This window comes from Micromonospora sp. NPDC047465 (assembly GCF_040643125.1).
Taxonomy (GTDB): domain Bacteria; phylum Actinomycetota; class Actinomycetes; order Mycobacteriales; family Micromonosporaceae; genus Micromonospora.
Window position 1 is genome coordinate 1 of sequence record NZ_JBEYTP010000020.1, and the last position, 113,436, is coordinate 113,436.

Below are 113,436 nucleotides of genomic sequence, written 5' to 3' on the forward strand. Positions count from 1 at the left end.
CCGGCGATGACCTCGCGGACTTCAGCGACCACGTCGCCGGCGTGTTGGGCGGGTGGGCAGCCGCAGCCGAGGAACGGGGTGGCCGACACGCCGCCCGGCGCGCCGCGGCACACGGTGGGCTGCCGTGCCGCCATTGGTGGGGCACGCCGACCTGGCCCAGCCTCGTCGACGACTTCGTCACTGTCCTTGACGAGCCGTCGCATCGGCACTGGGGTCCCGACGGCCAGCGGCCGCCGACGACTGCCGCCAGAACCCGCGCAGGTCGCGGACCGCAGCGTTTTGCGCAGAACCCTTCTGCGCGAACCGTGGCTTCTTGAACCGGCGGCAGCCCAGTGGCTTGTTGCGGCGGGTATCGGCTACCTGCAACCGGATATTCCACCGTTGCCCACCAGCGCCGACACCAACACGTCCGCGAGGGGCGCCTTTTGAGGGCTGGGTCAACAGCGAGTTCCAGGGGGTGTTGTGGCCGGCCGCCGTCATCCCTGGCCTGGTGCGGGCAAGGACTGCCCGTCTTGTCTTCTGGCTAGCGGGTGGGGTTGGCCGGTCATGGCGGCCAGGGCCTCGGCGACGGCGTGCAGGTCGGCCTTGATGTAGGTGGTGGTGGCGGGTCCACGTCGGTCGGTGTGGCCGGCGTAGGCGCGGGCTACTCCGTAGCCGAAGTGGCGTTCCACCCAGGTGAGGGTGGTGTGGCGTAGCCAGTGGGTGGAGATGCCTTGGGCGGCGACCCAGGGCAGTTGTTCGCCGATGCGTTTCCACAGGTGATCGTAGCGGCGGCTGCTGATCGGCTGGCCGTTGCGGTAGCGCAACAGCCGGTCGGTGGGCAGGACCGCGCCCCGCGCCCTGGCATGCTCGAACAAGCGGTCGGCGAGGATCGGGGTGATGGGCTGCCAACGCAGGGTACCGCCTTTCTCGGTGAGGCGGATCAGGCAGTGCCGGGTGTCGAGGTCGACCAGGCGTAGTGAGAGGGCGCCGCCGCGGCGGCAGGCGGTTTCCGTGTGCAGGCGCAGCAGCAGCGCGTCGAGGACGACGTCGTTGCCGCTGGTACGCGCCACCAGGTTGATGTCCTGCAGTTCACCGGGCGTGAGGGCCCGGCGGGGGTTGGGCAGCCGGCGCGGCTTGGCGACCCGGTGGGCTGGGCTGTCCGCGGCGGTGAGGTGGCCGTCGGCGACAGCCCGGCGGTAGACGGCGCGGGCGGCCGCGATGACATGCTCCCCCGCGTGTCGGCCCTGCCGACCGGTGCGCCGGGAGCGGGCGCCGGCGGTGGCCTGCCGCATGAGGGCCTCGATGTCGCTGGCGGTCACCTCGTCCAACCGCAGGTGGCCAAGCACGGCGACCATCTGGTCCCAGTAGGTGCCGTAGGTACGGCGGGTGCCCGGGCTGGCCGCGGCCGCGACGCGAGGCACGTACTCGGCGACTGTCGGCATCGTGCAGCCGGAAGTGTCGGGGTGGGCGACGAGGTCCGCCGGGGTGAGGCCGAGATGGGCGAGCATCTGCCGGGCAGCAACGATGCGTGACGGATCAGCCGGCATGAGAGGCACCTCCGAGGACGGTGGTGTGCAGGTGCGTGAGGAGCCGCGTGATGGTGTTCGAGGGGTGCACGACGAGCAGATCCCGGACAGGAACCGCCGCCAGCAGCACCGGCCGATGCGGGTGGATGCCGCACATCTGCCGGGCTGCGGCGGGCAGGGGCAGTGCCCCGCGGGCCCCGACGGTGTGCTTCCCGTCAGGTCTCGCGGTGATCAGGAGAAGGCCGTCGGTGACGTCGATGTGGAGGCGGTGACCGGACGGCCAGCCCAGCGCCCGTAGCAACGCCCGGGCGGCCACCCGGCCGTCGACGTCCGGGCGGGCCACGTCGATGACGATGTCGTCGACCGGTTCCCGCGCAGATGGGACGGCTGCGGGCAGCTCCGGCATCGGAGCCGGTGGCGGTGCCGGGCGAGGAAGCGGGGCCGGGATGACCGCGCCGATCAGCTGCTCGTCGAGGCGTCGGCGGGGCGGTTGCCGGGCGGCCGTCATGGCGACCGCCGCAGCCGTCCGCGCGGCCTCAGCGCGTCGCGCTGAAAGCCCTGATCTTCGATGTGTACACGGCTGCTACGTGGTGTCCTCATCGGGAGCCACCAGGATGGTGAGCTCCCGTGATCCCGCACGAAGACTGGTGTCCGAGGGGGGACTTGAACCCCCACGCCCTATACGGGCACTAGCACCTCAAGCTAGCGCGTCTGCCATTCCGCCACCCGGACTTACTCGTTCAGCCTACCGCGCCGACCTGGGGGATTTCATCACCCGTAGGCCGCTCTGGCGGGCCGCACGAGGAGTTACTGTACACGCCCCGGGTGGATCATGCACATCGGCTTCCGGCCGATGCGTCCGCGCAGGTCGGGCCGGCCCACAAGGCGGGACGACCGACGCAAATCGGCGGGCCCCGGGTGGCGTCCGGCGGGTCCGACCCGGCAGCATGACGACGTGTCCCATCCCTCTCCCCTGGCCGCCGTCCAGCACCGGGCCCTCGCCCTGCGCGCCGCGGGCGATCTCACCGCCGCCCGCCGGTTGCTCGCCGACGCCGTCGGATCCGCCCGGCCGCCGTACGGCAAGGATCACCCGGATGTGCTAAGCACCGCGCACCTGCTGGCCCGCCTGCACCGGGAGGCGGACGACCCGGGCGCCGCCCGCCGGACGCTGGAGGAGGCGTACGCCGCTGGCGAGCGACGCTGGCCGCCCGCCGACCCGCTGATGTTGGCGCTCTCCTTCGAGTTGGCGGCGGTGGCGCACGAGTTGGGCAACCGGCACGAGGCGCGCCGCAACTACAGCCTGGTCGCCTCCCTGGGCCCCGCCGTGCTCGGTGTCGAGCACCCGGCCGTACGCACGGCCCGGCAGTATCTCGGCGATGCCGCTCCCGCCCCTCAGCAGCCCGCGCCGACCGCGCGGCCGGACCTGTCGGCCCTGTCGGAGCCGACCATCTCGCTGGCCGCCCTTTCCACCGCGTGGCGGCCCCACGAGCCGACCGCGATCCCCCAGCCACCCCGGTTTCCGGCCGCACAGACCCCGGCGGTGCAGCCTCCGGCCGCGCAGCCGCCCGCGCCTCAGGTGACCGCCGGCCCACCCACGGCACCGCCCGCGCCGCCGTACCACCGGCCGATCCCGCCGCCGCCCACCGTTCCGGCTCCGCCTGGTCCGGTTCGGGCCACCGCCACCCCGCCGCACACCCCCGCGCCTCCGTATCCGCCGCACACCGGCGCCGCGCCGGTGCCGCACCAGCCGCCGGCCCAGCCCTACCCGGGTCCGCCGCATGCCGGCCGGGTGCCGCCCCCGCCGGCGGTGCCCGCGCCGCCACACGCCACCCCGGTGCCGCCTCCCCCGGCGGTACCCGTCCCACCGCACACCGGCGCAGCCCCAGTGCCGCCCCCGCCGGTGGTGCCGAACCCGCCGCAGAGCGGATGGGCTCCCCCGGCCCCGCCCGTCGTACCGAACCCGCCGCACGCCGCCCGGGTCCCGGCTCCGCCCGCACCGCCGCACGCCGCCGCGACCGGACAGGCCGCTCCGCACGCCGTCCCGGCGCAACAGATCCCGCCGCCCCCGGTGGTCCCGGCACCACGCAGCGCGCCCTCGGCGTCGGCCCGGGCCGCCGTCCCCTCACCGCCGGTCCCCCCACCGCCGGTCGTGCCACCGCAGCCGTCGACCACCGCCCCGGAGCGGCCACCGCACGTCCCGCCGCCTCCGGCGGTACCGCCGCGCCACGCCAGCGGTACGGCAGCGCCGCCGCAGTCTCCGTGGGCCCCTGCCCCCGCGCAGCCGTCCGTGGCGCATGTTCCGTCGGCGCCCGCGCCGCAGAGCCCGCCTCATGCCGCCGCACCGGCGGCCGAGGGCACCTCCCCGTCCGCCCCCGCCGCCAGGACGATCCCGCCACCGCCGCCGATCCCGCCGCACGTGGCGCGTCCCGTCTCGTCTCCTCCGCCTGCGGCGACGACCGCGGCGCCGGGCCCGCGACACGCGGCGCCTCCCGCCACCGCCGCCGTGTCAGTGCCACCCACGCCGCCCGCCGTCGCGCCGTCGCGGCCGGGCCCCGCCGCGCCACCGCGGCAGCGGACGGCCCACGAGGCGACGGCCGACGCCACGCCCTCCGCGGCACCGGAACCCACCGCCGAACCGGCCGCGTCCCCGGCGTCCGCCGGTCGGCCGACCGCGGCACCGACGTCCGGCGACAAGACGCCGACACCCCCCACCCCGCCGTCGGCCCCCACCGCAGCACGCCCGACGCCCGACGCCGAGGCACCGCGTCCGGCCGTGCCGGACGACGCGGCGCCGGCCGGGCCGGAGACGCCGGAACCGTCGACGCGCGGGCCCAGGTGGGACAACCCCACGATCCAGGTACGGCAGATCGAGCCCCTGCTCGCCGAGGAGGCCGCCCGCGCCGCCAACGCGAAGCAGGCCGAGGCCGCTGCGGGCACGTCGGCCACCGCGCCGCCCGGCGCGTCGGAGGCCGCCCCCGCCTCGCCCGGGATGTCGGAAGTCGCCGCCGCGGCGCCGCACACGCCCGCGCCGACGGCACCGGTCAGCGCCCCGCCCGCAGCTCCGGTCAGCGCGACCCCCGTGAGTGCGCCCCCCGTCAGCTCGCCCCCGGTGAGCGCACCGCCTGCGCCACAGGTCGGCGTGCCGCCCGCGCCCCCCGTCAGCGCACCACCTGTCAGTGCGCCGCCGGTGAGCGCGCCGCCCGCGCCCCCGGTCAGCGCACCGCCCGGGCCGGTCCGAGCGGTCAGCCCGCCCCCGCCGCCGGTCAGTGCGCCGCCCGCGACCCCGCGGCAGACGATCCCGGCCCCTCCGGTGATCCCCCCGCCGCCGCGCGTGCCGGTCACCGCCCCACCGCTGCCACCCCCACCGGTGGTCCCGCCACCGGTCAACGCACCGCCGACGCCGCCGGTCAGCGCACCGCCGGTTCCCCCGGTCAGCGCGCCGCCGATCAGCGGACCGCCGATCAGCGCGCCTCCCGGGTATCCGCCCGTCAGCGCACCGCCGCAGCCCTCGCCTCCCGTGAGCGGGGCACCGGCGCCGCCGTGGAGCATGACCGCGCCGCCGTGGAGCAGCACGGCTCCCCCGCAGGCGCTGACCGGGCCGCCGGCCACCGGGAGCGACCGCGACCAAGACGTCGAGGACGAGCCGGACCAGGAACCCGCGCTGGAGCGGGAGCCGGGCCGGGAGCAGGGGACCGGAGAGCAGGGGACCGGAGAGCAGGCGCCGGCGTACCTCGACATCGACGAAACGTTCCCCATGAAGGAGGTGCCGTCGCCGTCCACCGCGCCCGGGCCGGCCCACCATGTGCCGGCCTTCCCGCCGCCGACGGCGTACCCGATGGTCGCCGAGCCCGAGGAGCGCGGCCGGAGCCGGACGGCGGTGGTCGTCGCCGTGGTCGTCGCGGTCCTGGCCCTGGCGGCGCTCGTCGGGGTGGGCGTGCTGGTGCTCAGCCGGGAGGCGGCGCCGCCGGCCGGGCCCGCCTCACCGGCCGCGTCGACGACGGCGACTGCCTCGCCGAACGCGGCCGGTCCGCCGCCGGGCGACCTGACGCTGCGGGACGACTCGGCGACGATCACCCTGAGCTGGACGGACCCGGCGCGCGGCGGCGTGCCGTTCATGGTGGCCGGCGGCCGGGCCGGGCAGAAGCTGGGCGTGATGGCCACGGTGGACCCCGGCCAGACCAGCTACACGGTCAACGGGCTCAACTCGCGGGTGGACTACTGCTTCACGGTGCTGGCGGTCTACTCGACGGACTCGTTCGCCACGTCGGGGCAGGTCTGCACGGAGCGGGAGGGCGACACGCCGGCGACCTGAGGCTGACCCCCGGCGCGGCGCGCACGCTCGGTGTCCACAGCGGGACAGTGCGGGTTCCCCCGCCCCCGGCCGGGCCATATGATGGCACCCGGCTCAGGGGAGGGTCGCCGGTCAGGGCGCGCCACCTGCCAGGACGACATGGGAGGCAGCCGGTAGTGGCCACCATCGACGACGCCGCGAACGCCGGCGGTCCGCGTCCCCGCTCCCGCCGGATGCGGGGCGGTCTGGTCACCATCGGGACGGTGGGGGCGCTGCTGGCCGCGATGGGGCTGACCGTCCTCGGTCTCGGCGCGGCGGACAACGCGGTGGCGAGCTACGACGCGAGTTCCTGGCTGTGGAGCACCGCCCGAAGCGAGATGGCCCGGGTCAACGGGGTCACCGCGCGGGTCGACACCCGGGTCGAGATCCCGGCCGCCCGCCGGCACCCGATGCAGGTCACCCAGACCGACCGGCTGCTGATCCTGCGGGACCTGAGCACCGGCCAGGTCAGCTCGCTGGACCTGGCCACCCTGCAGATCACCGCGACCACCCGCACCACCCCGGGCCTCGGGGTCAGCGTCGCCCTGCACGAGGACGCGGCGTTCGTCGTCGACGCCGTGCAGGGCATCGTCCGGCAGCTCGACCCGCGGTCCCTGACGCCGGTCGGCGAGCCCGTGCGCTACCCGCCGGGCATCACCGGCGGGTCCTTCGACGGCGAGGGCCGGCTCTGGATCGCGGTGCCCAGCGAGGGCACCGTCTCGGCGATCACCGCCGCCGCGCTGCCCTCCGCGCCCGCCTCGGCCGCCGCCGGGGCCGGCCTCAGCCCGAAGAAGGTCGAGACGTACGACGTCGCGGAGGCCAGTCACGAGCTGGTCGTCTCCACCCTGGACGACGGCGTCGCGGTGCTCGACCGCACCGCCGGCGCGCTGGTCACCGTGCAGCGGGGCCAGGTCCGCTCGACGCCGCTGACGATGAGCGCCCCGGGCGCGCTGCCGGCGCGGACCAGCGGACCGGCGGTGCCGGTGACGGTGCCCGGCGAGCGGCGGGTGCACGTGGTCGGCGACGACGGCGAGGTGCGCGCGTTCACCGTGCCGGGCACGGGCGACCGGCTCAGCCCGGCGGTGGCGTGGGCCGGCCGGTTCTACTGCGCCGACGAGGCGTCGGGCACGGTCTACGCCTTCGACGCGAACGGCCAACTGGTCGACACCATCCGCGGCAAGGGGACGGGCCCGCTGGAACTGGAGGTGCGGGAGAACCACCTCTTCGTCAACGCCCCCGACTCGGCGACCGCCCGGGTGGTGGACGACAAACACCAGGTCCGCGAGGTCGACAAGTACGCCAACGACGTGCTCGGCGGCGACCCGCCGCCGGCTCCCACGCCGCCGCCCCCGCCGAAGAAGCCCAAGGTCGGCAAGCCGGGCGCGCCGCGCAGCGTGACCGCCGCCGCCGGCAACGCGCAGGCCCGGGTGAGCTGGCGGCCGGCACCGACCAACGGCGCGGAGATCACCCGGTACGTGGTGGAGGGCGCCGGCCAGCGGGTGCAGGTGGGCGCCAACCAGCGGGCCGTGGAGATCAAGGGCCTGACCAACGGCGAGACGTACCGGTTCTCGGTGCACGCGGTCAACGCCAAGGGCGACGGCCCGGCGCGGACCAGCAACCCGGTGACGCCGACCGCCGCGGTGCCCGACCCGCCGGCCAGCGTCACCGCCCAGGAACGGCCGGACGGCACGGTGCTGGTTAAGTGGCCGGCGGCGAACGGTCAGGGCAACACGATCGCGAAGTACGTGGTCACGGCCACCTCGGCGGGCACCAACGCGCCGGCCGGCGAGTCCCGCAAGACGGAGCTGGTGGTGCCCGCCGGTGAGCTGGAGTACGGCACGCAGTACGCGTTCACCGTCGTCGCCGTCAACGACCGGGGTGCCGGCTCGGCGGCCTCCCCGGTGAGCAACACCGTCGTGCCGTACGCGGCGCCGGACCGGCCCGCCGACCTGCGGGCGACCACGGTCGCCGACCGGCCGGGCACGGTCGCCGTGCAGTGGTCGCCGGCTGCGGCGAACGGCCGCCCGGTGACGAAGTACCTGGTGGACGTGGGTGGGCGCACCAGCGAGGTGACCGACACCCGGGCCACCGTGGACGGGCTGGGCAACGGCCAGAACGTCACCGTGAAGGTGAAGGCGGTCAACGAGGCCGGTCCCGGCCCGGAGGCCACCGCCACCGCCCGCACGGTGGCCGAGCCCCGCATCACCGTGACCGGCTCGTCGGCGACCGCCACCTCGGCGACGGTGACGTTCACCGTGGACGCCGGCGGCGGCAAGGCGACCTGCTCGCTGAGCACGAACGGCGAGCCGACGAAGACCGGGACCTGCTCCGGCATCACGATGACGGGCCTGACCCCGGGCACGGCGTACACGTTCACCGTGACCGCGAGCAACGCCGCCGGCAAGGGCACCGCCAGCCGCGCCCAGGCCACCGACGCCCTCTACGGGATCGCCACCTGCAACAACGGCCCCGACGGCGACCAGCGGACGTACTGCAACTCCGACGTCGACGGCCGCAACGGCAACGAGATCTTCTCGGTCCCGCGGCAGGACAACAACCGGCAGGTCGGCTGGGCGGAGCCCGGCACCCGACTCAAGGCGTACTGCAAGAAGTCGGGCGAGAACGTCGACTCCTGGATCTACAACAACCAGAAGCAGAGCACCTGGTGGGTGCAGGTTGACTACAAGGGACGCAACTACATCCCCTGGGCCTGGCTCAACCTCGAGGGCGGCGACAACATCAACGTCCTGCCCAACTGCTGACCACCCAGGCAAGGAGCACCACCGACCGTGAACACCCACGAGCCGCTCACCCAGCCGGAGGTGCAGGGCTTCGCCGCCCTCGCCGCCCGGCTGGCCGAGAACGTCAACGCGGTCGTGCTGGGCAAGCCACAGGTGGTCCGGTTGGCGCTCACCGCCCTCTTCGCCGAGGGGCACGTGCTGCTGGAGGACGTGCCCGGGGTCGGCAAGACCACCCTGGCCCGGGCCATCGCCGCCACCGTGAAGGGACAGTGGCGGCGCATCCAGTTCACCCCCGACCTGCTCCCCTCGGACGTGTCCGGGGTGACCATCTTCAACCAGGCCACCCGGGGCTTCGAGTTCCACCCGGGGCCGGTGTTCGCCAACATCGTCATCGCCGACGAGATCAACCGGGCCTCACCGAAGACGCAGTCGGCGCTGCTGGAGGTGATGGAGGAACGCACCGTCACCGTCGACGGCGTCCGGCACCCGGTGCCGCAGCCGTTCCTGGTGGTGGCCACCCAGAACCCGGTGGAGATGGACGGCACCTACCGGCTGCCCGAGGCCCAGCTCGACCGGTTCCTGGTAAAGCTCTCCGTCGGCTACCCCGACGAGGCGGTCGAGGTGGAGGTGCTGCGCGGCGCGACGGTCCGCTCCCCCGAGGCGCTCACCGCGGTCACCGACACGGCCACCGTCGGGGAGATGGTCCGCATGGCCCGCCGGGTGCACATCGCCGAGCCGCTCTACACGTACGCGGTGCGGCTGGCCGCGGCCACCCGCGCCCACCCGCAGGTACGCGTCGGGGTCAGCCCCCGGGGCGTGATCGCCCTGACCAGGGCGGCGTGCGCGTACGCGCTGATCGACGGGCGGGGCTGGATCATGCCGGAGGACCTCAAGGCGCTGACCGAGCCGGTCTTCGCGCACCGGCTCCTACTCACCCCCGACGCGCAGGTGCGCGGGGTGACCGCCGCCGAGGTGCTGCGCCAGGCAGTCGCCTCCGTGCCGGTGCCGCTCCCCTCCGGCCAGCCCGCCCCGGTCCAGGGCTGACCGGCAACGCCGGTGTCCGCGCTCACCGCCCGAGGCGTCGGGCTGCTCGTCGCCGCCGTCGTGCTGCTCGGCGCCGGCTTCCGCTTCGCGTACCCCGAGCTGACGCTGCTCGGCGCGGCGGCCGGCACCGCCGTCGGCTACGCCCTGGCGACCGCGGCCTGGCGGCCCCGGCTGGAGGTGACCCGCAGCGCGGACCCCGACCGGGTGGCGCGGGGCGAGCCGGCCGCGATGACGCTGACCGTACGCAACGCCGGCCGGCTGCCGGCGGCGAGCCTGGTGGCCGAGGACCGGTGCGGGAACCGGTCGGTCCCGGTGCCGCTGCTGCGGCTGCGACCGGGCCGCGACACCACGGTCCGCTACGACGTGCCGACCTCCCGCCGCGGCGTGGTGCCGGTCGGGCCGCTGCGGGTGACCCGACGCGACCCGCTGGGCCTGGTGGCGCTGGCCCGCCCGTACGGCGGCACGGTGCCGGTCTGGGTGCACCCGCGCATCCATCCGCTGCACGCGGTGCCGACGGGGGCGGGACGCAGCCTGGACGGCCGGGTGGACAAGGTGCCGCACGGGTCGATCACCTTCGACTCGCTGCGTGAGTACGTGGTCGGTGACGAGCTGCGCCGGGTGCACTGGCGCACCAGCGCCCGGGTCGGCGAGCTGATGGTGCGGGAGAACGTCGACACCAGCCTGCCCCGGATCGTGGTGCTGCTGGACAACCGCGCCGCCGCCCACCCGGAGCGGGTCGACGGGGTGGCCGAGTCGTTCGAGTCGGCGTGCGAGGCCGCCGCCTCGGTGGTGACCGCCGCCGTCCGCGAGGACCTGCCGGTGGCGCTGCTGATGGTCGCCCCGGAACCGTCCGGACCGGACACCACGGGCGACGAGACGGGGCACGGCGGCGGGCCGCTGGACCGGCTCGCGGCGGCACAACTCGCCGACGACGTCCTCCAGCCCGCCACCACCCGACTGCGGCGGGAACGACTCGGCGACACGCTCGTCTTCCTCACCGGCCCGGGCGGCCGGGGCGACCTGGGCGCGGTGGGCGCGCTGCGCGCGGCGTACCCGTCAGTGGTGGTGGGGATCTTCGGGGCGGCGGATCCGGCGCCGCCGGGCGCGGCCGGCCTGGTGGTGATCGACGCCCCGGACGGCGCCGCGTTCGCCGCCGAGTGGGACGGGGTGCGCAGATGGTGAGGGCGACCGGCGGGGTCCGCGACGGCACGGCGCCGCCGCCGGCCGACAGCGGCGGCCACGCCACGGGCAGCAACGGCCAGGACACGGGCAACGCCGGGCCGGACCGGGACAGCGCCGGCGGCAGCGGGACCGCCGGGCCGGGACGGGCAATGCTGCGGGCGCTGCGGGCCGTGCCGGTGCCGCTGGCGCTGATCGCGATGATCGGCCTGGCCGGCGCGGTGCTCGGCCGGGTCTACGCCGGCCCGCTGCTGACCCGGCTGGTGCTCGGTGCCGCGATCGGTTCGGTGCTGGTCAGCGTGGCGGCCCGCCGGCTGCCGTCGTGGCTGGTCGCGCCGGTCTCGGTGACCGCGCTGGCCGGCTGGACGGCCTGGTCGCTGCGGCTGACCGCGACCCGGGCCGAGCTGCCCGGCGGTCTCGCCGAGGTGACCGCGGACGCCGCCACGAACGGCATCCCCCGGCTGCTGACGGCGATGATCCCGGTCGAGCCGACCCCGGACACGGTGCTGGTGCCGCTGGTCGCCGCCTGGCTGGCCGGGCTCGCCGCGGCGGAGGTGGCGCTGCGGGCCGGCCGGGTGCTGCTCGGCTACCTGCCGCCGGTGCTGCTCTACGCCGCCGCGCTCTACGTGGTCGGCCCGAACGCCGACCCGGCGATCGGGCCCACCCTGGCCTTCGTGGCCGTGGCGGTGCTCGGCCTGGCGGTACCGCCGGGCAGCGCGGCGGCGGCCGGCGGCGACCCGACCGCCGGGCTGACGCCCGCGGTCCGCGCCGCCGTGCGGGCCCGGCTCGCCGCCGCCTCCGCCGCCGGGCTGGCGGTGGTCGTCGGCCTGGCCGCCCTGCTCGGCCCGGCGCTCGCCGGCCAGGTCGACGGCCGGCCGGTGGACCCGCGCCGGTACGTCGAGCCGCCGCAGGTGGAGGCGCTCGACGAGAGCCCCCTCATCCGCATCTCCGGGTGGGCGCTCAACCCCGGACAGAAGCTGCTCGACGTCCGCACCGACTCCCCGGACGCGTCCACGCCGACCGGGGCGCCCGACCCCGCCCCCGACTCCGGCACCGGGCCGGACACCGGCGGCCGGCGGGCGCCGCTCCGGCTGGCCGTGCTCAGCGACTACGACGGCGTGACCTGGCGGGTCGGCGCGACGTACCGCAACGCCGGACGGATCCTGCCCGCGACAGCACCCGCGCCGGACAGCACCGTGCGAACGGTACGACAGGAGATCACCGTCGCCGAACTCAGCGGCCGGCTGCTGCCCGCCGTCGCCACACCGCGCGAGGTCACCGGGGCGCGGGTGGCGTACGACCCGACGACCGGGACCCTGATCCGGCCGGAGGGGCTGACGCCGGGCCTGCGCTACACCGTGACCTCGGCCGTGGAGACGCCGGACGGAAACCTGCTCAGCACGGCGGACGTGCCGGCCGGCGACGAGGTGGCCCGGGTGCTGCGGGTCGCCGACGGGGTGCCCGAGCCGCTGCGCCGGCTCGCCACCCAGCTCGCCGAGTCCAACGGCGCCCCGTACGCGCGGGCCACCGCCGTGGAGCAGTTCCTCGCCGAGCACTACCGCCTCGTCGCGGACGCGCCGAGCGGGCACGCGTACCCGAACCTGAACTTCTTCCTCTTCGGACCGCGCGACGCCGGCGGCCAGCGTGGCACCTCCGAGCAGTTCGCGGCCGCGTTCGCCGTGCTGGGCAGGCTGGCCGGGCTGCCGACCCGGGTGGTGGTCGGCTTCCGGGCCACCGGCGACGGCCCCGTCCGGGCCGGCGACGCGTACGCCTGGCCGGAGGTCCTCTTCGACGGGCTCGGCTGGGTGCCGTTCGACCCGCTGCCCCGACCCGACGAGGAACCGCGCCCGGTGGAGGAGGACTTCCGCCCGACGCCCGACGAGCCGCCCCCGTCGGAGGTGCCGGAGCCGACGGTCGAGCCGACCGCCCCGCCGGAGCCGGTGGCCGCGCCGGGCAAGCCGACCGACGCCGGGCCGTCCACGGCGCTGCTCGTCGGCGGCGGTACCGGCGGCACCCTGCTGCTGGTCGTGACGGCACTGCTCGCCCTGATGGTGATGCGCCGGGCGCAGACCCGGGCGCGGCTGGAGCGGGGCGACCCCGGCCAGCGCATCGCGGGCGCCTGGCGGGAGGTCACCGACGCGCTGCGGCTGGCCGGCCGACCGGTCGGCGGGGACCTGGCCGCCACCGAGGTCGCCGCCCACGCTCGCCGGGCCCTCAGCGACGGCCGGGCCGGTATCTCTGGGGCCCCGGCCGATCTGGTCGGCACCGCCGGTCCCGCACCGGCAGACACCGGCCCGCCGCGCACCACGGCAGGTGGCGGGAAGCTTGACGCCCAGGTGGACGAGCTGGCCGACCTGCTCAACCAGGCGGCCTTCGCCCCGGGCACGGTCACGCCCGAGCAGGCCACCCGGGCCGGCACGATCGCCAACGACTACGTCACGGCGCTGCGCGCCGCCCGGCCCTGGTGGCGTCGCGTCCTCTGGTCGGTCCGCCCCGGCCCCCTCCGCTGGCCGCGCTGAACTCTGTCACGCAGGCCACCACGGATAGATGGCAAGGGCTACGATGTGCCGCACCGTGACAGGAGGGCCAGTGGGACATCGTCTGCGGTTCGTTGCGCTGCTGCTGCTCGGCGCGGTGCTGCTGGGCACGGTCGGCCTGTGCGTCGGCTCCTGGTACGGCGGCCGGGGCACCGTACCGCTCAGCCCCGAGCGGGCCCGCAGCGTGGCGGCAGAGCTGCTCCCCGGAACCGAGCCAGACAGCTCGGCGTTCCAACGCGGCTACCGGTACGGCGTGTTCCTGGCCACCGACGACTTCGGCTCCGGTCACGCCGTGTTCCACTACGGTGTCCGCGTCGACTGCTCGCTCTCCGAACAGCTGCGGCGCAACGCCGCATCGCGGGGCTGGCAGAGCCTCCGCCGCGTGCCGGGCACCCCGTGCGACGGCTGGCGGGCCGAGAATGAGGGCCTGACGGTCACGCTCACCCACCGGGCGTACGGGTCGACGCTGAGGGTCGCACCGGCCGCCCCCGACGGTTTCCTCGCCACCACGGTCATCGGCACCCTCCTCGGTGCCGCCGCCGGCGCGGCGCTGTTCTGGCCGGTGGCGCGGCGACGGTCGCCCGTACCCCTGCTGGTCGGCACACTGGTGACGGTCGGATTGCTCCCAGGGGTCGGCCTCACCTGGGCGGACCTGGCCACGGACGGGCTCGCCGAGCCGGTGTGGCCCATCTGGCGGTCGCTCGTTCCCGGGCTGGTGTTGCTGTGGCTCGTGCTGCTGCTGGTGGGGTCGATCGTCCTCGCGAGGCGACGGAACCGGGCCGGCGCCGCCGCCGATGTGACGGCTGCCGGGCGGGGAAGCAACCCGAGAGGTCCCAACGAAACAAGCTTGGGCGTATCAGGTGGACGTGAGGATCGTTCGATCCGAACGTGAGGCGGGTGAGCAGCCTCTCGACCGAACGACAAGCTCAGGAGCAGCCGGGACACGCACCGCGATCGTCATGACGGGCCCGAGGAAACACGTCTTGCTCCCTGACGAGGGCCAGCAGGTTGAGTACCGTAACTCAGGCGACCTGGCGCGCGCCGGGCCAGGATCAGGGCATGACCAACGCAGGGGATGGCGAGCAGCACGACGGTGCCGTTGCGGGCTCTTCCCCTCCCCGAGAACGAGGCCACTGGGCGTACCCCTGGTTGATGCTGATCCTGGCACTGCCCGGCGCCGCATGGTCCCTGTACGTGGGCCTCATCGCCTCCGCGGCGTTCTTCGGTGAGCAACCCTCTCCGACCGACCACGCCACCACCACCGCCGCTGTCCTGTCCGGGGCATCCCTGTGGCTGGTGACGGCTCTGCTCACCGCAGTCGTGTTCCGCCGCGCGGTGGTGCCGGTGCTGTGCGGCCTTGCGGCGGTCGGCTTCGCCGTCGCGGCCATATCGGTGCAGCCGCGTGCTCCGCTGAGCACGGCGGACAGTGCGGGCTGGCTGTCAGCCTGGACTCCACCGACAAGTTGGGCGATCGTCCTCTGGGGCGTTGTCGCGCTGGTGCTGTGGGTGTACGGCCAGTCCAGGGCGCGTCGCCGCCGGGCGGCCCGCTGACGACCGGGCGGCGCCCCTCCGTTGGCAGCGGGTTGTCTTCTTGCCCAGCCACCACCGCACCACCTGCTCAGAACACCGTCACCACACCCTGCCGTGGCCGCTGCGGTCACTTCATCACCTGGAAGTCGGGGTGGGTGATCCACGCGCCCGCCGCCGCCGCGTCGAGATACACCGCGTCGCCGGCCCGGACGCACCGGCCCGCGTGCAGCCGCCGGCCGTGCACGGTCAGCCGGGTTCGGCCGACGAACTCAGCGTGGCGACGGCCGTGTACAGATCACGTCGCAGGCGGTCGTCCAACCACACAGTTTCGTCGTAGGAGCCGTACGTGACCACCCGCTCGTCGCGGTCGGCCAACTCGACCAGCCCCGGCACCGCGTCGACCCCGCCCATCTCCACCAGCAGGGCGAGCGCCCCCTTGTCGCCGTACGGGTCGGCGACGGCCGTGAGCAGCGGGTCGACGAGGTCGCCGACAGCGGTGCCGTGTCGCCAGAGCGCACGGGCGGCGTCGACGCGACCGTACTCGTTGCCGAGCGCCTCCCGCAGCCCACGCGCCAGTTCGGCGCCGGCCACGGGTGCCATCTCAGCGGCCAGCTTCGCGGCGGACCGGACCGGGACGTCACCGGCGCCGAGCACGGCCGCCACGGTCGATAGCACCTCGGCCGCAGCGCCGGTCGCCCGCCACACCAGCCGCGCGGCGGCGATCTGCTCATCGCGCTCGGGGTGCGTCGTCCCTGGCGCACCGGTCAACCGGCCACGCAGCGCCGGAACGAGGGGCGCGGCGGACGGCCCGGCGTCCGCGACGAGGTCCAGTTCCCAGGCCAGGTTCGACCGGGACGAGGCCAGCCGGGCAGAAGCCGCCGAGATGAGCGGTCCGGCATCGCCGGTGAGGCGCCACACCGCGTGGCCCGCCCGTACCTGGCCGGTGTGGGCGGCCTCGCGCAGCGCTGGCACGGCGTCCAACGCGGCTGGCCCGATCTCGGCAAGCGCGGCCGGCGTCACCCACGGCGCGGCGGGCAGGGCGGCGAGGAGATCGGGAACCGCGTCGGCCGCGGCTGGCCCCCATGAATGCACCAGCGACACCAGGTGGATGACCGGGTTGCCGGTGAGACCGGCGGCGAGCTGCGCCGCGAGCCGACGCCGCAGCGCCACGAAGACGTCCGGGTCGAACGCGGGCCTGTAGTCGGCCAGCACGTACATCGCGCCCGGGTCCCGCCCGGCGGCCCACGCGCTCAGCACGGGTTCCCGCCACCGGTGATCACCGAGTCGGATGAGGGTGTTAAGGGCGGTGCCCGCCGGTCCGCGGCCGTCGTCGTCACCGCCGCCGGCGATGCTCGCCAGTACGCTCGCGACGGCCGCCGCCGGCACTCCCGCGTGGGCCGCGGCCTGCACGGCCGCTGCCCGGACGTCGGCGTCGGCGTCGGTCAGCAGCGCCCTCAGGCGCGGCATCAGGTCGGCCGGCGCCGAGCGTCGGCTCCGGAAGCGATCGGTCATGGCGTTGGCGGCACGGATCCGAGCCGTCGGGGTGGCGCCCGCGCCGCGGGTGCGCCGTGACGGGCCGCTCGGGCCCGGCGCGCCGTCCGTCAATGCCGCGGTGATCGCGTTCGCGGTGGCGGCGTCGACCCGGTCCAGCACCTCCGAGAGTGCGTCGGCGTGCCCCTGCCAGGGGCTACGCCACTCGTCGTCGCTGGCGAACGCCGCCGCGATCGGGGCGATGGTCTCCGAGGGGACGGGCAGCCCGGCCCGGGCCAGCGCGAGCGCGGCCGCCGCCGGTACCGGGGACGGCTCCGACTTCGCGGCCGACCGCAACCGGTCGGCGCACCCGGCCGGATCGTGCAGGGCGATGCCCAGCAGCAGAGAGGCACGCACCCGCGCGTCCTCTTCGAGCGCCCAGCGCTCCGCCAGCGCCTGCCGGGTGTGCCGACCGCAGCGCGCGAGCGCGTAGGCGGCGCACTCGCGTACCTCCGGGTCCGCGTCCGCCAGCTGGGACAGCAGCACGTCGCTGTGCTCGGCGACGGCCGCCCGCACCGCCGGCTGGTCGTCGCCGTCGCTCTGTTCGGGGTCGCAGAGCGCGCCGAGCACGTGGAGCAGGTCGGGTCGCTGGTGCACTCCCGGTGTGGTGGCCAGCTCGACCAGGAACGGTACGGCCATCACCGTCACCGGGTAGACCGTGCCCTGGTGCCACAGCGAGGAGGTGAACTCGTAGCGGCCTTCGCGGGCGGTCTCCGGATCGGGTGAGGCGATGGCGCGCAGGATGTGCGGGGCTTCCTCGGCGGGGCCGTAGGCACCCTCGTAGGTCGCCCAGTCGATCTCTTCCAGTCCGGCGAGCATCGGGACAGGGTAGACGATCAGGAAGCATCCTTCCTGGGTGCTGCCATCGCCTCATGGCGATTGGTTGCACTCCGGGGACGGTGTCGAAGCACCTGGCGTGGCTTCGTGACTGCGGGCTGATCGACTACCAGACCGAGGGCCGCCGGTCGTTCTACGCACTGACCCGGCCGGAACTGCTGGACCTGGGATACCAGCCGGGCACCGATGGCGGGCCGCGCCGGGCGGCCCGCACGGGTGGTACTGAAGGTCAGCCGGTCTGACCGACTTCGTCGACGACGGTGTGGGCGATCACCGCCGTGTATCGCGAGGTGCCGAGGTAGGCATAGGTCTCGGGGTGGAAGACGAGGACCATCTGCTCCGCTCCGTTCGTGGATGGCCAGGCGATTCCAATGCCCGGCCGGCCCGCGCCATCCGTGACGTTCTCGACGGCGCGTAGACCCGGGACCGCTGCCGCGGCTTCGTACAGCGCCGCTCGCGTCTGCGGTCTTAGATAGCTCTCGGCGAGGAAGAGCACGTCCTTGCCGGCGGCATTCACGTCACCGGCTTCGCCGCTGCGGTGCCCGGCCAGGTAGGTCCGCATGGCAGCCGCGTCGGTAGGCAGGTCGGAGCGGTACGCGGGTTCCGGGGTGCACTGCTCGGTCCGGCCCGGAACCACCTGGCCGCCCTTCACCGCGGCCATCCGCCCGTTCCGGCAGCCCGGAATGACCGTCTCCGTGGTGCCGGCAGCGGAAGTCTCTCTGACCAGTCCGTCCCGGGTCCCGTCCACCGACATCCAGCTCTCACGGATCGACTGGCGGTTCTGAGTGCGCTGGTAGATGAGCTGATCGGATCGGGGGGTGAGGTCAGGCATCCGGAGCGAAACGGCCGCCGCGTTCCGCAACACCTGGCTGGCATCGGCCCTGGCAACCGGCGCGTCACCGCCGAACTGATCCGGAGCGAGCACGACCACCGAGGTGACCGCCGCCGCGACGCCCGCCGCCACCATCCCGCTGAGCACGAGTCGCCAGCTCCGCCGGTTCGAGCGGCGAATCGTCGTGGGAGCAGGGGACGTGGCGGTCATCGCGGCCAGAAGCCGGCCGCGGGCCGAGGCCAACTGTTCGGGGGTGGCCGGCGGGGTCTCCTGGCCGATTTGCTGGAGCAGTCGCATGTCATCCATTGCTCATTGCCTCCTCGATCGTGATGGTGGAATCGCCGCCCAGCGCGTCGCGGAGCAGCCTGCGGGCGCGGTTGAGTCGTGATCGCACGGTGCCCACCGGAATCCCGAGCGCGGCGGCCGCCTCGTCGTAGGTCAACTCCTCCCAGGCGATCAGGAGCAGCACATCCCGGTCGCCGGTGGAAAGCTCGGCCAGGGCGCCGAACAGCATTCGGCGCAGCGACTGCGCGGTGACCACAGTGGCGACACGGTCGTCGTGCGACGCCTCGCTTGTCGCGGGGACGTACGCCTGCCGCAGCCGGTACTCGCGCTCCTCCTCGCGTCGGTGCTGGCTGACGATGTTGGTCGCGATTCCGTAGAGCCATGGCCGGGCGTCCGGACGGGCGGTGTCGTACCGCTCCCGGCGACGGAACGCCACCAGGAACGTCTCGGCGGCCAGGTCGTCCGCGATCCCGGCACCAAGCCGCCTCGCCAGGTAGCGGTGGATGTACGGGGCGTGCCGGTCGAAGATCACCGCGAAGCTCTCAGAATCCCGGATGGATCGCTCGATGACTGCCCCATCCGTCAACGTGCCGACGTCGACAGCCTTCACTCGTTTGAAACGGTTCATGCACGACCTTCCGCGGAGCCGGGATTCATCACCTGTTATCCGCAGGTCGCGGGAAAACGGTTCACAGGCTGGCGCTGGTGCCGGGTGAACCTATCCGGCGGGCGGAGTGTTGCCGGCACCCGGCGAAGAGCCAACACCCGGGTGGGCAGCCACTACTGCCCCGTCACCTTTTCATCGTCCCCAGCCGGGGACTCCTCGGTCGCCCGGCCCGGTACGACTCACTGCCCCTGTCGTTCCGACGATCCGGGGGTGTCGCCGGGCCGGGTGGCGTCGGTGGACCGCTGATGGGGACACGGGCAGCGAAGGCCGACAACGCTGGGGCCGACCCCGCACCACAGCCGCCTGTCCGATCAGACCCGACGGCGTTCATGGATAGCGCACTCGCCAGCACGTCGCGGCCGGTGCAGCCAGGGCGCGACCCGGGGCGCCGCCGCGATCAGGGCGACCGCGAGTGCCGTGATCACCGCATGCCCGATCCGGCCGGGCGTGATCCCCGGCGCGGTGTCCAGCACGTAGTTGGCGTACCCATTCGCCGCCGCGTCGCTGCCCAACAAGACACAGCCGAGCAGCAGCCCTTCGATCCGGCGCAGCACCAGCAACAGCGCGGCGAGCGGATCGAACACGGTCAGCGAGGTGAAGTACAGCGTCAGCCAGGTGGGGATGGAGTGGCTTGGACCGCCCGGCCGGATGCCGAGCAGGTCGCCCAGGTGGACGATCCCGCCGTACGCGAAGAGGCAGACCGCGGCGATCGCGACGACCCGAACCCACCGGGGCACGCCGGCCCACCGCCGGAGCGATGTCCGCCTCGCCGCGCCCACTGGCCCTCCGTTCCCGGTCGGGCATGGCCCGCCCGCCCTCTGCCCAGCCACCACCGCACCACCTGCTCACAACACCGTCACCACACCCAGCCGTGGCCGCTGCGGTCACTTCACCATGTAGAAGTCGTACCTGCCACGGGGGAACAGTAGGCCCCCGTCCGACGACGGGCTGCCGCCCTCGACGCCCGATTCCGTCGCCGTCGAGCAGGGCGCGTAGTCGGTTCGGCGGAGTCGTGCCGTTCGTCCTTGCGGCATGAAAGCCGCCCGTGGCCTCTGTGGTCGTCACGCTCGCGGATCAGGCGGGGCTGCGGCAGCGGCAGCGGCAGCGGCAGCGGCAAATCGTGGTGCGCGGCGGGCCGGTATCCGCGCCTGTTCAGCTGGACGCTGCCCTCGAACGGGACCGCAGAGCAGCCAAGCAGGCGCCGCCCAGTCGGCTGTTCGATAGTTGCGGGCGGTACCGCAGCCTGTGTCGGCAACTCGCCCGCAACTACGCGATCGTTTACTGGTACGCCCGCATCGGCCGTGCTGGCATCCCCGAGTCGGCCATCGGTGTCACTTTCGCCAGAACAGGTGGTGTGTCACGCCGCTCGGGCTGGGCACGACCTCGAGATGGAACCGGTCGAGCAGCTCATCGGGAGACTCCCAGAGTCGTAGTCCGGACCCGAGCTTCACCGGCGAAACCGCCACATGCATGGTGTCGACGAGGTCCGCGTCGAGGAACTGCCGAATGGTGGTTACCCCACCGCCGAGTCGGATGTCCCTGCCCTGCGCCGCCTTCCGCGCCTGCTCGAGGACCGTGGCCGGATCGCCGTCGACGAAGTGAAACGTGGTGTCGGAGAGCGTGATCGAAGGACGTTTGTGGTGGGTCATGACGAACACCGGGGTGCGGAACGGAGGCTCGTCACCCCACCAGCCGCGCCACTCATGGTCGCTCCAGGGCCCGCGCTGGGGCCCGAACTTGTTGCGGCCCATGATTTCGGCGCCGATGTTGCGTGCGTAGTCCCGCGTGAAGTAGTCGTCCAGGCCCCGACTTCCCCCGGGGGCGGTGCGCATGGGCCAGCTCGCCGTGGCGCCGGCCCAGGCGAACAGTCTCTCGGGATCGGCGTGGCCGAACGGACGCTCGAGGCTCTGGTCCTCACCGGCACCGATTCCGTCACTCGACACGTTGAAATTCTGCACTCTCAGTAGTTGAGCCACGGTTCCTCCTGTGTTGTCGATAACGCTGGTCAGACTCTCCGGGCCGGAAAAACTCATCGCTGCGTCCGTGACCGGCCAGAAATTGGGCTACCTATGCGCGGGCGGCATTTCGCGCCGGAGGTCACTCCCTGTGAGCCGGCTTGCAGCGCGTCAACCGCCGTGCCCGTACCGGCCCGGCTAACCCGCCCAACCCGCTCTTGGCAGCACCACCACCACCGCCGTCGAGTGTGAGCCCCCTACCGCCTCGTCCAAACGGGCGACACTCGGCGTATCACCAACCCTGTGAACGTTCACGGACAGGGCACTAGTTGTAATGCCCGGCAGCGTTGCTGACGCGGGTGATGGGTGGTTGTGCGACAGGGCAACCCTCACCGCTGACACGCGCGATGAGCAGTCGCCGACCGTGCACGGTCAGCCGGGCGTTAGGGCCATGAGACCTCCGGCTTGGTAGGGGGCGTCAGCACCTCACACCTCGCCGGAGGTCTCATCTCGTATCAACCCGCCACGCCGTCAACAACGCTCATGGTCACACCGACTAGAAGCTACTGACCAGCTTGACGAACGCGTCGTCGATCTTCGCCGGGTCACGGGCGTCGAACGCCTTGCCCGCGGACGCCTTGGCGATCCGGTCCAGCGTCCCGAAATCGGACTGCTCATCAAAGGCGATGCAGAAAATCTTGATCGGCCTGTCCGGATCCAACGCCACGTCTTGGAGCAGCCGGGCGAGATCACTGTCCTTGTTGTACTCGTTCTTGCCGTCTGTCAGTACGACCACCGCGTTGATCCGGGACTGGTCATAGTTATCGAGCATGTGACGGTGTGCCGCCCGTACGGTGGCGTACAGAGCGGTGCCGCCCTCGACGTGGAGGTTGTTGATCTTATTGGTGAGCGCCTTCTGGTCGAACGCCGACAGCCGGACCTCCTCGCTGTACGGCGACTTCGGCCGCTGTGTTGTCTCGGACGAGAACGACCAGAGCGCGACCTGGTCCTCGGAGTTCAAGAGGCCAAAGCCCTTGGCGGCGGCCCTGGTCGCCACCTGGAACCTGGTCCGGTCACCGATCTTTGCGTTCATCGAGCCGGACGTGTCGACGGCCACGAGGATGTTCGCCTTCTTGCGCAGCGTGCCCCAGCCGGTGAGGATCGCCTTGACCACGGTGGGATCCGGCGGGTCGAAGTAGGTGAGATCTTGGGCGCCGCGCCCGCCGACGGAGGCGATCAGCGGGCGGGACGCGTTCTGCTTGTGGTCGCGGAACCCGAGCCGGCTGAAGCTCTCCTGCTGCGGCGGCTCCTGGAGGAACGCGAGGAAATCGGCAGCGGCGTCACGTTGCTCGGGGCTGGCCGAGGGGAGCACCACGTACGGGTGGTCGAGGTTGAACGTGCCCTCCTTCGGATATAGCGCGACCAGCGGGACCCTCGGCTTCTCGCCCCGGGTCGGGCTCAGCTCCCCCTCGTTGTACTGGTAGACCAACTCCTCCTGTGTCACCACCGCGCTCATGTCCGTCGGAGCCGCCGTGCCGGACAGGTCAGCCTCAGCGCGGTCCTTCAGCAGATCCACGATGTCGTCGCTGTAGTGGGACACGTTGGCCTCGATGCGGCGGACGTACTGGGTCACCGCCGGATTCGCGAGGTCGCTCTCGGTAAGGTCACTGGCCCGGTTGATGGCCGCGTAGTAGCTCGCGATCGTGGCCGCCAGCCCGGAGGTGGACAGGTTCGGGTTGACCTTGCCGAAAGTGAACCGACCCCACTCGGGGCGACCGAAGGTGGCCCAGCCCGAGCGCCCAGACGAGCCCAGGATCTCACCCCAGCCGAGGGGACCCTTCTGTTGGAGCAGCTCTCCCTTCGGCTGCGGCATGGCGATGACCAGCGGACTGTTCGCGATCGACGGGTACCGGCCGGGCGTCTGCGCCGGACGCCCGGCGGCCTCGTCCCGCAACTTCAACTGCCCGGTCCACAGGGTTGACGTCGGCAACCACACCTGCGGCCGTGGCAGGCCGGGCTGCTTGACCGACCATTCGCCGGCCAACGCGTCCGTCGCCGCACCGGACGAGAGTCCATGTACGGTCACCACGGCGCACCGGCCACCGAACCGCCGATCGCTCTTGTTGTAGCGTTCTGCCAACTCGCCGAGCAGCACGTCCTTCTCAATCGACGAGCTGACCTCCAGCGGCGTACACTCGACGTCCGCCGCCGGCCGGACGATCAGGTAGGCCGCCGCGATGATCGCGAATCCGGCCACGATGGCCGTGGTGTACGGCAGCCACGGCCGGGCAGTCGGTCGACCTGAAACCATGTTGTCCCTCCAGTGTGTCGGCTGACGACGTCGACATCAGCCACCAGCCCGGCCGAGCCGCCATGCGGACCGACCGGATCGTGTTCGTGGGTCAGGGCCCGGACCGGCCGAAGTCAATCACGCGGGAACCGTCGTATCCGGGAATGACGTTGTCCGGCTTCAGGTCTCGATGGACCCGGTCGGACGGACGCGTCGCGGTCGGCGCGGTGGCGGTGCCATCGGTCGGTCAGTCGGTGCGGTGCGTTCCCGGAGATCGGGTCACGCTCACGGACGTGCCGCTCCACGGTTGGGCCCTCGATGAACTCGCTGACCACGTACGGTGGGTCCGCGTCCACCTCCCGGTTGTCGTTCACGTCCCTGCCCGGGTAGACGACGCCCTGGCCGTCCGCACCCAGCCGCCCGAGCAGCCGGTAGGGCCCGCCGTGTGTGGATCGTGCGAACTCAGCGGCGTGGTACCAGGCATCGCCGCCCCTGTCAGCCCGGCCATTGTGACTCCACCGAAACCCTTTACGAGCCGCGCCGATGCGACGGACGACACAGGCATGATGTCACGAATTCTCGAGTGGGATCGCCCTGCCACTGAGCGATGAACCATGGACCCGACACGGGGCGGGAGCGCCCCTTCGGACCGCACCTCGTCTCCGCGGGGACGGACCCCGTCCTGGTCGGTGACGAGTGGATGCCGCAACGGCAGTTGTGGATGCCTGTGATGCGCGACGCCTGCCGCCACCGTGCCGGAGGCCGATGCGTGGGTGGCGGAGTCGGATCGGTTACCGCGTTGGCGCCGCCGACGCCGACACCAAGCCCGCACCACCCTCTACCACCGGCGCGGCTACCCACCATGACTGCCGTCGCAGCACTACGCCCGGAGGCGGCGGACGAGCTTGCGCAGGCCGGCCTGCCAGCCGTCCGGGTCCTCCGCGCGGCGGAGGGCGTACGCGGCGACCTCCGGGTGCGGCAGGATGAGGAAGCGCTCCTCGGCCAGGCCGGTGACCACCGAGTCGGCGACCTGGTCCGGGCTGAGCACCGCGCCGGAGGCGGCGATGACCCGGGCGCCGAGGTGCCCGGCGGCCAGCCCCTCGGCCAGCATCGGCGTGTCCACGCCCTGCGGGCACAGCGCACTGACCCGCAGGCCCTGGTCCCGGTAGGTGACGGAGAGCCACTCGGCGAAGCCGACGGCGGCGTGCTTCGTCGTCGTGTACGCCGCGTCGCCGACCGCGGTCAGCACGCCCGCCGCCGAGCACGTGTGCAGCAGGTAGCCGCCGCCCCTGGCCAGCATCGCGGGGAGCACCGCCCGGGCCGCGTAGACGTGGGAGAGCACGTTCACCCGCCATGCGCGGTCCCAGCCGGCGTCGTCGACCTCCACTCCCCCGCTCGTGGTCACGCCCGCGTTCGCGCAGAACAGGTCGATCCTCCCGTACCGCCGTTCGGTGTCTGCGACCAGCGCGCGGACCTGCTCCTCATCGGTCACGTCCAGGGCGGCGGCGTGGGCGACCGGGCCGACGCCGTCGGCGACCGCGCGGGCCGCGTCGGCGTCGAGGTCGGCCACCACCACGGCGGCAGCGCCCTCGGCGGCGAACCGCCGCGCCAGGGCCGAGCCGATGCCGCCGGCCCCGCCGGTGATCACCACCACCCGGTCGGTGAGGTTCACTGCGACTCACCCCAGCCCAGGCGCGTGATCAGGTCAGCCAGCGCCGCCGCGCCGCCCGCAGTCACCTCGGGGGTGGGCAGCAGGGCCAGCACCGGCACGTCGATCCCGGCGTCGGCGTAGCGGCGGACCTGCTCACGGCAGTGCTCCGGCGAGCCGTGCAGCACCAGCGCGTCGACCACCTCGTCGGGCACGGCCGCGCCGGCGCCGCGCCGGTCCCCGGCGGCCCAGGCCCGCCACATCGGCCCGAGCACCTCCTCCCGGCCCAGCCAGCGGTGGAACTCGGCGTACGCGGGAACGGTGAGGTAGCTGGTGATCAGCCGGCGGCCCAGGGCGCGGGCGTGCGCGGCGTCGGAGGTGGGGCAGACGAAGATCCGGGCGACCACCTCGAATCCCGGTCGCCGCTCGCCCACCTCGGCGAGCGCCCGCGGCACGTCGCCCGCGGCGAGCCAGTTCAGGATGACGCCGTCGGCCTCCGTGCCGGCCAGCCGCAGCATGCCCGGGCGCAGCGCGGCGAGCAGCAGCGGCGGCGGCACGGCCGGCGGCCGTTCCAGGCGGAACCGGCGCACGGCGAAGGTGTCGTATGCCTCGTCGACGGTCGCGCCGGACAGCGCCGCCCGCAGGAAGCGCAGCACGTCCCGGGTGCGCCGGAACGGCTCGTCGAACGGCACGGCGTTCCAGTTCCGCACGACGACCGGCGAGGACGCGCCGATGCCGAGCGCGAACCGGCCGGGCGCGGTCTCGGCGAGCGCGGCGGCGCTCATCGCCAGCAGGCCGGGCCCCCGGGTGAAGACCGGCGTGATCGCGGTGCCCAGGCGCAGCCGCGGCTGCCAGGCGGCGGCGAGCGCCAGCGGGGTGAACGCGTCCGCCCCGGCGACCTCGGAGGACCACACGTCGGTGTAACCGGCCCGGTCGAGGGCCGCGTAGACCGCGGCGTGGTCGGCGAGCGGGATGCCGTCCAGCGGCACCGTCATGCCCCATCGGGTCGTCATCGGTCGATGGTGCCCGCCGGTTGTCACCCGGATCAAGATCCCGCCCCGGTTTCCCGGTAGCCGGGCGGTCGGGCGGTCGGCGGTGTTACGACTGCGGGATGGGCGCGCGTGACGGCGGGGCGAGCTGACCATGGCCGCCCACGAGGCGGGACGCCGGCTGCCCTCGGCCGTCGACGCCGGCCGGGCCACGTTCCTCGAACTCTTCTTCGACCTGGTGTACGTCTTCGCGCTCACCCGCATCTCGGTCCGCTCGTTCGAGGACCTGGCGCTGGAGCCCGGGGGCGCCCGGGGCTGGGGCGCGGTCACCGGCGGCGCCAAGACGCTGCTGCTCCTCCTCGCGCTCTGGGCGGTGTGGCAGGGCACCTCCTGGACGACCAGCCGGTACGACCCGCACCACGCCTGGTTGCAGGCTGTCGTCATCACCGCCCTGGTGGCCAGCATGGTGATGGGGGTGGCGATCACCCGGGCGTTCAGGGAGACCGGGCTGATGTTCGCCGTGGCGTACGTGGCCGCGCAGCTCTCCCGCCCGCTGATCCTGCTGCTCGCCCTGGGCTCGCACCCGTACCGACGGCTGAACCTGCGGATGCTGCTCGTCTTCAGCGCGACCGGCACGCTCTGGATCATCGGCGCGTTCGTGCCGACCAATCCGCGGGTGCTGCTGTGGACCACCGCGCTCGCGGCCGAGTACCTGGCCGCCCGGTTCGGCTGGCCGGTGCCGGGGCTGGGCCGCTCGACCGTCTCCCGGTGGGACATCGCTGGTGAGCACCTTGCCGAGCGGTACCAGCAGTTCTTCCTCGTCGCGCTCGGCGAGACGATCCTGGTCGCCGGTCTCGCCTACAGTGAGGGCCCGTCCGGCGGCGGGCACACGCTCGCCTTCGCCCTGGCGCTGGCCACCTCGATCGTGCTGTGGCGGATCTACGTGCAGCGGGCCGGGCAGATCCTCGCCGAGGCCGTCGTGCGGGCCCGGCACCCGGCCAGCATCGGCCGGTCCGCGGCCGACACCCACCTGGTCATGGTGGTCGGGCTGACCGCCACCGCGATCGGTTACAAGCTGGTGATCGAACATCCGCTGGACCGCCCGGAGGCGGCCTGGCTGGCGATGGTGCTCGGCGGGCCGGTGCTCTTCCTCGCCGGCCGGGCCCGGTTCGAGTACGAGGTGTTCAGCCGGGTGTCGCCGTCGCGTTGGATCGCCGCCCTCGTGCTGCTGGTCCTGATGCCGGTGCTGCTGCGCACCGTGTCGCTGGTGGCCGCGGCCGTCGCCGCCGCGCTGCTGACCGCGGTCGCGGTTGCCGACGCCCGCCGGGCCCGGGGCGCGCCGCCGGAGGCCGCGGCGCCGCCGTTCTGAGCCCCGGGGTGAACCGCCGGGCCCGCCCCGGCAGGAGGGTCGCATCCAGCACCGGCGATGGATGCCGGCAGCGAGCTAGTCTCCTGTGGTGACCTTCTCGCTCGTCGCCCGCTCCGACGACGGCCGCCTGCACGGCGTCGTCGTGGCCAGCAGGTTCCTGGCCGCCGGCGCGCTGGTCCCGGCCGCCGAGGCGGAGGTCGGCGCGCTCGCCACCCAGGCGCACGTCAACCTCGCGTACCGGCCGCAGGGGCTGACGCTGCTGCGCACCGGGGTGGCCGCGGCCGACGTGATCGCCGGCCTCGTCGCCGCCGACCGCGACCGGGACCACCGTCAGCTCGGCGTGGTCGCCGCCGCGGGCGCGGGCGCGACCTGGACGGGCGCGGCCTGCCACCCGTGGGCCGGCGGCCAGGCCGGCGACGGCTGGGCGGCGCAGGGCAACATCCTGGCGGGCCCGCAGGTGATCGACGCGGTGCGGGACGCCTGGCTGGGTGGGGCGGCGCTGCCGTTCCCCGACCGGCTGCTCGCCGCGCTGCGCGCCGGGGACCAGGCCGGCGGTGACCGGCGCGGCCGGCAGAGCGCCGGGCTGCTGGTGGTCGAGCGCGGTGGCGGGTACGGCGCCACCGGCGACGTCCTGGTCGACCTGCGGGTCGACGACCACCCCGATCCGGTGACCGAGCTGGGCCGGCTGCTCGCACTGCACACCCTGCTCTTCGGCCGGCCCGACCCGGCCACCCTGCTCGACCTGACCGGAGCGGTGGCGACGGAGGTCGGCGGGCTGCTGGCCGCACTGGGTCTGCCGGTCGACCCGGACCGGCCGGAAGAGGCGCTCTTCGCCTGGGCCGGGATGGAGAACCTGGAGGAGCGGCTGGTGCCCGGCCGCATCGACCCCGTGGTGCTGGACCACCTGCGCAAGGCGGTGCCACGGGTGCCCGCGCCGCGCGCGGCGGCGGACCCGCTCACCGCCACCTGACCCGCGTCGCCCGGCGACGACCGTCCCGGGGGACGGGGCGGGCGCGCGGGGAGACGGCGCGCAGCCCGGCTCGGCCTCGCCGGTCACCGGACGCGGCGACGGCTCGCGTGGTCGGCGAAAGGAGACGGGTCAGCCGCCGAACGAGAGCCAGCGGAAGCCGGTAGCGCCCAGGACGGCCCGCTCCCGGGCAGTGAGTTCCGCCCGGCCCGTGGCCTTGCGGATCAGCGTGAGCCGGTCCCAGCCCAGCTCCGCTGGGACGGGTCGCCCGCCGGCGAGCAGGCCGGCGACGACCTCCGCCGCGGTGGGTGTCAGCCACGGCTGCCGGTCCAGCGCCGCCGCCAGGTCCAGGCCGTGCACCCCGACCTCCACGACGCGGGTACGCAGGAACTCGGTCAGCGCCATCGCGTCGCCGTGGCGGGTGCGCACCACCCGACCGGGCGGCTGGGCGTCGACGGCGGCCAGGGCGTCCCGCCAGGCCCGGTCGAAGTCGGCCACCAGGGCGGGGCCGTCGAGTTCCCGGGCCTCCCGCCGGCCGCTGTCGATGCGGGCGGCGTCCACCGGCGGGGTGAACTTGGCGGCGCCGTAGTACGCGGCGGCGTCGACCTCGGCGCGGGGCGGGGCCGGCGCGGCGAGCATGTCGACCAACCGCCCGGCGCCGGTGCGCACGTGGGCCAGCAGCTCCCGCACGGCCCAGGGGCGGCAGTCGGTGGGGCGGTCGAGATCCGCCTCGTCGACGCCGCGCAGCACCTCGCCGAGCCGTGCGCACTCGTCCCGGAACGCCGCCCGTACCCGCTCCACCGGTCCTCCCCCGTCCGTGTCTGCCGCCCCGACCCTCTCACACCGCCGATCGGCGGCGGCGTGGCCGTTTCGGCGGTCGCCGGGCGGGTACGCGCGGCCGGGTCGAGGAGAGGAGCGCCACCGATGGCCGGGATCATGCTGCGCAGCACCGCGTTCAACGACCACGACATGTTGCCGACCCGCTTCGCCCGGGAGGGAGGCAACGTCTCACCGCCGTTGGAGTGGTCGCAGGTGCCGGAGTCCGCGACCGAGTTGGTCCTCTTCGTCGAGGACCCGGACGCCGGTAAGACCCCGTTCCTGCACTGGCTGGTGACGGGCATCGCGCCGACCGCGGCCGGGGTGCCCGAGGGTGGGGTGCCCCTGGGTGGCCGGGAGTGGCCCAACGACTTCGGCACGACCGGGTGGGGCGGGCCGCACCCGCCGCAGGGCGACGATCCCCACCGGTACTTCTTCCGGCTCTACGCGCTGGACCGGCCGCTGGAGCTGCCCGACACGCCGCACGCCGACGACGTGCACCGCACGCTCGTGCAGCGGGACATCGCGAGCGGGACGATGGTGGGCACCTACTCCCGCTGACGCGGGCGCCACGCCCGCCCAGAGGCGGCGAGCCGGGGCGACCCCGCGCCGGGAGGCAGCGGGGCCGCTGTCAGCCCTGCCGGGAGGCGGCGGGCCGGGCTCAGCCCTTGACGCGGGGCACCAGGCGGTGGACGGCGGCGAGCACCAGCGCCATCACCACGCCCATCGTCCCGGCGATGCCGGCGGCGCTGCCGGCGTACCCGACGAACAGCGGCCGGCGGGCCAGCTCGTCGGGCGGGGTGGCGCGCAGGTCGAGCAGCCAGGCCAGGGCGAGCCCGCAGGCCACCGCTGCCAGCGCGCCGCCCACGCCGAGCACCGTGGCGGCGACCCGGTGCGCGTCGGCCGACTCCACCTGCGCCTGTTCGCGTTGCGTGACCAGCAGCAGCAGCCCGGCCAGCGCCGCCCACACCCCGACCACCAGGAACGCCGCCACCGCGTCGCTGGGCCGGTGCCAGCCGGCGGAGAGGGTGGCGACGCCGGCGACCGCGGCGTAGCCGGCCCCGAGGAAGGCCCCGAGCGCCCGCACCTTCTGCGGCAGCACGAGCACCAGCGCCACCGCGACCGACGCGGCGACGGTGGCGTGCCCGCTGGGCAGGCTGTTGCCGGCGTAGATCCGCTCCGGGTCGATGCCGAAGTCCGGCCGGGCCAGTGCGTACTTGAGCAGCTGGGTGGTGCCGTTCGCGCCGGCGATCAGCAGGGTGGCCGTGACGGCGAGCGCGATGCGACCCCGGATCAGCGCGATGAAGCCGATCACCGCGGTCGCCGCCAGCAGCGACACGACCGACATGGCGTTGAGGATCCGGTCCACCGGGCCGTCGATGCGGTCCTGACCGATCCGGTTGCCGGTCAGAGCGACGGTGTCGACCCACTGGCCCGCCTCGATGTGCAGGGCGACCCGCCACACGGCGAGGAAGGCGGCTGCCTGAACGATCGCCAGGACGACCAACCAGACTGCGGTCCAACCCCTCGGCGTCGCTCGCACCCGCACACCGTAGCGGCCAGCCCGCCCCGGCCACCCGCTGGCCTGCCCACCGGCGACGGATAGGTTGGGAGCGGACGTGAGGAGGTGGCGGGTGGTCAGCACACCGGAGCGCGGGACGTCCCCGGCGGACCGGCCGGAGAGCCTCGCCGACCTGCTCGGCGGGCGTCGGGGCGCGGTCGACGCCACCCTGCCGCCGGTGGCGTTCGCGGTCGGTTGGCTGGTCGGCGGCCACTCGCTGTGGGCCGGGGTCGGCGCGGCGGTCGTCACGGGCGCGGCGCTGGCCGGCTGGCGGTTACGGCGGGGCGACCGACCGCGCTCGGTGCTGGTCGGGTTGTTGGCGGTCTGCGTGGCCGCGCTGGTCGCGTTGCGCACCGGGCGCGCCGAGGACTTCTTCCTCGTCCAGCTGCTCTCCAACGCGGCGAGCGCGCTGGCCTGGTCGTCAGCATCGCGGTGCGCTGGCCGCTGCTCGGGGTGGTGGTGGGCGTCGCGCTCGGGCAGCGCAGCCGGTGGCGGCGCGATCCGGCGCTGCTGCGCGCGTACGGCCGGGGCAGTTGGGTGTGGGCGGCGACCTACGTGCTGCGGGTGCTCGTGTTCCTGCCGCTGTGGCTCGGCGGCCAGGTGGTCGCGCTGACGGTCGCCCGGGTGGCGCTGACCTGGCCGCTGGTGGCGACCGCGCTGGCGGTGAGCTGGGTGGTGGTGCGCCGGTCGCTGCCGGCGGGTCACCCGGGGCTGCGGCATCCGGTCGTGCCGGCCGTCGTGGTCGCGGTGGAGAGATGAGGGAGAGGCCGCCACGGGGGGAGCGGCCTCTCCGGTGACGTACGTTACTCCGTCGCGGTCCCGTGCGTGATCCCGTGACGGCCTGTTTTTGCGGGCTTTTTCGCGCCCGTTGCGTATCCGGGTGGTGGGGTGGGTCGGTCCGTTCCGCCGCGTCGGTCGGAGGGCTGGCCCACCGCCCCGCCCCTTCAGGTGGAGTGACGGTTGGTCAGTCCGGCTGCTGGCGGGCGGCATAGGCCCGTACCTTGGCCCGGTTGCCGCAACTGGCCATGCTGCACCAGCGACGCCGGCCCCGCCGGTCGAGGAAGAGCCATCCGCAGTCGACGGCCGGGCAGGCGCGTACCTCGGTGCGGGCCGGGGTGCTGAGCAGGTCGGCGGCGGCCCGGGCACCGGCCAGCAGCGGCAGCAGCAGACCGACGTCGTCGGGCAGCGTCCAGCGGGCGAGTCCGTCCTGGTCCGATTCCAGCACCGCCACGGCGGCGGCCCGCTGTGCCTGCTCGGCGACGTGCCGGAAGGCCGCGGTGTCGCCCGGGTCGAGCAGGACGTCGTGCAGCGCGGTGCGCAGCAGCCGGGTCGCCACCAGTACGTCGTGTGCGGCGGCCGGGTGGCGGCGACCGTGTTCCCGGAGTCGACCGACGGTGGTCGGGGTGAGTAGCTGGACGTGCCCGGTCCACACCGCCAGGCGGTCGTAGTCGCGAAGCCACTCCCGTTCCGGGCTGGGTGGTGCCGCCCAGCCGGCCCAGGTGTTGCAGAGCTCCAGGGCGGGATGCCCGCCGACCGGGGCGGGCATCGGATAGCCCTCGACGTTCACCCAGTGCATGTCGACAGTGTGCCTTGACTCGGCGCAGTTAACCAGTACTGTCAGCAACACCGGTTAGCTGACATTTACTGGTTAGGTGATGACATGCGCCTGGGAAAGATCGTCAGTCGGTCCCTGCTCGGAATGCTGATGGTGTCCACGGCCCTCGTGACCGCTCCCGCCGGCCCGGCGGCCGCTCGGGACATCGGATCCCAGGTGACCGTGTCCGGTTGGCGAGGCTGGGCCGGCAACCGCCCCGAGCCCTGGCGTCCGTCGATCCAGGAGGAATGGACCGCGCCGGCCGGCCGCTACTGCTCATTCCCGCTCCACGTCCGCGTCGTCTCCCAGGACGTACGGGTCCGGGTGCTCGCCCGGTATGCCACCGGGGCCGTCCGACGTGAGGAGTACGCCGGCCCGCTGACCGTGGACTTCGTCAACACCGACACCGGGAAAGCCGTACGCCGGGACGCGGGCGGCTCCGGGCTGCTCGAATACCGCCCGGACGGCGGGTGGCTGCGCTACACCATCGTCGGGCCGGCGGGGTTCGGCTTCCGGTTGGGGGACCGCTACCCGCGTGGCTACTACATCCTCGACGGGCTGCATGTCATCTCGATCGATCCGGCCGGCACCCGTCGGCTGACACTGGGGATCGGCCGACAGGACAACGTCTGCGCCGCTCTCGGTGACCCGACCCCCTGACCACGGCGACCCGGTGAAGGTGGTGGGTGGGGATGGCCGACGTGCAGCTCTGCGTACTCGGGCCACTGACCGCACACCGCGACGGGGCGGAAGTGGCGCTCGGTGGCCGGCGACAGCGCATGGTGCTCGCCACGTTGCTGGCGGCCCGGGGTCGGATGCTGCCCGCCGAGCGGCTGCGGGACCTGGTCTGGAGCGACGGTGGGCGTACGGCCGGCCCGGCGACCCTGCACGGTTACGTGGCCGGACTGCGGCGGGCGCTCGAACCGGACCGACCACCGCGCTCACCGAGTACGGTGCTGCTCCGGGAAGGCCCCGGGTACGCCGTCCGGGTGCCGGCTGAGCACGTCGACGCGGAACGGTTCACCGCGCTGGTCGCGCACGGCGTAACGATGCTGGAACGGGGGCAACCCGCTGCGGCCGTCACGACCCTGACCGGCGCGCTCGGGTTGTGGCGCGGCCCGGCGTACGCCGATCTGGCGCAGGCGTCGTTCGTGCTGCCGGAGATCGCCCGCCTCGACGGGTTGCGGGCCGCTGCCGCCGAGTCACGGCTGACCGCCGTGCTGGCGCTGGGCCGGCACGCCGAGGTACTTGGTGAGCTGGAGGCGCTTGTGCTCGAACAGCCGTTGCGGGAGCGCGGCTGGGAGTTGCTGGCGATCGCGCTGTACCGGGCTGGTCGGCAGGGCGACGCGTTGACCGTGGTGCGCCGGGCCCGGACCCGACTCGCCCGGGACCTCGGTGTCGACCCCGGGGCCGGACTGCTTCGCTTGGAAGCGGCGATCCTCGGTCAGGACACCTCCCTCGACCTTCCGGCCGGCCGGGCCGCACCGCTGGGGGTGCCTTGCGGCAGCGGCCGCCCGTGGTGGGCACCTCGCATCGCCGAGGATCCCAGTGGGATCCAAGCGGACCGTGGCACCGTCGACCACACGACCATCCACTGTGAAGGGAGACGCCATGCGTGGGCTGCGACCGATGACCACGACCGAACCGGAGTTCGAGGTCAACGTCAAGAACAACTACGTCGACTGCGTCGATCTGTCGAAGGGACGTACCCGGCAGCGGCTTCCCCTGCCAGACGGAGCCGCATCCGCCGAGCCGGCCGGGGCGCACCCAGACCGGTCACCGTCCCGATTGCCGAAGTCCCGGTGACCCGGACGGCCGCCGAGCCGGCCGGGCTCCCTCCGCAGTGGCGGGCCTGGACGGCCGAGAACCTGGCCCTCGGTGTGCCGGCAGCGGAGGTCCGGGAGGCACTGCTGGCGGCGGGGCTGTCCGGATCGGCGGTCGACGAGGAACTGACCCGTGCGCCCGACCACCCGTACTTCCAGGCCTGCCTGCGGCTGGCCCGGGAGTACGCCTGGCTGGAGTCGCTCCTGGACTTCTACAGCGACCTCCGCTCGGCGCAGCTGGCCGGCGGGCTGGAGCGCCGGGTTGGCCTCTCCGCTGCCGAGTTTTTCGACCGGTACTACTTTGCCAACCGACCGGTGATCCTGGCCGGGGCGATCGACGACTGGCCGGCCCGACAGCAGTGGTCGCCGACCAGCCTGCGGGACCGACTGGGTGAGGTCGAGGTCGAGGTGATGACCGGGCGGGACAGCAACCCGGAGCACGGCTGGCAGCACGACGCACACCGGACGCGAATGGCGTTCGCCGACTACCTCACCATGGTCGAGACGGGTGGGGAGACCAACGACTACTACATGGTCGCGCGCAACGACAACTGGCAGCACGGTCTCAAACCGCTGACCCAGGACATCAAGCCGGTGCCCGGCATCATCGACCCGGCTCTGCTGCCGGAGACGGTGACCCTGCTGCTGGGGCCGGCCGGCACGGTCACCGCACTGCACCACGACAACATGAACATCCTGCTGTGCCAGGTGATGGGCCGCAAACACGTCCGCCTCGTGCCGTCGTACCAGCGTCCCCGGGTGTACCCCCGGGGCGGGACGTACAGCCACGTCGACGCCGCGCGGCCCGACCTCGACCAGCACCCGTTGTACGGGCAGGCCACCGTCCTGGAGGGGGTGCTGGAACCGGGCGACGCACTGCTGGTGCCGGCCGGATGGTGGCACTGGGTACGGGCACTGGACATCAGCGCCACGGTGAGCCTGCACCACTTCCAGGTGCCCTCGGGCAACCACTATCTACACCCACCGCTGGTGCGTACCGACCCATGACGGAGGGACGGATGGTGTCGGGGGCACCGGTACCGGCGCCCCCGACACCCACTAACCCTTGTCCTTCTCCGGTGGGGGATCCGGGATCTCGTCCGTGGTCAGGCCGGGTGGACCGGTTGGTGGTGGGTCGCGTACGTCGGCGCTGTACCGCACGTTCGGCAGTTCGTCGGCGCGCGGTGCCAAGCCAGCGGTGAGGGCGGTGGCGGCCACCATCGTGACGACCAACAACCTCCGCATGCGTCACCTCCTCTCCTCGTTGCCGGGCGGACACCGCCAGGCGGGGTGCCCAACGGGCAGCATCCGCCGGTCCACTGGGATCCGGCTGGGAGCGGAGCTGGGGGAAGGGCGCGCCGCCGGCGACGTGACACGAGGCCCGAGGTCACCCGCGTCACGCCGTCCGCCGTCGTCAGCGAGGCAGGGCCTGCTGCAGTTCCGCCCGCAGCGCCGGGGTGAGCATCTCCCCCGCCTGCTTGGCCAGCCGCGCCATCTCGTAGCCGACCACGCCGATGTCGGCGTCCGCGCCGGCCAGCGTGGCCAGGATCGACCCGTCACGCACCTGCATGACCAGGAAGTAGCCACGCCCCATCTCGACGACCGTCTGCTTGACCACGTCGCCGTCGAACATCTGGGCGGCGCCCGCGGTGATGCTCATCAGCCCCGACGTCACCGCGGCGAGCTTGTCGGCGTTGTCCCGGGGCAGGTGGTCGGAGATCGCGACCAGCAGGCCGTCGGAGGAGACCACGATGGCGTGCGCCACTCCCGGCACCCGCTGTGTGAATCCGCTGACCAGCCAGCTCAGGTCGCGGGCCTCCTGGCTCAACGTCGTCATCGATCTCCTCCTTCGGGGCGCACGCCGCCGGGCGGCATGAATATCTCGGTGGTGTCCTCGGCTTCGGCCCGCCGGACGCCGCTGTAGAGCCGGGACAGCATGCCGCCGACCGCCTCCGGGTCCGGGTCGTGGCGTGCCACCGGCTGTTGCGGCCGCGCCGGCTGCGTGACGGCGGAGAGCTGGGCCATCGGCACCCGTACGGGCAGCCCGCGGGCGTTGGTCCCGCCGGTCACCGGGACAACGGGCGGGGTGGGCGAGGTCTCCCGCACCGGGGCCGGCGCCGGGCCCTGGCGGGACCACCAGCCCCCGCCCGTGGGCGGCCCGGCCGCCGGCGCGGGCACCTCCTCGGGCGGCACCGGCCGGGTCTGGTGGGGCACGGCGGCCTCCGGGCGCCGGCCGGCCACCGGCATCTCGTCGGGCGACGGCGCGCCGGCCCAGGCGACCGCGGAGGTCAGCATCCGCGCCGGGGCGGACGCGCCCGGCTCCGTCGCCGGCGCCGGGGCCAGCAGGTCACCGGGCAGCCGGATCCGGGCGACGAGGCCGGCGTTCGCACCGCCGTGCAGCCGCACCTCGACGCCGAGCCGCGCGGCGAGGTGGCTGACCACGAACAGGCCCATCCGCTCGACGGTCGCGACGTCGGCCGCCGGCGGCGTGGCGAGGACGGCGTTGGCCTCGGCCAGAGCGGCCGGGCTCATGCCGAGGCCCTCGTCGGCGATCTCGACGACCGCGCCGGCGCCCTCGGCCCCGGCGGTGACGGCCACCACCGTGTCGGGGCGGGAGAACGAGGTGGCGTTCTCCAGCAGCTCGGCGAGGACGTGGACCAGCTCACCGACGGCGTGGCCAACGACGTGCAGGTCGGCCACCGCCTCGTGGCGCACCCGCTGGTACTGCTCGATCTCGGCGCTGGCCGCCAGCAGCACCGCGCCGAGCCCCACCGGCCGGTTCCACCGGCGCGTCGACTCGGTCCCGGCCAGCACCAGCAGGCTGTCGTCGTTGCGCCGCATGCGGGCGGCCAGGTGGTCGAGCTTGAACAGGTTCTCCAGCTGGTCCGGATCGCTCTCCTCGCGTTCCAGGTCGTCCAGCAACTCCAGCTGGCGCTCGACCAGCACCTGGCTGCGCCGCGCGAGGTTGACGAACATCGCGTTGACGTTGCGCCGCATGGTGGCCTGCTCCACGGCGACGCTGACCGCGCTGCGGTGCACCGCGACGAACGCCTCGGCCAGCTCGCCGATCTCATCGAGCGAGCGGACCACCGCCGGCGGGACCTCGATCGTGGGGACGCCACCGGTCACGGTGCGCAGCCGGTCCAGGGCCTCCGGCAGCTCGAGCTGGGCGATCCGCAGGGCCTGACCGCGCAGCAGCCGCATGGACCGGGCGATGGACCGGCCGACCAGGACGGAGATGAGCAGGGCCACCAGCAGCACCGCGACGACCACGCCGACGACCAGCAGCGTCGTGCGCAGCTGCGCGGCGCTCACCTCGTCGGCCTGTCGTACGGCGTCGTCGAGCACCGACGCCTCGACCCGGCGCAGCAGCTCCTGGCGCTGCTCGCTGGCCGCCCACCACTGTGGAGCGGGCAGCACGGCCGGCTGGGCGCCGCCCGTCGGCAGGCTCTGCTCCTCCAGCCGGGTGGCGGCCAGAAACGCCGGGTCCACGGAGGTCTCGTCGTAGCGGCCGATCTGCGCGGCCGTCGCGGCTACCCGGAACGCGCCCAGCGCGGTGAGCTGCTGGGCCCGCAGGTCGGTCAGGACCACCTGGTCCTCCACGCCGTACCGGCCGGACCGGGCGGCCTCGTAGAGCTGGGCGCGGACCCGGGAGGACAGCTCCTTGACGCGGGCGAGCTGGACGTAGCGCAGCACCGCGTCGCTGAGGGCGGGCTGGTCCTCGCCGGGAGACGGCTCGGCGAGGAGGCTGAGCAGCGCGTCGACGGCGCGGTGGTAGTTGCTGAGAATGGTGTCGCTGCCCAGCACCGCCGGGGGGATCGCGGCCCGGATGTAGACGACCTGCTGGTACGCCTCCAACGCCTCGGAGTAGGCGACCCGCCAGGACGCATCGGCGTCGGCCAGCGGCTCGGCCGCGCGGCGCAGCTCGCGCAGAGCCTGGTCGGTGGCGCTCTGCAACGGTTTCAGCGCGACGATGGCCGCGTCCCGGTCGGCGCCCGCGCCGCTGCGCCGCAGCTCGCCCAGCTCACCGGCGGCCCGGTCCCGCTCCTGCTGAAGCTGGTGGACCACGGCGGTGATCTGCCGGCCGATGCCCACCTGCCGGGCGAAGTCGCCGAGCGCGGTGGTCTGCCCGACCAGGGCGTGGGTCTGCACGCCGGCCAGCACCAGGAACGCCACCGAGGGGATGACCAGCACGGTCGCGAGCTTGGTGCGCATCCGCCAGTCCCGCAACCGGAACGGCGAACGGCGCCGGTGCGGGACGACCCGGACGTCGAACCGGCGCCGGCGGTGGTGCGGCACCTCGCCCCGTGCCGGGCCCGGACCTGCGCCCACACCTGCCTCCTACGTCCCTCGCGTCCGCCGCGGCGACCCGGGGAACGGAGTCCATCCAATCAGGCCCGCGAGCTGTGTCAACGGGCCGGGCTGAGGTGCGACTCAGGAGGGTGAGGCGGGCTCGTCCGTCCGGCCGATGTCGGCGAGCCGGGTCGCGTCGCCGACGCGACCCAGCGCGACCAGCGCCGCACCGCTCGCCCCGACCTCCGGGTTGCGCCCGTGCCACACGGGCCGGGGCGCGAGCGCGGCGGCGAACGCCGAACGCCACCAGCGTGAGGCGGCCACCGCTCCCCCGCCGAGCACCACCTCGACCGGTTTGTCGACAGTGGACTCCAGCACCGCGAGATCCTCGGCGACCAGGTCGCACAGGCCCCGCATCAGCCCGGCCAGGATGTCCACGGCGGTGCTGCCGAAGCTCAACCCCCGCAGCTCGCCGGAGCCCGCCGGCACCACGCCGGGCGGCCGGTCGCCACCGAAACGCACGTTCACCGGCAGGCGGCCGTCGGGCGGCAGCCGGGCCAGCGCGGCGTCCAGCTCCGCGCCCTCGGGCAGCCGCAGCTCCCGGTTGGCCCAGGCGAACAGGTTGCCGCCGGAGGAGTACGCGGCGCCGGTCACCACGTGGTCGTGGTCGACCCGGTAGCGCCACAGCGTCTCCGGCAGCGGAGGCAGCTCCTCGCCCGCCGGGCCGCGCTGCATCAGCCGGACCGCCGCCGAGGTGCCCACGGTCACCGCGACCCGGTCCGGGGCGACGCAGCCGGTGCCGACGTTCGACGCCGCGCCGTCGCCCACCGGCCCGGCCCACGGCGCGTCGGTGAGCTGGGGCCAGCGCCTCGCGTACCCGGGCCGCAGCCGGCCCCGCCACCGCGCCGGGGCCAGCTCGGGCAGTTCCTCGGCCCGGCTGCCGGCCAGCGCGCAGGCCTCGGCGTCCCAGTCCAGGGTCCGCACGTCCAGCAGCCCCGTGCCGGACGCCTGGGAGATCGACATCGGCGCGGCGTCGAGCAGCTCGCCCAGCACGTACTCGGCCAGGCCGGCGAACCGGGCGATCGGACCGCCGGTGCGCTCCCGCAGCCAGGGCAGCCGGATCGACCAGTAGCAGCGGTGCCACCACGCGCCCGTGCGCTGGTGGAAATCGTCCGGGTCGGCCGGCCCCGGCACGCCGGGCAGGGCCGCCGGCCGGGTGTCCAACCAGGTCAGCACCGGCCCGAGGGGCGAACCGTCGGCACCCAGGGGGACCACCGAATGCCACTGCGCGGAGGTCGCCACCAGGGACACGTCCCGCAGGTGCCCCGCCGCGGCCAGCTCGTCCAGGCACTCGACCAGGCAGGCCAGGTAGCTGGGGCCGTCCAGCGTGCCGGTCCCGTCGTCGTGCACGACGAGGCTCACCCTGCGCCGGGCCAGCGCGCCGGGCAGCGGGCGGGCGTCCACGTCCAGCACGAGCCCGCGTACCGACGAGGTGCCCAGGTCGAGCGCGAGAATGTTCATCGACGGCCAAATTACCCGCTGCGCCGCGCCGCGGCGTCCCAGCGGGTGAGCCGTACGCCCGATCGGCTTCCCGGCCCACGGGCCGCCGCGTAGGGTGGTGCCATGCTCGCGCACCTGACCTGCTGGTGGCCCGCCGACCCGGCGGCCATCCCCCGCGCGTAGCTTTCCCACGCGGCCGCCCGACGAGGCGGCCGCCGGTCTCTCCCCGGCCCTCCCGGTCGCCCCGCCCGGGTGCCGCCCGGCCCGAGGAGACCCCATGACCCACCTGCCCGAGCTGCTGGCCGCCGTCGCCGCCGGCGCCGACCCCGGCCCGTTCGCGCTCGTCCGACGCGAGGGCGCCGACCACCTGGAGCTGTTCACCGGCACGGTACGCGTGGCGGAACGGCTCGCCGACATCCCGCTGCCCGACGGGCCGCCCGGCCCCCGCACGCTGGCGCTGGTGCCCTACCGGCAGGTCACCGAGCGGGGCTTCGCCTGCGTCGACGACGGCGTACCGCTGGAGTGCCTGGAGATCGCCCGGCACGAACGGATCGGTCTCGCCGAGGCCCTCGCCGCGCTGCCCGACGTGCCCGTGCGCACCGCCGGCGCCGGCTTCGACGTCAGCGACGACGCGTACGCGGCCACCGTCGGCCGGGTGCTCGCCGAGGAGATCGGGCGCGGCGAGGGCGCGAACTTCGTCATCCACCGCTGCCTGCGCGCCACCGTCGAGGGGCCGCCGCTCGTCGCCGCGCTCGCCGCGCTGCGCCGGCTGCTGTCCGGCGAGCGCGGGGCGTACTGGACGTTCGTGGTGCACACCGGCAACCGCATCCTGGTGGGCGCCAGCCCGGAGCGGCACGTCAGCGTCGACGACGGGCTGGTCATGATGAACCCGATCAGCGGCACCTTCCGGCACACCGGCGCAGACGCCGACCGGGGCGCGCTGCTGCGCTTCCTCGCCGACCCCAAGGAGGTCGAGGAGCTGTACATGGTGCTGGACGAGGAACTGAAGATGATGGCCACCGTCGCCGAGCACGGCGGCCAGGTGGTCGGGCCGTACCTCAAGGAGATGTCCCACCTGGCGCACACCGAGTACCTGCTCGCCGGCCGCGGCACGAAGGACGTGCGGGAGGTGCTGCGCGAGACGATGTTCGCGCCCACCGTCACCGGCAGCCCGATGGAGAACGCCTGCCGGGTGATCGCCCGGCACGAACGCACCGGGCGGCGCTACTACGCGGGGGTACTGGCGCTGCTCGGGCGCGACGACGCCGGCCGGCAGAGCCTGGACGCGCCGATCCTGATCCGGACCGCCGAGATCTCCCCCGCGGGCGACCTGCGGGTGCCGGTCGGGGCCACCCTGGTCCGGCACTCCACGGCCGAGGGCGAGGTGGCCGAGACGCACGCCAAGGCCGCCGGCGTGCTCGCCGCGCTGGGCCTGGGCCCGCAGGCCCCCGCGGCCGACGCGCGCCCGGCGGTACGCCTCGCCGACGACCCCGAGGTCCGCGCGGCGCTGGCCGCCCGCAACGCGCCGCTGGCCCGGTTCTGGCTGGACCAGCGCGCCCCGGACGCGCCCGGCCTGCCCGGGTTGGCCGGGCGTCGGGTGCTGATCGTCGACGGCGAGGACACGTTCACCGGGATGCTCGCCCACCAGTTGGGCGCGCTGGGCCTGGCGGTGACGCTGCGGCCGTGGCACGCCGCCGGCCCCGTGGACGGCTACGACCTGGTGGTGGTCGGCCCCGGTCCGGGCGACCCGGGCAGCACGACCGAGCCGAAGATGGTCGCGATGCGCGGCCTGCTCGCCGGGTTGCTCGCCGAGGGCCGGCCGACCCTGGCGGTCTGCCTGGGCCACCAACTGCTGTGCGGCCTGCTCGGGCTGGCGCTGCACCGCCGGGACGCGCCCTACCAGGGGCTCCAGCGGGAGGTGCGACTCTTCGGCACGCGGCGCCGGGTCGGCTTCTACTCGACGTTCACGGCCCAGGCGGACGCCGACCGGCTGACCACCCCGTACGGGCCGGTCGAGGTGGCGCGCGACGGCGCGGACGGCGCGGTGCACGCGCTGCGCGGGCGGGGCGTGGCGGGGGTGCAGTTCCACCCGGAGTCGGTGCTCAGCCCGGACGGCCTGGCGGTCCTGGCCGATCTGCTGTCCGGGCTGCTGCCTTCCCCCGCCGGGCATCTGTCGACGGTCGGGGAACGGGCGCCTGCCGGGGACCTGCCCGCGACCGGCGAGCGGTCGGCGGCGGCCGAGCGTGCATAGTCGTCCCGATCGGGGGTACGGCTGGATGCGACCGGCGGGCCGGGCGGGTCGAGAGCCCCCGTCCGGACCGCCGGTCGTCGCCGGCTCAGCCGGCCAGGCCGGCCTTCAGCGCGACACCGATCTGCACCGCCCGCTTCGTCGTCAGGGCGGTGGCGCCGAGGGCGATGTCGTCCGGCGCGGTCTCGCCGTTGTTGCTGGTGTGCGAGGCGCCGTACGGGTTGCCGGCGACGAACTGGCTCGGGTCGGTGTAGCCGGGGGTGACCACCACCCCACCCCAGTGGTAGAAGACGGTGAACAGCGACAGCAGGGTCGCCTCCTGGCCGCCGTGGGAGGTGGCCGTCGTGCAGAACGCGGAGTAGACCTTGTTCGCCAGGGCGCCCTGCGACCACAGCGGCCCGGTGGTGTCGATGAACTGCTTGAGCTGAGCGGCCATCACGCCGTACCGGGTCGGCGTTCCGAAGATCACCACGTCCGCCCAGGACAGGTCGTCCAACTGGGCCTCCGGGACCTCCTGGGTCTCCATGCGGTGCGCGTGCCAGCCGGAGTTGGAGCGAATCGCCTCGTCCGGCGCCAGCTCGCGCACCTTGCGCAGGCGCACCTCGGCGCCGGCCTCCCCGGCGGCCTCGCACGCCGCCTGCGCCATCTGGTACGTGATGCCGGTCGCGCTGTAGTAGATCACCGCGACCTTGGTCTGGGCAGCCATCAGGTGTTTCCCTCCTCATGTCGGGTCAGCTCCGGCGACTACCCGTTACTTGCGGCGTCAAACGGCCGGCGAGAGCCCACCCGACCAGCGAGATGCCGAACGCATGATGATCAGGGGAAGATGCCCCGGCGGGTCAGTCCAACCGGTCGCGCAGGTCGTCGACCTGCCGCTGTATCCGGTCCACGGCGCTCTCGTTGTTGAGAAAAGTGGTGATCCCGGCGGCGAAGGCCAGCCCGATCAGCACCGCCAGGGCGCTGAGCACCAGGCCGCCGAGCGCCACGCCCCGGCCGGTCACCCCGGGCCGGCGGGCCATCTTGAGCCCGACGATGCCCAGGATCACGCCGATGATGCCGAGCAGCAGGCCGATCCAGGACAGGATCACGGTCAGCACGCTGATCAGCGCGGCCACCCCGAAGACCAACGCGAAGGCCGCGGCGGCGCTGGTCTTGGCCGACGGGCCCGCCCGGCCGGCCCGGGTCGGTGCGCCGGCACCCCGGGCCGGCTCGCTGGACGCAGTCATGTCGCTCCCTCCAGGGCGCCTGACGCGCCCGCCGGCAGCCGGTTTCCCGCTGCGGCGGCCGTCATGCGTCGGATGTCGGGGGCCGGTCCTAAGCTGTGGCCCTGCCCCGACCCGAGGAGCCCGATCCCGTGGACCTGACCGGCCGCGAGGCGCTCGCGCTGCGGATGACCAGCCTGCTGCTGCGCCCGCACCCCACCGCCCACCCCGGCGGGGTCGCCGACGTAGTGGAGTGGTTCGGAGCCATGCAGGCGCAGGACCTGGCGAGCGGCATGTGGTCGCTCGGGGTCCGGCTGCCCGCGCTGGGCCACGCCGACGTGCACGCCGCACTGGAGCGCCAGGAGGCGCTGCGCACCTGGCCGATGCGGGGCACCGTGCACCTCGTGCCGCCCCGCGACGCCCGCTGGATGCTGGAGCTGACCGGCGTACGCTCGCTGGCCGCCGCCGCGACGCGCCGCGCGCAGCTCGGGCTGACCCAGGCCGACGCGGACCAGGCGGTCGACGTGCTCGGCACCGCGCTGGCCGGCGGCGGCCGGCTCACCCGGGCGCGGTGCCTGGCGGCGCTGGAGGCGGCCGGCATCGGCACCGCCGGGCAGCGCGGCTACCACCTGCTCTGGTACGCGAGCGTGCGGGGCGTCACCTGCCTCGCGCCGAACGTGGGCACCGAGCAGACCTTCGCCCTGCTCGACGAGTGGGCACCCGCGCCGCACCGACCCGACCGGGACGAGGCGCTGGCGATCCTCGCCCGCCGCTACGTCCGCGGCCACGGGCCGGTCACCGACCGGGAGTTCGCCGGCTGGACGGGCCTGACGCTCACCGACGCCCGCCGGGGCCTCGCCGCAGCCGGCGACGCCCTGGCCCGCGTGCGGGTCGACGGGCAGGAGATGCTGGTCGACGCGGCCCTGCCGGACGCGCCGCGTGCACCGGTCGACGACGACCTGCTGGTGCTGCCCGGCTTCGACGAATACCTGCTGGGCTACAAGGACCGTTCGCTGATGCTCGACGCCGCGCACCGGGACGCGATCGTGCCGGGCGGCAACGGCGTCTTCCAGGCCACGGTCGTACGCGGCGGTCGGGTCGTGGGCACCTGGAAACGGACGGTCGGCCGGGACCGGGTGGCCGTGACCGTCCGCCCGCTGACGCCGCTCGGCGCGGCGCGGCGGGCCGGGGTGGAACGCGCCCTCGGCCGCTACGCGGCCTTCCTCGACCGCGCGCTCTACGTCGACTGGGCGGCCTGAGTCGCCCACACCGTCCCCATCAGTCCCGGTGGCCCCGACCGCACCGTACTGCTCCTATTCACCGGGCCACCGGCGAATCCGCTCCGGTCGGCCGGGTATCCACCCGGCGACACGAGAGGGAGGTAGACGGTCCATGAAGCTCAGCGCACAGCAGGCCAGTTCGCTGTACGGACAGGACGTCAAGGACCGCTCGGGTTCGAAGATCGGCAGCGTGGGTCAGATCTGGACCGACGCCGCCGGCGAGCCGACCTGGGTCAGCGTGAAGACCGGCGTGATGGGCCGGAAGGAGTCGATGGCTCCGCTGGACAAGGCCCGGATCACCGACGGCGGGCTCGCGGTCGACTACGACACGTCCACCGTGAAGAACGCCCCCGCGGTGGACGCCGGCACCGACGAGCCGCTGAACACGGCCCAGATCGAGCAGCTCTACGCCCACTACCACCTGCAGCCGCAGGGCGCGCCGAGCGCCGCCCGGGGGCGGGCGCCGGCGGCGGGCGAGGACCTGATCCGGTCCGAGGAGCGACTGCGGGTCGGCACGGAGAGCCAGCCGGCCGGTACGGCGCGGCTGCGCAAGTACGTCGTCACCGAGGACGTGCACACCACCGTGCCGGTCGAGCACGACGAGGTGTACGTCGAGCGGGAGCCCATTGCCGCCGGCGACGCCCGCGGTGTCCGCGCCGACATCGGCGAGGCCGAGCAGGAGATGACCCTGCGCGCCGAACGGCCGGTGGTCGGCAAGGACACGGTGCCCGTCGAGCGGGTCCACCTCGCCAAGGACGAGGTCGTCGAGCAGCAGCCCGTCGACGACCAGATCCGGCGGGAGCGGGTCGAGGCGGAGATCCCGGAGGCCAGCCGGCGACGCCGCTGACCGCCGACACGGCAAGGGGCGGGCGGGTCAGCGCGACCCATCCGCCCCGCGCGTCGTCGCGTCAGTCGGCGAGCGCGCCGGCCGCCCGACCCTCGTGCAGGGTGAGGTTGCGCCCGTTCGACGGGTCGAACAGGTGGATCTTCTCCAGGTTGAACCAGACCCGCCGGTGCTGCCCCTCCGCCACCGGTGACTCGGCCGACAGCCGGGTCACCAGGCTGGCGCCGCCGCCGCTGAAGTCCGCGCCCGCGTCGGCCGCCAACTCCTCCAGCTCGGCGGCGCTGGCCCGCTGCCCCTCGACGCTGAAGTAGACGTACTTGTCGGAGCCCATCGACTCGACGATGTCGACCGGCGCCTCGAACTCCATGCCCCGACGGCGGGTGTCGTCGTCGATCAACGCGGCGTCCTCGAAGTGCTCCGGCCGGATGCCGAGGATCAGCTCGCGTGGGGCGTCGCCGCCGGACAGCTCGCGCCGGATCCGCTCGCCGATCGGCACGTCGCCCAACGCCGTACGCAGCTTGCCGTCCTCGACAACCGCGTGCAGGAAGTTCATCGACGGCGAGCCGATGAACCCGGCGACGAAGAGGTTGCGCGGGTGGTCGTACAGCTCCTGCGGCGGGCCGACCTGCTGCACGGCGCCGCCCCGCATGATCACCACGCGGTCGCCGAGGGTCATCGCCTCGGTCTGGTCGTGGGTGACGTAGACGGTGGTGGTGCCGAGCTGCTTCTGCAGGCGCGACACCACGGTGCGCATCTGCACCCGCAGCTTCGCGTCCAGGTTGGACAGCGGCTCGTCCATCAGGAACGCCTTCGGCTGCCGGACGATCGCCCGGCCCATCGCCACCCGCTGGCGCTGGCCGCCGGAGAGGTTCGCCGGCTTGCGGTCCAGCAGCGCGGACAGCTCCAGGACCTTCGCCGCCTCCTCCACCTTCTGGTTGATCGTCTCCTTGTCCAGCTTCGCCAGCCGCAGCGGGAACGCCATGTTCTCCCGCACCGTCATGTTCGGGTAGAGGGCGTACGACTGGAACACCATCGCGATGTCCCGGTCCCGGGGAGCCTTGTCGTTGACCCGCTCGCCGCCGATGCGCAGCTCGCCGGAGCTGATGTCCTCCAGGCCCGCGATCATGTTCAAGGTGGTGGACTTCCCACAGCCGGACGGGCCGACCAGGATCACGAACTCGCCATCGGCGATCTCCAGGTCGACGTCCCGCACCGCCGTGGTCCCGTCCGGGAACCTCTTGCTCACCTTGTCGAGCACGATGTCAGCCATGACTACCACCTATCCCTTGACTGCGCCGGAGGTCAGGCCGGAGACGATGCGGCGCTGGAAGAAGAGAACGAACAGGATGATCGGAATGGTGATCACCACGGCGGCGGCGCAGATCGCCCCGGTCGGATCCTCGAACTGCGACTCGCCGGTGAAGAACGACAGCGCCACCGGCACCGTGCGGGCCCGCTCGGTGGAGGTCAGCGTGATGGCGAAGAGGAAGTCGTTCCAGCAGAAGATGAAGACCAGGATCGCCGTGGTGAACAGCCCCGGCGCGGCCAGCGGGGCGATGACCCGCCGGAACGCCTGCCCCTGCGTCGCGCCGTCCATCTTCGCCGCCTTCTCCAGGTCCCACGGGATCTGCTTGAAGAACGCCGACAGCGTGTAGATCGCCAGCGGCAGGGCGAAGGTGATGTACGGCAGGATCAGCCCCGGCCAGGTGTCGAAGAGGCCGAGCTGCCGTTCGATCTCGAACAGCGGCGACACCAGCGACACCTGCGGGAACATTGCGATCAGCAGCGAGACACCGACCAGCAGCTTCTTGCCGGGGAAGTCCAGCCGGGAGATCGCGTACGCGGCCATGGCGCCGAGCACCACGGCGATCGCGGTGGCGATCAACGCGATGCCGATCGAGTTGACCAGGGCGCGGACGAACTGGTCGGTGGAGAAGATCGTCCGGTAGTTGTCCAGCGTCCACTCGCGCGGGATGAACTTCCCGTCCGTCAGGGTCGCCGGGGTCTTGAACGACAACGACATGATCCAGAGCACCGGCACCAGCGCGAAGACGACCACGATGGCGTCCAGCAGGCCCCAGCGCAGCTTCGCCCGGGTGGTGGTGTCAGCCATCTCAGCGCCTCTCCCCGTCGTCGCTGCCGGGGGCAGCGGTACCGAACAGCTTCACGAAGACGAAGGCGATGATCGCCACGGCGATGAAGATCAACACCGACATCGTCGACCCGATGCCGAGGTTCAGGCCCCGGATCAGGTTGTTGTAGGCGAGCATCGACACCGACGAGGTCTCGTTGCCGCCCGCGGTCAGCACGAAGATGTTGTCGAACACCCGGAACGCGTCCAGCGTGCGGAACAGCAGCGCGACCAGGATCGCGGGCTTCATCACCGGCAGCATCACCTTGGTGAACCGCTGCCAGGCGGTCGCACCGTCGGTGGAGGCGGCCTTGAGCAGGTCCTCCGGCACCAGCGCCAGGCCGGCCATCAGCAGCAGCGCCATGAACGGCGTCGTCTTCCAGATCTCGGCCAGCATGATGATCGCCAGGGAGCTGGCCCGCTCGGTCAGCGGCGCGCCCTCGCTGAACAGGTTCGCCAGGTAGCCGGTGCCGGGCGTCCACGCGTACCGCCAGGAGAACGCCGCGACCACCGTGACGATGCCGTACGGGATCAGCGCCGCGGTGCGGACGATGCCCCGGCCGACCAGCGTGCGGTGCATGATCAGCGCCAGCCCCATGCCGAGCACCAACTCGACCGCGACGGTGACCACGGTGATCAGCGCGGTCACCCCGAACGCCGTCCACCAGAACTCGTTGGTCAGCACGGTGACGTAGTTCTCCAGCCCGATGAACTCGCGCTCGTCGGGGAAGCGCAGGTCGAAGCGCTGGAGCGACAGCCAGACCGAGTAGAGGATCGGGTACGCCGTCACCAGCACCATGACCAGCGCGGCGGGGGCGCAGAGCAGCCAGCCCAGCCGGCGCTCGGCCTTCTTGTTCTCGCTCAGCGGGGCCTTCCGGCCGCGACCTCCCCGCTGGGCCGGCACCGCGACGTGTCGCCCGGCGGTGCGCTCGGCCCGCGCCGTGGCGTCGGCGCCGGCGGGCGTGGCGTTGACGCTCACGGCAGGACCCCCTTCGAGTCGAGGGCGTCGGCGATGGCGTCGCGCAGCTCGTCGGCGGTCTGCTGTGGCCGGATCGCCGACGGCGGCGACAGGATCGCCGACATGACGGTGGAGATGCTCTGGTACGCCGGGGTCAACGGCCGGACCGCCGGGTCCTTGAGCTCCTCGAGGATGGTCTCCTTCATCGGGTACGCCTCGGCCATCTCCGGGTCGTCGTAGACCTTCTCGATGGTCGGCGGCACGCCGTCGTTGATCGCGGAGAACTTCTGGTTCTTCTCGTTGCGGATGCACCTGGCCACCTCGAAGGACTCCTCGGGGTGCTTCGAGTACGCGCTGACGGCCATGTTGACCCCGCCGATGGTGACCTTGCTCGGGGTGTTCCCGTCGATGCCCGGGATCCGCGCCCAGCCGACCTGCTTGGCCAGCTCCGGGTTGGCCTCCTGCATCGCCGGGTAGACGAACGGCCAGTTCACCTGGAACGCGCCGCTGCCGGACTGGAACTCCAGCCGGACGGGGTCCTCGGTGGCGTTGCTGAACGACGGCGACGTCACGCCCGACGTGGCGAACCGCTGGAGCTGCTCCAGCGCCCGGACGGTGCCGGCGTCCATCACGGCCTGCTCGCCGTCGTCGCTGAGGATCTTGCCACCGGCGCTCTCGGCGAGGGTGTTGTAGAGGACGACGAGGCCCTCGTACTGCGCGCCCATCGTGAGCACCTGGTACGGCTTGCCCTGCTGCTTCAGCTCCTGGGCGGTGGAGATCATCTGGTCCCAGGTCTTCGGCGGCTCGGGGACGAGGTCCTTGCGGTACCAGAGCAGCTGCACGTTGGTGTTCTTCGGCGCGCCGTAGAGCTTGTCCTGGTAGCGGGCCGTCTCAAGCGGGCCGGCGAGGGTGCCCTGCTCCACCTCGGCCTTGTCCTGGCCGGTCCACTCCAGGATCCAGTCGGCGCTGGCGAACTCCTGGGTCCAGGTGACGTCGAGGCCGAGCACGTCCATGCCGCTGTCCTGCGCCGCCAGCCGGCGGACCAGCTGCACCCGCTGGTCGTCCGCCTGCCGCGGCAGCACCCGGTAGGCGATCTTGTAGCGCCCCTGGGCCTGCGCGTTGCAGTCGTCGACAACCTTCTGCAGGTTCTGCTCCGGCGGGTAGTACAGGTTGATCGTGGGCGTGCCGCCGTCCCCGCCGGAGCCGCAGGCTGCCGCCATCGGCGCCACCAGCGTCAACGCCGCGGCCGCGGCCACCCCACGTACGCGTAGCCGTCCTCGGCGTCGGGCCTTGTCAGGGTCGCTCACCACCCCTCCCCTCATGTCGGCCAAAGCCGGGGTGATGCTCCGTGCCCCGGCGCACGGCGGAACGATCAGGGCGTTGACCTGCGGATCCGCCGCCCCGGCGTTTCGTGGCCCCAACACTGCCCGACCTGCGAAGTCGCGAAACCTGACGCTGGTGAGACGACCCCGACAGGGGCCGGGTGTGGTGCGGGTCCGCCGGGCCGCCCGTAGGCTCGGTCGATGGACGCCACCTTCTTCTTCGACCCCGCCTGCCCGTGGACCTGGCGCACGTCCCGGTGGCTCGTCGCCGTCGCCGACGCCCGCGGTCTGCACCTCGAGTGGCGGGCCTTCAGCCTGGCCATCCTCAACGAGGGGAACGTCGCGCCGCAGTTCGCCGAGGCGATGACCGCCTCCAGCCGGGCGCTGCGGCTGGTGGAGGCGCTGCGCGCCGACGGCCGCCACGACGACGTCGCCCGGTTCTACGCCGAGGTCGGCGCCCGCAGTCACGACGCCGGCAACCCGCTGTCGCCGAAGATCGTGGACGCGGCCGTCGAGGCGGCGGACCTCCAGGAGGCCGCGCCGGCCCTCGACGAGGACCGCTGGGACGACGCGGTACGCGAGTCGCACGCGCTGGCGTACACCTCCGCCGGCCCCGACGTCGGCTCACCCGTGCTGATGCTGCCCGGCGCCGAACGCGGCATCCACGGCCCCATCCTGACCGAGGTCCCCGGCACCGACGACGCCCTGACCATATGGGACTCCCTGCTCCCGCTGATCCGGATGCCCGCCTTCCACGAAATCAAGCGCGCCCGCCACTGACCCTCCCTCCCCTCACCCTGCCCCACCCGCCCTCCCCTCCGGCCCCTCCCTCCCTCCCGCCCCACCCGTTGATCATGAAGTTGTTGGGACCATTTGTCCGCTTCGTCGCCACTTCATGATCAACCGGGCGGGGGCTGGGCGGCGGGTGGACTGGTTGATGGAGCGGGCGTGGCGGGACGGATCGGCCGGGTTTGGGGCGGGATGATGGGGATGTGATCGCGAGCTTCAAGGATCTGTGTCTGGACGCCGCCGATCCCCGCGAGACGGGGGGTTTCTGGGCGCGGGTGCTCGACGGCGACCTCGTGGACCTCGGCGACGGGGACACGCGGGTCGACCCCCGGGCGGCCCGGTCCCGGGCCGAGTCGATCTGGGTCAACCGGGTGCCCGAGCCGCGTACGGTCAAGACCCGCGTACACCTGGACCTGCGCCTGGCCGAGGCGGACCCGGCGGCGCTGCTGGCGGCCGGCGCCCGGCTGGTGCGCGAGCCGGACGCGGAGATCGGCTGGTGGGTGCTGGCCGACCCCGACGGCAACCTGTTCTGCGCGTTCCCGCCCCGCGAGGGCGCCCGGCCCGGGCCGTTCGAGCTGATCGTCGACGCGGCCGACCCGGCAGCCCAGGCCGCCTGGTGGGCCGAGGTGACCGGCGGCAAGGTCGAGGCCGGCGACGCGGGCGCGGCCTCGGTCGTGGGCGCCGCCGGCTTCCCGTGGGACTGGTGGGTCTTCGACCCCGTGCCGGAGCGCAAGACGGTCAAGAACCGCATGCACTGGGACGTCGACCTGACCGACCCGGAGCCGACCGCGCTGCTCCGGGCCGGCGCGACGCTGCTGCGCGAGCCCGACGACACGGTCCACTGGTGGGTCCTGGCCGACCCCGAGGGCAACGAGTTCTGCGCCTTCGCGCCGCGTCCCACCCCGTGAGCGTGGAGCTACCGAGCGGCCGGCCGGTCCACTAACGTTTCCGTAGCTCCGCAGCCAGCGCGTTCGCCGCCGACGTCGACACGCCTCCGGCCGACCCCATCCTGTCCGATCGGTTGGTTCTCGCGGGAACTCCCCTGCACCGCTGAACCGGTTGGGCAGGATCGTCCCAACGAGGAGGTGCCGTCGTGCAGGACACCCGCGCTCTCGCCCTGACGTTCGAGGTGAGCGGCCTGCCACCGGTCAAGACCGAGGCGCTGTCCATCTTCGCCGCCGGGCACCGGCAGGCGACGAGGGTCCGCGCCCTGCTCCTGGCGGCCTGCGAGGCGGCCCAGCGCACCGGCTGGACCCCGCTGTCGGGGCCGGTCGAGGTGGACCTCGTGCTGCGCTGCCCGCCGGGGCACCGCACCTCCGACGCCAGCACCCTGCTCGGCGGGGTGTGCGCGGTGCTCCAGGACAAGAAGCGGGTGGCCAGCATCGGCCTGGCGCACCTCGGCGTCCTCGTGGACGTCGCCCTCTACGACGACGACCGGCAGATCCGCCGGCTGTCGTACGTGGAGGAACCGGCCGAGGAATTCTCGTACCAGGTGCGGGTCGCCGCCGCACCGAACGTGGTTTGACCGACGGCCGTGGTGGGGTACCGCGGACGCCGACGAAAGGAGCGCCGATGTCGGAGCCACATGTCACGCTGGACCCTCGCGGGCTCGATCCCGTGCAGCAGAAGCTGCGCGGCCCGCTGGAGGACCAGCTGACCTCGGCGCTGCAGGCCGCGACGGAACGGGTCCGGGCCAGCTACGCCGGTGAGCCGGTCGAGCAGGTCTGCCAGCGGCTGCTCGACGAGACGCGCGGCGGCCTGCACCCCGACATCGCGGCCGGCTTCCAGCCGGACATGGACGAGTTCTGCCGGGTGGCGGTGGCGATCGTGCGCGGCGAGGTCTCCTGAGACTGGCGACATCCGACCGTGCCGGCACGGTCGGCGCGCGTCCGCTCAGGCGTACGTCTTCCGATTCGACGTACACGCTGACAGCTCACGCCCAAGCCGGAGCCGCGCGCCCAGGCCCAGGCACGTTGCGGTGGGTCTGGGCAAGATGGGCGTCGGCCAGCTCATCCAGGGCGCGGTGCATCCGCGCGGCCTGGACCTGAGCTGCCGGGCGACCCGCTCGGGCTGGAGCAGGGCGTCGGACGCCGTGCCGAGCGGGGCGAGGAGCCGCCCGGCCTCATCATCGGCGCGGGCGGCGGCAACCGGGGCGCAGCGTCACCCGCCGTACGCCGTCCAGGGCTGCCCAACCGGCGCTGCCCAACCGCGAACAGGCCCGGGCCGGGCCCGGCCGGAAGCAGCGGGCGGACGTGGGCGGCGCGGATGATCCCGTCCGCGCGACCTCTTTTCCACAGGTCTTGACGATTCTCGAAACCACGCCGTGGGTTCTTCAACGCGGCCAACAGCTCACTGGCGGGCCGTAGACCCCGTTGCCCGGCCGGGCTTCATCCACGTGAGGACCATCACGGTCGCTTCCGGACCAGATTGGTCCGTGACGGACTATGTTGGTCCGCATGCCTCGGCAGACGAAACAGGAACTCGACGACGAGATCATCAACTGCGCCGCCACGCTGTTCGCGCGTCACGGCTTCAAAGAGACGTCGATCCAGCGAATCGCGGACGCCGTGGGTTACTCCAAGACCGGCCTGCTGCACCGCTACCCCAGCAAGAAAGCACTGCAACAGGCAGTCCTCGACGGCTGCGTCGCCGAGATGCGGGCGATCAGCACAGCGGTCGCCGATCTGCCACCCGGACCGTCACGCGACCGCGAGACGATCGAAGCGCTTGTCGATCTCGCGCTGCGCCGGCCAGGGTTCATGGCGCTGCTGCTCAGCATCCTCAACAGCCTCGATGCCAGCGACGTCGCCCCGTACGTGGCGGCCATCGGCGATGCCCTGTCTTCGGCGTTCGCCAGCGCACCCGACGACTTGGCCCGAGCGGTGCGCATCGTCGGCGCCCTCGGCGCGCTCGCCGTCGCCGCGGTCACCTGTCACGACCGCCCGCCCAGTGAGGTGCGCCCGCTGCTCGCCGCCGTCAGCTACGACGCGCTGGGGCACCCACGCCCCACCGCGAACTGAGAGGAACAGGCATGGCCACCTTCCTGCACCGCCTCGGGCTGGCCTCGGTCCGGCACCGGCTCGGCGTCACCGTCGCCTGGATCGTCGTGCTGCTCGCCGCTGCCGTAGGCGCGAGCACCATGTCCGGCAGGACGATGAACACCTTCGAGATCCCCGGACAGGAATCCACCACCGCCCTCACCCTGATCGAGGAGCGTTTCGGCTCGACCGCCAACGGCGCCACCGCCCAGGTAGTGCTGCAGGCACCCGGCACGGCGAAGATCACCGCCCCGGAGACGGCCGGTCAGGTCGCGAAGATCGTGGCCGAACTTGAGAAGCTGCCCGGCGTGGCGAACGCCACCAATCCCCTCGACCCGGCGTCCCCTTTCGTGTCGGCCGACCAGCGGGCCGCGTACAGCACCGTCACCTACTCGGTTCAGGCACCCGACATCACCGATACGCAACGCGAGGCGCTGCTCGACGTGGTTGCCGACGCCCGCGCCGCCGGCCTCACCGTCGAGGTCACCGGCGAAGCCGCACAGGCGATAACCGAGGTCGGTGGCTCGGCCGAGGTGATCGGTGTGATCATCGCCCTCCTCGTGCTCACGATCACCTACGGCTCGCTCGTCGCCGCAGGCATGAACCTGATCACCGCGGTCGTCGGCGTCGGCATCGGCGCGCTCGGCATCACGACACTCACCGGCTTCGTCGACCTTCAGTCGACCACGCCGATCCTCGCCGTGATGCTCGGTCTGGCGGTCGGCATCGACTACGCCCTGTTCATCGTGACCCGGTTCAGGCAGGAACTGCTGCGAGGGCACACCACCGCAGATGCCGCCGCGATGGCCGTCGGCACGGCCGGTTCGGCCGTCGTCACCGCTGGTGCCACGGTCGTCATCGCCCTGGCCGGGCTCGCCATCGCGGGCATCCCGTTCCTGACCGAAATGGGGCTCGCCGCCGCGGCGACGATCGTGGTCGCCGTCCTGGTCGCCGTCACCCTCGTACCAGCAGTCCTCGGTTTCATCGGCGTCCGCGCACTGCCGCACCGCGCCCGTCAGCAATTGGCACAGCGGCCGGCCGCGGAGACCAACGATCCCGCCGCCACGCCGCAGGCCGACCGCGGCTTCTACACCAGTTGGGCCCGTACCGTGACCCGCCGCCGCTGGACCAGCCTGCTCGCGGCGGTGCTCGCCCTCGGCGTCATCGCGGTCCCGGTGTTCTCGATGCGCACGACCCTGGTCCAGGCGCCAGCAGACGGCAGCACCCAGGCTAACGCGACACAGATCCTCTCCGACCGCTTCGGCGCTGGCCTCACCGGACCGCTGCTGGTGCTCGTCGACGGCGAAGGCGCCGCCACCCGCGCCGCCGCCGTCGCTCAGCAGGCCCCCGCGCTGACCGGCGTCGCGCTCGCGGCGCCGCCGCAAGTGACCGCAGACGGCTCGGCCGCACTCGTCACGATCATCCCGACGTCCGGTCCGAGTAGCCAGGAAACCATCGACCTCGTCCACGCGCTACGCGAGAAGTTCGGCACCACCGACGGCGCCCGGGTCTACGTCACCGGCAGCACCGCCGTCAGCGTCGACGTGTCACAGAAGCTGAACGACGCCATGCCGGTCTACCTGGGGCTCGTAGTCGGCTTGGCACTGGTGCTGCTCGTCCTGGTGTTCCGCTCGATCCTGGTGCCCGTCGGCGGAGTGATCGGGTTCCTGCTGACCATCGGCGCCTCGCTCGGGGCGACCACCGCCGTGTTCCAGTGGGGTTGGCTCAAGGACATCGTCCAGGCTGAGACCACCGGGCCGCTGCTCAGCCTGTCCCCGATCATCGTCATCGGAATTCTGTTCGGCCTCGCCATGGACTATCAGGTGTTCCTCGTTTCCCGCATGCACGAGAACCACGCCCACGGCGCACGACCCCGCGACGCCATCATCACCGGATTCCGGCAGGCCGCCCCCGTCGTTCTCGCCGCCGCGTGCATCATGTTCGCCGTGTTCGGCGGCTTCATACCGCAGGGCGACGCCATCCTCAAACCCATCGCCTTCGCCCTCGCACTCGGGATCGTCTTCGACGCCTTCATCATCCGGATGATCGCCATGCCCGCAGCCCTCGCCCTGCTCGGACGCGCCGCCTGGTGGTTGCCCCGCTGGCTGCGCTGGCTACCAGCCTTCGATGTCGAAGGCGCAGCCCTGACACGTGCCACCAGCACAACGACATCCTCCGCGTCGGCCGCGGACGTGCAGGCTGTCGACAGACCAGAACTCGCCACCAAGGCAAACTGAACACGATTTCGACGAATGGGCGTGCCCGGATCCAGGTAGGCGAGGTGCTGATTGCTTCTAGTGCCTCGCGTCCTGCTCGGCGTGGGTGCGGTGATCGGTGCCGTTGAGGACGACGTACCGCACGGCAGCGAACTCGGCCTCGATCCAGTTCAGCCACAAGGCGTAGGTCGGGAGAAAGACGAGCTCGACCTGGTTGGCTGAACACCAGGCGCGAACGCTCGTCACCCGGCTACATCGACCTCTTGATGTCGAGCCCAGGTGGAGGCGTGTCCGCTGGGCGGGTCAGGACCGGGTCCGCAACTCCCCGATCCTGACCCCCAGCCGTCCGGCGTGGTAGCGGACATCACCGAATGAGCGCGCGGGCGTGGCACGCCGCCCACGCCGGGCTCACCACGGCGAGCCTGCCGCCTGCACTCAGCTCCACGGTGCCCAACTACCGGACTTCGGCGCGCCCCCGACTCACCCCGACGAGCCGTGAGCGCCGGATCAGGTTAGGCGTGCGTCTGCGGGCCGGACAAGGACGAACAGGGTCCGAGCGAGCGTGATTGATGTCAAGGTGAAAAAGCGGCATGTCGACGTAACGCGGCCCCGCGGGCCAGCGCTGTTCCCCGTCGAGGCGACCACCGTGCCGCCGCCCTCGCACCGCGGCCCGCGACCAGCGTACGGCTCAGAAGTGGAGCAGCAGTTCGGGGAACGCGGACAGCCGCAGCACGCCCCGGTCGGCCGGGTCCAGCTCGGCGTGCTCCAGCACCCAGGTGTTGTCGTTGGGGATGAACACGGCGTTCATACCGGCGGCGCGGGCGGGCAGGATGTCGGACTTCGGGGAGTTGCCGATCATCCAGGCGACGGCCGGGTCGATGTCGTGCTCCCGGGTCAGCCACCGGTAGGTGTCGACGTCCTTCTCCGGCACGATGTGGGCGGCCCGGAAGTGGTGCAGCAGCCCGGAGGCGTCGAGCTTGCGCTGCTGGTCCTCGGGCTCGCCCTTGGTCAGCAGCAACAGCTCGTGCCGGCCGGCCAGGTCGTCCAGCGCCTCGGCCACCCCCGGCATCAGCTCCACCCGGTGATCGGCCAGCGCCGCCGCCAGCCCCTCGATCTCGCGCCGCTCGGTCTCCGTGGCGGGCCGCTGGCGCAGCCGCTCCAGGCACTCGGCCAGGCTGCGCAGGAAAACCTTGCTGCCGTAGCCGTGCGCGACCGTGTTGGCCCGCTCGATGTCGTCCAGGATGGCGCGGGTCTCGGCGCGGTCGAGCGTGGGGTGGTCCAGCCACTCCAGGAAGTCGTCGATCACCCGCTCGAACAGGATGTTGTTCTCCCAGAGCGTGTCGTCGGCGTCGAAGACGAGCACCTGCCCGCCGCGCCGGCGTGTCGTGTCTGCCATGGCTTTCCTCCCGTTGACGGCCGGCGCCACGGTACTGCCCTCCGCCGGCCCGGTCATCCGGGTTCCGCCTCCCGATGCCCGTCGCCCCGACCGGCGGGCGAGCGGGTGACGGGCGAAGGCCCGGCGGGTGTCGGTCAGCGGCGCAGGGTGAGGATCAGGTCGGCGACCAGCGCCGTCCAGCCGGTCTGGTGCCAGGCGCCCAGGCCCGCCCCGTTGTCGCCGTGGAAGTACTCGGGGAAGCAGATCAGGTCCCGCCAGTCCGGGTGGGTCTGGAAGAGCTGGGCGGCGCCGTAGATCGGCCGCCGGCCCCAGCCGTCGCGGGTGAACAGCGAGATCAGCCGCGCGGAGAGGTCGTCGGCGATCTCGTCGAGCGTCCGCTTCACCCCCGAGCGGGTCGGGTACTCCACCTGCAGGTCGTCGCCGAAGAACGTGGCGTAGTCGCGCAGCGCGCTGATCAGCAGGAAGTTCGTCGGCATCCAGATCGGGCCGCGCCAGTTGGAGTTGCCCCCGAACAGGCCGCTGGTCGACTCGGCCGGCTCGTAGCCGACGCTGAACTCCTGGCCGCCGAGGGTCACCGAGAACGGCTTGTCCAGGTGGGCCCGGGACAGCGTCCGCAGGCCGTACTCGGAGAGGAACTCGTCGGGGTCGAGCATCCGGGCCAGCAGCGGGACGATCTGCTCCGGGCCGACCATGGACAGCAGCCGGTGCTGGCGGCCGTCCGGGCCGAGCCGCCGGGCGCCGACCACGTCGGCGTACTCGGGGCGGTTGGTGAGGAACCAGCGCAGCCGGGCGCCCAGCTCGGGCAGCCGGTGCAGGGTACGCGCGGTGAGCCGGGTGGTCGCCGCGAGCGGCAGCAGCCCCACCACCGAGCGGACCTTCAGCGGCACCTTCGTGCCGTCGGCGAGCCGCAGCACGTCGTAGAAGAACGCGTCCTCGTCGTCCCACAGGCCCTGCTCGTACGCGGCGGCCGCGATGTAGGCGAAGTGCTCGAAGAACTTGGTGGCGGTGTCGACCCAGGTGCGGTCGTGCTCGGCCAGCACGATCGCGATGTCGAGCAGGTTGAGGGCGTACATGGCCATCCAGCCGGTGCCGTCGGACTGCTCCAGCACCCCCGCCACGGGCAGCGCCGCCGAACGGTCGAACGGGCCGACGTTGTCCAGCCCGAGGAAGCCGCCCTCGAAGACGTTGTTGCCGCCGGTGTCCTTGCGGTTGACCCACCAGGTGAAGTTGAGCAGCAGCTTGTGCATCGCCCGGGCCAGGAAGTCGTGGTCCCGGCTGCCGTCGATCTCGAACACCTTGAGCGCCGCCCAGGCGTGCACCGGCGGGTTCACGTCGCCGAACGCCCACTCGTACGCCGGGATCTGCCCGTTGGGGTGCAGGTACCACTCGCGGAGCAGGAGCAGCAGCTGCGCCTTGGCGAAGCCGGGGTCGACCCGCGCGATGCTGACGCAGTGGAAGGCCAGGTCCCAGGCCGCGTACCAGGGGTACTCCCACGGGTCCGGCATGGAGATCACGTCGAAGCTGCTCATGTGCCACCAGGCGCTGTTGCGCCCGTGCCGGCGACCGGGCGGCGGCGCGGACCCCGGATCGCCCTCCAGCCAGCGCTTGACGTCGAAGTGGTAGAACTGCTTGCCCCACATCAGCCCGGCGATCGCCTGCCGGGCGACCAGGGCCTCGTCCGGGGTCGCCGCGGCCGGGATCACGCCGGCGAAGAACCGGTTCGCCTCCGCCCGCCGGGCCCAGACCACCGCGTCGAAGCCGTCGCCGAGGTCCGCCGGCGGGGGCGGGGTGCCGCCCGGCGGCGGGGCGGTACGGGTCAGCCGCAGCCGGATCCGCCGCTGCGCGCCGGCCGGCACGTCCAGCACGTAGTGCAGCGCGCCCTTGGTGCCCTCCCGGGCCGGGTTGACCGTCGCGGCCCCGTCGACGACGTGGTCGTTGATGCCGTCCTTCGGGTAGCGGGACCGGCTGCGCAGCCCCCAGAGCCGCTCGGCGTTGCTGTCGTTGTCGCAGAGCAGCGGCGTGGGCTCGCCGTCGCCCTCCAGCAGCAGCTGGCCGAGCACCCGGTGCTCCCCCACCAGCCGCGACCCCTCGCCGACCAGCCGGGGCACCCGGTCGCAGCCGGGCAGCCCCCACGCCCAGGTGTTGCGGAACCAGAGGGTGGGCAGCACGTGCAGGGTGGCCGCCCGGTCGGACCGGTTGGCGACCGTGACGACGACGCACATGTCCGTCGGGGTCGCCTTGGCGTAGTCGACGGTCACTGCCCAGTACCGGTCGTCGTCGAAGATGCCGGTGTCGACCAGCTCGTACTCGGTGTCGTCCCGGCCGCGCAGGGCGTTGACCGCGACCAGCTCGTCGTACGGGAAGGCGGCCTGCGGGTAGTGGTACCGCCAGCGCATCCACGAGTGGGTGGGCGTGGAGTCCTCGTACCACCAGTACTCCTTGGCGTCCTCCCCGTGGTTGCCGCCGTCGCCGCCGAGGCCGAACATCCGCTCCTTGAGGATCGGGTCCTTGCCGTTCCACAGGGCGAGGGCGAAGCAGAACGTCTGCCGGTCGTCGCAGACGCCGGCCATCCCGTCCTCGCTCCACCGGTAGGCTCGGGACCGCGCGTGGTCGTGCGGGAAGTAGTCCCAGGCCGTACCGTGCTCGCTGTAGTCCTCCCGTACCGTCCCCCACGCCCGTTCGGACAGATAGGGACCCCATGCGCGCCAGTCCTGCTCCCCGGCGTCGGCCTGAGCCAGCCGGAGTCGTTCGGGGTCGGGCGCGCGGTCGTCGGGGGGCGGCACGTCGGTGATCACTCGCACATCTTCGACGCCGCCGGGGGACTTCACCACACGGGCCATTCTCGTCGTGGTCCGTCGCACGCCGCGGCCGGTGGAGGAAAGTTGATCGACGTTCGATTCGGTCCGCAGGTGTGCGGCGACCTGACCGGCGGGGCGACCCGGGAGTGGCTGGTCACCGACGGCCTCGGCGGGTACGCCATGGGCACCGTCAGCGGCCTGCGGACCCGCCGCTACCACGGCCTGCTGGTGGTGGCCGGTGAGACGCCGGCGTCCCGACGGGTGGGACTGGTCAGCCTGGACCCGGCGGTGGTCCTCCCCTCCGGCGCGCGGGTGCGCCTGGGCGCTCACGAGTGGGCCTCCGGCGACGTCGACCCGCGCGGCTTCGAGCTGCTGGAGCGGTTCGACCTGACCGACGGCCTGCCCCGGTGGCGCTGGCGGGTCGGCGACGTGGTGATCGAGCGCGAGCTGGCGATGACGCACGGCCGCCCGTGCGTGGCGGTGGTGCACCGGCTCGTCTCCGGCGGGCCGGTGCGGCTCGAACTGGCGGCGGCCTGCACCTGGCGGGACGCGCACGGCGAGCGCCGCGCCGACGGGCCGGCCCCGCGGGTGGAGCCGGTGCCGGGCGGGGCGGTGGTGGAGGGCGGGTTCCGGCTCGCCGGGCCGGACTGGACGCCGGAGGGCCAGTGGTGGCACGGCGCGCACCACCGCGAGGAGGCGGCGCGCGGCCTGCACCCCGACGAGGACCTCTGGTACGCCGGTCGCTTCTCCGGGGAGCTGAGCGGGCCGGGCGACACGGTGTCGGTGCTCGCCTGCGCCGGCGACCTGGCGCAGGAGCCGCCGCCGGCGATCGAGGTGGTGGCGGCGGCCCGGGCCCGCAACCGGCGGGTCGTGGCGGCGGCGAAGCCGGCGGACCCGGTCGAGGCGACGCTCGCGCTGGCCGCGGACGCCTTCGTGATCCGCACCGGCACCGGGCCGGACGTGGTGGCCGGCTACCCGTGGTTCGGCGCCTGGTCGCGGGACACGATGATCTCCTACGAGGGGCTGTTCCTCTGCACCAACCGGGCCGACGAGGGCCGCGAGCTGCTGCGGGCGTACGCGGCGACGCTGTCGGAGGGGATGCTCGCCAACACCGCCGACACCGGCCGGGTGGAGTACAACACCGTCGACGCGACGCTGTGGTTCCTGCACGCGGTGAGCCGGCACGTCACCGTCACCGGCGACACCGACCTCGGCGACGAACTGCTGCCCGCGTTGCGTGGGGTGGTCGACGCGCACCTGGCCGGCACCCGGTTCGGCATCGCCGTCGACCCGGCCGACGGGCTGGTCACCCAGGGCGGCACCCCGGGCACGGCGCTGACCTGGATGGACGCCCGGGTGTACGGGGTGCCGGTCACGCCGCGTACCGGCAAGCCGGTGGAGGTCAACGCGCTGTGGGTCAACGGGCTGGCCGGCCTCGCCGAGCTGACCGGGCTGGCCGGGCGGGACGCGACCGACCTGTGGCGGCTGCACGAGCGGGCCGTCGCCGCGTTCCGGGACCGGTTCCCCGCCCCGACGGGCTGGCTGCACGACGTGGTGGACGCGCCCGCGCCGGCGTACCCGCTGGGCGGGGCCGCGCACCACGACGACGACCTGCTGCGCCCCAACCAGTTGCTGGCCTGGTCGCTGCCGTACGCCCCGCTGGAGCCCGACGAGCCCACGCTGCGCCGGGTCGCCGGCGGGCTGCTCACCCCGCTGGGCCCGCGCAGCCTCTCCCCCGACTCGCCGGAGTTCGTCGGGCGGCACCGGGGCGGGCCGGCCGAGCGGGACGGCGCCTACCACCAGGGCACCGTGTGGCCCTGGCTGCTCGGCCCGTACGCCGACGCCGCCCGGCGGGCCGAGATGCCGGTTGACGACCTTTTCGTGGGCATCGAAGCTCATCTGACCGAATACGGGCTGGGATCGGTGAGCGAGACGGCCGACGGCCTCCCGCCGCACGGCGCGACCGGCTGCCCGTTCCAGGCGTGGTCGGTCGCCGAGGTGCTGCGCGTGCGCCGCACCCGCCGGTAGCGCTTTACACGACCGCAACGGCGGCGTCTCCGCTGGTTAGCCAGCCGCCAGGAGGATGGGTCCCGATCCGGTCGCGACGCCCGACGGCACCCTCCGCGATGCCGGCACGCGCGCTCGGAGACAACTCGGAGGGGGCCGCATGTCATCTGACGCCGACGTGATCGACATCCACCCCGCCCGGCAGCAACGGGTGCTGATGCTCTCCTGGGAGTACCCGCCCGTGCTCGTGGGCGGGCTCGGCCGGCACGTGCACGCCCTGTCGGTGGCCCTGGCCGCCGCCGGGCACGAGGTCACCGTCGTCACCCGGCACGCCGACGGCGCGCCCCTGGAGGAGTACGCCGACGGCGTCCGCATCCTGCGCGCCGCCGAGGACCCGGTGACCTTCCCGCTGGCCACCTCCTCCCTGCTCGCCTGGACGATGGCGTTCAACCACACCCTCACCCGGGCCGCCCTGCGGGCCACCGAGGCCGGCTCGTACGACGTGGTCCACGCCCACGACTGGCTCGTCGCGCACACCGCCGTCACGCTCGCCGAGCACCTGGACATCCCGCTGGTCAGCACCATCCACGCCACCGAGGCCGGCCGGCACCAGGGCTGGCTGCCGGAGGAGATGAACCGCACCATCCACGGCGTCGAGCACTGGCTGAGCAACGCCTCCGCCCGGGTGATCGCCTGCTCCGGCTACATGCGCGAGCAGGTCGCCACGCTCTTCGACCTGCCGGCCGACCGGATCGACGTGGTGCCCAACGGGGTCGACGACCGGGCCTGGCGGGCGCGCCCCGGGGCGGTCGCCTCGGCCCGCGCCCGGTTCGCCGGGGACGGCCCCCTCGTCGGGTACGCCGGCCGGCTGGTCTACGAGAAGGGCGTGCAGCACCTGGTGCACGCCGTGCCGCACCTGCGCGACCGGCACCCCGGGCTGCGGGTGGTGATCGCGGGCGACGGCCCCTACCGCGCCGAGTTGGAGGAGGAGACCCGCCGGCTCACGCTCGGGCAGACCGTACGCTTCGCCGGCTTCCTGGACTCGACCCAGCTCCCGGCGCTGCTCGGCGCCACCGACGCGACCGTGGTGCCCAGCCTCTACGAGCCCTTCGGGATGGTGGCCCTGGAGGCGGCGGCGGCCGGCGCGCCCCTCGCGGTGGCCCGCACCGGCGGCCTCGCGGAGATCGTCGAGCCGGGCGTGACCGGTGTGACCTTCCCGCACAGCGACCCGGACGCCCTCGCCGGCGCGGTCGACCGGCTCATCGGCGACGAGGTCTTCGCCCGGCGGGTGGCCCGGCGGGCCCGCACCATGGTCGGCCGGCGGTACGGCTGGGCCACCATCGCGGCCCGGACCGCCGGCACGTACGCGACCGCCCGCCGCGAACACGGCCCGGCGCGGGCCCGGCGGGGCGGCGCCCGGCTCGGCGAGCCCCGGCCGAAGATCACCATTCCGGAGGGGAATCTGCTCGCGCTCGACGGTGCCGCCTGCTGAACCGCCCGCGGCCTGCCGAACGGCGTGCGGCACCTCCGCGCGGCACGCCGTCCGGTGGCCGACACAACGGCACCGCCCGCCCGCCGGCACGCGATACTTCCTGGTGGCCCGACAGAGACCGCGCCCCCTCCCCGGCACCAACCTCTGTGGACCGTCCGGGTGATGCCCTGCGCCACCGCGACGAACTACAGTGGCGTAGTTTTGGCGCTCAAGATCCCTGGGGAGGGCGAGCCGAGATGATGGGACCGTCCCACGCGCTGTCCGGCGCGGCGGTGTGGCTGACCGGGTCCTGGGCGCTGGACCACTTCGCCAACTACCACCAGACCCCGCTGGAGCTCGCCGTCGGCACCGCGGTCTGCGCCGGCGGGGCGCTCTTCCCCGACCTCGACCTGTCCGGCAAGGTGACCCGCAACCAGGGCGGGGCCACCGTCGCACGCACCTTCGGCGTGTTCTCGCTCTTCATCGCCGAGGTGATGGAGAAGATCTCGCTCGGGGTCTACTACGCGACCAAGCTCAGCAAGGACCCCCGCCGTAACAACGGCCACCGGACGCTGACCCACACCATCCCGTTCACCCTGCTGGTCGGCTGGGGCACCACCACGCTCTGCGCCGCGTACGGCAAGTGGGCGGTGATCGGCATCCTGTTCTTCATGTTCGGGCTGGCCCTGCGCGGGCTGTTCGACAAGTGGGCGGAGCGGGCCGGCTGGGTCATCGTGACCCTCGCGTCGGCCGGGGCGGCCTGGTTCACCTTCGCCAACCTGCCCGGCGACCGGGGCTACCCGCTGATCGGCACCGCCGTCGGGGTGGGCTGCTTCGTGCACATCCTCGGCGACATGATCACCCGGGCGGGCGTGCCGATCCTGTGGCCGATCCCGATCAAACGTCGGATGTGGACGCCGATCGGCCTGCCGAACAAGATCGCCCTGCGGGCCGGCAGCAAGACCGAGGTGATCGTCGTCCGGGCCGTGCTGACGGCGGTCTCGGTGCTCGCGGCGCTCGGGCTGGTCGCCCCGTCGGTGTTGCAGCGCTTCAACATCGAGGGCTGACCGACCCCCGACCCGTCAGGACAGCGCCTCGGCGGCCCAACGCACCAGCAACTCCAGCACCGGCCGGCGGCCGGCCATCATCTCCGCCTCGTCACGCCCGTCGTACGTCCCGCTGATCGCGGTCCGGCCGAGCCGGCCGAGCATCATCGGCGCCAGCCAGAAGTACTTGGCCGCCCCGGTGAGCCGGACGGCCCGGACGACCACGGCCGGTGCGACGGCGCCGCGCAGCCCCTCGACGTAGCGGTCGACCACCGTGGCGGCCACCTCGTCGAGCAGGGCGACGTCGACCAGCCCGTCGAGGAAGGTGTCGAGTGCCAGGTTCGCCGCGTCCTCGCCGAGCGGCCCCGGCCCGACGCCCGACCAGTCCAGCAGCACCGGTCCGCCGTTGCCGAACACCAGGTTCATTGGCCAGCAGTCGTGGTGGCAGAGCGTGCGGGGCAGCGCGTCGGTGGCCGCCAGCACCTCGTGCCGCCGCTCCCACAGCGCGCGCAGGGCGTCTCGCAGGGGGCGCGGCCAGGCGGCGACGGCGACCGGGTGCTCCCACGGCACCGGGGCGGCCACCGGCCGGGTGAGCGTGTAGTCGCGCAGCCAGTCACGCGCCAGCCAGTCCGGCGCCCGGCCGCCCGGCAGCAGGTCCCGCGCCTCGGGATCGCCCAGCCAGCGGGCGTGTCCTGCGCCGAGCCGGGCGGCAACCTCGCCGAGGTCGGCGGGCGTGCAGGCGATGCCCGGGCGTCCGGTCGCCTCGGCCAGCCACAGCGCCACCGAGCCGTCCGGCCGGTCGTCGACCGCCAGCGGCGCCGGCGCGGCCAGCCCCGCGTCGGCGTACGCGGCGGTGGCCAGGCCGCTGCGGTACGCCTCGACCTCGCGTCGCCAGTAGTTCCAGTGCCCTGGCTCGTCGCTGCCGGCCCAGTGCGCCGGGCCGGGGCGGCCGGGCGGGGTGACCAGCTTCAGCACGGCCGCTTGTCCGTCCCGGCGGGTGCGCCAGATGCCGCCGGTCACCCCGTTGAGCGTGTTGTGGGTGAGCTGCTCGGCCGGCACGCCGGCAGGGACCAGGTCGGCCGGCGGTCGGTCCGGCACGCCGGTCACCGTCAGGGCCGGTCGGCGTGGTCGGCCCGGCGGGCCGCCGGCACCGCGCCCTCGGAGCCGCCGGGCGACGGCTGGGCGGGCACGGTGTCGGACGGGTCGGTGCGGCGCCGGCCGGCGAGGAACCGGGTCGCGGCCGGCGAGCCGTGCACGACGGCGGCGTAGGCCACGACGGGGCAGAGCAGCGCCGCCGTCGTGAGCGGCCAGGCCAGCGCCGCGTCGGCGACGGCCGTCTCCGTGACCGTCGCGACGCCGCCGACGTACAGCCCGACGATCACCGCGGCGACGGCGCAGGCCGCCAGCGTGCGGGCCACCGGCCCGTGGCGGCTCGCGGCGGCGTCGGCGATCACGACGGCCGGCGCCACCGCCAGCGGCACGAGCGCGGCGCCCAGCAGGGCGGCGACCAGCACCCAGAACGGCCCGGCCACCGGACTGCCCAGGGGGGCACCCGTGACCAGCGCCAACACGAACAGCGCCAGGTAGCAGACCGCCGCCTCGACGACGAACACCAGCCAGGCGGTCACCGCCCCGGCGACGTACCGGGCCACCGTGCCGATCATGGAACCTCCCCGGTTGCGGACTCCCCCGGCCCGCGTCGGCGGGCGCGGCGCCGCGCCCGCCGACGCTATCGGAAGGACCGCCCGTCGTGCGTCCCCACGTCGCGGCCCCACCTGACGCGGGGCACGTCGCCGACGGGCAGGAGCGACGTCACGCCCGGCGCTCGGATGGGCGGCGGTGCAGCCGGCCCGCTTCGGGGGTCGCGGTCACCCGGCCGGCTCGAAGACGACCCGTACGCAGCCGTCGAGCCTGTTCCTGAACAGGTGGTAGCCCTGCGGGGCGTCGGCGAGCGGCATGGTGTGGGTCGCGAGGTGTTCGGTGACGAGCTCGCCGCGGGCCATGCGCTCCAGCAGCATCGGAATGTAGCGCTGTCCGTGCTGCTGGGCGCCGCGCAGGGTGAGGCCCTTGTTCGTCACGGCCCCGAGCGGGAACTTGTCGACCGGGCCGGCGTAGCCGCCGAGGAGGAACACGCTTCCGCCCTTGCGGCAGTGGTGGATCGCCTCGCGGGCGGCGACGGGACGCTCCGGTTCGAGGCGCAGCTGCTGCTTGACCTGGTCGAACAGGAACTGCGGGCCGCTGCTGCGGGCCTGCGTGCCGACGGCCTCGATGCACACGTCGGGTCCGCGTCCGCCGCTGCGTTCCCGCAGTTCACCGCCGACGTCCTGGGTCTGGTGGTTGAGCGTCTCCACTCCCAGGTGGTCCCGCGCCATCCGCAACCGGTACTCCATCCGGTCGATCACGACGACGCGCTCCGCGCCGAGCAGGAGGGCTGCGCGGGCCGCCAGCTGTCCGACCGCGCCCGCGCCCCAGACGGCGACCACGTCGCCGGCCCTGACGCCACCGAGGTCGGCGCCCATCCAACCCGTCGGGGCGGCATCGGACGCGAACACGGCCCGCTCGTCGCTGACGCCGTCCGGGACCGTGAAGGCCCCGTGGTCGGCGTAGGGGACGCGGACGTACTCAGCGTGGCTGCCCGCGAAACCGCCCAGGGCGTGCGAGTAGCCGTAGCACCCGCCCGGCGCGAAGCCCCACCCGCCCTCGGTGACGGCCGGGTTGGTGTTGCCGTTGTCGCACAGCGAGAACTGCTGTTGCCGGCAGTACCAGCAGCGCCCGCAGGCGACGAAGGAGCAGACCACCACGCGGTCGCCCACCCTGTGCTCGCGCACCTGCGGGCCGACCTCGACCACCTCGCCGAGAAACTCGTGGCCCAGCACGTCACCGTGCTCCATGAACGGGACGTAGCCGTCCAGCAGGTGCAGGTCCGAGCCGCAGGTGGCCGTCTTCCGTACCTGGACGATCATGTCCTGTTCGTTGCGCAGCTGCGGATCCGGCACCCGCGTCACGGCAAGCTCGTTGCTGCCCTGCCACACCAACGCCTTCACGGTCGCCCCTTCCGGCGCTGACCAGGCACAGTCACCGACGCCGGTGGGCGGGGCATCTAGACGCCGACCCGCTGGGGCGGGACCGTCAGCCCGTAGAGCGCCATCAGCTCGGGGCTGTCGACCCGGCTGCCGTCGGCGACCGAGTCGCAGGAGATGTCGACGATCTGGTCCTTGTGGGCCAGCAGGTAGGGCCGGGCGCCGACGTCCGCGCTGGCCAGGGTGGCGATGCCGGACCAGTGCCGGCGCCCGAACAGCATCGGGTAGCCGCGCAGCCCGGCGTACGTGGCGCAGACCAGCACGTCGGGGTACGGCAGCGCGGTCACCCGGCGGACGGCGGCGGCGGTGAGGCCGGGCATGTCGACCGGGACGACCACGACCGCCTCGATCCCCTCGTCGTCGAGCGCGGCCAGGCCGGCCCGGATGGACGAGCCCACGCCGGTGCCCCACGCCCGGTTGATCACCACCGTGGCCCGGCTCAGGTCGGCCGTCTCGCGGACCTGGTCGGCCGCCGCGCCCAGCACGACCACGATCTGCTCGCAGCCCGCCTCGGTCATCGTGTCGATCATCTGGTCCACCAGCGGCTTCTCCCCGTGGTGCAGCAGGGCCTCCGGGCCACCGATGCGGCGTCCCCCGCCCGCGGCGATGATCATTCCTGCGATCCGGTTCAGCTGGGCCCCCTCCACCATGGAGCGGACCGTGCCGCGAGGCACGGCCCGCTCCGTCGTACGGACATCGGGAGCAACGAGGACGAGGCGAGCCGGGTAGCGGGGCGAAAGGGGAAAATAGTGCAACTGTTACCAACCGGCAACCCTGCCGAATCGCCCGCCACGGACTGTGCGACCGGTCAGGACGACGCCCTCGCCGCGGCAACCGCGACCGGCATCGGGTCACGGGGTGGACGCGGAAGCAGGCGGGCAAGGTCGCCGTGGGTCTCGGCGAGGAACCCGCCCGCCGTGGCCGAGTAGATCGACATCAGCATCGCCGGCTGGAAGGGCAGCAGGCCCGGGCCCGCCAGCGCGGCACGACGCTCGCCCAGCGACACCGGACGGTAGGGCACCTCCAGCGCGGCGGCGAGACCGGCCGCCGTGAGCGCGACGGGCCCCGCCAGCTCGTACGTACGGTGGCGGTGCGCGGCGGGGTCGGCGGCCACCCGCACGGCCGCGTCGGCCAGGTCCTGCCGGGCCACCGCCGCCAGCGCGCCCGCGCCGAACGGGGCGGTCACCGCGCCGCCGTCGGGGGCGGCCAACTGGCCGAACAGCTCCGCGTAGAGCCCGTTGCGCAGGATCGTCCAGCCCAGCCGGCTCTCCCGCAGGCGGCGCTCCGTCCACCGGTGCGCCAACGCGAACGCCAGATGGTCGCCGGCCCCGACCAAGCTCGTGTAGACCACGTGTTCCACCCCGTGCCGCTCCGCCGCCGCGATCACCCGCTCGTGGCGGGCGATGACCACGTCGTCCTCGCTGTAGCCGGCGGAGACCAGCACCAGGACGCGTACGCCCGCGAGGTCCGGCCCCGCCGGGTCGTCGAAGTCCACGTGCCGCCCGGCGTCGGCGAAGCGGCCGGGGGTACGGGTGCCGGCGAGCGGGGCCAGGCCCCGCTCGGCCAGACCGGCGTGGATGAGGGAGCCCAGGTGCCCGGAGGCACCGGTGACCAGCAGCATGAGGTGAGCCTTCCGCGTGGTACTGAATCGGAACTAACCTCATCGTCGGGAACCACGGAACCGGGCACAAGGAGGCACTTCCATGTCGGCAGGGCACACGGCGGTAACCGACGCGCTGGCACCGTGCGGGCTGCCCGAGCACCCGGACTGCGGAATCCGCGACGTGCTCGACCGCATCGGCGACAAGTGGTCGGTGCTCGCGATCGTCGAACTCTCCTCCGGCGTCCGGCGGTTCCGGGAGCTGCAGCGGGGCATCCACGGCATCTCCCAACGGATGCTCACCCTGACCCTGCGCCGCCTGGAACGCGACGGCCTGGTGCTGCGCACCGCGTACCCGACCGTCCCGGTGACCGTGACCTACGAGCTGACCGCGCGCGGCCGAAGCCTGACCCACCTCGTCCGGCAGCTGGCCGACTGGTCGCTGGCGCACAAGGACGCGATCGCCGAGTCCCGTCGGGCGTGGGATGCCGCCAACCCCGGATCCGCCGTCTCCTGATCGGGCCCCGTCACGCGGCGTCCGCGTAGCAGTCGACGACGGACAGGTCCAGCGGGAAGCGGACCGGGGTGTCGCCGAAGAGCAGGGCGGCGGCCCGCTCGCCGGCGCGGGTGACCGCCTCGGCGACCGCGCCGGTCTGCTCTGCCGGACAGTGCACGATCACCTCGTCGTGCTGGAAGAAGACCAGCTCGGCGCGGGTGCCGGCGAGCCCGCCGCGCAGCGTCGCCAGCAGGGTCGAGGCCCACTCGGCGGCGGTGGCCTGGATGACGAAGTTGCGGGTGAACCGCCCCCGGGACCGGGCCGCCCGGGCGCGCGGCGACTGCGGGTCGCCGCCGGCGTCGGGGTCGGCCTCCTCGCCGTCGCCGAACCCGGCCGTGCCGGGCGGGCAGGTGCGCCCCAGCCAGGAACGCACGAGCCCGCCGGCCTCGCCGGTGCGGGCGGCCGCCTCGACGTAGCCGAAGGCGGTCGGGTAGTTGCGCCGCAGCACCGCCAGCGCCGGCACCGCCGACCCGCCGGTCTGTCCGTACATGGCCCCGAGCAGGGCCACCTTGGCGCGGGCCCGGTCACCGGCGAAGGCGTCCTGGGCGAGGGCGGCGTAGAGGTCGCCGGCGCCGCCGGCCGCGGCGAGCCGGGCGTCGCCCGAGACCGCGGCGAGCACCCTCGGCTCCAACTGGCCCGCGTCGGCGACCACGAACCGCCAGCCCGGGTCGGCGACCACCGCCCGCCGGATCACCTTGGGGATCTGCAACGCGCCCCCGCCCCGGGTGGCCCACCGGCCGGAGACCACCCCGCCCGGGACGTACTCCGGCTGGAACCGCCCGTCGCGCACCCAGGCGTCGCGCCAGGCCCAGCCGTGCGCCGTCCAGATCCGGTACAGCTCCTTGTATTCCAGGACCAGCGGCACCGCCGGGTGGTCCACCCCGCGCAGCACCCAGGCGCGGGTGTTGGGCAGTTCCACGCCGGCCCGGGCGAACGCCCGCAACAGCTCCGCCGGGGAGTCGGCGTGCAGTTGGCGTACGCCGAACGCGTCGGCGATCCGGGCGGCCAGCTCGGCCAGCCGGCGGGGCGGGCCGCCGACCGGGGACGGCTCGCCGAGCAGCTCGGCGAGGATCTCGTCGTGCACCTCGGCCCGCCAGGGCAACCCGGCGGCGCCCATCTCCACGGCGATCAGCGCGCCGGCCGACTCGGCGGCGACCAGCAGCCGGAACCGGCCGGGGTGCTCGGTCGCGGCGATCCGGGCGAGCTGGTCGGCGTACACCCGGGTCAGCGCCTCGATGCCCGGGCCCGGCGGGCCGGGCAGGGCGTCGAAGAGCGCGCCCTGGCCGTGGCCGGGCGGCGCGGCCGGTCGCGGCGGCGGATCGGCCGGCACCGGCGCGCCGGTGAGCCGCGCCCAGGCCGCGGCGAGCGCGCGGGGCTCGCCCCAGCGGCCGGCGTGGCCGAGCAACAGGGCCTCGGTCAGCTCCACGTCGTGGCAGCGCTCCACCCGCACCCCGGCGCGCAGCAGCGCAGGGTAGACCGTGGCACCGGACGCCCACACCCAGCGTGGCCGGTCGGCGGCCTCGCGGACCGCGACCGCGCCGGCCAGGTCGGCGACCGGCTGCACCGGGCCGGCGGGATGGCCGGCGGCGTCGAGGGGCTGCACCGCTCCCCCGCCCCGCTCGTCCGAGACCACCGCCACCAGCACGGACGTGATTCTGCCTCGCCCGTGTGACACCCCGGCCACGAGCCGCCGCCCGGCACGGAGCACGGCCGGGCCGGCCGGGTCAGGTCACTTCACGGCGCCGGAGGTGAGGCCGGACTGGATCTGCCGCTGGAAGATCGCGTAGACGACGATCATGGGGAGGATGGCGATGGTCAGGGCGGCGAAGAGGCCGGACCAGTCGGCCTCGTAGCCGGCGTTGACCGAGATGTCCGCGATGCCCTGGGTGAGCACCCACTTGTCCTTGGCGTTGGAGAGCAGCACGAGCGGCAACTGGTACTGCGCCCACTGGCCGATGATGTTGAAGATCCCCACGCTGATCAGGCCCGGCTTGGCCATCGGCAGCATCACCTGGAAGAACAGCCGGGTGTGCGAGCAGCCGTCGATCATCCCCGCCTCGGCGACCGACGCCGGCAGCGTCTTGAAGAACGCGGCCAGGAAGAAGACCGTGAACGGCAGCGAGTAGGCGATGTAGACCAGCACCAGCCCGGTGTGGGTGTCCAGCAGCCCCAGGTTCTTCACCACGAAGAAGAGCGGCACCAGGGCCAGGAAGACCGGGAAGGCCAGCCCCGAGACGAACAGGTAGTAGATCGCCCGGTTGCCCCAGAACTTGTAGCGCGCCAGCACGTACGCGGCCATCGAACCGAACAGCATGGTGCCGAAGGTGCTGCACGTCACCACGATCACGCTGTTGAGGAAGTAGCGGCCGACGTTCGCCTTGTTCCACGCCCGGGCGTAGTTCTCGAACCGCAGCTCCGCCGGGAGCGTCCACGGGCTGCTGAAGATCTCCGTGGTGTTCTTGAACGAGGCGAGGAAGGTCCAGAGGATCGGCACGATCACGATCACCGCCCAGACCGCGAGCGCCACGTGCCCGAGGCCGGCGAACAGCCGGGCCTCCGAACCTCGGCCCCCGCGCCCGCGCCCACCCGCGGCGCCCGGCTTGACGGTCTTCGGCGGTAGCGCCGCCGGTGTCGGCGGCAGCGTCGTCTGCGGGTTCATCAGTACTCCACGCTTTCCCGCTTGGTCAGCCGCAGCGTCAACGCCGCGAACGTGATGGTGAGGAAGAACAGCGCCACGCCCATGGCCGAGGCGTAGCCGTACTTCGAGTAGACGAAGGCGTTGCGGTAGATCTCCATGGCCAGCACGGTGGTCGCGCCGTCCGGGCCGCCGCCGTCCACCGAGAGCACGGAGACGATGGCGAACGCGTCGAAGGCGGCGATGCCCAGGTAGACCCAGGCCACCTGGAGGGTGTCCCAGAGCAGCGGCAGGGTGACCCGGAAGAAGAGCGTCACCCGGCTCGCCCCGTCGATCTCGGCGGCCTCGTAGATCTCGCCGGGGATGGAGGCCATGCCCGCCGAGAAGAGCACCACGTAGAAGCCGACCGCCTGCCAGACCAGCACCGCGAGGATCGACCAGAGGGCCAGGTTCGGCCGGACCAGGAAGAGCACCGGGTCGAAGCCGAGCTTCATCAGCACGCCGTTGATCAGGCCGGACTCGTTGGGCCGGTAGACCGTCTGGAACAGCACCGCGATGATGGCCACCGCCAGGACCTGGGGGAAGAAGAACACCACCCGGTAGAACTTCGACCCCCAGACCCCCTGGCGCTGCCCGCCGCTGCTCTTGCCGCCCACGTTGAGCAGGAACGAGAAGAACAGCGCGATGGCGATGGTGATCAGCGGCAGGGCAAGCAGCAGTACGCCGTGGTGCTGGACCGCCTTCCAGAAGTTGTCGTCGTCGAACAACCTCCGGAAGTTGTCGAAGCCCACCCACTGCGGGGCGGAGAGCCCCCGCCAGTTGGTCATCGAGATCTGGAACGCCTGCGCGTACGGCGCGATGACGAAGACCACGTACAGCGCGACCGGGACGAAGAGGAACCCGATCACGAACGGATACTTGCCGTGCCGCATGACCCCTACGCTCCGTTCGATCAGCGCTTGAACTTGGTGACGGAGCTGTCCTTCTTGATTGCGTCGGCGCGCTTCTGGATCCGCTCCACGAAGGCGTCCGCCTTGATCCGGCCGAACATCAGCTCGTTGGTGGCCGTGCGCGCCTCCGTGTCGAGCTCCTTGTACCAACCGTCGAAGTACAGGTTGAACACGTCCTGGCCGGCGGCCTTGAGCGCGGCCTGCGAGCTGGCCACACCCGGCGGGAAGGCGTAGCCCTCCGAGCCCGCGGTCACCACCGTCGGAGCCTTGACCACCTCGGTGAAGCCCTTCGCGCCGGCCACCGAGAGCATCTGGCGCATGTACTCCAGGCCGCCCTTGGGGTTCTTGCTCTTGGCCGAGACGAAGTAGCCCTCACCTGCGGTCGCCCGCAGCGCCGTCGCCGGCAGCTTGTCCGAGGCGGACAGGCTCGGCACCGGCATCAGCTGGTACTCGAAGCCGTTCGGGGTGTCCTTCTTCTGCTCGCCCTCCAGCCAGTCGCCGCTGGGGTAGAGCGCCAGCTTGTACTGGTTCTGCCGCAGCTGCACGTCGGTGTGCTTGAGCCCCTCGAAGCTCTTGTCGACGTACTTGGCGCCGATCTCGGCCCACGCCTCGGCGGCCTGCTTGACCGCGTCCTGCTGCCAGGCGCCGTCCTCCAGGTTGTCGATGTTCTTCAGCACGTCCGTGCCGCCGATCTTCGCCGCGTGGGTGAGGATCACGTTCCACTGGTAGTAGGCAGCGTTCGCGCCGGCGTAGCCGTACGGCGTGATGCCCTTGGCCTTGATCTGGTCGAGCAGCGCGGTGAACTCACCCCAGTTCTTCGCCGGGGCCCAGCCGTTGTCCTTGAACAGCTTGCCGGAGTACCAGATGCCGAAGACGGTGGAGACGTAGTACAGGACGTACGGCTTGCCGTTGAACGACCCGGCCTCGACGGTGCCCGGCACCACCGTGTCGCGGACCTTCTTGTTGGGGTCGTCGACCGACGGGGCGTCCCACAGCTCGGTGAGGTCCTGGAGCTGGCCGTCGGCGACCAGGGCCCCGAAGTCCATCAGCTTCTCGCCGGAGTTGTTCACGAACTCCGGCGGGTTGCCCGAGGCGAACCTCGGCTGGAGCACCGTGGACACGGCCTGGGTCGACTGGTGCTTGACCTCGGCCTTCGGGAACGCCTTCTTGTAGAGCGGCTGGTGCACGTCGGTGGCGTACTTCTCGCCGTAGCCGCCGTTGAAGATGACCACCTCGATCGGGGCGTCCTCGGGGACGCCGAGCGGGTTGGTGGCGCTCTTGGTGCCGCCGGCGACCTGCTCGTTCTTCTCGTCGCCACCACTGGTCGCGCAGGCGCTCAGCAGGCCGGCCGCCGGGGTGGCGAGCAGGCCCACCGCGGCGGCCCGGCGCAGCACGGTCCGGCGGCTCAGGTCGGCCGGGTTGTCGGGGGTAATCGACATCGTCGTCTCTCCTTGTGGTGTTCGGGTCAGGCGGTCCGCCGGAGACGCCCGGCGTACCGCGACTCGAGGGCGTGGTTGTGCTCGTCCCCGCCGGGGACGTTGGCGGAGAGGTAGATAGGGGGTACCTCACCGGCCTGGTGGAACCGTCGTACGACCTCGGCGGTCAGCAGCTGCGCCAGCAGCGCCGCGGTGACCGAGGAGACCGCACAGACCGCGCCGCCGCCCTCGAGCGGCAGCAGTGCGTCGCCGTACGGCGCGCCGTTGTCCAGCACGACGTCGGCGAGATCGGCGAGCCGCCGGCCCGACGGGTGCCGTGGGGCGACCCGGGCGGTGTGCTCTACCGAGGTGACCGCGATCAGCGGGTGGCCGCGGTCGGTGACCAGCGCCGCCAGCTCGACCACCGAGCCGTTGATGCCGGACTGGGACGCCACCACGAACACGTCCTGCGGCTGCGGGGCCGCCAGCGCGTAGAGCTGGTGGGCGATGGCGGGGTCACGCTCCAGCTTCGGATCGGCGAGCACGTCGCGCGGGGCGTCGCCGTGCAGCACGAGGTCGTGGATGGCGAGCCGGTTGGTGGGCACGAGTCCACCCGCCCGGGCGACCAGTTCCCCGGCGAACGCCTCGGAGTGGCCGGCGCCGAACGCCTGGAGCACCCCGCCGGCGCGCAGGCTGGTGGCGATCAGGTCGGCGGCGGCGCCGATCCCGTCGGCGCTGGTGTCGACCAGCCGGTCGAGCACCGGACGGACCGCCTCGGCGTACCCCTGGGCGCTGATCATGCGGTGGCCCCCTTGGCGGCCTTGTGCCCGTCGACGGCCTGGGCGGTGCGCCGGAAGGCCGCGTGGGCGCGGTCGTGGGTGCGCTGGGCGACGGCGATGTAGAGCAGGTCGAGCACGACCAGCTGCGGGTGCCGGGCCGACAGCGCGTCGGGGCGGAACGTGGTGGCCTGGCTGGCGGTGAGCAGCACGATGTCGGCCAGCTCGGCCAGTGGCGAGCGCGGGAAGCCGGTCAGCGCCACGGTGGTCGCGCCCCGGCTGCCGGCCTCGGCGAGCATCTCGATGGTCTCCCGGGTCTGGCCGGTGTGCGAGATGCCGAGCGCCACGTCGCCCTGGCGCAGCAGGGCCGCGCTGGCGAGGCCCTCGTGCACGTCGTTCCACGCCCAGGCCGCCACGCCGATGCGGTGCAGGCTGAACTGCATCTCCTCGCCGACGAGGGCGCTGCCGCTGGCGCCGAAGATGTTCACCCGGGACGCCCCGGCGATGGCGACGGCGGCGCGTTCGACCTCGGCGAGGTCGAGCAGCGCGGCGGTGTCGTGCATGGCGCGGGTGTCGGCGGCCATGATCTGGTCGAGCACCCGGGAGAGCGGGTCACTCGGCTGGATCTCGCGTCCGATGTCGACGGTCCAGCCCGCCGAGCGGGCCCGCCCGGTCTCGGCGGCGATGCCCAGCCGCAGGTCGGCGTAGCCGTCGAAGCCCATCGCCCGGCAGAACCGGGTGATCGTGGCCGGGGAGGTGCCGCTGCGCTCGGCCAGCTCGACGATGGTCGCCCGGGCGGCCGCCTCCGGGTCGCTGAGCACGTGCTCGGCGACCCGGCGCAGCGCCCCGGTCAGCTCGCCCGCGCCGGCCCGGACCCGCGCCAGCACACCGTCGGAGGGGACCCCGAGCGCGGCCCGCCGGTCGACCGCGTCGGCGTCGACCACCGCGGTCCCCGCGGAGATGTCCACCTCGTGATCAACCATGGGACGCCTTTCCGAAAAGATTCTTTACCGTTAGTGGTAAAAGTTCTTACTGAAGGCCCCTCCGTGTCAAGGCCGTGGGCGAAGTTTTCAAACTGTTACCTGGCGCACAGCCCGCCACAGGCCCCGGCCCTTGCCCTCCGCCGCCGGGCCGACCAGCATGAACGCGGCGTTGATCAAGGAGGTGGGTGCCGATGTCCAACACCGTCGTGGTCGGTCTCGACGTCGGAGGTACGTCCACCCGGGCGGCCGCCCTGAGCCTGGACGGGCGCCGGCTCGGCACCGGCCGGGCCGGCGGTGGCAACCCCACCAGCCACGGCGCCGAGCGGGCCGCCGGCGAACTCCTGGCCGCCCTGCGGGAGGCGCTCGCCGACGTCGACCCCACCCGGGTCCGGGCCGGCACCATCGGCCTGGCCGGGGCCGGCCGGCTGCTCGCCGACCCCGCCGGCCGGGACGCCTTCGACCGGGCCTGGCGCGACGCCGGCCTGCGCTGCCCGTACGACGTGCACGGCGACGCCCTGGTCGCGTACGCCTCGGGCACCGCGAGCCCCGAGGGCACCGTGGTCATCGCCGGCACCGGCGCGATCGCCGCACAGGTCCACGAACTGCGGCTGGACCGGGTCGCCGACGGTCACGGCTGGCTACTCGGCGACGCCGGCTCCGGCTTCTGGCTGGGCCGGGAGGCGGTCCGCCGGCTGCTGTCCGACCTGGACCGGGGCCAGGCCCCGGGGCGGCTGGCGACGGCGGTACTCACCGAGCTGCTCGGCTCCGCCGAGGTGGCGCCCCGGCCCCGGGACACCGGCGACGCACTGATCCAGGCGGTGACCCGACGCCCCCCGGTGGAGCTGGCCCGGCTCGCGCCCCTGGTGGTCACCGCCGCCGTCGACGGCGAGCCGGTCGCCCGCGGGCTGATCGACGAGGCCGCCGCCCACCTGGCGGAGAGCACCGCCCGGATCCGCCCGGCCGGCGACGCCTCCCCGATCGTGCTCGGCGGCGGGCTGCTGACCGGCGACACCCCGCTGGCCGCCGCGGTCCGGGCCGAGGTCGCCCGGCGGTGGCCGGACTCGGTGCTGTGCTCGGCGGGCGACGGCGCGGCCGCGGCGGCATGGCTCGCCGCCCGCGACCTGCCCGAGGTGACCGATCCCGGGGCCCTGCACGCCCGCCTGGTGCCACCGACCTCCTGACCGACGCCGCCGACCCGACCCCGCCGCCGTCCGCGCCGGCGGCCGGGTCGGCGGCGGTCGGCGGCCGGGTCGCGAGGCGACGTGACGTGAGGTGGGCAGCGGCGAGAGGGCGTGCGGCTCCCGGGGCGATGCCCACCCTGCCGCCGGTCGCTGTCGAGCTGCCCCGCTTGTGAGACCACCCGTCGCCCGATGCCCACCGGTCGGGGGGCGTCGGGGTCGCGGGCGGCCTGCACCGCACGGCGTGGTCCCACAGCTGGGGCAGCTCGAAGGCGAGCGCGCCCCGACCGTCGCCCTCCCGCCCGTCGGTCAGGGGCGGTCGGGCGACGGAGCGAGCCGCGCCAGCCGCCCGACCATCTGATCGGTAACGGACGCGGCTACTTGAGCTGGCCGGCGGTCAGGCCCGACTGGATCTGCCGCTGGAAGATGACGTACACGACCAGCACCGGCAGCGTGGCGATGGTCAGGCCCGCGAAGAGACCGCTGTAGTCACCCTGGTAGCCCTGGCTTACCGCCAGTGCGGTGAGCCCCTGCGCAAGCACCCACTTGGAGTCGTCGCCCTGCATCAGCACCTGGGGCAGGATGAACTGGTTCCAGTGGCTGAGGAAGTTGAAGATCGCGATGCTGATCAGTCCCGGTCGCGCCATCGGCAGCATCACCCGGAAGAAGAGCCGGAAGTGACCGCACCCGTCGATGAGCGCCGCCTCCGCGACCGCGGTCGGCAGGGTCCGGAAGAAGGCGGTGAGGAAGAAGACGGTGAACGGCAACGAGTAGGCGGCGTACACCAGCATCAGCCCGGTCCAGGTGCCGAAGAGACCGGCGTTGCGCACCACGAAGAACAGCGGCACGAGGGCCAGGAAGACGGGGAACATCATCCCGCCGACGAACAGGTAGTAGAGGAACTGCCGGCCCCGGAACTCGTAACGGGCGAAGACGTACGCCGCCGTGGCGCCCATCAGCATGGTCAGGGTGAGCGATCCGGTCACCACGATCGCGCTGTTCAGGAAGTACTGGCCGATGTGCGCCTCGGTCCAGGCACGCGCCCAGTTCTCGAACCGCAGCGCGCCGGGCAGCCCCCACGGGTCGGAGAGGATCTCCCCGTCGCTCTTGAACGAGCTGAGGAACATCCAGAGCAGCGGCAGCACGGTCAACGCGCCCCACAGCAGCAGGAACCAGTGCGAGAAGATGTTGGCGACGCCGATGTCGCGGCGGAGCTTCCGGTCCTGCGGCGCCGGCCGGTCCGCTGCGGCCGTGCCGTCGGGGGCGGTCCTGTCGAGGGTTGTCACGAGTACTCGATCCGATCACGCCGGGCGGCCCGCAGCGCCAGCGCCGCCACCGAGAGGGTCAGGAAGAACAGCACCACGCCGATCGCCGAGGCATAGCCGAACTTGCTATCGCTGCCGAACGCCGTCTCGTACATCCGCAGGCCGATGACGTCGGAGGAGAAGTTGGGGCCGCCGTTGGTCATCTGCTGGATCAGGATGAATCCGTCCAGGGCCGCGATCGCGAGGTAGATCCAGGCGACCTGCACAGTGTCCCAGAGCAGCGGGATGGTGATCTTGCGCAGGGTGGTCCACCGCGATGCCCCGTCGAGCATCACCGCCTCGTAGATGTCGCGCGGAATCGCCGACATCGCCGCGCCGAAGAGCACCACGTAGAAGCCGACGTTGCTCCAGACCATCACCGCCAGCACGCACCAGAAGGCGAACCGGGGATCACCCAGCCAGGCCGGCGTGGGCAGGCCGACGGCACCGAGGGCACCGTTGAGCAGGCCGCTGTTGGGGTGGTAGACCTCTTTCCACAGCAGGGCGATGATGACCACGGAGAGCACCTGCGGGAAGAAGTAGACCATCCGGTACACGGACGTGCCGCGTACGCCGGTCACCCCCGCCCGGCCCTTGCGACCGCCCATGCTGAGCATCGTGGCGAAGAAGAGACCGAGCACGATGGTCACCACCGGCACCACCGCGAGCAGCCACGCGTTGTTCTTGAGGGCACTCCACACCCGGTCGTCGTCCAGCAGCCTCTCGAAGTTGGCCAGGCCGACGGAGTTGGCCTCGGCCGAGTAGCCGAGCCAGTCGGTGGTCGAGATCTGGAAGGCCTGCAGGTACGGCGAGAGCACGAAGATGCCGTAGAGCAGCAGCGGTGGCACCAGGAACGTGATGATCAGCGGGTACTTGCCATGTTTCACGAGAAAGGACCTACTCCCACAGCGGTGGGCCGGTGGGGGCGGGGCGGGCCCGCCCCCACCAGCCGGATGTCACGCGGCCCGCTTGTACTTCTTGACCGAGCTGTCCTGGGCGATCGAGTCGGCGCCCTTCTGGCACAGGTCGAGGAACTCGGCCGGGCCGATCCGACCGCTGAAGAACTCGCCGCACGCGGCGTCGACGAGCTCGCGCTCCAGCTTCCGGTAGTAGTTGTTGTAGACCCAGTTGAAGCCGTTGCTGCCGGAGGCCTCCAGCGCCTTGCTCACGGTGCTGAGGCCGAACGGCAGCTCGATGCCTTCGGTCGACCCGGCCACCACGGTCAGGCTGGAGACCTTCCTGGTGAAGTCCTGGGCGCCCTTCTTCGACAGCATGACCCGGAAGTACTCCAGGCCGCCGGCGAGGTTCTTCGCCTTGGCCGGGACCATGAACGGCTCGCCGGCGGTGCCGCGGATCGCCTCGAACGGCAGCTTGTCGCCGCTGCCCAGGCTGGGCGTCGGCTGGATCGTCATGTTGAAGCCCTCGGGGGTGACCTTCTTCTGCTCGCTCTCCAGCCAGGAGCCGCAGGAGATGAAGGCGGCCTTGCCCTGGCACCACGCGGTCTGCGACTGCACGTGGTCGAGGCCCGGCGAGCCGGAAAGGATGTAGCCGTCCTTGACGATCTGGTGCCACGCGTCCGCCGCGGCCTTCATCGCGTCGGACTTCCACGCGTTGGGCTCCAGGTTGTCGATCGCGGTGGCGACGGACGCCCCGCCGAACTTGATCGCGGTGGCGATCAGCGGCCAGCTCATGTAACGGGGGTGCTTGCCCGCGTACGTCCACGGCGCGATGCCGGCCGCCTTGATCTTCTTGCACAGCGCGATGTGCTCGTCCCAGGTCTTGGCGTACTCCCAGCCCCGGTCGGCGAAGAGCTTGGTGGAGTGCCAGATGCCGTAGGCGGTGTAGGTGTAGTTCATCACCATGAACTTGCCGTCGTACGAGCCGACCTCGACGGCGCCCGGCAGCAGCGTGTCCTTGACCGTCTTGCCGGGGATGTCGAGGCTCGGGGCGGTGAGCAGCTCGCCCAGGTCGGCGATGGCGTTCTGGGAGACCAGGCCGTTGAAGTCGATCTGGTCCTTGCCGGAGTTGTTGACCACGTCGGGCGGGGTGCCGTCGACGAAGCGCGGCTGGAGCGTCTTGCCGATCTCCTGCGTCGCCGAGTGCTTGATCTTCGCCTTCGGGTACTTCTCGGTGTACATGGCCTCGTGGGCCTTCGCGTACTCCTCGCCGAAGCCGCCGTTGAAGATCACCACCTCGAGGGGCGCGTCCTCCTTGACCCCGAGCGGGTTCTGCTCGCTCTTGGTGCCCTTGTAGGTGCCGGCGTCGCCCTTGTCGTCGCCACCACCTCCGGTGGCGCAGCCGGCGAGCAGGCCGGCGGCAGGGGTGGCCAGCAGGCCGGCGGCGGCGCTGCGCCGCAGGATGTCACGCCTGTTCATGGTCTCTCCTCGGATCGGGTCCGGGCGGGCGCCGGATGGGGGAAGGCGGCCGCCGCACGAGGCGCAGGGGGAAGTTGTCTTCAGTTTGTTAGTTGTTGCTGAAGAATTTCTACGGCAGTAACCGGCGGACTTCAAGACCGCACACCGAACCGTTATCACCACCGGTCGCTTCGCGCCTGACATACCCTCGGGGCCATGCGCCGTCTGCGGCAACTCGCCGCACACACGCCGGCCGGTCGGGAACGCTACGTCGACCTGCTCCGGGCGCTCGCGATCGTCATGGTCGTGCTCGGCCACTGGTCGGTGGCCGCCATCGGTGAGGACCCTACCGGCCGACCGACGGCCCGCTCGGCGCTGCCGGACCTGCCCTGGGCGTACCCGCTGACCTGGGTGGCCCAGGTGATGCCGGTGTTCTTCCTGGTCGGCGGCTACGCCAACGCCGCCTCGCTGACGGCCCGCCGGGCGGCCGGCGGCGACGCCGTCTCCTGGCTGCTGGACCGCGGCGCGCGGCTGCTGCGCCCCACGACCGCGCTGCTGCTGGTGATCGCCGCCAGCTCCGCCGTCGCGTCGCTGGCCGGCGTCGAGGCGACGCTGGTGCGTACCGTCGCGTGGTTCGCCACCATCCCGCTGTGGTTCCTCGCGGCCTACCTCGTGGTGGTGCCGCTGACCCCGGCGATGTACGCCCTGCACCGGCGCTTCGGCCTGCTCGTCCCGCTCGCGCTGGCCGCGCTGGTCGCCGCGGGCGACCTGGGGCGCGCGCTGGGGCCGGCCGAGCTGGCGCTGCCGAACTACCTCTTCGGGTGGCTGGCCGTCCACCAGCTCGGCTTCGCCTGGCGCGACGCCCGCGCCGAGCCGCCCGGACGCCCCGACGCGCCCGCCCGCCCCGACGCGCCCCCGCGGCGCGGCGTCCGGTCCCACCGGCTGCCGCTGTCGCGACGGGCCGGCGGGACGGCACTGCTGGGCGGGCTGGCCGCGACGGTGCTGCTGACCGTCGGGCCGTACCCGGTCGCCATGCTCAACGTGCCGGGCGAGCGGCTGGACAACGCCGCGCCGCCCAGCCTCGCGCTGCTGACCCTGACCACGGCCCAGCTCGGGCTGATCCTGCTACTGCGCGACCCGGCGGAACGCTGGCTGCGCCGCTCGCGTCCCTGGCAGGCGGTGATCGCGGTGAACGCGGTCGTGCTCACCGTCTTCCTCTGGCACCTGACGGCCGCGATCCTGCTGGTCGGCGCGCTGGACGCGGCCGGGGAGCTGCCGACCCCGCCCGTGGGCTCGGCCGCCTGGCTGGCCTGGCGGGTGCCCTGGGTGCTGATGCTGGCCGTGGTGCTGGCCGCCCTGGTCGCCGTCTTCGGCCCCGTCGAGGCCCGTACCGGCCCGACCGGCCGCGCTCGGGACCGCCGGCGGGCCGACGGCGGCGGGACGCCCGCCCAGGGCCCGGGGCCGACCGGCCGGCCGCACGACACCGGCCGGCCGCACGACACCGGTCAGCCGGCCGGTCCGGGGTGGCGGGGCACCGCCCGCGCCGCGGTCACCGCCGCCGGTTTCGCCGCCGTGGTGTACGCCCTGGTCGTCAACGCCGAGACACCGAAGTCGGCCCCCGAGCCGCTGGGGGTGCCGGCCTCGGCGCTGGCGGCGTACCTGGCCGGGGCCGGCGCCCTGCGGCTGCTCAGGTCTGGGTGGGGAAGCCGAGGTTGACCCCGCCGTGGTGCGGGTCCAGCCAGCGGCTGGTCACCACCTTGCCCCGGGTGAAGAAGCGCACCCCGTCCTCGCCGTGCGCGTGCAGGTCGCCGAAGAGCGAGGACTTCCAGCCGCCGAAGGAGTAGTACGCCATCGGCACCGGGATCGGCACGTTGATGCCGACCATGCCGACCTCCACCTCGTGCTGGAAGCGCCGCGCCGCGCCGCCGTCGTTGGTGAAGATCGCCGTGCCGTTGCCGTACGGGTTGGCGTTGACCAGGTCCACCGCCTCGTCGTACGAGCCGACCCGCACGACGCCGAGCACCGGGCCGAAGATCTCGTCGGTGTAGATCGACATGTCCGGGGTGACCCGGTCGAACAGCGTCGGGCCCAGCCAGAACCCGTCGGCGTCGCCGTCGGGCTCGACGTCGCGGCCGTCGACCACCGGCACCGCGCCGGCGGCCACCCCGGCCGCGACGTACGAACGGACCTTCTCGGCGTGCGCGGCGGTGACCAGCGGGCCCATGTCGCAGCCGCGCCGGCCGTCGCCGGTGCGCAGCCGGGCCATCCGCTCGGCGATCCGGGCGACCAGGGCGTCGCCGACCGGCTCCACCACGACCAGCGCCGAGATCGCCATGCACCGCTCCCCCGCCGAGCCGAACCCGGCGTTGACCGCCGCGTCGGCGGCCAGGTCCAGGTCGGCGTCCGGCAGCACCACCATGTGGTTCTTCGCGCCGCCGAGGGCCTGCACCCGCTTGCCGGCGGCGCTGCCGCGCTGGTGGACGTACCGGGCGACCGGGGTGGACCCGACGAACGACACCGCCTTCACGCCCGGGTGGTCCAGCAGTGCGTCGACGGCCTCGGCGTCCCCGTTGACCACGTTCAGCACCCCGTCGGGCAGGCCGGCCTCGGCGAACCACTCGGCCAGCAGCAGCGCCGCGCTCGGGTCCTTCTCGCTCGGCTTGAGCACCACCGCGTTGCCGCAGGCCACGGCCACCGGCACGAACCACAGCGGCACCATGACGGGGAAGTTGAACGGGGAGATCACGGCAACCACGCCGAGCGGCTGACGCAGGCTGTACGAGTCGACCTCGGTCGAGACGTTCTCGCTGAACCCGCCGCGCAGCGCCGAGGGGATGCCACAGGCGTACTCGATCACCTCCAGGCCGCGCTGCACCTCGCCGGCGGCGTCCGCGAGCACCTTGCCGTGCTCGGCGGTGATCACCTCCGCGAGCTGGTCGCGGCGGGCGTTGACCAGCTCGCGGAAGGCGAAGAGCACCGCCGTCCGCCGGGCCAGCGACGTGTCCCGCCAGGCCCGGGCCGCGCGCTCGGCGGCCTCCACCGCGACCGCGACGTCCGCCGCCGAGGCCAGCGCCACCTGACCGGTACGTCGCCCGGTGGCCGGGTCGAAGACGTCCCCGTGCCGGGCCGACGCGCCGCCGAACCGCTTGCCGTCGACGAAGTGCGACACCGTGGACAGGTCCGTGGTGGTCGCCCTGTCCATGCCGGGCCCGCCGTTCGCGGCGGTCACGCCGCCACCGTCGCCGCGGCGCAGGAGCGGATGGCGTCGACCATGACGGCCAGGCCCTCGCGGGCCTCGTCCTCGGTCAGCGTCAGCGGCGGACCCATCCGCAGCACGTTGCCGTACAGGCCGCCCTTGCCGACCAGCAGCCCGCCCGCCCTGCACGCCTCGAGGATCCGGACGGTCAGCGCCGGGTCCGGCTCCGCGGTGCCCGGGCGGACGAACTCGACGCCGAGCATCAGCCCCTTGCCGCGTACCTCGGCGACGCAGTCGAGACCGCCCACGGCGGCGCGCAGGCCGTCGGCGAGGATCGCGCCGGTGCGGGCCGCGTTGGCCTGCAGATCGTGGTCGAGCAGGTAGTCCAGCACCGCGTTGCCGGCGGCGGTGGAGACGGGGTTCCCGCCGAACGTGCAGAAGCTGATCGCCGGCACGGACTCCAGCACCTCGGCCCGGCCGACGACACCGGCCAGGGCGAAGCCGTTGCCGATGCCCTTGGCGAAGGTGAGCAGGTCCGGGGTGACGCCGTGCGCCTGGTAGCCCCAGAAGTGCTCGCCGGTGCGCCCCCAACCGGTCTGCACCTCGTCGGAGACGAACAGGATGCCGTGCTCGTCGAGCACCTTCTTCCAGGCGGCGAAGAGCCCGTCCGGCGGGTGCACGAAGCCGCCGACGCCCTGGATCGGCTCGGCGATCAGGCAGGCCACGTCGCCGGCGGTCTGGGTGGCGAGCACCTCGCGCAGGTCCTCCACCGCCGCCTCGACGCGCTGCGTCTCGTCGAGCCGCGCGAGCAGGCCGCGCAGCCGCTCCCCCGAGTGCAGCCAGGCCACCTGGAGCGGGTTGAGCGCGCTGGCCGACCAGCCGCGGTTGCCGGTCACGCCCATCGTCGCGTACGACCGGCCGTGGTAGCTGTTGCGCACCGCGAGGATCTGCGACGAGCGGCGGTGGTTGGTGGCGAACAGCAGCGCCGCCTCGTTCGCCTCGGTGCCGGAGTTGGCGAAGAACACCCGCGCGTCCGGGATGCCGGAGAGCTGCGCGACCTTCTCGGCCAACTCGACCTGCTGCCGGATGAGGTAGAGCGTGGAGCTGTGCACGATGCCGGTGCGGATCTGCCGCTCGACCGCCTCCCGGATCTCCGGGATGTCGTAACCGACCATCGAGGTGAGCACGCCGCCGAAGAAGTCCAGGTAGGTGCGGCCCCGGGAGTCGGTGACCCGGCGGCCCGAGCCGGAGACCAGCTCGATCGGCTCGTCGTAGTAGAGCGGCATCCAGGACGGGAGCACGGCCCGGTGCCGGGCAAGCAGATCGTCGGCGGTCATCGTCGCACCCTCTCAGCGGCGTTGGCGGTAACCCGCACGCTCTCATCACCAGGCGGCAGGGACAACTGTCACTGTGTAGCGCAGCGGCGGGTCCCGCCTGACAGCGCGTCAACCTCGGCGCTGCGGTTTCCGGGGCCGGGACGGGCCAGCGCCCGGTTTTCGGTGGCCGATGCGGGCTGACACGACTCATTCCGCATCCGGTGCGTCGGTCCAGGATGACGCGCCGTCCCTACCGGCTCCGGCACCCGGCCGCCGGTACGATCCGGCGGTGCGGATCGGGGAGGTGGCGCTGCCCACCGGCGCGGCGGGCAGCGGCGCCGGGGAGATCACGGCCGGCGTACGGGCCTGGGTGGACTCGGCGCCGCTGCGCGCCCTGGTCGGGCACTTCGGCGGCGACTGGCCGGGCGGGGACCTTGCGGCCGTGCTGGCCGGCCTCGACGAGTTCTCCGCCCGGCACTGGGACTTCCGGGGCGGCCGGGAGCGCCCCGACGCCCGGGAACCCGCCTTCGACCCGACCACCGCCGGCCTGGTGCTCGGCGCCGCCGCCGCGCTCGGCCTGGTCCACCCGGTGCCGCCGGCCCGGTCCGAGTACGCCCACCTGGTGGTGCTGGGCGGGCTGTCGAACGCCTGCCAGCGCCGGGTCGCGTACGCGGCGCACCTGCTGCGCGCCGGCACCCGGGTCGCCGGCGAGGTGGCCGTGCTGGGCAGCTTCCGCCCGCTGTCCGAGGTGGAGTGCGCGGGGCTGGCGGCGGCCGGCGTCCCGCCCTGCGGCACCGAGGTGGAGGCCCTGGACGCGGCGGTGCGGCGCGAGTTCGGGATGGCCGCCCCGGCCGAGGAGGACGGTCACGACGGCGGCCATCCGCACCACTCCTGGTCGTCGCGGACCTACCGGCCCGCGGGCGGCCCGCCGGTCCGGGTGCTCGCCGCCCCGTCCAGCGATCCCGCGCGGCGGCGGGCGCACACCGCCGACACCCAGCGGTTCTGGGCGGAGCACGTCCACCTGCGCACCGGCGACCCGGTGCTCATGGTGACCGCGCCGATCTACGTGCCGTTCCAGCACTGCGACGCGCTGCGCACTCTCGCCGTGCCGTACGGCTGCGGGATCGAGACAGTCGGCGTCGACCCGACCCTGCCCGACCTCGCCGGGTTGCCCGAGCCCACCCTCACCCCGGGCCGCTACCTCCAGGAGATCCGCTCGGCGATCCGGTCGATGCGCGCCCTGCACGCCGCCCTCGTCGCGGCCTGACCGGCCGCCGGGCGCCGGGACGGGGAGACCAGGCGCCGGGCGCCGGAACGCGCTCCGCGCCTCGGCGGTCAGCCGGCGGCGGTGTCCCGGACGGCCTGGGCGAAGACCTCGGAGCGGTGCTCGAAGTTGCGGAACCGCCCGTAGCTGGGCGCGGCCGGGGAGAGCAGCACCACCCCGTCGGCCGGGGTCAGCCCGCGGGCCAGCCGGACCGCGTCCACGAGGTCGTCGACCACCTCGGCGCGTACCTTCGGCAGACCGGCGAGCGCCTCGACGATCCGGGCGCCGCTGTCCGGGATGCCGATCACGGTGATCTCGCGCTCCGCGAGGTGCTCGCGCAGCGGCGTGTAGTCCAGCCCCCGGTCGGTGCCGCCGACGATCACCGTCAACGGCCGCCCCTCGTACGCGTCGATCGCGTGCATCGCCGCGTACGGGCTGGTGGCGAGGGTGTCGTCGACGAAGGTGAGGCCGGACGGGTCGACGATCTCGGTGAGCCGGTGGGCCAGCCCCTGGAACCCCGCCACCGCCACCGCCAGGGCGTCCTTGCGGGCCACCACGTCGACGCCGAGCGCGTCGAGCACCGCGAGGGCGACGCAGAGGTTGCCCTCGTTGTGCCGGCCGACCAGCGGCAGCACCGCACGCGGGAACAGCGGCCGGTCGCCGAGGTGGAACCAGGGCGTGCCGTCGGGGCCGCCGGCCACGTGGGCGGTGTCGGGCAGGCCGGCGCGTACGGCCGCCCGGTCGCCCAGCTCGAGGGCGAGTCGCGGGTCGGCGCCGTTGACCACCACGGTACGCGGCCCGTGCGCGAGGAGGTTGAGCTTGTCCCGGTAGTACTCGGCCTCGCCACCGTGCGCGTCGAGATGCTCGGGGAAGAGGGCGGTGACCACCGCCACCCGCGGCGAGTCGGTCAGGTCGCTGCACTGGTAGCTGGAGAGCTCCAGCACGTACAGCTCCGCCTCCGGCAGGTCCAGCGTCGGCACGCCGATGTTCCCACCGAAGACGTTCGGCCGGTCCACGGCGGCGAGCAGGTGGCTGATCAGGCTGGAGGTGGTGCTCTTGCCCTTGCTGCCGGTGACGCCGACCGTGCGCTCGGCGTGGTCGGCCATCCACAGGGCCGTGCCCTGGGTGACGGTCACACCACGCCGACGCAGCTCCACCAGCCACGGGTGGGTCTGCGGCACGCCGGGCGAGCGGACCACCACCTCGGCGGCGGCCAGCCGGGCGAAGCCGTCCTCGCCGGTGACCAGCGGCGCCGCCTCGGCCAGGGGCCCCTCCCAGGGCAGACTGAGGAAGTTGGCGCTGTCGTCGACGGCGACCAGGTCAGCCGGGCCGTGCGCGGCGATCGCGATCACGGCGGCCCGGCCCTCCCGACCGGCGCCCCAGACGGCGACGGTACGTCCGCGCAGGTCAGACAGGCGCACAGGCTCTCCTCAGGGGGTGTCGGCGGGCGAGGCAGGGGCGGGTCCGGCGCAGCCGGACACGGCCGGACGAACCAGGGCCTAGTATGGCGTGTGCCCAACGAGCAGCTCCGGCGGATGGACGCCTTCACCTTCCCGTCCTACTCGATCGATCTCTCCACCGGGGAGGTCCTGTTCGACTACGCCCTCACCGGCCCCGACGGCGAGCAGCGGTTCACCGAGGTGATCACCCTTCCGTTGCCCGACGCGCCGCCGTCGGACGAGACCGTGGCGGCCCTCGGCCGGGTCCTGGAGCTGCTGCACGTGGTCGCCGGGGTCAGCTACTACAAGGCCGCCGCGCCGCCCCGCGTGGTGCTGCCGGCGCCGCTGGGCGCGGCCGCCGCCGAGCTGGTCACCGCCATCTACACCAAGGGCCTCGCGGAGTACGCGTACCGCAACCAGCTGCCGCACGTGCTGGAGCTGCGCCCGGAGGTGCCGGCCGGCACGGTCTCCCCGGCCCGGGTGTACGACGACTCCGACCGGCGTCCGCTCTCGGCCGTGGGCGGCGGAAAGGACTCGATCGTCAGCCTGGAGGCGCTGCGTCGGGCCGGGTTCGACCCGGTGCCGTTCTCGGTCAACCCCAACCACGTGATCGTCTCGGTGAACGAGGCGTCCGGGCTCACCCCGCTCGCCGCCCGGCGGCGCATCGACCCGGTGCTGTTCGAGCTGAACGCCGCCGGGGCGCTCAACGGCCACATCCCGGTCACCGCGATCAACTCGCTGATCGCGGTCGCCACCGCGGTGCTGCACGGGCTGGGCCCCGTGGTGATGTCCAACGAGCGGTCGGCGTCGGACCCGAACCTGGTCTGGAACGGCCACGAGATCAACCACCAGTGGTCCAAGGGCGTGGAGGCGGAAGGGCTGCTGCGGGCGGCGCTGGCCGAGCACGCCGGGCTGACCGAGCCGTACTTCTCGCTGCTGCGCTCGCTGTCCGAGCTACACATCGCCCGGCTGTTCGCCGAGATCGACCGCTACGACGACGTGGTGACCAGTTGCAACGCCGCGTTCAAGCTGCGCGACGCCAGCGAGCGCTGGTGCCGCGACTGCCCGAAGTGCCGGTTCGTCTTCCTGGCCATGGCGCCGTTCATGTCGCGCGAGCGGATCACCCACATCTTCGGCGGCGACCTGCTCGCCGACCCCGCGCAGGTGCCCGGCTACCGGGAGCTGCTGGGCGTGGACGGGCACAAGCCGTTCGAGTGCGTCGGCGAGGTGGAGGAGTCGGTGGTGGCGTTGAGCCTGCTCGCCGAGCAGGACGAGTGGCGCGACGCCCCGGTCGTCCGCGCCCTCGTCGACGCGGTCCCGGCCACGGCCTGGTCGGCCGCCGCCAACTCCGACGTCTTCACCCCGGGCGGCCCGAACCACGTCCCCCCGCCGTACGCCAAGGCCCTCACCGCCCTCACCTGACTCTCCCGGCCCGGGGCCACACCCGTTGACCATGACGTTGATGCCGCGACACGCCGAGGCGGAGCGCGACAACTTCATGCTCAACAGCGTGGTCGGCGGTGACCGTCAGGGGGTACGGATGGCGTCCAGGGCCAGCAGGGCGACGTGCAGGGAGAGACAGGCCTCGACCGAGTCGAGGTCGACGTCGAGCACGCGGCCGATCCGGGCCAGCCGCTCGTAGAACGCCGGCCGGGACAGGTGCGCCGCGGCGGCCGCCGCCGACTTGTTCCGGCCCTGCTCCAGGTACGCCCGCAGGGTGCCGAGCAGGTGCTCCCGGGGGTGCTGCGCGTCGTACGTCAGCAGGGCGCCCAGCTCCCGCTCGACGAAGGTCTGCACCCGGGGCTCGTCGCGCAGCAGGTGCAGCAGCCCGGCCAACCCGACGTGCGGCAACCGGAAGATCGGCAGGTCCCGCCGGTCCCGCCGGGCGGCGTCGGCGACCTGCCGGGCCTCGATCAGCGACCGGCGCGCCTCCCGCAGGCTGCCCACCCCGGAGCCGGCCGCGATCAGCACCGCGCCACCCGACGACGGCCGGGCCGCGCCGTTGCCCGGGACGTCCCGAAGCGGGCCGTCGAGGCGTCCGAACGCGGCGACACCGACCCGGTCGGTCGGCGCGGCGGTGTCGGAGCGGCCCCGGCGCAGCGCGGCGGCGAACGCGGCCAACGCCCGCTCCTCCGCGGCCGGGTCGGGCAGGGCGAGCAGCACGCCGACGGCATGGTCGTCGACGGCGCTGGTCAGCCCGGTCAGCTTCGCCTCGTGCAGCGCCTGGCCGACGGCCTCGGCGAGGTCGCGCAGCCGCACCGGACCCGACTCCGGGTCGACCGCGCCCGGGTCCCCCGGGGGTCCGGCCTCGCCGGCCGGGCCGCCCTCCCCCGCCGGGTCGTCGGCCCGGTGCCGGACCACCACGCCGACGAGATGCCGCCGCTCCAGCACCACGCCGAGCGCCCGGGCCCGCAGGGCCACCTCGTCGACCGGGCGGGAGTGGTCGAGCAGGGCGGTGAGCAGCGTCCGGTGGATCTGCCGTTCCAGTCCCTCGGCGTCGCGCCGGATCAGCCGACCCAACGCCAGCGTCGAGGCGGCGCGTTCGACCAGGATGGTCAGCCGGGTGGGCGGTCCGGCCGGCGGGGCACCGGCGACGCCCACCCCGCCCTCGGCCGCCGGGTCGAGCACCCGCCGGCCGGCGGCCAGGTCGCCCCCGCCCGGCCACCGCAGCAGCAGCCGCCCCCAGTCGTGCCCCCGGGCGCCGACGGTGGTCACCAGCCAGCCGCTGTCCGCGTCGTACGCGGTCCGCCCCGCCGGCCGGATCCGGCGGGAGTGCTGTTCCCAGCCGTCCAGCAGCAGCTCGGCGCTCTCCCCCGCCGGGTCGTACGCGAGCACCTGCCGGGAGAGGTTCTCCAGCACCACGGGGCAGCCGGACAGTTCGGCGGCCTGCCGGACCACCTCACCGGGGCCGGCGCCCTCCACCGACAGCTCGGTGAAACGCTGGTGGATCTCCTCGGTCGCCCGCAGCTCGGTGAGCTGCGCGTCGACGATCAGCGCGTGCACCGCCTCGGTGATCCGCACGAACGGGGTGGCCCGCCGCAGCTCCACCAGCGGCAGCCCGCGCCGCTCGGCGACGGCCGCCATCACCCGGGGCACCCCGCTGACGTACCGGCGGCCCAGCTCGACGACCAGGCCGGAGACCCCGACGTCGGCCAGGTCGCCGACGAAGGCGCGCAGCCCGGCGTCGTCGGCGGGCAGCCCGATGCCGGTGGTGAGCACCAGCTCGCCGCCGCCGAGCAGGGTGGCGATGTCGGGCACCTCCGCCACGTGCACCCAGCGCACCGGGCGGTCGAGGCCGGCGTCCCCGGCGACCAGGCGAGGAGCGCCGTGGCGGACGGGGTCCAGCGCGAGGACCTCACGGACGGTAGGGAACACGGGCGACACGCTACCGTCGGTTACGCCGATTCTCGACAGTCCGCCCGGGGCAGATGACGGGGCGGCTCGCCGCCCTCACCACGGGTCGTCGCGGCCCAACTCCCAGCAGGCCACGGCGGTGGCGGCGGCGACGTTGAGCGAGTCCACGCCGCGGCGCATCGGGATCACCACCCGCGCGTCGCTGGCGTCCATCGCCGCCCGGGTCAACCCCGCCCCCTCGGCGCCGAGCAGCAGGGCCGAGCGGGCCCGCTGCGCCGCGTCGAGCCGCTGGATCGGCACCGCGTCCGGCGCGGGGGTCATCGCCAGCACCGTGAAGCCGGCCGCGCGGACGTCGGCGAGCGCGTCGGGCCAGGGATCCAGTTTCGCGTACGGGATCGCGAAGACCTCCCCCATGCTGACCCGGACACTGCGCCGGTAGAGCGGATCGGCGCAGGTCGGGGAGAGCAGCACGGCGTCCACACCGAGCGCGGCGACCGCTCGGAAGATGGCCCCCAGGTTCGTGTGATTGTTGACGTCCTCGAGGATCACCACCCGGCGGGCGGCGGCGAGCACCTCGGCGGCGGCCGGCAGGGGCTTGCGCCGGAACGACGCCAGCACCCCCCGGTGCACGTGGAAGCCGGTGGCCCGTTGCAGCACGTCCGGGGTGGCCGCGTAGACGGGGGCGTCGCCGGTGTCCAGGTCGGCGAGCTGGTCGACCCGCTTGGCGTCCACCAGGTACGACCGCGCCGGGTAGCCGGCCCGCAGCGCCCGGCGCAGCACCAGCTCACCCTCGGCGATGAACAGGCCGTGGGGTGGCTCCCAGCGCGTGCGCAGCTCGACGTCGGTCAGCGCGCGGTAGTCGGCGATCCGCTCGTCGTCGGGGTCGGTGATCTGGTGGATGGGCACCGCACGATTCTGCCGGACGCGCGGACCACGACCGACGGAAGGAGCAGCAGGCCGCCTCAGCCGGCCCGGTGGTACCGCAGCAGCACGGACCGGCCGTCGAAGGTCCGCGACTCCACGAGACGGAGGTTCAGCCGCCCGGTGACCGAGAAGACCGGCTTGCCGCCGCCGAGCACCACCGGGTGCACAAAGATCTGGTACTCGTCGATCAGGCCGAGTTCGGTCAGCGCGGCGGCGGCGTCGGCACCGCCGTTGAGCAGCAGGTCGCCGCCCGGCTGCTCCTTGAGCGCGGTGACCTCCTTGCCGAGGTCGCCGCCGCCGACCACCTGGGCGCCGTGGTCGGCCTCGGTGAGCGTACGCGAGACCACCACCTTCGGCGTCCGCCGCCAGATGGGCACGAAGGCGAGGTCGTGCGGGTGGTCGGAGATCGACTCCGCCTGCGGCCAGTAGGCGGCCATGAACTCCCAGACCTTGCGACCGTAGAGGAAGGCGCCGGACCGGTCGCACTGCTCCAGCGAGTACGCGGACAGCTCCGGACCCATCTCCGGCCAGTCGAACTCGCCGTTCGGCCCCTCGATGAACCCGTCGAGCGACTGGTGCACCCCGTAGACGATCTTCCGCATGAAACTGTTCCTCCTGGCGTCGGACGCCCGTCGTGGGCGCTCTCGCCAGGTGGTCGGAGCGGCGTCGCCGGATCCGACAGCTCCGGCCGAATTTCTCCAGAATTTTTTGTCGGGTTGCCCGCCGCCGCTAACGTGCCGCTCGTGCGCCCGATGATCATCGCCCTGGTCGGCATCGACGGGGCCGGGAAGACCACCCAGGCGAAGGCGCTGGCCGGCCGGCTCCGCGCGGCGGGAGTGCCGGCCACCTACTTCGAGAACGCCGGCGGCCGGCCGCTGTGGAACCGGCTCGCTCGCGCCCTGGGCCGCCGGGACGGCCCGCACCTGTTCGGCCGCACCGGCTATGCGGCGCTGGAGGCGACCGTACGCTGGCTCGCGATCGCCCGGGCGGTGCTGGTGTCCCGGCTGACGGGCCGGACGGCGGTGATGGACCGGTGGTCCTGGTGCCAGTACGTGGTGATGCGGGTCCGCCGCGACCGGGGCGGGCGGCTGGTCCGCCTGGCGTACGGGATCTTCCCGCCGCCGAGCCTGGTCTGCTTCCTGGCGGTCTCGCCCGAGCGGGCGCAGCAGCGGGTGCTGGCCCGGGGCATCGACACCGAGGAGTTGCCCTACCTGCGCGAGCTGGACGCCGGCTACCGGGCGCTGCCGGAGTTCGGCACGTTCACCGTCGTGGACGCGGACGGCGGGCCGGCCGAGGTCCGCGCCACCCTCGACCGGGTGGTGCGCACGGTCCTCGACCCGGCGGTGCGGACGACCGTCGCCCGCTCCGACTGACCGCCCCGTCGAGGCAGACTGACCGCGCTGCGGGCGTCAGCCCCGGCCCTGGAGCCAGCGTCGCAGGTCGGAGAGGCGCTGCTCGTCGGAGGGCCGCTGCTCGTCGGAGGGCCGCCGCTCGTCGGAGGGCCGCCGCTCGTCGGAGGGCCGCCGTTCCTCGGCCGGGCGGCGCTCCACCGGGCGGCGCGGGTCGCCGACGAGCTCGCGGCTGGGGGCCGCGAAGGTCTTCTCCGGCTGCCCGTCGACGGCGGTGACGATGACCCGGGCGACCGCGTCGATCACCTTGGCCTGCACCGCGGCGCCCACCGAGTCGGTCGGGTCGTCCGGGTTGGCGGCGATGCCGGCGACCGCCACCTGCGGGGTGAAGCCGACGAACGTCTCCGTCGCGTTCCGCTCCGAGCTTCCGGTCTTGCCGGCGACCGGGCGGCCGTCGAGGATCCGGTTCACCGAGGTGGCCGTGCCGCCGTTGCACTGCCCGAACGCGGACTGCTGGCCCACCGGGCAGCGCGCCGCGTCGGTGGCGGCCCGGGCCACGTCGGCGTCGAGCACCCGGCGGCAGGACGGGTCGCCGACCGGCACCCGCTCGCCGTCGGGGGCGGTCACGGAGACCACCGGCAGCGGCGTGCAGTACGTCCCCTCGGCGGCCACGGTGGCGTACGCGTTGGCCAGGTCGAGCGGTGTGGTGGCGGCCACGCCGAGGGTGAACGAGCCCCAGTTGGCGGCGTCCTCCTCGGCGAAGGCGGCGTCCGCGTCGGCCCGGAAGGTGATGCCGAGGCGCTGCGCCATCTCCACCACCTTCTCCTGCCCGACCTGCTCGGCCAGCCAGACGAAGTACGTGTTCACCGAGCGGCCGAAGCCGTCCCACATCATGCGGTACCCGTCCATCCACTCGGGGTTGGCGTTGGCCGGGCACCACCGGCCCTCGCAGCTCCCCTCGCCCTCGGCCGCGTACCGGGTGGGCAGCCGGCTGGGCGCGTCGAAGCCGGTCGCGAGAGGCTTGCCGGCCTCCAGCGCGGCGAGCATGGTGAACAGCTTGAACGTCGAGCCAGCCTGGTACCCGTCGACGCTGTCGCCGCCGGAGATCAGGGGGTTGACGGTGTTCGGGTGGTTGGGCTGCCCGTCCGGGTTCGCGTCGAGGCTGTAGTGCCGGTTGACCGCCATGGCGAGGACCCGGCCGGTGCCCGGCTCGACGGCGGCGATGGGCAGGGCGCGCTTGTTGCCGTACCCGTAGACACTGGTGGCCTGCTTCTGCGCGGTGGCCTGGACCTGCGGGTCCAGCGAGGTCACCACGGTGTAGCCGCCCCGGCGCAGCGCCTGCTCGCGCTCCTCGACGCTCTCGCCGAACGCCGGCTGGGCGAGCCACCACTGCCGCAGGTAGTCGCAGAAGAAGCCCCAGTCGTCGTGGCCCTCGGCGACGGCGGTGCAGCCGTTGGGCTGCGCGGTGGGCTTGAGCGCCAGCTTCTCGGTCTTGGCCCGCGCCGCCTGGTCGGCGGTGATCGCCCCGGTCTCGACCATCGCGTCCAGCACGTAGCCCCGGCGCTCCAGCGCGGCGTCCGCGTCGCCGTCGATCGGGCTGTACGCCTCCGGCGACTGCACCAGGCCGGCGAGCAGGGCCGCCTCGCCGAGGGTCAGGTCCGCCGGGGCCTTGGCGAAGTAGCGCTGGCTGGCCGCCGCGATGCCGTACGCCCCGGAGCCGAAGTACGCGATGTTCAGGTAGCGGTTGAGGATCTCGTCCTTGCTCAGGCGCTGCTCCAGCGCCGTGGCGTACCGGATCTCCTGGATCTTGCGCCCGATGGTCTGCTCGGTGGCCGCGGCGCGCTCCTCGGCCGTGCGGCCCGGGTCGGTCTTGAGCACGTTGCGGACGTACTGCATGGTCAGCGTCGAGCCGCCCTGCGCGGTGCCGCCGCCGGACACGTTCGCCACCAGCGCCCGGAGCAGGCCGCGCAGATCGGCGCCGCTGTGGTCGTAGAACCGCCGGTCCTCGGCCGCGACGATCGCCTGCCGCATCACCGGGGCGATCTCGTCCAGCCCGACGTCGGTGCGGTTGACGTCGTAGAACGTGGTGATGAGCGTCTTGCCGTCGTTGGCGTAGAGGTAGGAGCGTTGTGGTGTGGCCGGGGTGCGCAGCGCCTCGGGCAGCGCGGCGTACGAACCCAGGGCCGCCTTGGCGCCCAACCCGAGCAGCAGGTTGCCCGGCAGCGCGGCGACCGCCAGGACGAGGCCGGCGAGCACGCCGGCGAGCAGCACGGTGAACAGCCGCGACAGCGGCGAGCGGGGTGGGGCCATGGTCCCCAGGATTGCCGTGAAAGCCGCCAACCGACCACCCCCGCGGCCCTCCTGTCAGCAACTTCACCCCCCGCTGCCAGCGACTTCCCATCACAACGGCCCCGGCGTCCCCCGCCGCCCCGTGCGTCCCGCCGGCCGGAGCCGCGCCGGGGACGGCCAGGGCGGCCGGCGAGGGGCTCAGCCGGTGGCCAGCGGGCCGTTCGGGCCCGGGCCGGTCGGCGCGGCGGTGGCGAGGCTGGCGCTGGCGGCGTCGCGCGCGATGTCCCGGGGCACCAGGCGCCCGGAGCGGTAGGCGATGCCGATGCCGGCGATCAGCACGAAGATCGCACCGAAGGTCTGCAACGAGCCGATCAACGCGCCGCCGAGGCCGAGCAGCGGGGCGGCGATCATCAGCATCGTGCCGTCGCCGATGCTGAACGCCCCGGACCGGGCCACCGACCAGCCGGTCAGCAGCCAGCCCAGGGTGTAGCAGGTGGCGCCGACGAGCACGAGCCCGCGGGCGGTGGCGCCGAAGACCGGGGTCTGCTCCGCCAGGCCCGCGAAGGGCAGCATGAGCACCGTGCCGGCGATGGACACCAGCAGGCCGGCGACGGCGACCCGGCGGCTACGCGTCGCGGCCAGCAGCCCGGTCAGCGCCAGCAGGGCGAGCAGCCCGAGCCAGACCGACGCCACCCAGCCCACCAGGTAGAGCGGCCGGCCGTCGGCCGGGTACGGGTCGTTGCCCACCCCGCCGTCGCTGGCCATCGCCACGACGCCGTAGAGCACGGCGTACGCGGGGAGCAGCCACACCGCGGCCCGGGCGAACCGGCGCAGCGACCAGGCCCAGCTGGCGTTGGTGGCCGGCCCGGCCGGCGTCGGCTCCCCGACGAACGGCAGCACCCCGAACCCCCCGCCGGTACGCCGGCTGCCGAGCGGCCCGGTGGGGTCGTGCGCGCCCGGTACCGGGGCCGAGGACCACACCCGCTTCGCCGGATCCTTCATGCGTCACCTCGCTCGTCCGCGAGCGGTGCGGGACGCGCCGGGGCGCCCCGATGCCTGGTCACCACCCGTCCTAGAACCGATGGTGGCAGGCGCCGGAGCGCCCCATGAGCACTTCTCACATTTCTCCGGGCACGTCGGCCCGCGCCGCTCAGCCCCGTTCGCGCTGGTCGGCCGGGTCGTTCAGCAGGCTCGCCGGCGAGACCGGCTCCGGCGCCGGCAGCCCCTGCGGCTTGCCGCCGGTGGCCTGCGCCTCGGCGACGCGTACCTCGTCGTGGATCTGCTGGGCGGCGGCCGCCGCGGCCTGCGCCGCCGCGGCCGCCTCGCGCTCCACCTCGCTCGCGCCGTCGGCCGCCTCCGGCGCCGGCTCGTCGCCGACCATCCGGCTCAGCCCGCCGAGCGCGCCGCCCATCCCCTCGAGGGCCTTGGTCAGCTCGGCCGGGACGATCCAGACCTTGTTCGCGGTGCCGTTGGCGATCTGCGGCAGCGCCTGGAGGTACTGGTAGGCGAGCACCTTCTGGCTCGGGTTGGCCTGGTGGATCGCGTCGAACACCGTCCGGATCGCCTTGGCCTGGCCCTCGGCCTGGAGGATCCGCGCCTGGCGGTCACCGTCGGCGCGCAGCACCGCGGCCTGCTTCTCGCCCTCGGCCGTGAGGATCTGCGACTGCTTGTGCCCCTCGGCGTTCAGGATCGCCGCCCGGCGGTCCCGCTCGGCGCGCATCTGCTTCTCCATCGAGTCCCGGATGCTCGGCGGCGGCTCGATGGCCTTGATCTCCACCCGGGTGACCTTGATGCCCCACCGGCCGGTGGTCTCGTCCAGCACGCCGGAGAGGTGCCGGTTGATCTCCTCGCGGCTGGTCAGTGCCCGCTCCAGGTCCAGCGAGCCGATAACGTTGCGCAGCGTCGTGACGGTGAGCTGCTCGATGGCCTGGAGGAAGTTCGAGATCTCGTACGTGGCGCGGACCGAGTCGACGACCTTGAAGTAGAGCACCGTGTCGATCGAGACCACCAGGTTGTCGGAGGTGATCACCGGCTGCGGCGGGAAGCTGACCACCTGCTCGCGCATGTCGACCTTGGTGCGGACCGCGTCGATGAACGGGACCAGGAGGTTCAGCCCCGGGTTCAGGGTGCGCTTGTACCGACCCAGCCGCTCGACCACGTCCTGGCGCTGCTGCGGCACGATCCGCACCGCCTTGGCCAGGGTGATCACCCCGATCAGCGCCACGGCCATCAACAGGACCGGGATCACGAGTTCCATGTACTCACCTTTTCGCTTCGGGTAGCTCGTCGGAGGGGGAAACGTCGTCCCGCCAGACCAGGGCGGTGGCGCCCCGGACCTGGATCACCTGCACCCGCTCACCGGGGGCGAAGACCTGGCTGGCGTCGTAGGACCGGGCCTGCCACAGCTCGCCGTCGATCTTGACCATGCCCTGCCCGGCGTCGATCCGCTCCAGCACCAGCGCCGTGCTGCCCTCGATCGCCTCCACGCCGAAGGGCTGCTCGCCGCTCTCCAGGGCGGAGCGTTGGTGCCTGCGCAGCGTCGGGCGTACGCCCAGCACCGTCAGCGCCGACACCCCGGCGAAGACGATCGCCTGCACACCCACCGGCGCGCCGAGCGCCGCGGCACCGGCGGCGGCGAAGGCCCCGGCCGCGAACATGATCAGGAAAAGCGTCGTCGTGAAGATCTCGGCGACGGCCAGCACCACACCCAGCACGATCCACAGCACGGCGTCCACCCCACGATCGTGACATGACAATGCACGCGCGGCCCACCCGCGAAGATCAGTAAGCTCGGCGGCACGTCAGCGGCCCGCCCCACCGGGCCCGGAGGGAGGAGCCCCCGTGTCCCTGCTGCCCGACACCGTCCGCCACGTCGACACCCTCGTCGCCGAGGCGCAGTCCGCCGGCCGGACGCCGTCCCTGGTGATCGGCGTGGTACGCGACGGCGCGCTGGCGCACCTCGCCACCGCCGGCGAGCACCCGCGCCCGGACGGCGACCTGCAGTACCGGGTCGGGTCGATCAGCAAGACCATGACCGCGACCCTGGTCATGCAGGAGCGCGACGCCGGCCGGCTGGCCCTGGACGACCCGCTGGAGAAGCACCTGCCCGGCACCGCCGTCGGCACGCTCACGCTGCGGCAGTTGCTCGGCCACGCCAGCGGCCTGCAACGCGAGCCGGAGGGGCCGTGGTGGGAACGCGCCGAGGGCGTCGACCTGGAGACCCTGGTGGCCGGGGTCACCGCCGAGAAGATCGCCTACCCCGCGCACCGGTCCTACCACTACTCCAACCTGGCGTACGGGCTGCTCGGCGGGGTGCTGGAGCGGACCACCGGCACGCCGTGGGCCGAGCTGCTCCGCCAGCGCGTCCTGGCGCCGCTCGGCATGCGCCGGACGACGTACGCGGCGACGGAGCCGTTCGCCCGCGGCTACGTGGTGCACCCGTGGCACGACACGCTGCGGGAGGAGCCGCGCACCGACACGGGGGCGATGGCCCCGGCCGGGCAGCTCTGGTCGACCGCCGAGGACCTGGCCCGGTGGGCGGCCTTCCTGGCCGACCCGGCGCCCGAGGTGCTGGCGGCGGAGACGCTGACCGAGATGTGCGCCCCCGTGGTGATCAGCGACCTCGACTCGTGGACCGGCGGGCACGGCCTGGGGCTGGAGCTCTACCGGGAGGGCGAGCGGGTGTACGTGGGGCACGGCGGTTCGATGCCCGGCTACGTGGCCGCCCTGACCGTGCACCGCCCGTCCCGCACGGCCGTGATCGGCTTCGCCAACTCGTACGGCTTCCGCACCGGCGGGATCGGCGGGCTCGCGCAGCGGATCCTCACCGCCGTGCTGGACGCCGAGCCGGCGCTGCCGCGGCCCTGGCGGCCGAGCGCCGCCGCCCCGCCCGCCGGAACCGTCGAGATCGCCGGCCGCTGGTGGTGGATGGGGGTGCCCCTCGACCTGACCTGGGACGCCGCCACGGGCGGCCTGATGGCGCACGTACGCGGGGAGCGGATGAGCTGTTTCGCCCCGGAGGGACCGGACCGCTGGCGGGGCCGCTCCGGCCCGGAGAACGGCGAGATCCTCGCCGTGCTGCGCGACGAGGCGGGGCGGGCGGTGGCGCTGGACATCGCCACCTTCGTCTTCACCCGCACGCCCGACCAGGAGCCCTGACCCCGGCCCCGGCGACAACCACGCTCAGGCCGGCTCGGTGACGAAGTCGATCAGGCGTTCCATCGCGTTGATCAGCGGGGTCTCCACGTCGGCGAAGCTGTCCACCCGGGACAGGATGTGCCGCCACATGTCGGCCGGCTCGGCGACCCCGAGCGCGGCGCAGACCCCCTCCTTCCACGGCTGCCCCGGCGGCACCACGGGCCACGCCCGGATGCCCAGCGCCGCCGGCTTGACCGCCTGCCACACGTCGACGTACGGGTGGCCGGTGACCAGCACGTGCGGCGAGGTCACCCTCGCCACGATCCGGCTCTCCTTGGAGCCGGGTACCAGGTGGTCGACCAGCACACCGAGGCGGCGACCCGGGCCGGGGGCGAACGCGCGCACCTCGGCGTCGAGGGCGTCGATGCCGTCCAGCGGTTCCACCACCACGCCCTCGATCCGCAGGTCGTCGCCCCAGATCCGCTCGACCAGGGCCGCGTCGTGGATGCCCTCCACCCAGATCCGGCTGGCCTTGGCGACCTGGGCGCGGACCCCGTCCACCGCGATCGAGCCGGAGGCGGTGCGCCGGCGGGCCGCCGGGACGGGGGCGCGGGTCGGCCGGCGCAGCGTCACCGGCTCCCCGTCGAGCAGGAACGCCGCCGGCAGCAGCGGGAAGTTGCGCCGCCGGCCGTGCCGGTCCTCCAGCACCACCGCGCCGGCCTCGAAGCCGACCACCGCGCCGCAGAAGCCGGAGTCGGCGTCCTCGACCACGAGGTCCGGTTCGGCGTCCACCTCGGGGGTGACCTTCCGTCGCCGCCAGTCCCCCGCCAGCACGTCGTCCGCATACCGCCGCCCCATGGAGATCACGCTAACCGCCCGCCTCCACGCCCGCACCCGACACGCCGCGACGCCCCCGGCACGCCGATCACGTCGCCGTGGCGCCCGCACACGCCGCACGGTTCGGCGTTACGCCCACACCACCACATGATCGAGAGGCATGGGACGGGCGGAGCGGCAGTCGAGACAGGGGCGGCGATGACCACGTACCCTTTCGGCATGTCCACCCCCGCAGCGGGCGCGGCCACTCTCGCGCCGCGCCGGTCCAGCCGGTTCGTTGCCTGGGTGCGCGCGTGGCGCGCCGGGCTGGTGCCCTTCGACGAGGTCGCCGAGGCCATCGCCGGCGACGAGGAGCACCTGGTCGCGGACGCGCCCGGCACCTGGACCGACGTCCCGCTGCCGCAGGCGCTGCCCACCCTGGCGAAGCTCTCGCCGGACGAGATCCGCCTGGTGCTGCCCGCACCGGGCGATCCGCGCGGGCTGCCCGGCCCGGGCGACTTCGCCGGCGCGGCGCTGCTGGCCGGCGAGGCGGTCGTCGCGGGCAGCCTCGGCCTGATCCCGCACGTGCGCACGCACACGTCCGGCTCCGGCGACACCTTCGAGACGGTGCTCTGGCGGGTCTACCCGCTGCCGGCCGACGCCCCGGCCGCGTCGCTCGCGCTGCCCGGCGCGGCCGAGGCCGAGGCGGAACTGGCGGCGGCCCTGCACCACACCACCGCCGCGCTGACCCGGCTGGACGTCGCCCAGTGGCGACCCGAGCTGGCCGGGGCACTGGAGGAACTGCGCCGACCCAACGGCGCCACCGACCTGCCGCCCGGGTTCGACCCGCGCGCCCGGCGGCTCTTCGCCCGGGCCGCCGTGCTCGACCGGGTGCTCGCCCTGGCCGGGCACGCCGCGCCCGGCGGCGCGATCAACAACTACGAGGCCCAGCAGCGCGACGCCGCGCTGCGCCCGCTGACCACCGCCTGCCGGCAGGCCCTGGTGGCCGCCTGCAACGCCCCGCTGCGCCCCTGACGGCGGGCGGGCGTACCGCTGCGGGCGGGTGGCCGGCGGCCGGCGCGCGGCGGCCGCGCGTCAGACCTCGTCGACCAGGTCGGCCACCGAGTTGACGATCCGCGACGGGCGGTACGGGTAGCGCTCCGCCTCGGCGCGGCTGCTGATCCCGGTCAGCACCAGGATCGTCTCCAGGCCGGCCTCCAGCCCGCAGAGGATGTCGGTGTCCATCCGGTCGCCGATCATGGCGGTCGTCTCGGAGTGCGCGTTGATCGTGTTCAGCGCCGAGCGCATCATCATCGGGTTGGGCTTGCCGACGAAGTACGGCTCCACCCCCGTCGCCTTCGAGATCATCGCGGCGACCGAACCGGCGGCCGGCAGCGCGCCCTCCACCGACGGCCCGGTCACGTCGGGGTTCGTGCAGATGAACCGGGCCCCGTCGTTGATCAGCCGGACGGCCTTGGTGATCGCCTCGAAGCTGTAGGTGCGGGTCTCCCCCAGCACCACGTAGTCCGGCGCGTAGTCGGTCAGCACGTAGCCCACCGCGTGCAGCGCCGTGGTCAGCCCGGCCTCCCCGATCACGTACGCGGTGCCGTCCGGTCGCTGGTCGGCCAGGAACTGGGCGGTGGCCAGCGCGGACGACCAGATGGCGTGCTCGGGCACGTCGAGGCCCATCCGGCTCAGCCGGGCCTGCAGGTCCCGCGGCGTGTAGATCGAGTTGTTCGTGAGCACCAGGAACGGCTTGCCCGAGGCGCGCAGCCGGGAGACGAACTCCGGCGCGCCGGGCACGGGCTGGCCCTCGTGCACCAGCACGCCGTCCATGTCGGTCAGCCAGCTCTCCACCGGCTTGCGGTCCTGCATCGTCACTCGTTCCAGGGGTGTCGGGGCCGCCGGCGGAGCCGGCGCGGCGGTCAGGAGTCGGGATTCCGGGGTGGTCGGCGGCCGTCACGAGTCGGGCCGCCGAGGTCGGGGGCGGCGGCGGTCAGGAGCCGGGCCGCCCCGGGGTCGGGGCGACGGGACGGCGGGCGGGGACGCAGCACACCGTCGGGCAGGTGTCCCACATCGGCAGGTCACCGAGTCGGCGGCGCAGGGTCACCCCGTCCGGCTCGGTCCGCTCCCGGACCAGCTCGCGGACCATCGCCACGAACCGCGGGTCCGTGCCCGGGGTGGCGGCCCGGACGAAGTCCAGGCCGAGCTGCTTGGCCGTCTGGCGCGCCTCGGTGTCGAGGTCCCACACCACCTCCAGGTGGTCGGAGACGAACCCGATCGGGCTGACCACCACGCCGGTGGTGCCGGCCTCGGCCAGCGTGCCGAGGTGGTCGTTCACGTCCGGCTCCAGCCACGGCACGTGCGGCGGGCCGGAGCGGCTCTGCCAGACCAGGTCCCAGGGCAGGTCCGGGGCGGCCGCCGCGTGCACCAGCCGGGCCACCTCGGCGAGCTGCGCCTCGTACCGGCCGCCGTGGGGGCCGGCGGTGGCGGCCATCGAGTTCGGGATCGAGTGGGCGGTGAACACCAGCCGGGTGCTGTCCCGCTTCGCCGGGTCGAGCTGCGCCAGCGCCGCCCGTACCGCGTCGACGTGCGGCTCGACGAACCCGGGATGGTCCCAGAACTGGCGGATCTTGTCGATCAGCGGGGCGTCCGGGCCGACCGCCGCCCGGGCGGCGGCAATGTCGTCCTGGTACTGGCGGCAGGAGGAGTAGCCGCCGAGGGCGCTGGTGACGAACGCCAGGGCGTGCCGGACGCCGTCGTCGCGCATCCGCGCCACGGTGTCGGCGAGCATCGGATCCCAGTTCCGGTTGCCCCAGTAGACGGGCAGGTCGACGCCGTGGGCGGCGAAGTCCTCCCGGATCGCCGCGAGCAGTTCGCGGCACTGCTGGTTGATCGGGGAGACGCCGCCGAAGTGCTGGTAGTGCTCGGCGACCTCCGCCAGCCGTTCCGGCGGCACGCCCCGCCCCCGGGTCACGTTCTGCAGGAACGGCATCACGTCCTCGGGCCGCTCCGGCCCGCCGAAGGACACCAGGACCACCGCGTCGTACGCCATGGGGCCATTCTTCCCGGTCGGCGGTCCCCGCCGGGCAAGGGCCCCTCGCCCTGCCCGCGAGGAAGGGGCCCCTGCCGTACGGAAGGCGACCGCGGGGACCCTTCCTCGCGCCTCAGGCGCCGATGGCGTGGTAGCCGCCGTCGACGTGGACGATCTCGCCGGTGGTGGCCGGGAACCAGTCGGACAGCAGCGCCAGGCAGGCCCGGGCGGCCGGCTCCTGGTCGGTGAGGCTCCAGCCCAGCGGCGCGCGCTCGGTCCAGGCGTCCTCGAACTGCTCGAAGCCCGGGATCGACTTGGCGGCGATGGTGCGCAGCGGCCCGGCGGCGACCAGGTTGCTGCGGATGCCCTGCTTGCCCAGGTGCAGCGCCAGGTAGCGGGAGGCCGACTCCAGCCCGGCCTTGGCCACGCCCATCCAGTCGTAGACGGGCCACGCCTTGGTCGCGTCGAAGGTCAGGCCGACCACCGCGCCGCCGGCGGACATCAGCGGCAGCGCCGCCATGGCCAGCGACTTGTAGGAGTACGTGGAGACCTGGAGCGCGGTCGCCACGTCCTCCCAGGGCGCGTCGAGGAAGCCGCCGCCGAGGCAGCTCTGCGGGGCGAAGCCGATCGAGTGCACCACCCCGTCCAGGCCGTCGACGTGCTCGCGCACCCGGTCGGCGAGCCCCGCGAGGTGCTCGGCGTTGGTCACGTCCAACTCGATCACCGGCGCCGGCGCGGGCAGCCGCTTGGCGATCCGCTCGACCAGGGACAGCCGGCCGTAGCCGGTGAGCACGACCTGCGCCCCGTTCTCCTGGGCGAGCTTCGCCACCGAGAAGGCGATCGAGGCGTCGGTGATGACGCCGGTGACGAGCAGCCGCTTACCGGCGAGCAGTCCGGACATGCAGGGATTCCTCCGTAGTTCTTCAGTGACCGCTGTCAGTGACCCATGCCGAGGCCGCCGTCGACGGGGATGACGGCGCCGGAGATGTAGCCAGCGGCGTCCCCGGCCAGCCAGGTGACCGCGCCCGCGACCTCGTCCGGCTGCGCGAAGCGGCCGGCGGGGATGACCTTGCGGTACTCGGTCTTGCGGTCCTCGGGCAGCGCGGCGGTCATGTCGGTCTCGACGTAGCCGGGCGCGACCACGTTGGCGGTGATGTTGCGGCTGCCCAGCTCGCGGGTGATGGAGCGGGCCACGCCGACCAGTCCGGCCTTGCTCGCCGCGTAGTTGACCTGGCCGGGGCCGCCGTAGAGGCCGACCACCGAGGAGATGAAGATCATCCGGCCCCACTTCGCGCGGAGCATCTTGGTCGAGGCGCGCTTGGCGCACCGGAACGCGCCGGTCAGGTTGGTGTCCAGCACGCGGGTGAACTGCTCCTCCGACATGCGCATCAGCAGCGTGTCGTCGGTGATGCCGGCGTTGGCGACCAGCACCTCGACCGGCCCCAGCTCGGCCTCGATGGCGGTGAAGGCCGCGTCGACCGAGTCGGAGTCGGTGACGTCGCAGCGCACCCCGAACAGCCCCTCGGGGGCGTCGCCGCTGCGGTGGGTCACCGCCACCCGGTCGCCCTGCTTGGCGAAGGCCTGCGCGATCGCCAGGCCGATCCCCCGGTTGCCGCCGGTCACCAGGACGGTACGGGCCACGGGTCCCCCTCTGCTCAGTGATCTCCCGGTCGGTCGGAGCCTAGGCGTTACCGGCAGGTAAGCGCTAACGGCGGGCACGTCAGGCCGGGTCACGACGCGCGGATCGCCCGTCCCCCGGCCGCGTCGCGCCGGGGGCCGCCGGGAGCGGGTTCGCCCGGTGGAGCCCTGCGGGCGGACCGTCGGCGGACACTCGCCGCCCCCGCGTGGGGGCGGCGACGGCGACGGCCCGAGCCGGTCGGGCGGTCGACCGCAGCCGATGGGCCGAGTGCGGCAGCGGACGCCGGCCGGTGTACGATCATCCGCGTTTGCGGGCCGTCGCGGTCCGCGTTCCGGGCCCCGCCGACCGTAGGAGGTGATCGCTGTGCGAGATAGCGATCCTCCGAGTCGTGGCCGGGCCGTCCGTCAGCCCCGCTGAGCCACGACTCAGCAGGTGAGCTGACCCAGCTTCGCTCCCCGCACCCGCCTGGTCTCCGGCCTCGCGCCGGGTGACCGCGCCGTGCCCCGCCGGGAGCCGCCCCCGGTCACGACTTCTGTGTGCGCGTCCTGATCCACCCCTGCGGTCCGCTCCCCGCTCGCGGACCGTCCAGTCGCCACCCGGAGCCGTCCATGAGCCGCTACGTCGCCCCGCTGGGCTTCACCCTCGCCGCCGTCTGGGTGGCCGTCATCTTCGTCCTCGCCGGCCACTGACACCGCCGCCGGCCGTGGTCGTCCGCGCCGGCGGTCGGCACCGGCCACCCGACGCCCGCCGTCCTCGTCCGCGCCGGCGGCGGGCGTCGACCGCCCGCCGCCGGCGTCCCGCGTGTCAGAGCATGCGGGAGGACCACAGCAGGCTGAGCGCACCGGCGCACAGCGCCAGCAGCAGGGCCACGCCCGCGTACCACTGGGTGACCTCGCGGGGCTCCGTCCGGAACCCGATCGAGCTGCCCATGTCCTGGTAGACCTGCTTCAACTCGGTCACCGAGGCCGCCTCGTAGAAGTAGCCCTCCGTGGCCTCGGCCAGGTCGGCCAGGGCCAGCCGGTCCACCGGCACCCGCTGCAACTGCCCGCCGATGTCCACCTGCCCGGAGTCGGTGCCGAAGGCGATCGTGGAGACCGGCACGTTGGCCGCCTGCGCCGCCGAGGCCGCCTCCTCCACCGACCGCCCCGAGGTGCGGTAGCCGTCGGAGAGCAACACGATGCGGGCCGGCGGGATCTCCGCCGCGCCGTCGGCCGGCACCGACCGGATCGCCTCCAGGCAGGTGAAGACCGCCTCCCCGGTCGCCGTCGCCTCGGCCAGCACCAGCCCGTCGATCGCGCTGGTCACCGCCTCCCGGTCCTTGGTCGGCGGCACCAGCACGTTCGCCGCCTTGGCGAACGAGACCAGACCCAGGTTGTAGCTCTCCGGCAGCTCGCCGACGAACTGCTTGGCCGCCTCCTGCGCCGCCTCCAGCCGGTTCGGCGCCACGTCGTCGGCCTGCATGGACAGCGACACGTCGATGGCCAGCATCACGGTGGCCCGCTCCAGCGGCTCCCGGGTGTCGACCGCCGGCCGGGCCAACGCGGTCGCCAGCACCAGCAGGCAGAGCAGGAACGCGGTCGCCGGCACGTGCCGACGCCAGCCCAGCCCCTTCGGCGCCAGGGTGCGCAGCAGGTCCACGTTGGTGAACCGCATCGCGTACGCCCGGCGGTTGCGCTGCCGCCAGACGTAGAGCCCGGCGAGGGCCAGCACCGGCAGCACGGCCAGCAGCCACCACGGTTGCAGAAAACGGATCATCGTGTCGTCCCCCTGGTGCGGGCGTGCCGCTGCGCGGCCACGAAGCGCACCATGTCGAGCAGCCAGTCTCGGTCCGTACGCAGCCGCAGGTGGGCCGCGCCCGCGCCGCGCAGCGCGGCGGAGATCTCCGCCCGCTGGGCGGTCGCCGCCTCGGCGTAGCGGTGCCGCAGCAGCGGGTCGGCGGTCTGCACCTCGTGCAGCCCGCCGGTCTCCGGGTCGACCACCGGCAGCACCCCGACGTCGGGCAGCTCCAGCTCCCGGGGGTCGACCACCTCGATCGCCAGCACGTCGTGCCGTACGCGCAGCTTGCGCAGCGGCCGGGCCCAGCGGTCGGTCGGGGCGAGGAAGTCGGAGATGACCACCGCCACCCCGCGCCGCCGGGGCGGCCGGTTGAGCATGTCGACCAGCGTGCCCAGGTCGCTGCGCCCCGGACGGATCTCGGTGCCGGCGATCGCCCGCAGCAACGCCTGGGCCTCCTTGCGGCCGGAGCGGGCGGGCACCCGGGTGAACACGTCCGGACCAGGGACCGGCGGCGCGCTCCGCCACCGGCGCGCCGGGGCGCTCGTGCCGCCGCCACTGCCGATCACGGCGCCGATCCGGTTGCCGCCGCGCACGGTCAGGTGGGTCAGCGCCGCCGCGGCCGCCACCACGACGTCGCGCTTGAGCCACCGGCCGGTGCCGAAGTCCAGGCTGGCCGAGAGGTCTACCGCCAGCCACGTCTCCAGTTCGCGGTCGGCCACCGTACGCCGGACGTGCGGCATCGTCGTGCGGGCGGTGACGGGCCAGTCCATCCGGCGTACGTCGTCGCCGGGGCGGTACTCGCGGGACTCCCCCGCCTCGCTGCCCGGGCCCGGCAGCAGACCGGCGTAGTCGCCTTGGAGCAGGCCGTCGAGTTTGCGGGTGACCAGCAGTTGCAGCCGCGACAGGACGGCTTCGGTGCGGTCCGAGGGGATGTCGGCGGGCCGCCGTACGGGTGAGGTCACGGCCGCTGCCCGGGCCAACCGGCACCCGGCGGCGCGGCGGTCGGCGTCGGTGTGGCCTGCTGACGGGGCGCGACCGAGGGCAGCGGGATGGTGGACATCACCCGGTGCACGACGTGGTCGGCGGGCACGTCGTCGGCGAGCGCGTCGTAGCTGAGCACCAGCCGGTGACGCAGGATGTCCGGCGCGATGTCCTGCACGTCCTGCGGCAGGGCGTAGTCCCGGCCCCGCAGCAGCGCCAGCGCGCGGGTCGCCCGGACCAGGCCGAGCGAGGCGCGCGGGCTGGCGCCGTACTGGATGAGCTGGGCGACGTCCGGCATCCCGTGCTCCGCCGGGGCACGCGTGGCCAGCACCAGCCGGACCGCGTAGTCGACCAGGGCGTTGTGCACGAAGACCTGGTCCGCCTTGTGCTGGAGGGCGACCAGGTCGGCGGTGGTGAACACCGGCGCCGGCTCCGGCGGGGCGACCCCCATCCGGTAGACGATCTCCCGCTCCTCGGCGTCGGTCGGGTAGCCGACGAGGATCTTCATCAGGAAGCGGTCCCGCTGCGCCTCGGGCAGCGGATAGACCCCCTCCTGCTCGATCGGGTTCTGCGTCGCCATCACCAGGAACGGGTTGGGCACCCGGTGCGTCTCGCCGCCGATCGAGACCTGCCGCTCGCTCATCACCTCCAGCAGCGCCGACTGCACCTTGGCCGGCGCCCGGTTGATCTCGTCGGCGAGCAGGAAGTTGACGAAGACCGGGCCCAGCTCGACGTCGAACTTCTCGCTCGACTGCCGGTAGATGCGGGTGCCCATGATGTCGGCCGGCACCAGGTCCGGGGTGAACTGCACCCGGGCGAAGGAGCCGCCGACGACCCTGGCGAGCGTCTCCACGGCGAGCGTCTTGGCCACCCCCGGGACGCCTTCCAGCAGGCAGTGGCCCCGGGCGAGCAGCGCGACGAACATCCGCTCCACCATCCGGTCCTGCCCGACGATCACCCGCTTGATCTCGAACAGCGCCCGCTCCAGCAGGGTCGCGTCCTCGGCCGGCGTGGTCACCGGCGCGGGTGTCTGCGGGCCCGTCCCGTTGGGCGTCGGGGCGTCGGGCGTGGTCGGCTGGGCCACCGGTCCTCCACAGCATGATCGGTTGTCGTGCGGCGTGGTGCGTATCAAGACTCGCATGCCCGGCTGAGTGCCGAGGTGGGGAGAACCCGATTATCGCCGCGCCGTCCCGAGTCGCCGGATCGTCGGCCCGCCACACCGTCCCACGTCGCGGAATCGCCGTTCACAGGTGGACACGGACGGCCCCGGCGTGTGTACGATTCACCCCGTCGCCGGGCGGCTCCCCCCGTGGCCGCCCGGCGCTCAATCTTCGGCCCTCCCGCCGCCCTAGACTGGGCGGGATGAGCAATCCCCTTCCCGCCGACGAGCCGCTGATCTGCTCGTCCCGCGGCTGTCGTGCCCCCGCCCGGTGGGCGCTGCGGTGGAACAACCCCCGGCTGCACGACACCGACCGGCGCAAGACCTGGCTGGCCTGCGCCGAGCACCGCTCCTCCCTCGGCGATTTTCTGGACGCCCGCGGGTTCCTGCGGGAGGTCGTACCGGTGGTCGGATCGCCTACGCTCGAAGGGTGAGCGCGCACAACGGATTCCCCCGGTGAGCGGTGACGGATTCGCCGGCCCGCCGCCGGCACCGCCCCGCCCTCCGGCGGGCCCCCTGGAGCCGTGGCCGGACACCGTCCGCTGGCAGCCGATCTCACCCGACCTGATCTGGGTGGAGCTGCTCCGGCTCGCGATGGTGCTGGTCGTCGTCCTGCTCGGGCTGGGCGTCGGCTGGGCGCTCAGCGGGGCCTGGCCGTTCGGCGCGGCGGGCGGCGCGGTGCTGCTGCTGGGAGCCCTGCGGGTCGTGACCATCGTCCGCGCCGTACGGGCCTGGGGGTACGCCGAGCGGGAGGACGACCTGCTGGTCCGGCACGGCCTGCTGGTCCGGCGGCTCTCCATCGTGCCGTACTCGCGGATGCAGTTCGTGGACGTCAGCGCCGGACCGCTGGAGCGGGCGTTCAACCTGGCCACCGTCCAGTTGCACACGGCCGCGGCGGCCAGCGACGCCCGCGTGCCGGGCCTGCGCCCGGCGGAGGCGTCCCGGCTGCGCGACCGGCTCACCGCGCTCGGCGAGGACCGGGCGGAGGGCCTGTGAGCGACCCGGCCGGCCGCGCGACGGACCGGCCCGAGCCGACCCGGGTGGAGCCCGGCCTCCGGCCGGCGGCGATGCCGCCCGCCGCGCAGGGCCCTGCCGCGGCACCCGGACCGGCGCCGCACGGCCCGCACCCGCCCGCCGGCCCCGCGCCGGACACCCCGCACGGACTCGCGGGCCCGCCGGCCGGGTCGGGCACGGTGCCGGCGCCGGACGCCCCGCCCCCACCGCCCGGCCCACCGGCGCCTCCCCCGGTCGCCGGACCGGTGCCGGGTGGTACGGCGCCGGAGCACGCCGAGCCCCGGCAGCGGCTGCACCCGCTCAGTCCCGCGCTGCACGGGGCCAAGTCGCTGGTCGTGGTGATCGCCGGCCTGTCCTGGTCGACCCTCTCCCGGGTCGGCTTCGGCTGGTTCGCCCTGATGGCGGTCGTGCTGGCCCTGGGCGCCACCGTGCTCGCGGTCGTCAGCTGGTACCACACCGGCTACCACGTGGTCGGCCGTGAACTTCGGGTGCACGAGGGGCTCCTCTGGCGGCGCACCCGGGCGATCCCGCTGGAGCGGCTCCAGGCCGTCGAGGTGGTCCGCCCGCTGCTCGCCCAGCTCACCGGCCTGGCCGAGCTGCGGCTGGAGGTGGTCGGCGGCGGCAAGACCGAGGCGCCGCTGGCGTACCTGAGCGTCGCCGACGCGACCGCGCTGCGTCGGCGGCTGCTCGCCCTCGCCGGGCGGGCGGCCGCCGGCGGGCCCGCGCCGGCGCCGGCCGGGGCGACGGCGGCGACCGGGGCGGTCCCGGCCGAGGCGCCCGCGCCGCCCGGCCGGCCGCTGCACACCGTCGCGAACAAGGACCTGCTGGTCAGCCAGCTGCTGACCCCGCAGGCGTTCATGATCCCGTTCGGCGTGGCGTTCGTGCTGGCGCAGTTCCTCTCCGAGGATTCGTGGTCGTTCATCGCGGTGGCGAGCACCCTCACCGCCATGGCCGGCGTGCTGCTGCAACCGGTGCGCCGGGTGCTCGACGACTGGAACTTCCGGCTCGCCCGGGACGAGGGCACGCTGCGGATCCGCAACGGGCTGCTGGAGACCCGCGCCCAGACGGTTCCGCTGGACCGGGTGCAGACCGTCGGGGCGACCTGGCCGCTGCTGTGGCGGGTCAAGGGGTGGCTGCGGCTGCGCCTGGAGGTGGCCGGCTACTCCGCCGGCGAGAGCGACGACCGCAACCGTCCGGACCGCCTGCTCCCCGTGGGCGACCTGCCGACCGGCGAGGCGATCGTGGCCGAGGTGCTGGCCGGGGTGCGCCTGACCACGCTGCCGTTGACCCCGCCGCCGGAGCGGGCCCGCTGGCTCAACCCGCTGAGCCGGGGCGTGCTCGGCGCCGGCCTCGACGCCCGGGTCTTCGCGGTCCGGTCCGGCCTGCTCACGCGGCAGGTGGCGCTCGTGCCGTACGCCCGGATCCAGAGCGTGCGGGTGGTGCAGGGGCCGGCGCAGCGGCGGCTGCGGCTGGCGACGGTGCACGCCGACACGGCCGGCGGCGCCGGCGCGGCCGCGCGGGACCGGGACCTGGCCGAGGCGTGGGCCCTGGCGGCGGAGCTGACGGCCCGGGCGCGCGCCGCCCGGCAGGCCGGCTGACCGCTTCCCGCGTCGGCGCTCAGCCGCCCGGCCGACCGCTGCATCGGTCGCCGCGCGGGTCCGTGGTCACCCGACCGGCCGACCGCGCACGGATCGCGGGCCGCCCCGCCGCCCGCGGGGTCGGCGCTCAGCGCGTCGCCGGCACCGCCGGCGGCTCGGCGGACGCGGGCGGGTCGGTCGGCTCGGGGTCGTCCTCCGCCACGGCCCGGCGGGCCCGGCGCGCCGCCCACCAGCGCTCCGCCAGGCCGACCACCAGGAAGGTCATCCCGACGTACGCCCAGCCGACCAGCACGTCGATGACGTAGTGCTCGCCGCTGTAGACCAGGGTGAAGGTCATCGCCAGCGGGTACGCCAACAGCAGCGGCCACCAGCGGCGGCGGGTCTGCCGGAGGAAGAACAGCACCACGAACAGGGCGAACGCGGTGTGCAGCGACGGCATGGCGGCCACCGGGTTGGAGGCGATCTGCCCGGCGTTGAGCAGGTTGCCGGCGCCGTGCATGCCGAATGCCTTCCAGCCCCGGGTGGAGATCCGGGCGACCTCCTCCAGCAGCCCGTTCTGCGCCGCCCACCAGGGCGGGGCAGCCGGGTAGAGGAAGTAGGTGACCAGGCCGGTGGCGAACAGGAAGCCCCAGCGACGCATGAACGCCGCCCAGCGCCCCCGGTCGCGCAGCCAGAGCACCGCCGCGGCGGCCAGCGCCACCACGAAGTGGGAGAAGTAGACCCAGCTGACCAGGACGTCCCACCAGTGC

The 113,436-nt window shown here is 73.7% G+C and carries 97 protein-coding genes, 1 tRNA gene and 4 pseudogenes (1 of these 102 only partly in view); 39 read left to right on the top strand and 63 right to left on the bottom strand.

Annotated elements, in window-relative coordinates:
• Nucleotides 1-476 precede the first annotated feature (476 nt).
• The 3 genes from ABZ793_RS19070 to ABZ793_RS19080 form a co-directional block, all read right to left on the bottom strand.
• The gene (locus ABZ793_RS19070) at nucleotides 477-1,529 is read right to left on the bottom strand and encodes a site-specific integrase (RefSeq protein ID WP_357458810.1); all 1,053 of its coding nucleotides are present in this window, start codon (nucleotides 1,527-1,529) and stop codon (nucleotides 477-479) included.
• Nucleotides 1,519-2,016, bottom strand: a complete 498-nt coding sequence (locus ABZ793_RS19075; protein WP_357458813.1) for a hypothetical protein — start codon at nucleotides 2,014-2,016, stop codon at nucleotides 1,519-1,521. The genes ABZ793_RS19070 and ABZ793_RS19075 overlap by 11 nt, the downstream gene beginning before the upstream one ends.
• Nucleotides 2,017-2,153: 137 nt before the next feature.
• A tRNA-Leu gene (locus tag ABZ793_RS19080) sits at nucleotides 2,154-2,240 on the bottom strand.
• 223 nt (nucleotides 2,241-2,463) lie between these two features.
• Between ABZ793_RS19080 and ABZ793_RS19085 the strand changes: the two are divergent.
• Nucleotides 2,464-2,901, top strand: a pseudogene (locus ABZ793_RS19085) (tetratricopeptide repeat protein); the annotation flags it as partial.
• A 935-nt stretch (nucleotides 2,902-3,836) separates the two neighbouring features.
• Here the strand turns inward: ABZ793_RS19085 and ABZ793_RS19090 are convergent.
• Nucleotides 3,837-5,081, bottom strand: a complete 1,245-nt coding sequence (locus ABZ793_RS19090; protein WP_357459062.1) for a hypothetical protein — start codon at nucleotides 5,079-5,081, stop codon at nucleotides 3,837-3,839.
• On the opposite strand from ABZ793_RS19090, the gene ABZ793_RS19095 reads away from it, so the two are divergent.
• The 7 genes from ABZ793_RS19095 to ABZ793_RS19125 all read left to right on the top strand — a co-directional run bounded on the left by ABZ793_RS19095 (nucleotide 5,056) and on the right by ABZ793_RS19125 (nucleotide 14,890).
• Nucleotides 5,056-5,820: a fibronectin type III domain-containing protein gene (locus ABZ793_RS19095; RefSeq protein WP_357459039.1), complete on the top strand. Its 765-nt coding sequence runs from the start codon at nucleotides 5,056-5,058 to the stop codon at nucleotides 5,818-5,820. The genes ABZ793_RS19090 and ABZ793_RS19095 overlap by 26 nt on opposite strands.
• 155 nt (nucleotides 5,821-5,975) lie before the next feature.
• Entirely contained in the window at nucleotides 5,976-8,600 is a 2,625-nt protein-coding gene (locus ABZ793_RS19100; protein WP_357458816.1) for a fibronectin type III domain-containing protein, read from the top strand.
• Nucleotides 8,601-8,627: 27 nt separating this feature from the next.
• Complete coding sequence (locus ABZ793_RS19105; RefSeq protein ID WP_357458819.1) at nucleotides 8,628-9,623, top strand: MoxR family ATPase; 996 nt, start codon at nucleotides 8,628-8,630, stop codon at nucleotides 9,621-9,623.
• A 12-nt stretch (nucleotides 9,624-9,635) separates the two neighbouring features.
• Nucleotides 9,636-10,805 (top strand): DUF58 domain-containing protein, encoded by a 1,170-nt coding sequence (locus ABZ793_RS19110; RefSeq protein WP_357458821.1) that lies wholly within the window; start codon nucleotides 9,636-9,638, stop codon nucleotides 10,803-10,805.
• Between the two features lie 149 nt (nucleotides 10,806-10,954).
• The gene (locus tag ABZ793_RS19115; RefSeq protein ID WP_357459041.1) at nucleotides 10,955-13,321 is read left to right on the top strand and encodes a transglutaminaseTgpA domain-containing protein; all 2,367 of its coding nucleotides are present in this window, start codon (nucleotides 10,955-10,957) and stop codon (nucleotides 13,319-13,321) included.
• Between the two features lie 70 nt (nucleotides 13,322-13,391).
• A complete protein-coding gene (locus tag ABZ793_RS19120) occupies nucleotides 13,392-14,231 on the top strand; it encodes a hypothetical protein (RefSeq protein WP_357458823.1) in 840 nt (279 codons plus the stop codon).
• A gap of 260 nt (nucleotides 14,232-14,491) precedes the next feature.
• Nucleotides 14,492-14,890 carry a hypothetical protein gene (locus ABZ793_RS19125; protein ID WP_357458826.1) on the top strand — a complete coding sequence of 133 codons (399 nt, stop codon included), beginning with the start codon at nucleotides 14,492-14,494 and terminating at the stop codon, nucleotides 14,888-14,890.
• A 225-nt stretch (nucleotides 14,891-15,115) separates the two neighbouring features.
• On the opposite strand, the gene ABZ793_RS19130 is transcribed toward ABZ793_RS19125, so the two are convergent.
• Nucleotides 15,116-17,218 carry a hypothetical protein gene (locus ABZ793_RS19130; protein ID WP_357458829.1) on the bottom strand — a complete coding sequence of 701 codons (2,103 nt, stop codon included), beginning with the start codon at nucleotides 17,216-17,218 and terminating at the stop codon, nucleotides 15,116-15,118.
• A 53-nt stretch (nucleotides 17,219-17,271) separates the two neighbouring features.
• On the opposite strand from ABZ793_RS19130, the gene ABZ793_RS19135 reads away from it, so the two are divergent.
• Entirely contained in the window at nucleotides 17,272-17,478 is a 207-nt protein-coding gene (locus tag ABZ793_RS19135; RefSeq protein WP_357458832.1) for an ArsR family transcriptional regulator, read from the top strand.
• On the opposite strand, the gene ABZ793_RS19140 is transcribed toward ABZ793_RS19135, so the two are convergent.
• From ABZ793_RS19140 to ABZ793_RS19180, 9 genes and pseudogenes are all read right to left on the bottom strand, one after another.
• The gene (locus ABZ793_RS19140; RefSeq protein WP_357458835.1) at nucleotides 17,466-18,374 is read right to left on the bottom strand and encodes a CU044_5270 family protein; all 909 of its coding nucleotides are present in this window, start codon (nucleotides 18,372-18,374) and stop codon (nucleotides 17,466-17,468) included. The genes ABZ793_RS19135 and ABZ793_RS19140 overlap by 13 nt on opposite strands.
• Nucleotides 18,367-18,981, bottom strand: coding sequence for an RNA polymerase sigma factor (locus tag ABZ793_RS19145; RefSeq protein ID WP_357458837.1), 615 nt, complete (start codon nucleotides 18,979-18,981; stop codon nucleotides 18,367-18,369). The genes ABZ793_RS19140 and ABZ793_RS19145 overlap by 8 nt, the downstream gene beginning before the upstream one ends.
• Nucleotides 18,982-19,331: 350 nt before the next feature.
• Entirely contained in the window at nucleotides 19,332-19,757 is a 426-nt protein-coding gene (locus ABZ793_RS19150; protein WP_357458839.1) for a hypothetical protein, read from the bottom strand.
• A 594-nt stretch (nucleotides 19,758-20,351) separates the two neighbouring features.
• A complete protein-coding gene (locus ABZ793_RS19155) occupies nucleotides 20,352-21,053 on the bottom strand; it encodes a dihydrofolate reductase family protein (RefSeq protein WP_357458842.1) in 702 nt (233 codons plus the stop codon).
• A 247-nt stretch (nucleotides 21,054-21,300) separates the two neighbouring features.
• Nucleotides 21,301-21,420, bottom strand: a pseudogene (locus ABZ793_RS19160) (hypothetical protein); the annotation flags it as partial.
• A gap of 111 nt (nucleotides 21,421-21,531) precedes the next feature.
• Entirely contained in the window at nucleotides 21,532-23,286 is a 1,755-nt protein-coding gene (locus tag ABZ793_RS19165) for an extracellular solute-binding protein (RefSeq protein ID WP_357458845.1), read from the bottom strand.
• 91 nt (nucleotides 23,287-23,377) lie between these two features.
• Nucleotides 23,378-23,479 (bottom strand): annotated as a pseudogene (locus tag ABZ793_RS19170) (hypothetical protein); the annotation flags it as partial.
• Nucleotides 23,480-24,145: 666 nt separating this feature from the next.
• Nucleotides 24,146-24,937: an SDR family oxidoreductase gene (locus ABZ793_RS19175; RefSeq protein WP_357458848.1), complete on the bottom strand. Its 792-nt coding sequence runs from the start codon at nucleotides 24,935-24,937 to the stop codon at nucleotides 24,146-24,148.
• Nucleotides 24,934-25,908, bottom strand: a complete 975-nt coding sequence (locus tag ABZ793_RS19180; RefSeq protein ID WP_357459043.1) for an LLM class F420-dependent oxidoreductase — start codon at nucleotides 25,906-25,908, stop codon at nucleotides 24,934-24,936. Before ABZ793_RS19180 ends, ABZ793_RS19175 begins: the two co-directional genes overlap by 4 nt.
• A 148-nt stretch (nucleotides 25,909-26,056) precedes the next feature.
• Here ABZ793_RS19180 and ABZ793_RS19185 point away from each other — a divergent pair, with 148 nt between their 5' ends.
• A complete protein-coding gene (locus ABZ793_RS19185; protein ID WP_357458850.1) occupies nucleotides 26,057-27,271 on the top strand; it encodes a low temperature requirement protein A in 1,215 nt (404 codons plus the stop codon).
• An 88-nt stretch (nucleotides 27,272-27,359) separates the two neighbouring features.
• Nucleotides 27,360-28,241, top strand: coding sequence for a DUF1028 domain-containing protein (locus ABZ793_RS19190; protein WP_357458854.1), 882 nt, complete (start codon nucleotides 27,360-27,362; stop codon nucleotides 28,239-28,241).
• Nucleotides 28,242-28,370: 129 nt separating this feature from the next.
• On the opposite strand, the gene ABZ793_RS19195 is transcribed toward ABZ793_RS19190, so the two are convergent.
• Entirely contained in the window at nucleotides 28,371-29,039 is a 669-nt protein-coding gene (locus ABZ793_RS19195) for a maleylpyruvate isomerase N-terminal domain-containing protein (protein WP_357458856.1), read from the bottom strand.
• Nucleotides 29,040-29,162: 123 nt separating this feature from the next.
• On the opposite strand from ABZ793_RS19195, the gene ABZ793_RS19200 reads away from it, so the two are divergent.
• Complete coding sequence (locus ABZ793_RS19200) at nucleotides 29,163-29,615, top strand: YbhB/YbcL family Raf kinase inhibitor-like protein (RefSeq protein WP_357458858.1); 453 nt, start codon at nucleotides 29,163-29,165, stop codon at nucleotides 29,613-29,615.
• A gap of 100 nt (nucleotides 29,616-29,715) precedes the next feature.
• Here the strand turns inward: ABZ793_RS19200 and ABZ793_RS19205 are convergent, their stop codons facing one another.
• Nucleotides 29,716-30,603, bottom strand: coding sequence for a phosphatase PAP2 family protein (locus ABZ793_RS19205; RefSeq protein ID WP_357458861.1), 888 nt, complete (start codon nucleotides 30,601-30,603; stop codon nucleotides 29,716-29,718).
• An 85-nt stretch (nucleotides 30,604-30,688) separates the two neighbouring features.
• On the opposite strand from ABZ793_RS19205, the pseudogene ABZ793_RS19210 reads away from it, so the two are divergent.
• Nucleotides 30,689-31,374: pseudogene (locus ABZ793_RS19210) on the top strand (DUF3159 domain-containing protein).
• A 205-nt stretch (nucleotides 31,375-31,579) separates the two neighbouring features.
• Here ABZ793_RS19210 and ABZ793_RS19215 read toward each other — a convergent pair.
• Complete coding sequence (locus ABZ793_RS19215) at nucleotides 31,580-32,191, bottom strand: CGNR zinc finger domain-containing protein (protein WP_357458863.1); 612 nt, start codon at nucleotides 32,189-32,191, stop codon at nucleotides 31,580-31,582.
• Nucleotides 32,192-32,275: 84 nt separating this feature from the next.
• Here ABZ793_RS19215 and ABZ793_RS19220 point away from each other — a divergent pair, with 84 nt between their 5' ends.
• Nucleotides 32,276-32,869 (top strand): hypothetical protein, encoded by a 594-nt coding sequence (locus ABZ793_RS19220; protein WP_357458866.1) that lies wholly within the window; start codon nucleotides 32,276-32,278, stop codon nucleotides 32,867-32,869.
• Between the two features lie 32 nt (nucleotides 32,870-32,901).
• Nucleotides 32,902-35,040 carry a cupin-like domain-containing protein gene (locus ABZ793_RS19225; RefSeq protein WP_357458869.1) on the top strand — a complete coding sequence of 713 codons (2,139 nt, stop codon included), beginning with the start codon at nucleotides 32,902-32,904 and terminating at the stop codon, nucleotides 35,038-35,040.
• Between the two features lie 51 nt (nucleotides 35,041-35,091).
• Here the strand turns inward: ABZ793_RS19225 and ABZ793_RS19230 are convergent, their stop codons facing one another.
• The 4 genes from ABZ793_RS19230 to ABZ793_RS19245 form a co-directional block, all read right to left on the bottom strand.
• On the bottom strand, nucleotides 35,092-35,277 hold the full coding sequence (locus tag ABZ793_RS19230; RefSeq protein WP_357458871.1) for a hypothetical protein: 186 nt from the start codon (nucleotides 35,275-35,277) through the stop codon (nucleotides 35,092-35,094).
• Nucleotides 35,278-35,446: 169 nt separating this feature from the next.
• On the bottom strand, nucleotides 35,447-35,860 hold the full coding sequence (locus ABZ793_RS19235; RefSeq protein WP_350711208.1) for a roadblock/LC7 domain-containing protein: 414 nt from the start codon (nucleotides 35,858-35,860) through the stop codon (nucleotides 35,447-35,449).
• A 5-nt stretch (nucleotides 35,861-35,865) separates the two neighbouring features.
• Nucleotides 35,866-38,364: a nitrate- and nitrite sensing domain-containing protein gene (locus ABZ793_RS19240; protein WP_357458874.1), complete on the bottom strand. Its 2,499-nt coding sequence runs from the start codon at nucleotides 38,362-38,364 to the stop codon at nucleotides 35,866-35,868.
• Between the two features lie 102 nt (nucleotides 38,365-38,466).
• The gene (locus tag ABZ793_RS19245; protein WP_357458877.1) at nucleotides 38,467-39,846 is read right to left on the bottom strand and encodes an FGGY family carbohydrate kinase; all 1,380 of its coding nucleotides are present in this window, start codon (nucleotides 39,844-39,846) and stop codon (nucleotides 38,467-38,469) included.
• 256 nt (nucleotides 39,847-40,102) lie between these two features.
• On the opposite strand from ABZ793_RS19245, the gene ABZ793_RS19250 reads away from it, so the two are divergent.
• Entirely contained in the window at nucleotides 40,103-42,076 is a 1,974-nt protein-coding gene (locus tag ABZ793_RS19250; RefSeq protein WP_357458880.1) for a chorismate-binding protein, read from the top strand.
• Nucleotides 42,077-42,161: 85 nt separating this feature from the next.
• On the opposite strand, the gene wrbA is transcribed toward ABZ793_RS19250, so the two are convergent.
• Nucleotides 42,162-42,779 (bottom strand): NAD(P)H:quinone oxidoreductase, encoded by a 618-nt coding sequence (gene wrbA, locus ABZ793_RS19255; protein ID WP_357458883.1) that lies wholly within the window; start codon nucleotides 42,777-42,779, stop codon nucleotides 42,162-42,164.
• 133 nt (nucleotides 42,780-42,912) lie between these two features.
• The gene (locus tag ABZ793_RS19260; RefSeq protein ID WP_357458885.1) at nucleotides 42,913-43,299 is read right to left on the bottom strand and encodes a DUF4190 domain-containing protein; all 387 of its coding nucleotides are present in this window, start codon (nucleotides 43,297-43,299) and stop codon (nucleotides 42,913-42,915) included.
• A 164-nt stretch (nucleotides 43,300-43,463) separates the two neighbouring features.
• Between ABZ793_RS19260 and ABZ793_RS19265 the strand changes: the two genes are divergently transcribed.
• Nucleotides 43,464-44,534, top strand: a complete 1,071-nt coding sequence (locus ABZ793_RS19265) for a winged helix DNA-binding domain-containing protein (protein WP_357459047.1) — start codon at nucleotides 43,464-43,466, stop codon at nucleotides 44,532-44,534.
• 133 nt (nucleotides 44,535-44,667) lie between these two features.
• Complete coding sequence (locus tag ABZ793_RS19270; protein ID WP_357458888.1) at nucleotides 44,668-45,402, top strand: YsnF/AvaK domain-containing protein; 735 nt, start codon at nucleotides 44,668-44,670, stop codon at nucleotides 45,400-45,402.
• 61 nt (nucleotides 45,403-45,463) lie between these two features.
• Here ABZ793_RS19270 and ugpC read toward each other — a convergent pair whose 3' ends face one another.
• Genes ugpC through ABZ793_RS19290 form a run of 4 tightly spaced genes read right to left on the bottom strand, consistent with a single transcriptional unit; the run spans nucleotide 45,464 to nucleotide 49,795 of the window.
• Complete coding sequence (gene ugpC, locus ABZ793_RS19275; protein WP_357458891.1) at nucleotides 45,464-46,669, bottom strand: sn-glycerol-3-phosphate ABC transporter ATP-binding protein UgpC; 1,206 nt, start codon at nucleotides 46,667-46,669, stop codon at nucleotides 45,464-45,466.
• 9 nt (nucleotides 46,670-46,678) lie between these two features.
• Nucleotides 46,679-47,512, bottom strand: a complete 834-nt coding sequence (locus ABZ793_RS19280; protein WP_357458894.1) for a carbohydrate ABC transporter permease — start codon at nucleotides 47,510-47,512, stop codon at nucleotides 46,679-46,681.
• Nucleotide 47,513: 1 nt separating this feature from the next.
• Nucleotides 47,514-48,509, bottom strand: coding sequence for a sugar ABC transporter permease (locus tag ABZ793_RS19285; protein ID WP_357458897.1), 996 nt, complete (start codon nucleotides 48,507-48,509; stop codon nucleotides 47,514-47,516).
• Nucleotides 48,506-49,795, bottom strand: a complete 1,290-nt coding sequence (locus ABZ793_RS19290; protein WP_357458899.1) for an ABC transporter substrate-binding protein — start codon at nucleotides 49,793-49,795, stop codon at nucleotides 48,506-48,508. The genes ABZ793_RS19285 and ABZ793_RS19290 overlap by 4 nt, the downstream gene beginning before the upstream one ends.
• Nucleotides 49,796-50,011: 216 nt before the next feature.
• On the opposite strand from ABZ793_RS19290, the gene ABZ793_RS19295 reads away from it, so the two are divergent.
• The 6 genes from ABZ793_RS19295 to ABZ793_RS19320 all read left to right on the top strand — a co-directional run bounded on the left by ABZ793_RS19295 (nucleotide 50,012) and on the right by ABZ793_RS19320 (nucleotide 55,874).
• A complete protein-coding gene (locus ABZ793_RS19295) occupies nucleotides 50,012-50,590 on the top strand; it encodes a DsbA family protein (RefSeq protein ID WP_357458902.1) in 579 nt (192 codons plus the stop codon).
• A 212-nt stretch (nucleotides 50,591-50,802) separates the two neighbouring features.
• Nucleotides 50,803-51,507, top strand: coding sequence for a VOC family protein (locus ABZ793_RS19300; RefSeq protein ID WP_357458905.1), 705 nt, complete (start codon nucleotides 50,803-50,805; stop codon nucleotides 51,505-51,507).
• 185 nt (nucleotides 51,508-51,692) lie between these two features.
• A complete protein-coding gene (locus tag ABZ793_RS19305) occupies nucleotides 51,693-52,124 on the top strand; it encodes a hypothetical protein (RefSeq protein WP_357458908.1) in 432 nt (143 codons plus the stop codon).
• 47 nt (nucleotides 52,125-52,171) lie between these two features.
• Nucleotides 52,172-52,447, top strand: a complete 276-nt coding sequence (locus tag ABZ793_RS19310) for a hypothetical protein (RefSeq protein WP_350684079.1) — start codon at nucleotides 52,172-52,174, stop codon at nucleotides 52,445-52,447.
• Nucleotides 52,448-53,055: 608 nt separating this feature from the next.
• Complete coding sequence (locus ABZ793_RS19315) at nucleotides 53,056-53,619, top strand: TetR/AcrR family transcriptional regulator (protein WP_357458911.1); 564 nt, start codon at nucleotides 53,056-53,058, stop codon at nucleotides 53,617-53,619.
• Nucleotides 53,620-53,630: 11 nt separating this feature from the next.
• Entirely contained in the window at nucleotides 53,631-55,874 is a 2,244-nt protein-coding gene (locus ABZ793_RS19320) for an MMPL family transporter (protein ID WP_357458914.1), read from the top strand.
• A gap of 57 nt (nucleotides 55,875-55,931) precedes the next feature.
• Here ABZ793_RS19320 and ABZ793_RS19325 read toward each other — a convergent pair whose 3' ends face one another.
• From ABZ793_RS19325 to ABZ793_RS19335, 3 genes are all read right to left on the bottom strand, one after another.
• Nucleotides 55,932-56,099: a hypothetical protein gene (locus ABZ793_RS19325; RefSeq protein WP_357458917.1), complete on the bottom strand. Its 168-nt coding sequence runs from the start codon at nucleotides 56,097-56,099 to the stop codon at nucleotides 55,932-55,934.
• 442 nt (nucleotides 56,100-56,541) lie between these two features.
• Entirely contained in the window at nucleotides 56,542-57,249 is a 708-nt protein-coding gene (locus ABZ793_RS19330) for an HAD family hydrolase (RefSeq protein WP_357458920.1), read from the bottom strand.
• A gap of 134 nt (nucleotides 57,250-57,383) precedes the next feature.
• On the bottom strand, nucleotides 57,384-60,089 hold the full coding sequence (locus tag ABZ793_RS19335) for a glucosidase (protein ID WP_357458923.1): 2,706 nt from the start codon (nucleotides 60,087-60,089) through the stop codon (nucleotides 57,384-57,386).
• A gap of 42 nt (nucleotides 60,090-60,131) precedes the next feature.
• Here ABZ793_RS19335 and ABZ793_RS19340 point away from each other — a divergent pair, with 42 nt between their 5' ends.
• From ABZ793_RS19340 to ABZ793_RS19350, 3 genes are all read left to right on the top strand, one after another.
• Nucleotides 60,132-62,075, top strand: coding sequence for an amylo-alpha-1,6-glucosidase (locus tag ABZ793_RS19340; RefSeq protein ID WP_357458925.1), 1,944 nt, complete (start codon nucleotides 60,132-60,134; stop codon nucleotides 62,073-62,075).
• A 139-nt stretch (nucleotides 62,076-62,214) separates the two neighbouring features.
• Entirely contained in the window at nucleotides 62,215-63,546 is a 1,332-nt protein-coding gene (locus tag ABZ793_RS19345) for a glycosyltransferase family 4 protein (RefSeq protein ID WP_357458927.1), read from the top strand.
• 236 nt (nucleotides 63,547-63,782) lie between these two features.
• Nucleotides 63,783-64,592, top strand: a complete 810-nt coding sequence (locus tag ABZ793_RS19350) for a metal-dependent hydrolase (RefSeq protein WP_350711186.1) — start codon at nucleotides 63,783-63,785, stop codon at nucleotides 64,590-64,592.
• 15 nt (nucleotides 64,593-64,607) lie between these two features.
• Here the strand turns inward: ABZ793_RS19350 and ABZ793_RS19355 are convergent, their stop codons facing one another.
• The 5 genes from ABZ793_RS19355 to ABZ793_RS19375 form a co-directional block, all read right to left on the bottom strand.
• The gene (locus ABZ793_RS19355; RefSeq protein WP_357458930.1) at nucleotides 64,608-65,669 is read right to left on the bottom strand and encodes a phosphotransferase; all 1,062 of its coding nucleotides are present in this window, start codon (nucleotides 65,667-65,669) and stop codon (nucleotides 64,608-64,610) included.
• Nucleotides 65,670-65,680: 11 nt separating this feature from the next.
• Nucleotides 65,681-66,235, bottom strand: a complete 555-nt coding sequence (locus tag ABZ793_RS19360; protein ID WP_357458933.1) for a hypothetical protein — start codon at nucleotides 66,233-66,235, stop codon at nucleotides 65,681-65,683.
• A gap of 204 nt (nucleotides 66,236-66,439) precedes the next feature.
• Entirely contained in the window at nucleotides 66,440-67,615 is a 1,176-nt protein-coding gene (locus ABZ793_RS19365) for a zinc-dependent alcohol dehydrogenase (RefSeq protein ID WP_357458935.1), read from the bottom strand.
• Between the two features lie 56 nt (nucleotides 67,616-67,671).
• Nucleotides 67,672-68,265 (bottom strand): nucleotidyltransferase family protein, encoded by a 594-nt coding sequence (locus ABZ793_RS19370; protein ID WP_350711214.1) that lies wholly within the window; start codon nucleotides 68,263-68,265, stop codon nucleotides 67,672-67,674.
• A gap of 194 nt (nucleotides 68,266-68,459) precedes the next feature.
• Nucleotides 68,460-69,272, bottom strand: a complete 813-nt coding sequence (locus ABZ793_RS19375; protein WP_357458938.1) for an NAD(P)H-binding protein — start codon at nucleotides 69,270-69,272, stop codon at nucleotides 68,460-68,462.
• Nucleotides 69,273-69,354: 82 nt separating this feature from the next.
• Here ABZ793_RS19375 and ABZ793_RS19380 point away from each other — a divergent pair, with 82 nt between their 5' ends.
• The gene (locus tag ABZ793_RS19380) at nucleotides 69,355-69,768 is read left to right on the top strand and encodes a helix-turn-helix domain-containing protein (RefSeq protein ID WP_357458941.1); all 414 of its coding nucleotides are present in this window, start codon (nucleotides 69,355-69,357) and stop codon (nucleotides 69,766-69,768) included.
• A 10-nt stretch (nucleotides 69,769-69,778) separates the two neighbouring features.
• Here ABZ793_RS19380 and ABZ793_RS19385 read toward each other — a convergent pair whose 3' ends face one another.
• The 6 genes from ABZ793_RS19385 to ABZ793_RS19410 are packed head-to-tail and all read right to left on the bottom strand — an operon-like array spanning nucleotide 69,779 to nucleotide 76,566.
• The gene (locus tag ABZ793_RS19385; RefSeq protein WP_357458944.1) at nucleotides 69,779-71,482 is read right to left on the bottom strand and encodes a bifunctional 3'-5' exonuclease/DNA polymerase; all 1,704 of its coding nucleotides are present in this window, start codon (nucleotides 71,480-71,482) and stop codon (nucleotides 69,779-69,781) included.
• 54 nt (nucleotides 71,483-71,536) lie between these two features.
• On the bottom strand, nucleotides 71,537-72,466 hold the full coding sequence (locus tag ABZ793_RS19390) for a carbohydrate ABC transporter permease (RefSeq protein WP_357458947.1): 930 nt from the start codon (nucleotides 72,464-72,466) through the stop codon (nucleotides 71,537-71,539).
• Nucleotides 72,466-73,374, bottom strand: a complete 909-nt coding sequence (locus tag ABZ793_RS19395) for a sugar ABC transporter permease (protein WP_357458950.1) — start codon at nucleotides 73,372-73,374, stop codon at nucleotides 72,466-72,468. Before ABZ793_RS19395 ends, ABZ793_RS19390 begins: the two co-directional genes overlap by 1 nt.
• Before the next feature lie 20 nt (nucleotides 73,375-73,394).
• A complete protein-coding gene (gene ngcE / locus ABZ793_RS19400) occupies nucleotides 73,395-74,831 on the bottom strand; it encodes an N-acetylglucosamine/diacetylchitobiose ABC transporter substrate-binding protein (protein WP_357458953.1) in 1,437 nt (478 codons plus the stop codon).
• A gap of 26 nt (nucleotides 74,832-74,857) precedes the next feature.
• Nucleotides 74,858-75,607, bottom strand: coding sequence for an SIS domain-containing protein (locus tag ABZ793_RS19405; protein WP_357458955.1), 750 nt, complete (start codon nucleotides 75,605-75,607; stop codon nucleotides 74,858-74,860).
• Complete coding sequence (locus ABZ793_RS19410; RefSeq protein ID WP_350711336.1) at nucleotides 75,604-76,566, bottom strand: MurR/RpiR family transcriptional regulator; 963 nt, start codon at nucleotides 76,564-76,566, stop codon at nucleotides 75,604-75,606. The genes ABZ793_RS19405 and ABZ793_RS19410 overlap by 4 nt, the downstream gene beginning before the upstream one ends.
• Before the next feature lie 191 nt (nucleotides 76,567-76,757).
• Here ABZ793_RS19410 and ABZ793_RS19415 point away from each other — a divergent pair, with 191 nt between their 5' ends.
• On the top strand, nucleotides 76,758-77,747 hold the full coding sequence (locus tag ABZ793_RS19415; protein WP_357458959.1) for a BadF/BadG/BcrA/BcrD ATPase family protein: 990 nt from the start codon (nucleotides 76,758-76,760) through the stop codon (nucleotides 77,745-77,747).
• A gap of 374 nt (nucleotides 77,748-78,121) precedes the next feature.
• On the opposite strand, the gene ABZ793_RS19420 is transcribed toward ABZ793_RS19415, so the two are convergent.
• From ABZ793_RS19420 to ngcE (ABZ793_RS19430), 3 genes are all read right to left on the bottom strand, one after another.
• Complete coding sequence (locus tag ABZ793_RS19420) at nucleotides 78,122-79,030, bottom strand: carbohydrate ABC transporter permease (protein ID WP_357458962.1); 909 nt, start codon at nucleotides 79,028-79,030, stop codon at nucleotides 78,122-78,124.
• Nucleotides 79,027-79,935, bottom strand: a complete 909-nt coding sequence (locus ABZ793_RS19425) for a sugar ABC transporter permease (protein ID WP_357458965.1) — start codon at nucleotides 79,933-79,935, stop codon at nucleotides 79,027-79,029. The genes ABZ793_RS19420 and ABZ793_RS19425 overlap by 4 nt, the downstream gene beginning before the upstream one ends.
• 69 nt (nucleotides 79,936-80,004) lie before the next feature.
• Complete coding sequence (ngcE, locus tag ABZ793_RS19430; RefSeq protein WP_357458967.1) at nucleotides 80,005-81,423, bottom strand: N-acetylglucosamine/diacetylchitobiose ABC transporter substrate-binding protein; 1,419 nt, start codon at nucleotides 81,421-81,423, stop codon at nucleotides 80,005-80,007.
• 195 nt (nucleotides 81,424-81,618) lie between these two features.
• Here ngcE (ABZ793_RS19430) and ABZ793_RS19435 point away from each other — a divergent pair, with 195 nt between their 5' ends.
• The gene (locus ABZ793_RS19435) at nucleotides 81,619-83,118 is read left to right on the top strand and encodes an acyltransferase (protein WP_357458970.1); all 1,500 of its coding nucleotides are present in this window, start codon (nucleotides 81,619-81,621) and stop codon (nucleotides 83,116-83,118) included.
• Here ABZ793_RS19435 and ABZ793_RS19440 read toward each other — a convergent pair.
• Both ABZ793_RS19440 and ABZ793_RS19445 read right to left on the bottom strand, forming a co-directional pair.
• Nucleotides 83,090-84,580, bottom strand: coding sequence for a CoA-acylating methylmalonate-semialdehyde dehydrogenase (locus tag ABZ793_RS19440; RefSeq protein ID WP_357459049.1), 1,491 nt, complete (start codon nucleotides 84,578-84,580; stop codon nucleotides 83,090-83,092). The two genes, ABZ793_RS19435 and ABZ793_RS19440, sit on opposite strands and share 29 nt — an antisense overlap.
• A gap of 47 nt (nucleotides 84,581-84,627) precedes the next feature.
• Nucleotides 84,628-85,935, bottom strand: coding sequence for an aspartate aminotransferase family protein (locus ABZ793_RS19445; RefSeq protein ID WP_357458973.1), 1,308 nt, complete (start codon nucleotides 85,933-85,935; stop codon nucleotides 84,628-84,630).
• A 268-nt stretch (nucleotides 85,936-86,203) separates the two neighbouring features.
• Between ABZ793_RS19445 and ABZ793_RS19450 the strand changes: the two genes are divergently transcribed.
• The gene (locus ABZ793_RS19450) at nucleotides 86,204-87,181 is read left to right on the top strand and encodes a hypothetical protein (protein WP_357458976.1); all 978 of its coding nucleotides are present in this window, start codon (nucleotides 86,204-86,206) and stop codon (nucleotides 87,179-87,181) included.
• Between the two features lie 68 nt (nucleotides 87,182-87,249).
• On the opposite strand, the gene murD is transcribed toward ABZ793_RS19450, so the two are convergent.
• Nucleotides 87,250-88,599 carry a UDP-N-acetylmuramoyl-L-alanine--D-glutamate ligase gene (murD, locus tag ABZ793_RS19455; RefSeq protein ID WP_357458980.1) on the bottom strand — a complete coding sequence of 450 codons (1,350 nt, stop codon included), beginning with the start codon at nucleotides 88,597-88,599 and terminating at the stop codon, nucleotides 87,250-87,252.
• Nucleotides 88,600-88,689: 90 nt separating this feature from the next.
• On the opposite strand from murD, the gene ABZ793_RS19460 reads away from it, so the two are divergent.
• A complete protein-coding gene (locus tag ABZ793_RS19460; protein ID WP_350711374.1) occupies nucleotides 88,690-90,039 on the top strand; it encodes a hypothetical protein in 1,350 nt (449 codons plus the stop codon).
• Nucleotides 90,040-90,144: 105 nt separating this feature from the next.
• Here the strand turns inward: ABZ793_RS19460 and ABZ793_RS19465 are convergent, their stop codons facing one another.
• The 3 genes from ABZ793_RS19465 to ABZ793_RS19475 form a co-directional block, all read right to left on the bottom strand.
• Nucleotides 90,145-92,001, bottom strand: coding sequence for a PucR family transcriptional regulator (locus ABZ793_RS19465; RefSeq protein WP_357458982.1), 1,857 nt, complete (start codon nucleotides 91,999-92,001; stop codon nucleotides 90,145-90,147).
• A gap of 66 nt (nucleotides 92,002-92,067) precedes the next feature.
• Nucleotides 92,068-92,937 carry an RNA methyltransferase gene (locus ABZ793_RS19470; protein ID WP_357459053.1) on the bottom strand — a complete coding sequence of 290 codons (870 nt, stop codon included), beginning with the start codon at nucleotides 92,935-92,937 and terminating at the stop codon, nucleotides 92,068-92,070.
• A complete protein-coding gene (locus ABZ793_RS19475) occupies nucleotides 92,934-93,497 on the bottom strand; it encodes a dihydrofolate reductase family protein (protein WP_357458984.1) in 564 nt (187 codons plus the stop codon). Before ABZ793_RS19475 ends, ABZ793_RS19470 begins: the two co-directional genes overlap by 4 nt.
• A gap of 150 nt (nucleotides 93,498-93,647) precedes the next feature.
• Here ABZ793_RS19475 and ABZ793_RS19480 point away from each other — a divergent pair, with 150 nt between their 5' ends.
• On the top strand, nucleotides 93,648-94,268 hold the full coding sequence (locus tag ABZ793_RS19480) for a thymidylate kinase (RefSeq protein WP_357459056.1): 621 nt from the start codon (nucleotides 93,648-93,650) through the stop codon (nucleotides 94,266-94,268).
• 36 nt (nucleotides 94,269-94,304) lie between these two features.
• Here the strand turns inward: ABZ793_RS19480 and ABZ793_RS19485 are convergent, their stop codons facing one another.
• From ABZ793_RS19485 to ABZ793_RS19500, 4 genes are all read right to left on the bottom strand, one after another.
• Nucleotides 94,305-96,554 (bottom strand): transglycosylase domain-containing protein, encoded by a 2,250-nt coding sequence (locus ABZ793_RS19485; protein ID WP_357458987.1) that lies wholly within the window; start codon nucleotides 96,552-96,554, stop codon nucleotides 94,305-94,307.
• Nucleotides 96,555-96,731: 177 nt separating this feature from the next.
• Complete coding sequence (locus ABZ793_RS19490; RefSeq protein ID WP_357458990.1) at nucleotides 96,732-97,535, bottom strand: hypothetical protein; 804 nt, start codon at nucleotides 97,533-97,535, stop codon at nucleotides 96,732-96,734.
• Between the two features lie 148 nt (nucleotides 97,536-97,683).
• The gene (locus ABZ793_RS19495; RefSeq protein WP_357458993.1) at nucleotides 97,684-98,790 is read right to left on the bottom strand and encodes an SPFH domain-containing protein; all 1,107 of its coding nucleotides are present in this window, start codon (nucleotides 98,788-98,790) and stop codon (nucleotides 97,684-97,686) included.
• Nucleotides 98,791-98,794: 4 nt separating this feature from the next.
• Nucleotides 98,795-99,268: an NfeD family protein gene (locus ABZ793_RS19500; RefSeq protein ID WP_357458995.1), complete on the bottom strand. Its 474-nt coding sequence runs from the start codon at nucleotides 99,266-99,268 to the stop codon at nucleotides 98,795-98,797.
• A 106-nt stretch (nucleotides 99,269-99,374) separates the two neighbouring features.
• On the opposite strand from ABZ793_RS19500, the gene ABZ793_RS19505 reads away from it, so the two are divergent.
• Entirely contained in the window at nucleotides 99,375-100,691 is a 1,317-nt protein-coding gene (locus ABZ793_RS19505) for a serine hydrolase domain-containing protein (RefSeq protein WP_357458998.1), read from the top strand.
• Nucleotides 100,692-100,715: 24 nt separating this feature from the next.
• On the opposite strand, the gene ABZ793_RS19510 is transcribed toward ABZ793_RS19505, so the two are convergent.
• The gene (locus ABZ793_RS19510) at nucleotides 100,716-101,528 is read right to left on the bottom strand and encodes a DUF3097 domain-containing protein (RefSeq protein WP_357459000.1); all 813 of its coding nucleotides are present in this window, start codon (nucleotides 101,526-101,528) and stop codon (nucleotides 100,716-100,718) included.
• A 198-nt stretch (nucleotides 101,529-101,726) separates the two neighbouring features.
• Here ABZ793_RS19510 and ABZ793_RS19515 point away from each other — a divergent pair, with 198 nt between their 5' ends.
• The gene (locus ABZ793_RS19515) at nucleotides 101,727-102,521 is read left to right on the top strand and encodes a hypothetical protein (protein WP_357459003.1); all 795 of its coding nucleotides are present in this window, start codon (nucleotides 101,727-101,729) and stop codon (nucleotides 102,519-102,521) included.
• A gap of 60 nt (nucleotides 102,522-102,581) precedes the next feature.
• On the opposite strand, the gene ABZ793_RS19520 is transcribed toward ABZ793_RS19515, so the two are convergent.
• The 4 genes from ABZ793_RS19520 to ABZ793_RS19535 all read right to left on the bottom strand — a co-directional run bounded on the left by ABZ793_RS19520 (nucleotide 102,582) and on the right by ABZ793_RS19535 (nucleotide 106,161).
• The gene (locus ABZ793_RS19520) at nucleotides 102,582-103,361 is read right to left on the bottom strand and encodes an HAD-IIA family hydrolase (RefSeq protein WP_350711397.1); all 780 of its coding nucleotides are present in this window, start codon (nucleotides 103,359-103,361) and stop codon (nucleotides 102,582-102,584) included.
• 121 nt (nucleotides 103,362-103,482) lie between these two features.
• The gene (locus ABZ793_RS19525; RefSeq protein WP_357459007.1) at nucleotides 103,483-104,541 is read right to left on the bottom strand and encodes a ferrochelatase; all 1,059 of its coding nucleotides are present in this window, start codon (nucleotides 104,539-104,541) and stop codon (nucleotides 103,483-103,485) included.
• A gap of 112 nt (nucleotides 104,542-104,653) precedes the next feature.
• Nucleotides 104,654-105,421: an enoyl-ACP reductase FabI gene (fabI, locus tag ABZ793_RS19530; RefSeq protein WP_357459009.1), complete on the bottom strand. Its 768-nt coding sequence runs from the start codon at nucleotides 105,419-105,421 to the stop codon at nucleotides 104,654-104,656.
• 35 nt (nucleotides 105,422-105,456) lie between these two features.
• Entirely contained in the window at nucleotides 105,457-106,161 is a 705-nt protein-coding gene (locus ABZ793_RS19535) for a beta-ketoacyl-ACP reductase (protein WP_350711402.1), read from the bottom strand.
• Between the two features lie 534 nt (nucleotides 106,162-106,695).
• Between ABZ793_RS19535 and ABZ793_RS19540 the strand changes: the two genes are divergently transcribed.
• Entirely contained in the window at nucleotides 106,696-106,848 is a 153-nt protein-coding gene (locus tag ABZ793_RS19540) for a hypothetical protein (RefSeq protein ID WP_350711404.1), read from the top strand.
• Between the two features lie 115 nt (nucleotides 106,849-106,963).
• Here ABZ793_RS19540 and ABZ793_RS19545 read toward each other — a convergent pair whose 3' ends face one another.
• The 3 genes from ABZ793_RS19545 to ABZ793_RS19555 are packed head-to-tail and all read right to left on the bottom strand — an operon-like array spanning nucleotide 106,964 to nucleotide 110,000.
• The gene (locus tag ABZ793_RS19545; RefSeq protein WP_357459012.1) at nucleotides 106,964-107,914 is read right to left on the bottom strand and encodes a VWA domain-containing protein; all 951 of its coding nucleotides are present in this window, start codon (nucleotides 107,912-107,914) and stop codon (nucleotides 106,964-106,966) included.
• Nucleotides 107,911-108,915 carry a DUF58 domain-containing protein gene (locus ABZ793_RS19550; RefSeq protein WP_357459014.1) on the bottom strand — a complete coding sequence of 335 codons (1,005 nt, stop codon included), beginning with the start codon at nucleotides 108,913-108,915 and terminating at the stop codon, nucleotides 107,911-107,913. The genes ABZ793_RS19545 and ABZ793_RS19550 overlap by 4 nt, the downstream gene beginning before the upstream one ends.
• Entirely contained in the window at nucleotides 108,894-110,000 is a 1,107-nt protein-coding gene (locus tag ABZ793_RS19555; protein ID WP_350684013.1) for a MoxR family ATPase, read from the bottom strand. Before ABZ793_RS19555 ends, ABZ793_RS19550 begins: the two co-directional genes overlap by 22 nt.
• Nucleotides 110,001-110,278: 278 nt before the next feature.
• On the opposite strand from ABZ793_RS19555, the gene ABZ793_RS19560 reads away from it, so the two are divergent.
• From ABZ793_RS19560 to ABZ793_RS19570, 3 genes are all read left to right on the top strand, one after another.
• Nucleotides 110,279-110,509, top strand: a complete 231-nt coding sequence (locus ABZ793_RS19560; protein ID WP_357459017.1) for a hypothetical protein — start codon at nucleotides 110,279-110,281, stop codon at nucleotides 110,507-110,509.
• A 22-nt stretch (nucleotides 110,510-110,531) separates the two neighbouring features.
• Nucleotides 110,532-111,071 carry a PH domain-containing protein gene (locus ABZ793_RS19565; protein ID WP_357459020.1) on the top strand — a complete coding sequence of 180 codons (540 nt, stop codon included), beginning with the start codon at nucleotides 110,532-110,534 and terminating at the stop codon, nucleotides 111,069-111,071.
• Between the two features lie 71 nt (nucleotides 111,072-111,142).
• On the top strand, nucleotides 111,143-112,687 hold the full coding sequence (locus ABZ793_RS19570; RefSeq protein WP_357459059.1) for a PH domain-containing protein: 1,545 nt from the start codon (nucleotides 111,143-111,145) through the stop codon (nucleotides 112,685-112,687).
• Nucleotides 112,688-112,814: 127 nt separating this feature from the next.
• Here the strand turns inward: ABZ793_RS19570 and ABZ793_RS19575 are convergent, their stop codons facing one another.
• Nucleotides 112,815-113,436: the 3' portion of a phosphatase PAP2 family protein gene (locus tag ABZ793_RS19575; protein WP_357459023.1), read on the bottom strand. 410 nt of this gene lie beyond the right edge of the window; 622 of the gene's 1,032 nt are visible here — the last part of the coding sequence; its start codon lies beyond the right edge, outside the window — the gene reads right to left on this strand; its stop codon occupies nucleotides 112,815-112,817.

What these genes read in the sequence shown, in the direction of transcription:
- ABZ793_RS19070 (WP_357458810.1), bottom strand. Translation starts at nt 1,529, where the DNA reads ATGCCGGCTGATCCGTCACGCATCGTTGCTGCCCGGCAGATGCTCGCC.
- ABZ793_RS19075 (WP_357458813.1), bottom strand. Translation starts at nt 2,016, where the DNA reads ATGACGGCCGCCCGGCAACCGCCCCGCCGACGCCTCGACGAGCAGCTG.
- ABZ793_RS19095 (WP_357459039.1), top strand. Translation starts at nt 5,056, where the DNA reads ATGACCGCGCCGCCGTGGAGCAGCACGGCTCCCCCGCAGGCGCTGACC.
- ABZ793_RS19115 (WP_357459041.1), top strand. Translation starts at nt 10,955, where the DNA reads ATGCTGCGGGCGCTGCGGGCCGTGCCGGTGCCGCTGGCGCTGATCGCG.
- ABZ793_RS19125 (WP_357458826.1), top strand. Translation starts at nt 14,492, where the DNA reads ATGCTGATCCTGGCACTGCCCGGCGCCGCATGGTCCCTGTACGTGGGC.
- ABZ793_RS19130 (WP_357458829.1), bottom strand. Translation starts at nt 17,218, where the DNA reads ATGCTCGCCGGACTGGAAGAGATCGACTGGGCGACCTACGAGGGTGCC.
- ABZ793_RS19135 (WP_357458832.1), top strand. Translation starts at nt 17,272, where the DNA reads ATGGCGATTGGTTGCACTCCGGGGACGGTGTCGAAGCACCTGGCGTGG.
- ABZ793_RS19140 (WP_357458835.1), bottom strand. Translation starts at nt 18,374, where the DNA reads ATGGATGACATGCGACTGCTCCAGCAAATCGGCCAGGAGACCCCGCCG.
- ABZ793_RS19145 (WP_357458837.1), bottom strand. Translation starts at nt 18,981, where the DNA reads ATGAACCGTTTCAAACGAGTGAAGGCTGTCGACGTCGGCACGTTGACG.
- ABZ793_RS19155 (WP_357458842.1), bottom strand. Translation starts at nt 21,053, where the DNA reads ATGAGTTTTTCCGGCCCGGAGAGTCTGACCAGCGTTATCGACAACACA.
- ABZ793_RS19165 (WP_357458845.1), bottom strand. Translation starts at nt 23,286, where the DNA reads ATGGTTTCAGGTCGACCGACTGCCCGGCCGTGGCTGCCGTACACCACG.
- ABZ793_RS19180 (WP_357459043.1), bottom strand. Translation starts at nt 25,908, where the DNA reads ATGACGGTGCCGCTGGACGGCATCCCGCTCGCCGACCACGCCGCGGTC.
- ABZ793_RS19185 (WP_357458850.1), top strand. Translation starts at nt 26,057, where the DNA reads ATGGCCGCCCACGAGGCGGGACGCCGGCTGCCCTCGGCCGTCGACGCC.
- ABZ793_RS19200 (WP_357458858.1), top strand. Translation starts at nt 29,163, where the DNA reads ATGGCCGGGATCATGCTGCGCAGCACCGCGTTCAACGACCACGACATG.
- ABZ793_RS19215 (WP_357458863.1), bottom strand. Translation starts at nt 32,191, where the DNA reads ATGCACTGGGTGAACGTCGAGGGCTATCCGATGCCCGCCCCGGTCGGC.
- ABZ793_RS19220 (WP_357458866.1), top strand. Translation starts at nt 32,276, where the DNA reads ATGCGCCTGGGAAAGATCGTCAGTCGGTCCCTGCTCGGAATGCTGATG.
- ABZ793_RS19225 (WP_357458869.1), top strand. Translation starts at nt 32,902, where the DNA reads ATGGCCGACGTGCAGCTCTGCGTACTCGGGCCACTGACCGCACACCGC.
- ABZ793_RS19230 (WP_357458871.1), bottom strand. Translation starts at nt 35,277, where the DNA reads ATGCGGAGGTTGTTGGTCGTCACGATGGTGGCCGCCACCGCCCTCACC.
- ABZ793_RS19245 (WP_357458877.1), bottom strand. Translation starts at nt 39,846, where the DNA reads ATGAACATTCTCGCGCTCGACCTGGGCACCTCGTCGGTACGCGGGCTC.
- ABZ793_RS19250 (WP_357458880.1), top strand. Translation starts at nt 40,103, where the DNA reads ATGACCCACCTGCCCGAGCTGCTGGCCGCCGTCGCCGCCGGCGCCGAC.
- wrbA (WP_357458883.1), bottom strand. Translation starts at nt 42,779, where the DNA reads ATGGCTGCCCAGACCAAGGTCGCGGTGATCTACTACAGCGCGACCGGC.
- ABZ793_RS19260 (WP_357458885.1), bottom strand. Translation starts at nt 43,299, where the DNA reads ATGACTGCGTCCAGCGAGCCGGCCCGGGGTGCCGGCGCACCGACCCGG.
- ABZ793_RS19265 (WP_357459047.1), top strand. Translation starts at nt 43,464, where the DNA reads ATGACCAGCCTGCTGCTGCGCCCGCACCCCACCGCCCACCCCGGCGGG.
- ABZ793_RS19270 (WP_357458888.1), top strand. Translation starts at nt 44,668, where the DNA reads ATGAAGCTCAGCGCACAGCAGGCCAGTTCGCTGTACGGACAGGACGTC.
- ugpC (WP_357458891.1), bottom strand. Translation starts at nt 46,669, where the DNA reads ATGGCTGACATCGTGCTCGACAAGGTGAGCAAGAGGTTCCCGGACGGG.
- ABZ793_RS19280 (WP_357458894.1), bottom strand. Translation starts at nt 47,512, where the DNA reads ATGGCTGACACCACCACCCGGGCGAAGCTGCGCTGGGGCCTGCTGGAC.
- ABZ793_RS19295 (WP_357458902.1), top strand. Translation starts at nt 50,012, where the DNA reads ATGGACGCCACCTTCTTCTTCGACCCCGCCTGCCCGTGGACCTGGCGC.
- ABZ793_RS19310 (WP_350684079.1), top strand. Translation starts at nt 52,172, where the DNA reads ATGTCGGAGCCACATGTCACGCTGGACCCTCGCGGGCTCGATCCCGTG.
- ABZ793_RS19315 (WP_357458911.1), top strand. Translation starts at nt 53,056, where the DNA reads ATGCCTCGGCAGACGAAACAGGAACTCGACGACGAGATCATCAACTGC.
- ABZ793_RS19320 (WP_357458914.1), top strand. Translation starts at nt 53,631, where the DNA reads ATGGCCACCTTCCTGCACCGCCTCGGGCTGGCCTCGGTCCGGCACCGG.
- ABZ793_RS19330 (WP_357458920.1), bottom strand. Translation starts at nt 57,249, where the DNA reads ATGGCAGACACGACACGCCGGCGCGGCGGGCAGGTGCTCGTCTTCGAC.
- ABZ793_RS19335 (WP_357458923.1), bottom strand. Translation starts at nt 60,089, where the DNA reads ATGGCCCGTGTGGTGAAGTCCCCCGGCGGCGTCGAAGATGTGCGAGTG.
- ABZ793_RS19345 (WP_357458927.1), top strand. Translation starts at nt 62,215, where the DNA reads ATGTCATCTGACGCCGACGTGATCGACATCCACCCCGCCCGGCAGCAA.
- ABZ793_RS19350 (WP_350711186.1), top strand. Translation starts at nt 63,783, where the DNA reads ATGATGGGACCGTCCCACGCGCTGTCCGGCGCGGCGGTGTGGCTGACC.
- ABZ793_RS19360 (WP_357458933.1), bottom strand. Translation starts at nt 66,235, where the DNA reads ATGATCGGCACGGTGGCCCGGTACGTCGCCGGGGCGGTGACCGCCTGG.
- ABZ793_RS19370 (WP_350711214.1), bottom strand. Translation starts at nt 68,265, where the DNA reads ATGATCATCGCCGCGGGCGGGGGACGCCGCATCGGTGGCCCGGAGGCC.
- ABZ793_RS19375 (WP_357458938.1), bottom strand. Translation starts at nt 69,272, where the DNA reads ATGCTGCTGGTCACCGGTGCCTCCGGGCACCTGGGCTCCCTCATCCAC.
- ABZ793_RS19380 (WP_357458941.1), top strand. Translation starts at nt 69,355, where the DNA reads ATGTCGGCAGGGCACACGGCGGTAACCGACGCGCTGGCACCGTGCGGG.
- ABZ793_RS19390 (WP_357458947.1), bottom strand. Translation starts at nt 72,466, where the DNA reads ATGAACCCGCAGACGACGCTGCCGCCGACACCGGCGGCGCTACCGCCG.
- ABZ793_RS19395 (WP_357458950.1), bottom strand. Translation starts at nt 73,374, where the DNA reads ATGCGGCACGGCAAGTATCCGTTCGTGATCGGGTTCCTCTTCGTCCCG.
- ngcE (WP_357458953.1), bottom strand. Translation starts at nt 74,831, where the DNA reads ATGTCGATTACCCCCGACAACCCGGCCGACCTGAGCCGCCGGACCGTG.
- ABZ793_RS19405 (WP_357458955.1), bottom strand. Translation starts at nt 75,607, where the DNA reads ATGATCAGCGCCCAGGGGTACGCCGAGGCGGTCCGTCCGGTGCTCGAC.
- ABZ793_RS19410 (WP_350711336.1), bottom strand. Translation starts at nt 76,566, where the DNA reads ATGGTTGATCACGAGGTGGACATCTCCGCGGGGACCGCGGTGGTCGAC.
- ABZ793_RS19415 (WP_357458959.1), top strand. Translation starts at nt 76,758, where the DNA reads ATGTCCAACACCGTCGTGGTCGGTCTCGACGTCGGAGGTACGTCCACC.
- ngcE (WP_357458967.1), bottom strand. Translation starts at nt 81,423, where the DNA reads ATGAACAGGCGTGACATCCTGCGGCGCAGCGCCGCCGCCGGCCTGCTG.
- ABZ793_RS19435 (WP_357458970.1), top strand. Translation starts at nt 81,619, where the DNA reads ATGCGCCGTCTGCGGCAACTCGCCGCACACACGCCGGCCGGTCGGGAA.
- ABZ793_RS19445 (WP_357458973.1), bottom strand. Translation starts at nt 85,935, where the DNA reads ATGACCGCCGACGATCTGCTTGCCCGGCACCGGGCCGTGCTCCCGTCC.
- ABZ793_RS19475 (WP_357458984.1), bottom strand. Translation starts at nt 93,497, where the DNA reads ATGCGGAAGATCGTCTACGGGGTGCACCAGTCGCTCGACGGGTTCATC.
- ABZ793_RS19480 (WP_357459056.1), top strand. Translation starts at nt 93,648, where the DNA reads ATGATCATCGCCCTGGTCGGCATCGACGGGGCCGGGAAGACCACCCAG.
- ABZ793_RS19485 (WP_357458987.1), bottom strand. Translation starts at nt 96,554, where the DNA reads ATGGCCCCACCCCGCTCGCCGCTGTCGCGGCTGTTCACCGTGCTGCTC.
- ABZ793_RS19490 (WP_357458990.1), bottom strand. Translation starts at nt 97,535, where the DNA reads ATGAAGGATCCGGCGAAGCGGGTGTGGTCCTCGGCCCCGGTACCGGGC.
- ABZ793_RS19495 (WP_357458993.1), bottom strand. Translation starts at nt 98,790, where the DNA reads ATGGAACTCGTGATCCCGGTCCTGTTGATGGCCGTGGCGCTGATCGGG.
- ABZ793_RS19510 (WP_357459000.1), bottom strand. Translation starts at nt 101,528, where the DNA reads ATGGGGCGGCGGTATGCGGACGACGTGCTGGCGGGGGACTGGCGGCGA.
- ABZ793_RS19515 (WP_357459003.1), top strand. Translation starts at nt 101,727, where the DNA reads ATGTCCACCCCCGCAGCGGGCGCGGCCACTCTCGCGCCGCGCCGGTCC.
- ABZ793_RS19520 (WP_350711397.1), bottom strand. Translation starts at nt 103,361, where the DNA reads ATGCAGGACCGCAAGCCGGTGGAGAGCTGGCTGACCGACATGGACGGC.
- ABZ793_RS19525 (WP_357459007.1), bottom strand. Translation starts at nt 104,541, where the DNA reads ATGGCGTACGACGCGGTGGTCCTGGTGTCCTTCGGCGGGCCGGAGCGG.
- fabI (WP_357459009.1), bottom strand. Translation starts at nt 105,421, where the DNA reads ATGTCCGGACTGCTCGCCGGTAAGCGGCTGCTCGTCACCGGCGTCATC.
- ABZ793_RS19545 (WP_357459012.1), bottom strand. Translation starts at nt 107,914, where the DNA reads ATGATCCGTTTTCTGCAACCGTGGTGGCTGCTGGCCGTGCTGCCGGTG.
- ABZ793_RS19560 (WP_357459017.1), top strand. Translation starts at nt 110,279, where the DNA reads ATGAGCAATCCCCTTCCCGCCGACGAGCCGCTGATCTGCTCGTCCCGC.
- ABZ793_RS19570 (WP_357459059.1), top strand. Translation starts at nt 111,143, where the DNA reads ATGCCGCCCGCCGCGCAGGGCCCTGCCGCGGCACCCGGACCGGCGCCG.